At 67.3% G+C, this 111,839-nt stretch carries 109 protein-coding genes, 2 tRNA genes and 1 pseudogene; 67 read left to right on the top strand and 45 right to left on the bottom strand.

Features of this window, described 5'->3' with window-relative positions:
• Positions 1–145: 145 nt before the first annotated feature.
• Both K2X73_RS06885 and K2X73_RS06880 read right to left on the bottom strand, forming a co-directional pair.
• Positions 146–221: transfer RNA gene (locus K2X73_RS06885), tRNA-Ala, on the bottom strand.
• A gap of 57 nt (positions 222–278) precedes the next feature.
• Positions 279–605, bottom strand: a complete 327-nt coding sequence (locus K2X73_RS06880; protein WP_294109426.1) for a TIGR02300 family protein — start codon at positions 603–605, stop codon at positions 279–281.
• Positions 606–699: 94 nt separating this feature from the next.
• Between K2X73_RS06880 and aroA the strand changes: the two genes are divergently transcribed.
• The 6 genes from aroA (at position 700) to K2X73_RS06850 (ending at position 5,673) form a co-directional block, all read left to right on the top strand.
• Positions 700–2,028, top strand: coding sequence for a 3-phosphoshikimate 1-carboxyvinyltransferase (gene aroA, locus K2X73_RS06875; RefSeq protein ID WP_294109425.1), 1,329 nt, complete (start codon positions 700–702; stop codon positions 2,026–2,028).
• 8 nt (positions 2,029–2,036) lie between these two features.
• Positions 2,037–2,672, top strand: coding sequence for a d(CMP) kinase (locus K2X73_RS06870; protein WP_294109424.1), 636 nt, complete (start codon positions 2,037–2,039; stop codon positions 2,670–2,672).
• Between the two features lie 57 nt (positions 2,673–2,729).
• Complete coding sequence (locus K2X73_RS06865) at positions 2,730–3,035, top strand: hypothetical protein (protein ID WP_294109423.1); 306 nt, start codon at positions 2,730–2,732, stop codon at positions 3,033–3,035.
• Between the two features lie 304 nt (positions 3,036–3,339).
• Positions 3,340–5,049, top strand: a complete 1,710-nt coding sequence (gene rpsA, locus K2X73_RS06860; RefSeq protein ID WP_294109422.1) for a 30S ribosomal protein S1 — start codon at positions 3,340–3,342, stop codon at positions 5,047–5,049.
• 147 nt (positions 5,050–5,196) lie between these two features.
• Complete coding sequence (locus K2X73_RS06855) at positions 5,197–5,541, top strand: integration host factor subunit beta (protein WP_294109421.1); 345 nt, start codon at positions 5,197–5,199, stop codon at positions 5,539–5,541.
• Between the two features lie 45 nt (positions 5,542–5,586).
• A tRNA-Leu gene (locus tag K2X73_RS06850) sits at positions 5,587–5,673 on the top strand.
• 113 nt (positions 5,674–5,786) lie between these two features.
• Here the strand turns inward: K2X73_RS06850 and K2X73_RS06845 are convergent.
• From K2X73_RS06845 to K2X73_RS06815, 7 genes are all read right to left on the bottom strand, one after another.
• The gene (locus tag K2X73_RS06845; RefSeq protein WP_294109419.1) at positions 5,787–7,172 is read right to left on the bottom strand and encodes a DUF1501 domain-containing protein; all 1,386 of its coding nucleotides are present in this window, start codon (positions 7,170–7,172) and stop codon (positions 5,787–5,789) included.
• Positions 7,173–7,185: 13 nt separating this feature from the next.
• Positions 7,186–8,901, bottom strand: a complete 1,716-nt coding sequence (locus K2X73_RS06840; RefSeq protein WP_294109418.1) for a DUF1800 family protein — start codon at positions 8,899–8,901, stop codon at positions 7,186–7,188.
• Between the two features lie 74 nt (positions 8,902–8,975).
• Positions 8,976–11,804, bottom strand: coding sequence for a bifunctional YncE family protein/alkaline phosphatase family protein (locus K2X73_RS06835; protein ID WP_294109417.1), 2,829 nt, complete (start codon positions 11,802–11,804; stop codon positions 8,976–8,978).
• A gap of 105 nt (positions 11,805–11,909) precedes the next feature.
• Complete coding sequence (locus tag K2X73_RS06830) at positions 11,910–13,400, bottom strand: TonB-dependent receptor (RefSeq protein ID WP_294109416.1); 1,491 nt, start codon at positions 13,398–13,400, stop codon at positions 11,910–11,912.
• Positions 13,340–14,173, bottom strand: a complete 834-nt coding sequence (locus K2X73_RS06825; protein WP_294109415.1) for a TonB-dependent receptor plug domain-containing protein — start codon at positions 14,171–14,173, stop codon at positions 13,340–13,342. The genes K2X73_RS06830 and K2X73_RS06825 overlap by 61 nt, the downstream gene beginning before the upstream one ends.
• Positions 14,174–14,456: 283 nt before the next feature.
• The gene (locus tag K2X73_RS06820) at positions 14,457–14,735 is read right to left on the bottom strand and encodes an SWIB/MDM2 domain-containing protein (protein WP_294109414.1); all 279 of its coding nucleotides are present in this window, start codon (positions 14,733–14,735) and stop codon (positions 14,457–14,459) included.
• Positions 14,736–14,780: 45 nt separating this feature from the next.
• Positions 14,781–14,987, bottom strand: coding sequence for a DUF2945 domain-containing protein (locus K2X73_RS06815; RefSeq protein ID WP_294109413.1), 207 nt, complete (start codon positions 14,985–14,987; stop codon positions 14,781–14,783).
• Positions 14,988–15,075: 88 nt separating this feature from the next.
• Here K2X73_RS06815 and K2X73_RS06810 point away from each other — a divergent pair, with 88 nt between their 5' ends.
• The 3 genes from K2X73_RS06810 to fghA are packed head-to-tail and all read left to right on the top strand — an operon-like array spanning position 15,076 to position 17,416.
• Positions 15,076–16,188, top strand: a complete 1,113-nt coding sequence (locus K2X73_RS06810; protein ID WP_294109411.1) for an S-(hydroxymethyl)glutathione dehydrogenase/class III alcohol dehydrogenase — start codon at positions 15,076–15,078, stop codon at positions 16,186–16,188.
• Positions 16,189–16,202: 14 nt separating this feature from the next.
• Positions 16,203–16,583 carry a VOC family protein gene (locus tag K2X73_RS06805; protein WP_294109410.1) on the top strand — a complete coding sequence of 127 codons (381 nt, stop codon included), beginning with the start codon at positions 16,203–16,205 and terminating at the stop codon, positions 16,581–16,583.
• Positions 16,583–17,416 carry an S-formylglutathione hydrolase gene (gene fghA, locus K2X73_RS06800; RefSeq protein WP_294109478.1) on the top strand — a complete coding sequence of 278 codons (834 nt, stop codon included), beginning with the start codon at positions 16,583–16,585 and terminating at the stop codon, positions 17,414–17,416. Before K2X73_RS06805 ends, fghA begins: the two co-directional genes overlap by 1 nt.
• A 305-nt stretch (positions 17,417–17,721) precedes the next feature.
• Here fghA and K2X73_RS06795 read toward each other — a convergent pair whose 3' ends face one another.
• The gene (locus K2X73_RS06795; protein ID WP_294109409.1) at positions 17,722–20,325 is read right to left on the bottom strand and encodes a TonB-dependent receptor; all 2,604 of its coding nucleotides are present in this window, start codon (positions 20,323–20,325) and stop codon (positions 17,722–17,724) included.
• Positions 20,326–20,557: 232 nt separating this feature from the next.
• Between K2X73_RS06795 and folE the strand changes: the two genes are divergently transcribed.
• From folE to K2X73_RS06770, 5 genes are all read left to right on the top strand, one after another.
• Entirely contained in the window at positions 20,558–21,184 is a 627-nt protein-coding gene (folE, locus tag K2X73_RS06790) for a GTP cyclohydrolase I FolE (RefSeq protein WP_294109408.1), read from the top strand.
• Positions 21,181–21,936, top strand: a complete 756-nt coding sequence (locus K2X73_RS06785; protein ID WP_294109407.1) for an SDR family NAD(P)-dependent oxidoreductase — start codon at positions 21,181–21,183, stop codon at positions 21,934–21,936. Before folE ends, K2X73_RS06785 begins: the two co-directional genes overlap by 4 nt.
• Positions 21,929–22,282, top strand: coding sequence for a dihydroneopterin aldolase (locus K2X73_RS06780; protein WP_294109406.1), 354 nt, complete (start codon positions 21,929–21,931; stop codon positions 22,280–22,282). Before K2X73_RS06785 ends, K2X73_RS06780 begins: the two co-directional genes overlap by 8 nt.
• A 114-nt stretch (positions 22,283–22,396) precedes the next feature.
• The gene (locus K2X73_RS06775) at positions 22,397–22,522 is read left to right on the top strand and encodes a hypothetical protein (RefSeq protein ID WP_294109405.1); all 126 of its coding nucleotides are present in this window, start codon (positions 22,397–22,399) and stop codon (positions 22,520–22,522) included.
• 81 nt (positions 22,523–22,603) lie between these two features.
• Complete coding sequence (locus K2X73_RS06770) at positions 22,604–23,605, top strand: NADPH:quinone oxidoreductase family protein (protein ID WP_294109404.1); 1,002 nt, start codon at positions 22,604–22,606, stop codon at positions 23,603–23,605.
• 13 nt (positions 23,606–23,618) lie between these two features.
• Here the strand turns inward: K2X73_RS06770 and K2X73_RS06765 are convergent, their stop codons facing one another.
• Positions 23,619–23,909 carry a hypothetical protein gene (locus K2X73_RS06765; protein ID WP_294109403.1) on the bottom strand — a complete coding sequence of 97 codons (291 nt, stop codon included), beginning with the start codon at positions 23,907–23,909 and terminating at the stop codon, positions 23,619–23,621.
• A 181-nt stretch (positions 23,910–24,090) separates the two neighbouring features.
• Between K2X73_RS06765 and K2X73_RS06760 the strand changes: the two genes are divergently transcribed.
• The 6 genes from K2X73_RS06760 to K2X73_RS06735 all read left to right on the top strand — a co-directional run bounded on the left by K2X73_RS06760 (position 24,091) and on the right by K2X73_RS06735 (position 28,756).
• Positions 24,091–24,411, top strand: a complete 321-nt coding sequence (locus K2X73_RS06760; RefSeq protein ID WP_294109401.1) for a DUF1476 domain-containing protein — start codon at positions 24,091–24,093, stop codon at positions 24,409–24,411.
• Positions 24,411–24,653 (top strand): BolA family transcriptional regulator, encoded by a 243-nt coding sequence (locus K2X73_RS06755; RefSeq protein ID WP_294109400.1) that lies wholly within the window; start codon positions 24,411–24,413, stop codon positions 24,651–24,653. The genes K2X73_RS06760 and K2X73_RS06755 overlap by 1 nt, the downstream gene beginning before the upstream one ends.
• Positions 24,650–24,982: a Grx4 family monothiol glutaredoxin gene (grxD, locus tag K2X73_RS06750; RefSeq protein ID WP_294109399.1), complete on the top strand. Its 333-nt coding sequence runs from the start codon at positions 24,650–24,652 to the stop codon at positions 24,980–24,982. The genes K2X73_RS06755 and grxD overlap by 4 nt, the downstream gene beginning before the upstream one ends.
• A gap of 23 nt (positions 24,983–25,005) precedes the next feature.
• Positions 25,006–26,280: a glycosyltransferase gene (locus K2X73_RS06745; RefSeq protein ID WP_294109398.1), complete on the top strand. Its 1,275-nt coding sequence runs from the start codon at positions 25,006–25,008 to the stop codon at positions 26,278–26,280.
• 461 nt (positions 26,281–26,741) lie between these two features.
• A complete protein-coding gene (locus K2X73_RS06740; protein ID WP_294109397.1) occupies positions 26,742–27,110 on the top strand; it encodes a BlaI/MecI/CopY family transcriptional regulator in 369 nt (122 codons plus the stop codon).
• Positions 27,107–28,756, top strand: a complete 1,650-nt coding sequence (locus tag K2X73_RS06735) for a M56 family metallopeptidase (protein WP_294109396.1) — start codon at positions 27,107–27,109, stop codon at positions 28,754–28,756. Before K2X73_RS06740 ends, K2X73_RS06735 begins: the two co-directional genes overlap by 4 nt.
• A gap of 39 nt (positions 28,757–28,795) precedes the next feature.
• On the opposite strand, the gene K2X73_RS06730 is transcribed toward K2X73_RS06735, so the two are convergent.
• Positions 28,796–29,293, bottom strand: coding sequence for a GNAT family N-acetyltransferase (locus K2X73_RS06730; protein ID WP_294109394.1), 498 nt, complete (start codon positions 29,291–29,293; stop codon positions 28,796–28,798).
• A 250-nt stretch (positions 29,294–29,543) separates the two neighbouring features.
• Between K2X73_RS06730 and ndhC the strand changes: the two genes are divergently transcribed.
• The 23 genes from ndhC (at position 29,544) to K2X73_RS06615 (ending at position 49,452) form a co-directional block, all read left to right on the top strand.
• Positions 29,544–29,918: an NADH-quinone oxidoreductase subunit A gene (gene ndhC / locus K2X73_RS06725; RefSeq protein ID WP_294109393.1), complete on the top strand. Its 375-nt coding sequence runs from the start codon at positions 29,544–29,546 to the stop codon at positions 29,916–29,918.
• Entirely contained in the window at positions 29,909–30,448 is a 540-nt protein-coding gene (locus K2X73_RS06720; RefSeq protein ID WP_294109392.1) for an NADH-quinone oxidoreductase subunit B, read from the top strand. Before ndhC ends, K2X73_RS06720 begins: the two co-directional genes overlap by 10 nt.
• Positions 30,445–31,263: an NADH-quinone oxidoreductase subunit C gene (locus K2X73_RS06715; RefSeq protein WP_294109391.1), complete on the top strand. Its 819-nt coding sequence runs from the start codon at positions 30,445–30,447 to the stop codon at positions 31,261–31,263. Before K2X73_RS06720 ends, K2X73_RS06715 begins: the two co-directional genes overlap by 4 nt.
• 5 nt (positions 31,264–31,268) lie before the next feature.
• Entirely contained in the window at positions 31,269–32,495 is a 1,227-nt protein-coding gene (locus K2X73_RS06710; protein ID WP_294109477.1) for an NADH-quinone oxidoreductase subunit D, read from the top strand.
• Complete coding sequence (locus K2X73_RS06705; protein ID WP_294109390.1) at positions 32,492–32,863, top strand: cupin domain-containing protein; 372 nt, start codon at positions 32,492–32,494, stop codon at positions 32,861–32,863. Before K2X73_RS06710 ends, K2X73_RS06705 begins: the two co-directional genes overlap by 4 nt.
• Entirely contained in the window at positions 32,863–33,531 is a 669-nt protein-coding gene (locus K2X73_RS06700; RefSeq protein WP_294109389.1) for an NAD(P)H-dependent oxidoreductase subunit E, read from the top strand. The genes K2X73_RS06705 and K2X73_RS06700 overlap by 1 nt, the downstream gene beginning before the upstream one ends.
• Positions 33,528–33,686 (top strand): hypothetical protein, encoded by a 159-nt coding sequence (locus tag K2X73_RS06695; protein WP_294109388.1) that lies wholly within the window; start codon positions 33,528–33,530, stop codon positions 33,684–33,686. The genes K2X73_RS06700 and K2X73_RS06695 overlap by 4 nt, the downstream gene beginning before the upstream one ends.
• Before the next feature lie 5 nt (positions 33,687–33,691).
• The gene (gene nuoF, locus K2X73_RS06690; protein WP_294109387.1) at positions 33,692–34,990 is read left to right on the top strand and encodes an NADH-quinone oxidoreductase subunit NuoF; all 1,299 of its coding nucleotides are present in this window, start codon (positions 33,692–33,694) and stop codon (positions 34,988–34,990) included.
• Entirely contained in the window at positions 34,987–35,124 is a 138-nt protein-coding gene (locus K2X73_RS06685) for a hypothetical protein (protein ID WP_294109386.1), read from the top strand. The genes nuoF and K2X73_RS06685 overlap by 4 nt, the downstream gene beginning before the upstream one ends.
• Positions 35,117–37,120, top strand: coding sequence for an NADH-quinone oxidoreductase subunit NuoG (nuoG, locus tag K2X73_RS06680; protein WP_294109385.1), 2,004 nt, complete (start codon positions 35,117–35,119; stop codon positions 37,118–37,120). Before K2X73_RS06685 ends, nuoG begins: the two co-directional genes overlap by 8 nt.
• Positions 37,117–38,172 (top strand): NADH-quinone oxidoreductase subunit NuoH, encoded by a 1,056-nt coding sequence (nuoH, locus tag K2X73_RS06675; RefSeq protein ID WP_294109384.1) that lies wholly within the window; start codon positions 37,117–37,119, stop codon positions 38,170–38,172. Before nuoG ends, nuoH begins: the two co-directional genes overlap by 4 nt.
• Complete coding sequence (locus K2X73_RS06670; RefSeq protein ID WP_294109383.1) at positions 38,169–38,543, top strand: hypothetical protein; 375 nt, start codon at positions 38,169–38,171, stop codon at positions 38,541–38,543. The genes nuoH and K2X73_RS06670 overlap by 4 nt, the downstream gene beginning before the upstream one ends.
• A 5-nt stretch (positions 38,544–38,548) precedes the next feature.
• Positions 38,549–39,034 carry an NADH-quinone oxidoreductase subunit NuoI gene (gene nuoI / locus K2X73_RS06665; RefSeq protein ID WP_294109382.1) on the top strand — a complete coding sequence of 162 codons (486 nt, stop codon included), beginning with the start codon at positions 38,549–38,551 and terminating at the stop codon, positions 39,032–39,034.
• Positions 39,035–39,136: 102 nt separating this feature from the next.
• Positions 39,137–39,748: an NADH-quinone oxidoreductase subunit J gene (locus tag K2X73_RS06660; RefSeq protein WP_294109381.1), complete on the top strand. Its 612-nt coding sequence runs from the start codon at positions 39,137–39,139 to the stop codon at positions 39,746–39,748.
• Complete coding sequence (nuoK, locus tag K2X73_RS06655; RefSeq protein ID WP_294109380.1) at positions 39,745–40,050, top strand: NADH-quinone oxidoreductase subunit NuoK; 306 nt, start codon at positions 39,745–39,747, stop codon at positions 40,048–40,050. The genes K2X73_RS06660 and nuoK overlap by 4 nt, the downstream gene beginning before the upstream one ends.
• A 3-nt stretch (positions 40,051–40,053) precedes the next feature.
• Entirely contained in the window at positions 40,054–42,150 is a 2,097-nt protein-coding gene (gene nuoL, locus K2X73_RS06650) for an NADH-quinone oxidoreductase subunit L (RefSeq protein ID WP_294109379.1), read from the top strand.
• Positions 42,151–42,157: 7 nt separating this feature from the next.
• On the top strand, positions 42,158–43,684 hold the full coding sequence (locus tag K2X73_RS06645) for an NADH-quinone oxidoreductase subunit M (RefSeq protein ID WP_294109378.1): 1,527 nt from the start codon (positions 42,158–42,160) through the stop codon (positions 43,682–43,684).
• On the top strand, positions 43,684–45,123 hold the full coding sequence (gene nuoN / locus K2X73_RS06640; protein ID WP_294109377.1) for an NADH-quinone oxidoreductase subunit NuoN: 1,440 nt from the start codon (positions 43,684–43,686) through the stop codon (positions 45,121–45,123). The genes K2X73_RS06645 and nuoN overlap by 1 nt, the downstream gene beginning before the upstream one ends.
• Complete coding sequence (locus K2X73_RS06635) at positions 45,120–45,845, top strand: biotin--[acetyl-CoA-carboxylase] ligase (RefSeq protein WP_294109476.1); 726 nt, start codon at positions 45,120–45,122, stop codon at positions 45,843–45,845. The genes nuoN and K2X73_RS06635 overlap by 4 nt, the downstream gene beginning before the upstream one ends.
• Before the next feature lie 9 nt (positions 45,846–45,854).
• The gene (locus tag K2X73_RS06630; protein ID WP_294109375.1) at positions 45,855–46,637 is read left to right on the top strand and encodes a type III pantothenate kinase; all 783 of its coding nucleotides are present in this window, start codon (positions 45,855–45,857) and stop codon (positions 46,635–46,637) included.
• Positions 46,638–46,802: 165 nt separating this feature from the next.
• Complete coding sequence (locus K2X73_RS06625) at positions 46,803–48,440, top strand: ribonuclease J (RefSeq protein ID WP_294109374.1); 1,638 nt, start codon at positions 46,803–46,805, stop codon at positions 48,438–48,440.
• A gap of 10 nt (positions 48,441–48,450) precedes the next feature.
• On the top strand, positions 48,451–48,729 hold the full coding sequence (locus K2X73_RS06620) for a DUF1467 family protein (protein WP_294109373.1): 279 nt from the start codon (positions 48,451–48,453) through the stop codon (positions 48,727–48,729).
• Between the two features lie 78 nt (positions 48,730–48,807).
• Positions 48,808–49,452: an FMN-binding negative transcriptional regulator gene (locus tag K2X73_RS06615; protein WP_294109372.1), complete on the top strand. Its 645-nt coding sequence runs from the start codon at positions 48,808–48,810 to the stop codon at positions 49,450–49,452.
• Here the strand turns inward: K2X73_RS06615 and K2X73_RS06610 are convergent.
• Positions 49,449–51,770, bottom strand: a complete 2,322-nt coding sequence (locus K2X73_RS06610) for a hypothetical protein (protein WP_294109371.1) — start codon at positions 51,768–51,770, stop codon at positions 49,449–49,451. The genes K2X73_RS06615 and K2X73_RS06610 overlap by 4 nt on opposite strands.
• 79 nt (positions 51,771–51,849) lie before the next feature.
• On the opposite strand from K2X73_RS06610, the gene K2X73_RS06605 reads away from it, so the two are divergent.
• The 4 genes from K2X73_RS06605 to K2X73_RS06590 are packed head-to-tail and all read left to right on the top strand — an operon-like array spanning position 51,850 to position 55,862.
• Positions 51,850–52,140: an Hpt domain-containing protein gene (locus K2X73_RS06605; protein WP_294109370.1), complete on the top strand. Its 291-nt coding sequence runs from the start codon at positions 51,850–51,852 to the stop codon at positions 52,138–52,140.
• Positions 52,141–52,198: 58 nt separating this feature from the next.
• Positions 52,199–53,380 (top strand): hypothetical protein, encoded by a 1,182-nt coding sequence (locus K2X73_RS06600; protein ID WP_294109369.1) that lies wholly within the window; start codon positions 52,199–52,201, stop codon positions 53,378–53,380.
• Between the two features lie 35 nt (positions 53,381–53,415).
• Positions 53,416–54,522: a DUF2336 domain-containing protein gene (locus K2X73_RS06595; RefSeq protein ID WP_294109368.1), complete on the top strand. Its 1,107-nt coding sequence runs from the start codon at positions 53,416–53,418 to the stop codon at positions 54,520–54,522.
• Positions 54,519–55,862: a HAMP domain-containing sensor histidine kinase gene (locus K2X73_RS06590; RefSeq protein WP_294109366.1), complete on the top strand. Its 1,344-nt coding sequence runs from the start codon at positions 54,519–54,521 to the stop codon at positions 55,860–55,862. Before K2X73_RS06595 ends, K2X73_RS06590 begins: the two co-directional genes overlap by 4 nt.
• Here the strand turns inward: K2X73_RS06590 and K2X73_RS06585 are convergent.
• Positions 55,760–56,407, bottom strand: a complete 648-nt coding sequence (locus K2X73_RS06585) for a hypothetical protein (protein ID WP_294109365.1) — start codon at positions 56,405–56,407, stop codon at positions 55,760–55,762. The two genes, K2X73_RS06590 and K2X73_RS06585, sit on opposite strands and share 103 nt — an antisense overlap.
• Positions 56,408–56,559: 152 nt before the next feature.
• Between K2X73_RS06585 and K2X73_RS06580 the strand changes: the two genes are divergently transcribed.
• Positions 56,560–56,823 (top strand): type II toxin-antitoxin system prevent-host-death family antitoxin, encoded by a 264-nt coding sequence (locus K2X73_RS06580; RefSeq protein WP_294109364.1) that lies wholly within the window; start codon positions 56,560–56,562, stop codon positions 56,821–56,823.
• Positions 56,820–57,086 (top strand): Txe/YoeB family addiction module toxin, encoded by a 267-nt coding sequence (locus K2X73_RS06575; RefSeq protein WP_294109363.1) that lies wholly within the window; start codon positions 56,820–56,822, stop codon positions 57,084–57,086. Before K2X73_RS06580 ends, K2X73_RS06575 begins: the two co-directional genes overlap by 4 nt.
• A 151-nt stretch (positions 57,087–57,237) precedes the next feature.
• Here the strand turns inward: K2X73_RS06575 and K2X73_RS06570 are convergent, their stop codons facing one another.
• From K2X73_RS06570 to gltX, 3 genes are read right to left on the bottom strand one after another with little or no spacing between them, the layout of a single operon-like run.
• A complete protein-coding gene (locus tag K2X73_RS06570) occupies positions 57,238–57,426 on the bottom strand; it encodes a hypothetical protein (protein ID WP_294109362.1) in 189 nt (62 codons plus the stop codon).
• A 3-nt stretch (positions 57,427–57,429) separates the two neighbouring features.
• Positions 57,430–58,713, bottom strand: a complete 1,284-nt coding sequence (locus tag K2X73_RS06565) for a citrate synthase (protein WP_294109361.1) — start codon at positions 58,711–58,713, stop codon at positions 57,430–57,432.
• On the bottom strand, positions 58,710–60,149 hold the full coding sequence (gene gltX, locus K2X73_RS06560; RefSeq protein WP_294109360.1) for a glutamate--tRNA ligase: 1,440 nt from the start codon (positions 60,147–60,149) through the stop codon (positions 58,710–58,712). Before gltX ends, K2X73_RS06565 begins: the two co-directional genes overlap by 4 nt.
• A gap of 28 nt (positions 60,150–60,177) precedes the next feature.
• Between gltX and K2X73_RS06555 the strand changes: the two are divergent.
• Positions 60,178–62,295 (top strand): annotated as a pseudogene (locus K2X73_RS06555) (ComEC/Rec2 family competence protein); the annotation flags it as partial.
• Here K2X73_RS06555 and lexA read toward each other — a convergent pair.
• Entirely contained in the window at positions 62,294–62,968 is a 675-nt protein-coding gene (gene lexA / locus K2X73_RS06550) for a transcriptional repressor LexA (RefSeq protein ID WP_294109358.1), read from the bottom strand. The pseudogene K2X73_RS06555 and the gene lexA overlap by 2 nt on opposite strands.
• A gap of 54 nt (positions 62,969–63,022) precedes the next feature.
• Complete coding sequence (gene glp / locus K2X73_RS06545; RefSeq protein ID WP_294109357.1) at positions 63,023–64,204, bottom strand: gephyrin-like molybdotransferase Glp; 1,182 nt, start codon at positions 64,202–64,204, stop codon at positions 63,023–63,025.
• Between the two features lie 139 nt (positions 64,205–64,343).
• Here glp and K2X73_RS06540 point away from each other — a divergent pair, with 139 nt between their 5' ends.
• Positions 64,344–64,883, top strand: a complete 540-nt coding sequence (locus K2X73_RS06540) for a hypothetical protein (protein WP_294109356.1) — start codon at positions 64,344–64,346, stop codon at positions 64,881–64,883.
• Between the two features lie 71 nt (positions 64,884–64,954).
• Here the strand turns inward: K2X73_RS06540 and K2X73_RS06535 are convergent, their stop codons facing one another.
• The 6 genes from K2X73_RS06535 to K2X73_RS06510 all read right to left on the bottom strand — a co-directional run bounded on the left by K2X73_RS06535 (position 64,955) and on the right by K2X73_RS06510 (position 70,171).
• Positions 64,955–65,746 (bottom strand): hypothetical protein, encoded by a 792-nt coding sequence (locus K2X73_RS06535; RefSeq protein WP_294109355.1) that lies wholly within the window; start codon positions 65,744–65,746, stop codon positions 64,955–64,957.
• Positions 65,747–65,857: 111 nt separating this feature from the next.
• The gene (gene moaC, locus K2X73_RS06530; protein ID WP_294109354.1) at positions 65,858–66,334 is read right to left on the bottom strand and encodes a cyclic pyranopterin monophosphate synthase MoaC; all 477 of its coding nucleotides are present in this window, start codon (positions 66,332–66,334) and stop codon (positions 65,858–65,860) included.
• Positions 66,327–67,121 carry an indole-3-glycerol phosphate synthase TrpC gene (gene trpC, locus K2X73_RS06525; protein WP_294109353.1) on the bottom strand — a complete coding sequence of 265 codons (795 nt, stop codon included), beginning with the start codon at positions 67,119–67,121 and terminating at the stop codon, positions 66,327–66,329. Before trpC ends, moaC begins: the two co-directional genes overlap by 8 nt.
• The gene (trpD, locus tag K2X73_RS06520; RefSeq protein ID WP_294109352.1) at positions 67,108–68,109 is read right to left on the bottom strand and encodes an anthranilate phosphoribosyltransferase; all 1,002 of its coding nucleotides are present in this window, start codon (positions 68,107–68,109) and stop codon (positions 67,108–67,110) included. The genes trpC and trpD overlap by 14 nt, the downstream gene beginning before the upstream one ends.
• A 381-nt stretch (positions 68,110–68,490) precedes the next feature.
• Positions 68,491–69,069, bottom strand: a complete 579-nt coding sequence (locus K2X73_RS06515; protein ID WP_294109351.1) for an aminodeoxychorismate/anthranilate synthase component II — start codon at positions 69,067–69,069, stop codon at positions 68,491–68,493.
• Between the two features lie 10 nt (positions 69,070–69,079).
• Positions 69,080–70,171, bottom strand: a complete 1,092-nt coding sequence (locus tag K2X73_RS06510) for an alpha/beta fold hydrolase (RefSeq protein WP_294109350.1) — start codon at positions 70,169–70,171, stop codon at positions 69,080–69,082.
• 96 nt (positions 70,172–70,267) lie between these two features.
• Here K2X73_RS06510 and K2X73_RS06505 point away from each other — a divergent pair, with 96 nt between their 5' ends.
• Together K2X73_RS06505 and K2X73_RS06500 are read left to right on the top strand one after the other, a co-directional pair.
• Entirely contained in the window at positions 70,268–70,669 is a 402-nt protein-coding gene (locus K2X73_RS06505) for a hypothetical protein (RefSeq protein ID WP_294109348.1), read from the top strand.
• Positions 70,670–70,753: 84 nt separating this feature from the next.
• Positions 70,754–71,107, top strand: a complete 354-nt coding sequence (locus K2X73_RS06500) for a lysozyme inhibitor LprI family protein (protein WP_294109347.1) — start codon at positions 70,754–70,756, stop codon at positions 71,105–71,107.
• 51 nt (positions 71,108–71,158) lie between these two features.
• Here K2X73_RS06500 and K2X73_RS06495 read toward each other — a convergent pair whose 3' ends face one another.
• On the bottom strand, positions 71,159–72,670 hold the full coding sequence (locus K2X73_RS06495) for a chorismate-binding protein (protein ID WP_294109475.1): 1,512 nt from the start codon (positions 72,668–72,670) through the stop codon (positions 71,159–71,161).
• Positions 72,667–74,613 (bottom strand): peptidylprolyl isomerase, encoded by a 1,947-nt coding sequence (locus K2X73_RS06490; protein ID WP_294109346.1) that lies wholly within the window; start codon positions 74,611–74,613, stop codon positions 72,667–72,669. The genes K2X73_RS06495 and K2X73_RS06490 overlap by 4 nt, the downstream gene beginning before the upstream one ends.
• A 103-nt stretch (positions 74,614–74,716) precedes the next feature.
• Here K2X73_RS06490 and tpiA point away from each other — a divergent pair, with 103 nt between their 5' ends.
• Positions 74,717–75,454 carry a triose-phosphate isomerase gene (gene tpiA, locus K2X73_RS06485; RefSeq protein WP_294109345.1) on the top strand — a complete coding sequence of 246 codons (738 nt, stop codon included), beginning with the start codon at positions 74,717–74,719 and terminating at the stop codon, positions 75,452–75,454.
• Between the two features lie 6 nt (positions 75,455–75,460).
• Here the strand turns inward: tpiA and K2X73_RS06480 are convergent, their stop codons facing one another.
• Complete coding sequence (locus K2X73_RS06480; protein WP_294109344.1) at positions 75,461–77,137, bottom strand: SPASM domain-containing protein; 1,677 nt, start codon at positions 77,135–77,137, stop codon at positions 75,461–75,463.
• Positions 77,138–77,422: 285 nt separating this feature from the next.
• Between K2X73_RS06480 and K2X73_RS06475 the strand changes: the two genes are divergently transcribed.
• Complete coding sequence (locus K2X73_RS06475; protein ID WP_294109343.1) at positions 77,423–79,228, top strand: hypothetical protein; 1,806 nt, start codon at positions 77,423–77,425, stop codon at positions 79,226–79,228.
• 18 nt (positions 79,229–79,246) lie between these two features.
• Here the strand turns inward: K2X73_RS06475 and K2X73_RS06470 are convergent, their stop codons facing one another.
• The 3 genes from K2X73_RS06470 to rimO form a co-directional block, all read right to left on the bottom strand.
• Positions 79,247–80,629 (bottom strand): leucyl aminopeptidase family protein, encoded by a 1,383-nt coding sequence (locus tag K2X73_RS06470; RefSeq protein WP_294109342.1) that lies wholly within the window; start codon positions 80,627–80,629, stop codon positions 79,247–79,249.
• A complete protein-coding gene (locus K2X73_RS06465; protein ID WP_294109341.1) occupies positions 80,626–82,023 on the bottom strand; it encodes a serine hydrolase domain-containing protein in 1,398 nt (465 codons plus the stop codon). The genes K2X73_RS06470 and K2X73_RS06465 overlap by 4 nt, the downstream gene beginning before the upstream one ends.
• 208 nt (positions 82,024–82,231) lie before the next feature.
• The gene (gene rimO, locus K2X73_RS06460) at positions 82,232–83,563 is read right to left on the bottom strand and encodes a 30S ribosomal protein S12 methylthiotransferase RimO (protein WP_294109340.1); all 1,332 of its coding nucleotides are present in this window, start codon (positions 83,561–83,563) and stop codon (positions 82,232–82,234) included.
• 88 nt (positions 83,564–83,651) lie between these two features.
• On the opposite strand from rimO, the gene K2X73_RS06455 reads away from it, so the two are divergent.
• The 3 genes from K2X73_RS06455 to K2X73_RS06445 all read left to right on the top strand — a co-directional run bounded on the left by K2X73_RS06455 (position 83,652) and on the right by K2X73_RS06445 (position 86,283).
• Positions 83,652–84,182: a DOMON-like domain-containing protein gene (locus K2X73_RS06455; RefSeq protein WP_294109339.1), complete on the top strand. Its 531-nt coding sequence runs from the start codon at positions 83,652–83,654 to the stop codon at positions 84,180–84,182.
• Positions 84,183–84,185: 3 nt separating this feature from the next.
• Positions 84,186–85,382: a DUF1343 domain-containing protein gene (locus tag K2X73_RS06450; RefSeq protein WP_294109338.1), complete on the top strand. Its 1,197-nt coding sequence runs from the start codon at positions 84,186–84,188 to the stop codon at positions 85,380–85,382.
• 67 nt (positions 85,383–85,449) lie between these two features.
• Entirely contained in the window at positions 85,450–86,283 is an 834-nt protein-coding gene (locus tag K2X73_RS06445; protein ID WP_294109337.1) for a hypothetical protein, read from the top strand.
• 38 nt (positions 86,284–86,321) lie between these two features.
• On the opposite strand, the gene K2X73_RS06440 is transcribed toward K2X73_RS06445, so the two are convergent.
• The 4 genes from K2X73_RS06440 to K2X73_RS06425 all read right to left on the bottom strand — a co-directional run bounded on the left by K2X73_RS06440 (position 86,322) and on the right by K2X73_RS06425 (position 89,541).
• Entirely contained in the window at positions 86,322–87,050 is a 729-nt protein-coding gene (locus K2X73_RS06440) for a DUF2185 domain-containing protein (protein ID WP_294109336.1), read from the bottom strand.
• On the bottom strand, positions 87,047–88,225 hold the full coding sequence (locus K2X73_RS06435; protein ID WP_294109474.1) for a VWA domain-containing protein: 1,179 nt from the start codon (positions 88,223–88,225) through the stop codon (positions 87,047–87,049). Before K2X73_RS06435 ends, K2X73_RS06440 begins: the two co-directional genes overlap by 4 nt.
• Before the next feature lie 287 nt (positions 88,226–88,512).
• Positions 88,513–89,070: a CHAP domain-containing protein gene (locus K2X73_RS06430; RefSeq protein ID WP_294109335.1), complete on the bottom strand. Its 558-nt coding sequence runs from the start codon at positions 89,068–89,070 to the stop codon at positions 88,513–88,515.
• A 48-nt stretch (positions 89,071–89,118) separates the two neighbouring features.
• Entirely contained in the window at positions 89,119–89,541 is a 423-nt protein-coding gene (locus K2X73_RS06425; protein WP_294109334.1) for a hypothetical protein, read from the bottom strand.
• A gap of 138 nt (positions 89,542–89,679) precedes the next feature.
• Here K2X73_RS06425 and K2X73_RS06420 point away from each other — a divergent pair, with 138 nt between their 5' ends.
• Positions 89,680–91,134 (top strand): methyl-accepting chemotaxis protein, encoded by a 1,455-nt coding sequence (locus tag K2X73_RS06420; RefSeq protein ID WP_294109333.1) that lies wholly within the window; start codon positions 89,680–89,682, stop codon positions 91,132–91,134.
• A 10-nt stretch (positions 91,135–91,144) separates the two neighbouring features.
• Here K2X73_RS06420 and K2X73_RS06415 read toward each other — a convergent pair whose 3' ends face one another.
• Positions 91,145–91,999 carry a MoxR family ATPase gene (locus K2X73_RS06415; protein WP_294109332.1) on the bottom strand — a complete coding sequence of 285 codons (855 nt, stop codon included), beginning with the start codon at positions 91,997–91,999 and terminating at the stop codon, positions 91,145–91,147.
• Between the two features lie 70 nt (positions 92,000–92,069).
• A complete protein-coding gene (locus tag K2X73_RS06410; RefSeq protein WP_294109331.1) occupies positions 92,070–92,735 on the bottom strand; it encodes a hypothetical protein in 666 nt (221 codons plus the stop codon).
• 190 nt (positions 92,736–92,925) lie between these two features.
• Here K2X73_RS06410 and K2X73_RS06405 point away from each other — a divergent pair, with 190 nt between their 5' ends.
• Both K2X73_RS06405 and K2X73_RS06400 read left to right on the top strand, forming a co-directional pair.
• Positions 92,926–93,849, top strand: coding sequence for a hypothetical protein (locus K2X73_RS06405; protein ID WP_294109330.1), 924 nt, complete (start codon positions 92,926–92,928; stop codon positions 93,847–93,849).
• Between the two features lie 25 nt (positions 93,850–93,874).
• Positions 93,875–94,837, top strand: a complete 963-nt coding sequence (locus K2X73_RS06400; RefSeq protein ID WP_294109329.1) for a hypothetical protein — start codon at positions 93,875–93,877, stop codon at positions 94,835–94,837.
• 41 nt (positions 94,838–94,878) lie between these two features.
• Here the strand turns inward: K2X73_RS06400 and rpoD are convergent, their stop codons facing one another.
• Genes rpoD through K2X73_RS06385 form a run of 3 tightly spaced genes read right to left on the bottom strand, consistent with a single transcriptional unit; the run spans position 94,879 to position 99,169 of the window.
• Complete coding sequence (gene rpoD, locus K2X73_RS06395) at positions 94,879–96,903, bottom strand: RNA polymerase sigma factor RpoD (RefSeq protein ID WP_294109327.1); 2,025 nt, start codon at positions 96,901–96,903, stop codon at positions 94,879–94,881.
• A 2-nt stretch (positions 96,904–96,905) separates the two neighbouring features.
• Positions 96,906–98,717 (bottom strand): DNA primase, encoded by a 1,812-nt coding sequence (gene dnaG, locus K2X73_RS06390; RefSeq protein ID WP_294109326.1) that lies wholly within the window; start codon positions 98,715–98,717, stop codon positions 96,906–96,908.
• Positions 98,714–99,169, bottom strand: coding sequence for a GatB/YqeY domain-containing protein (locus K2X73_RS06385; RefSeq protein WP_294109325.1), 456 nt, complete (start codon positions 99,167–99,169; stop codon positions 98,714–98,716). Before K2X73_RS06385 ends, dnaG begins: the two co-directional genes overlap by 4 nt.
• 136 nt (positions 99,170–99,305) lie before the next feature.
• Here K2X73_RS06385 and carA point away from each other — a divergent pair, with 136 nt between their 5' ends.
• The 4 genes from carA to greA all read left to right on the top strand — a co-directional run bounded on the left by carA (position 99,306) and on the right by greA (position 104,635).
• Positions 99,306–100,520, top strand: coding sequence for a glutamine-hydrolyzing carbamoyl-phosphate synthase small subunit (gene carA / locus K2X73_RS06380; RefSeq protein ID WP_294109324.1), 1,215 nt, complete (start codon positions 99,306–99,308; stop codon positions 100,518–100,520).
• The gene (locus K2X73_RS06375) at positions 100,520–100,747 is read left to right on the top strand and encodes a hypothetical protein (protein WP_294109323.1); all 228 of its coding nucleotides are present in this window, start codon (positions 100,520–100,522) and stop codon (positions 100,745–100,747) included. The genes carA and K2X73_RS06375 overlap by 1 nt, the downstream gene beginning before the upstream one ends.
• Entirely contained in the window at positions 100,747–104,082 is a 3,336-nt protein-coding gene (gene carB / locus K2X73_RS06370; RefSeq protein ID WP_294109322.1) for a carbamoyl-phosphate synthase large subunit, read from the top strand. The genes K2X73_RS06375 and carB overlap by 1 nt, the downstream gene beginning before the upstream one ends.
• A gap of 76 nt (positions 104,083–104,158) precedes the next feature.
• Positions 104,159–104,635, top strand: coding sequence for a transcription elongation factor GreA (gene greA / locus K2X73_RS06365; protein WP_294109321.1), 477 nt, complete (start codon positions 104,159–104,161; stop codon positions 104,633–104,635).
• A 138-nt stretch (positions 104,636–104,773) separates the two neighbouring features.
• On the opposite strand, the gene rsmD is transcribed toward greA, so the two are convergent.
• Entirely contained in the window at positions 104,774–105,310 is a 537-nt protein-coding gene (gene rsmD / locus K2X73_RS06360; protein ID WP_294109320.1) for a 16S rRNA (guanine(966)-N(2))-methyltransferase RsmD, read from the bottom strand.
• On the bottom strand, positions 105,310–106,431 hold the full coding sequence (locus tag K2X73_RS06355) for a pseudouridine synthase (RefSeq protein WP_294109318.1): 1,122 nt from the start codon (positions 106,429–106,431) through the stop codon (positions 105,310–105,312). Before K2X73_RS06355 ends, rsmD begins: the two co-directional genes overlap by 1 nt.
• A gap of 133 nt (positions 106,432–106,564) precedes the next feature.
• Here K2X73_RS06355 and K2X73_RS06350 point away from each other — a divergent pair, with 133 nt between their 5' ends.
• Complete coding sequence (locus K2X73_RS06350; protein WP_294109317.1) at positions 106,565–106,996, top strand: response regulator; 432 nt, start codon at positions 106,565–106,567, stop codon at positions 106,994–106,996.
• Here the strand turns inward: K2X73_RS06350 and K2X73_RS06345 are convergent.
• Positions 106,974–108,128, bottom strand: a complete 1,155-nt coding sequence (locus tag K2X73_RS06345; RefSeq protein ID WP_294109316.1) for an aromatic ring-hydroxylating dioxygenase subunit alpha — start codon at positions 108,126–108,128, stop codon at positions 106,974–106,976. The two genes, K2X73_RS06350 and K2X73_RS06345, sit on opposite strands and share 23 nt — an antisense overlap.
• Positions 108,129–108,280: 152 nt before the next feature.
• On the opposite strand from K2X73_RS06345, the gene K2X73_RS06340 reads away from it, so the two are divergent.
• On the top strand, positions 108,281–109,561 hold the full coding sequence (locus K2X73_RS06340; RefSeq protein ID WP_294109473.1) for an MFS transporter: 1,281 nt from the start codon (positions 108,281–108,283) through the stop codon (positions 109,559–109,561).
• A 7-nt stretch (positions 109,562–109,568) separates the two neighbouring features.
• Here the strand turns inward: K2X73_RS06340 and K2X73_RS06335 are convergent, their stop codons facing one another.
• Together K2X73_RS06335 and K2X73_RS06330 are read right to left on the bottom strand one after the other, a co-directional pair.
• Entirely contained in the window at positions 109,569–109,988 is a 420-nt protein-coding gene (locus K2X73_RS06335) for a hypothetical protein (protein WP_294109315.1), read from the bottom strand.
• A gap of 87 nt (positions 109,989–110,075) precedes the next feature.
• Complete coding sequence (locus tag K2X73_RS06330) at positions 110,076–111,386, bottom strand: folylpolyglutamate synthase/dihydrofolate synthase family protein (protein WP_294109314.1); 1,311 nt, start codon at positions 111,384–111,386, stop codon at positions 110,076–110,078.
• Positions 111,387–111,839 lie beyond the last annotated feature (453 nt).

Raw genomic sequence — 111,839 nt, 5'->3', positions numbered from 1 at the left:
ACTCAGCGGCCACCGGTCGGCAGGAATGTTTTCGCGCTTGTTTGGGCGGGGCGATCCGGTCAACCGGCCGATAGCCTGTCGCAGCGCGGGCCAGCCAGGGCAGCGCTCAAAGCGGAGAGAGTCTAAAGGATGTTCAAACGAGAATTGGTGGAGCCGAGGGGGATCGAACCCCTGACCTTCGCAATGCCATTGCGACGCTCTCCCAGCTGAGCTACGGCCCCATCCGTTCCGGGAAGGACGCCGCCCATATCCGGGCGACGCCCCCTTGGCAAGCGGCTTTAACGCTCTTCGTCTTCGCCGCCGGTCTCGACGCCCAGATCGTCGTCGCCACCCAGGTCGACCTCGTCATCGGGCGAGGGCTCGTCGGTCTCGTCGCCGATATCCAGATCCTCGGCGGCATCGGCCAGCACGTCATCGTCATCGGCCTTGGCATGGACCGCCTTGGGCGCGTCGAACGGCAGCGGCTGCTTCGATTTCAGGATCGGTTCGGGTTCCCGGGCGGTGCCGCAATTGATGCAGGTGACGGGATCGTCCTTGCCCAGATCATAGAAGCGCGTGGCGCATTTCGGGCACGTCCGCTTCGTGCCCCATTCCGGTTTCACCACGTTGGTGGTCCTTTCGATAAGGGAGGTTTGCGTGTTGGCCCGCAAAGTGGCGCGCGCCTTGCCATAGCGCAAGCGCGCTGTCAAAGCGCCGCGCGTGACGCCACCAACCCCCCGCACTCTCGCGCGAGCTTCCCGGCTTGCCGGCACGATCGTCGTGCCGGGAGACAAATCGATCAGCCACCGCGCGCTGATGTTGTCGGCCCTCGCGATCGGCCGCAGCCGGATCGAGGGGCTGCTGGAGGGGGAGGACGTGCTCGCCACCGCCGCCGCGCTGCGCGCCATGGGGGCGGTGATCGCGCGCGAGCCGGGCGGCGCCTGGGTTGTTGACGGGGTCGGCGTGGGCGGACTGCTCCAGCCGGCGCAAGCGCTCGACATGGGCAATTCGGGCACCTCGACCCGGCTGCTGATGGGCCTGGTCGCGTCGAACGCGATCACCGCCACCTTCATCGGCGATGCCTCGCTGTCGCGCCGGCCGATGGCGCGGGTGATCGAGCCGCTGGCGATGATGGGGGCTGACATCGGCGCGAGCCCGGGCGGCACGTTGCCGCTGATGGTGCGCGGGATCGTGCCGGCCGTGCCGATCGCCTATCGGCTGCCGGTCGCCTCGGCGCAGGTTAAGTCGGCGGTGCTGCTCGCCGGGCTTAACACGCCGGGCATCACCCGGGTGATCGAGCCGGTGGCGACGCGCGACCATAGCGAGCGGATGCTGAAGGGCTTCGGCGCCGCGATCAGCGTCGAGGAGGCGCCCGAAGGCCGGGTGATCGCGATCACCGGCGAAGCGGACCTGGCGCCGCAGCAGATCGTCGTGCCGGGCGATCCGTCTTCGGCGGCGTTCTTCGCGGTCGCCGCCGCGATCGTGCCCGGGGCCGAAGTCACGATCGGCAATGTCGGCATGAACCCGACCCGCGCGGGCCTCATCACCGCGCTCAGGCTGATGGGCGCCGACATCACCGAGGCGCAGCCGCGCATCGTCGGCGGCGAGCCGGTGTGCGACCTGATCGTTCGCCACGCGCCGCTCACCGGGATCGAGGTGCCGCCCGAGCTGGCGCCGTCGATGATCGACGAATATCCCGCGCTGTTCGTCGCCGCCGCCTTCGCCCAGGGCACCACGCGCGCGCTCGGCGCGCATGAACTGCGGGTCAAGGAGTCGGACCGGATCGCGGCGATGGCGCAGGCGCTGGGCGCGATCGGCGCGCGCGTCACCGAATTGCCCGACGGGCTGGTGATCGAGGGCAGCGGTGGCGAGCCGCTCGCCGGCGGCGCGACGATCGCGACCCGGCTCGACCACCGCATCGCGATGAGCCTGGCGGTCGCGGCGCTCCATTGCCGCGCGCCGGTTACGCTCGACGATGCCGCCCCGGTCGCGACCAGCTTCCCCGATTTCTTCGCGATGCTTGACGCGCTCACCGGAAGCGGGTGTTGAGCGCGGCCATGATCATCGCCGTCGACGGACCCGCCGCCTCGGGCAAGGGCACCATTGCCCGGGCGCTCGCCGCGCATTACGGGCTGCCCCATCTCGATACCGGGCTGCTTTACCGTGCGGTGGCGCTCAACCTGCACCGGCTGGAGCTCGATCCGGCGAAGGAGGCCGACGCGGTCGCCGCCTGTGGCTTCGACGAAGCCTTGCTGGCGGACCCCGAACTGCGCGGCGACGCGGTCGGCAAGCTCGCCTCGATCGTCTCGGCGCATCCACTGGTGCGCGCGGCGCTGATGCAGCGGCAGAAGCGTTTCGCGCAGCAGCCGGGCGGCGCGGTGCTCGACGGGCGCGATATCGGCACCGTGATCGCGCCCGACGCGGACGTGAAACTGTTCGTGCGCGCGACCCCCAATATCCGTGCCCGGCGCCGCCATGCCGAGCTGCGCGCGCGGGGCGCCGATGTCAGCATCGACCGCGTGCTCGCCGATATTCGCGCCCGCGATCAACGCGATTCGTCGCGCGCGACCGCGCCGCTCACCATGGCACCCGATGCGGCGCTGCTCGACACCAGCTTCCTCTCGATCGAGGCGGCGGTGCAGCGCGCGATCGCGATCGTCGAGGAGAAGCTGGGGCGGCAGCCCTCGGCATAGTCTCGGGCCACGCCGTGGGCGACTGGCGGTGCGACTTGTGGTAGCGCCGGGCCTAGGATGCGGGGCCTTCGTCAAAATCTGGTGGCGGTCGCGGGCTTGAGCCTGATCGCGGGCATCGCCATCGGGCTGATGATCCCGCGACCCGGTCCGCCAACGCCGCCCGCTGGCGGCCAGAATATCCCGGCGACGGTCGATCCATCATCGGCTGGCCGCAAGATGTTTTCCCCGATCGTGCTGGGCGATGACTATGTTCGGGGCAAACATCTCGAGCTGGTCGCCAGCCTCGAACGCCAATGCCGCGCCACGGGAAAGGACTGCCAGCTGGCGAAGGCCGCACGCGCCGCGGTGAGCGCCCAGCGGTGATCGCGCGTCGGCTTTGGTCATCGCCGAATACATTCCGACCGTCGCCACCCAATCCCATCAGCCTTGCCTCTGGGGCGGTCCCACGCTATAGCGCGCGCGTCCAGCGGGCGGTGTTGCTCGCGGTGGAAGGCGCGGGAGTTCACTCCGGCGCCCTTTTCGCATTTTCATGCGTTTAGCTTTTCCCCGCGCCGCCCCGCCTCATGGGCGCCTTGCCGGCATGGGGTCGGCAGGGCAGACGCATTGCTCCAGACCGCCGGAGACAACCGGCTGGCCGGAAACGATGATTTAGGAACTGAACAGCTCTATGGCCTCTTCGGCAACCCCCACCCGCGACGAATTCGCGGCCCTTCTGGAAGAAACGCTCGGTGACGCGGACGGCTTTGAGGGCCGGGTCGTCAAGGGCACCGTGACCGCGATCGAGAACGACATGGTCGTGATCGACGTTGGCCTGAAGTCGGAAGGCCGCGTGCCGCTGCGCGAATTCGCCGCACCGGGCCAGAAGGCCGAGCTGAAGGTGGGTGACGAGGTCGAGGTTTATGTCGACCGGGTCGAGAACGTCCATGGCGAGGCGATGCTCAGCCGCGACCGCGCGCGCCGCGAAGCCGCCTGGGATCTGCTCGAGGCCGAATTCGCCCGTGGCGCCCGCGTCGAAGGCGTGATCTTCGGCCGCGTGAAGGGTGGCTTCACCGTCGATCTCAACGGCGCCGTCGCCTTCCTGCCCGGCAGCCAGGTCGATATTCGCCCGGTGCGCGATGTCGCGCCGCTGATGGACCTGCCGCAGCCCTTCCAGATCCTGAAGATGGACCGCAAGCGCGGCAACATCGTCGTCTCGCGCCGCGCGATCCTGGAGGAAACCCGCGCCGAGCAGCGTTCGGGCCTGATCATGAGCCTGTCCGAAAGCCAGGTGATCGATGGTGTCGTGAAGAACATCACCGATTACGGCGCCTTCGTCGACCTGGGCGGGATCGACGGCCTGCTGCACGTGACCGACATCAGCTACAAGCGGGTCAACCACCCGAGCGAAGTGCTGAACATCGGCGATACCGTGCGGGTCCAGATCATCCGCATCAACAAGGATACGCAGCGCATCTCGCTCGGCATGAAGCAGCTTGAGAGCGATCCGTGGGATGCGGCGGCGGTGAAGTATCCGATCGGCGCCAAGCTGTCGGGCCGCGTCACCAACATTACCGAATATGGCGCCTTCGTCGAGCTGGAGCCGGGCATCGAAGGCCTGGTCCACGTTTCGGAAATGAGCTGGACCAAGAAGAACGTCCACCCCGGCAAGATCGTGTCGACCAGCCAGGAAGTCGACGTGATCGTGCTCGAGGTCGATCAGGAAAAGCGCCGCATCTCGCTCGGCCTGAAGCAGGCCCAGGCCAACCCCTGGGAAAAGTTCGCCGAAGAGCATCCGATCGGCTCGACCGTCGAGGGCGAGGTCAAGAACGCGACCGAGTTCGGCCTGTTCATCGGTCTCGATGGCGACGTCGACGGCATGGTGCATATGTCGGACATCGCCTGGGGCATCTCGGGCGAGGACGCGCTCAACCTGCACCGCAAGGGCGAGGTGGTGAAGGCGATCGTGCTCGACATCGACGCCGAGAAGGAGCGTATCTCGCTCGGCATGAAGCAGCTCGAGCGGGGTGGTGTCGCCGCGCCGGCGGCCGATGGCACGCCGCGCCTGCAGAAGAACGCGATCGTCACCGTGACCGTGCTCGAAGTGCGCGACGCGGGCCTGGAAGTGCAGGCGGGTGAGGGCGGCGCGACCGGCTTCATCAAGCGCACCGATCTCGGCCGCGACCGCGACGAGCAGCGGCCGGAGCGTTTCCAGGTTGGCCAGAAGTTCGACGCGCTGGTGACGGGCTTCGATCGTTCGAAGAAGCCGACCTTCTCGATCAAGGCGATGCAGATCGCCGAGGAGAAGGAAGCGGTCGCGCAATATGGCTCGTCCGACTCGGGCGCGTCGCTGGGCGACATTCTCGGCGAGGCGCTCAAGGCCCGGGGCGAAAAGAAGTAAGCTTTCGGGACAGTTGCTTAACTCGATTACCCGAAATGGGGATGTCGGCACGTCCGACATCCCCATTTTCGTTGCTTTTGCGGTTTATGCGGATCGTCAAGGGCTTACGCGAGTTGTACGCAAAACCCAATCTTTACATGGATCAAGGTGCCGACTCGTGCCGGCGGCAAGGGCAAGGCGCCGAAACATCGGGTTGGGGAGGCTGGCATGATCCGTTCGGAACTGGTGCAACAGCTGATCGACGAAAATCCGGGGCTCACGCCCCGCGATGTCGAGGCGATCGTCACGACTTTTTTCGATACCATCGCCGACAAGCTCGCCGCGGACGGTCGGGTCGAGCTGCGCGGCTTCGGGGCGTTCAGCACGCGGGCGCGCGGCGCGCGCACCGGGCGCAACCCGCGGACCGGCGAAGTCGTCGAAGTCACCGCCAAGCGGGTGCCGTATTTCAAGCCCGGCAAGGAAATGCGGCTGCGCCTGAACTGCGAGGTGTGAACCGCTTGACGCCGCGCCACCGCTGCGCATGAAGGATGCGGCCATGCGGACGTGGCGAAATCGGTAGACGCAGCGGACTTAAAATCCGTTTTCCCTTGGGAAGTGCGGGTTCGAGTCCCGCCGTCCGCACCATGCCGGAACATAAGGGGCGGCGTGCGGCGTCGCCTGGAGCGCGGACGATGCTCGATCCGCCCCCGCCCCGAGCCGACGGCACCCTTGATCCGTGGCGGGAGGCGCCGTCGCCCTCAGCCGAGGAAGCCCAGGTTCCAGCTCGACGGGTTGTAGTTGCCGATATTGGGCAGCACCGTCGCCATCTGGCTCGGCGTCACCCCGAACCAGGTGGCGAGCGTCGCCGCATATTGATCGACCGAGATGCCCGGCAATAGTCGGCCCTGGCCGACATCGTCGGGCGTATTGCTGCCGATCGCGGGCGGGGTGCCGTAGAAGCGCCGGCCCTGCACCGCGCCGCCGAGCACGAAGTGCATGCTCCCCCAGCCATGGTCCGAACCATCGTCGTTCGAGGTGAGGGTGCGGCCGAAATCGGACGCGGTGAAGGTCGTCACCCGATCGGCGATGCCGAGCGACACGGTGGTATCGTAGAACGCCTTCAGCGCGTTCGCGACCGTCGCCAGCAACCCGGGATGCTGGGCGACGAGATTGTCGTGCAAGTCCCAGCCGCCGATCGAGACGAAGAACACCTGGCGCCGCGCGCCGAGTTCCTGGCTCACCGAGATCAGCCGCGCGACGATCTTCAGCTGATCGGCAAGGCTGCCGGTGGGGAACAGCGAGAAATTGGCCGCCGGCGCGCCACCGAGCGCGCTGTTGACCTGGGCATAGGTATCGAGCGCGCGCTTGCTGACGGTCGCGTGTTCGTTCGCCAGCAACTGCGCGCTGGGTGCGGTCATCAGGTTGCGCAGCGTCTGCGCGGCGGTGGCCGAGCCGAACAACGTGGTGCCGTTGTTGAGCAGCGCGATCGGGCCGTTCGAGCCGACCGAATATTGGATCGCGCTGCGCCCGCTCATGAACACCGCGTTGCCGCTGGCGTTGATGCAGGTGAGCGTCGCGCTGCCATTGCCCGACTGCAGCAGATCGCCGATCCGTCCGCCCCAGCCCGAGGTCGCGCCCTCGGCGTTCGAGGCTTGCCAGAAGCTCTGCTGATCGTTGTGGCTGAACAATTTGGGCGGCAGGCGTACCGATCCGGCGGTGTATTGCGCCTTGGTCGTCGGCTGAATGAGCGTGCCGACGTTCAGCACCACCGCCATCCGCCCCGCGCTCCACAGCGGCATCAGCGGGCTGAGCGTGGGGGCGAGCGCATATTGCCGCCCGCCCGCGAGCGCGCTCACCGGATCGAGCAGGGTCGGCGCCAGCCCGTCGCGCGCGTGCGCCAGATTGGCGCGTGCCGCCTGGTAAAGGTTGTAGCTTGCCTGGTCATAGGGCGGCAGGGTGTTGGCGTAATCATTGCCGCCATAAAGGAACACGCAGACCAGCGCCTTGTAATCGGCGCTGGTGGCCGCCGCCGCCTCGCCGATCGCGGCGAGGTTCATCACGAACGGACCCGCGCTGCCGGCGAGGCCGAGCGCCGCCGATCGCTTGAGGAAGGCGCGGCGCGATTGGTCGGTGGGCGGCGTCATCGCGGCATCCTTCTCAACGCTGCACGAGATATTCGGGGGCGGCCATCGTCAGCAGGATCGCGGTATAGACGCGGTTCTGCGCGGCGTTGGTCGCGGTGATCGCGATACTGTCCACCGCCGCGCGGATCGCGGCCACGGTCGCCGCGCTCAGCTGGTTGGCGGTGAGCAGCAGGTTGACCTGATCGACCAGCGCGGCGCTGTCGTTCGCGATCGCGGTCAGCGGACTGTAATCGGCGCGCACGTCGCTCGCGATGCCGTTCTGGATCGTCGCCTGCATGTAGTTCACATAGGCGACCACCGTCACGTCGTTGGTGATCTGGAATTCGGGCGCGACGAGATTGGCGTTCGCGATCGCGGTGTTGGGCGGCGTGTAGCCCGGGCGGAAGAAGTTGAACACCGATCCGCTGCGGCCATAGGATTGGCCGAGCCGGGTGGTGGTGCTGGAGGTATCGCCGATCGGCCACAGCCCGCCCGCCGATGTCGCCCCGAAAGCGCGCGCCCAGTTGGCGAGGCGGATCACCGGCTCGCGCAGCTTGCCGCCGCTGGTGCTGGTGAGCGTCGCGTCGCTGCGCGCCTCGCTATCGAGCAGGATCGCGCGCACCGTCGCCAGCAGATCGCCGCGCACGCCCTGGCCGTTATCGCTGAACGCCGCCGCCACCCGGCCGACATAAGCCGGCGAGGGGTTGGAGGTGACGAGCCGCTGGATCAGCTGGCGCGCGATGAAGGGCGGCAGGTTCGGGTGGCCGAAGATCGTATCGAGCGCGATGCGCAGCGCGGTCGGCCCGTCGCTGCCCGCCGGCACGGTCGCGCCGAGGAAGGTCGAGGCGCCCGTCTCGCGGATGCCGTTGTTGAAGATCAGCGGCCGGCGATAGCGATCGGGGTTGGTGTTATCCGTGCTGTCGAGCACAAGGCCGGTGAACACGCGCGCCAGCTGCGTCACGTCGGTCTGCGTATAGGTTTCGATCGGCTGGCCGTTCGCCAGCTGCAACGTGCCGTCGGCGTTGAGCCGATAGAGCCCCAGCGTGAACAGCTGCATCAGCTCGCGGGCATAATTCTCGTCGGGCAGCGAGCCCGTGGTCGCGTTGGCGCGGCGATTGCCGAGATAGGTGAGGAAGCTCGCCATCGCGGGCAGATATGTGACGCGCTCCATCAGCGTGCGGAAATTGCCAAGCGCATTGTCGAGCAGCACGTCGAGCCAGGCGCCGCCGTTCATCTGCCGCCAGCTGAGGTTCACGCCGTCGACGCCGATCACCATGATCTCGGACAGCGCCATGCCGACGCGCTGGCGCAGCTGGCCGGGCTCGGTGATGATCTGCCGCCACACGCTGTTGTCGAAGCCGGTCGAGTTGTTCATCGTCGCGGTGGCGGCGAAGTTGTTCGCGACCAGCCAATCCCAATGCGCGGTGCGCGGCTGGCTCGCCTGATCGGTGATCCAGGCGTTGAAGCCGAGCGTCTGCACCCGGGCGATCTCCGCGGTGGTCGCGCCGAAGGTCGCCTGTTGCAGAAAGCGGCTGGCCTGCGCGGCGGTGATCGCGGGCGCGGCGGGCGTGGGGGCAGGCGTGGGCGTCGGCGCGACGGTGGTCGGCGGCGCGCTGCTCGAGCTGCTGCTGCCGCCCGATCCGCCGCACGCCGCGAGCAGGCTCGCGGTGGCGAGGACGCCCCAATTGGCACCGTCACTGTCATCCGCCGGTGGCACCGGCGGCGCGACGTCACATTGCGTTTCGCTCATCTATCGCCCCCGACATGCTGCTAACCGAGCACGTCCCGCGCGGGCAAGCGTAGCTTTACGTAGTTACTAATCCGTTACGAGGGGCAACCGACCGGCACCGCGCTTAGCAGTCGCGCGCGGCCCTCGCGTAAATCGGCACCGTTACGATCACTTGGCACCGGCCCGTTGCCGAGCCCCGACCAAAGCGCGGCGTTGAAGCGATCGGTGTCGAGCCGGTCTTCCTGCGCAAAATCCTGGCCAGCCATCGCCTGGGCCCAGTAATCGGCGCTGCGCAGGCGGCAAAGGCTTGCGCCCGCGTCGGCGAACGCGGGGGCCGGAATCGGCAGTTGCGTCGTCCGCAGCACCGCCGCCGGCCGGGCGGTGAAGGTCCAGTCGCGCTGGCCAAGGTCGAACAGATCCGCCATCGGCGCGGCCAGCGCGTCGTTCAGCCCCAGCGGCTTCAGCCCGAGCACCGCGCCGATCGTGCGCACCAGATGGACGGTCGTATAGCGCGTCGAGACCAGCGCCTTCTGCTTTACATAAGGCCCGACGACGAACGCGATCGAGCGGCGGGCATCGACATGGTCCTGCCCGTTCTGTGCATCATCCTCGATCACGAACACCAGCGTGTCGGCGGCGAAGCGGCTCTTGGCGATCGCCTCCACCACGCGGCCGACGGCATAGTCATTGTCGGCCATCTGGGTTTCGACCGTGTTCACCCCGTCGATCGCCTTGTCGAAATCGCCGAAATGGTCGCCGCCGAGCCGGAGCAGCGTGAGCCGTGGCATCGTGCCCTTGGCCTGCTGCTCGCCGAACTCGCGCAGCCATTCCTCGGTGCGCCAATAATCGGGGACGCGCATGTCGAAGCCCCGGAAATAGGGGTCGGACAGCGGCGCGAGCGCGCGGTCGGCCGCCTGGAAGATCGGGCGCCGCGCCTTGAACGGCTCGCGCACCAGCGCCTCGCCCTGATTGTTGCGATCGTCGAGCACCGAACTGGAGAAGCCGTAGTTGCGCACCGTCAGCCCGGCCTTGAGCGCGGCGTTCCAGATGAAGCCCGCGCCGCGCCCGGCCTCGTCATCCTCATCGCCATCGGGGGCGGTGAGCAGCGCGGAACCAGGCAGCACATCGGGGTCGGTGCCTGCCTTGGGGTTCGCCCGCGCCCGCTCGGCGGGGCTGAGGCTGGTCGCGATGTTGCGGTCGAGCTGTTCGGATTCGTAGGACAGCCCGCGCCCGGCATAATTCACCGGCGCCGTCTTCTCGAGCAGATCGGTGGTGCGCGCGGCGGTCGTCCAGGTCCAGCCGGTCGAGCTTTGCTCGCCGCTGTCGTAGAAATTGTCGAGCGTCACGAACTGGCGGGCGAGCGCGTGGAGATTGGGGCTCAGCCGCTCGCCCAGGATCGCGAGACGGGGATCGCCATTGCCGATTTCCAGATCGCCGAGCACCTGATCATAGGTGCGGTTTTCCTTCACGATGAAGACAACGTGGCGGATGCGCGTGCGAAGTTGCGCCATCACCACCGCCGCCCGGCGCCGCTCGGCGCCGTTGTTCAGCCCCAGATTGGCGGCCGCCTGCAGCGTCGTCGCGGCGAGCGCGCGCGGGCTTGGGGAGGGGAATTGCAGCAGCCCGGCCTTTTCCAGCTGGAAGATATACTGGTTCGCCGCGCCGCACGCGGTCGGCTGCGCCTGCACGGTCGCGACCTTGGGCGGGCAGCCGAGCGGGTTCGGGCCGGGCGGACTCTTGCGGTTGGCGACGAACAGCCGCCGCCCATCACGGCTGGCGGCGACGGCGGACGGATACCAGCCGGTCGGCACCAGGCCGAGCACCCGCGCGTCGCGCGCGCCCGGCGCGACCAAAGCGGCGGCGTTGGCCCCGCCATAGCTCACCACCAGCCGGCCATCGGGCAGCAGCGCGAGCGCATTGGGGTTGAACCCCTTGCCGGGCGCGGCGCCCAGGCTGTCGGGCAGGCCCAGCCGCGGCTCGGCGAGCAGTCTCCCGGTCGCCGTATCGACCATCGCCAGCCGATCGTCATTGTCCTCGACCGCGTAGAGCCGGCCGCGTGCGGGATCGTGGAGCAGGGCGGTTGGCTCGCCGATGGTGCGCAGGCGGGCGGTGACCTTCAGCCCCGTGTCGCTCACCGCCAGCGCGATCAGCTCGCGGTCGCGCGCGGCGGAGACCCAGGCGGTGCCCGCGCCGGTGAAGGCGACCGCGAAGGGATAGCTGCCGCCGGGCGTGCCGCTTCGCGCGGGGTCGATCTTGCCGGGGCGCAAATCCTGTTCGGCGATCACGCGGCGCGCGGCAAGGTCGATCAGGCTGACCGAGTCGTTGTAATAATTGGCGACGAGCGCGTGGCGGCCATCGGGCGCGATGGCGACGCCGGCGGCCTGCGGCGCGACGCCCGCGCCATTGCCCGCCTTGTGCCCCAACGCGATCGGCGCGCCGTCCGCCGCGAAGCCATCCCCCTCGCGGCGGAACAGATAGAGCTTGTCGTCCACCCCGCCGCCGACCGCGAAGCCCTGCCCATCGGGCGCCCAGGCGATGCCGCCGAAGCTGTTGTTCACCGTCAACGTCTGCTCATGCACCGCGCCCGTGGCGCCAATGCGGTAAAGCAACACATATTGCTGGGAAATTTTCGGATCGAGCCCGCCGCCCGGCCCGTTATAGCGATTGAACCCGCTCGTCAGGATCGCGAGCCGCGTGCCATCGGGCGAGAGCGCCATCGCCGCCGCGCCATCGGCGATATAATCGGGCTTGGGGCCGCCGCGGGTGACGAGCGGCTCGAACTTGGCCCCCGGCGCGGCGAGCGGGGTCAGGCGCTGTCCGGTCGGGAGCGGCGTCGCGGCGGGCTTGCGCGGCGCGGCGCCGAGCGCGGGGGCCAGGGCGACGAGGGCCAGCGGGCAGGCAAGCGGCACCAGGCGCGTGAGCATCGAGTCTCTCCCCAATCGGCGCTTGTCGCATAGCCGGGGGTGCGGATCGTCGTCCAGCGCTTCGCCGACACAGCCCCCGCCGCTCGCGCGGCGGGGGACCGTCGATCAATATTTGAAGCCGACCTCGAACCCGACGATGCGCGGTTCGTTGACGAAGCCGGTCAGGTTGTTGAAGTCGATGCCGCCGGTCGCCGCCACCATGTCGGTGATGTTGCGCGCGAACGCGGCGAAATCCCACTTGCCGACCCGGTAGCCGACGCGCGCGCCGCCTTCGAGCTGGTAGTTGCTGCTGAACTCGACCGAGTCGTACAGGAAGAACTGGATGCGCGAGCGATAGGCCCAGTCGGTCAACCCATAGACCTCGCCGCCACGGAACGGCACCGAATAGCGCGCGGTCCAGTTGGCGATCCACTTCGGCGCCTGGGGCAGCGCGTTGCCGTTGATGTTGTAAATCCCCGGCGACCCCGGCCGCTGCGGGTTGAGCACGGTGCAGGCCGCGGCGCAGCCGGCGACGAACAGGTTCGGATCGTTGATCCGGGTGTTGTTGAGGCTGACCGAGGCGGTGACGAAGAAGCGCGGCGCCGGGGTCGCTTCCAGCTCGGCCTCGAAGCCCGAACCTTCGACGTTGCGCGCGTTGAGCAGCGTCGTGAAGTTGGAGGTGCCGCCTACCGCCGTCAGCTGCAGATCGTCGGTGCTGAAGTAGAAGCCGTTGATGTTGAAGCGCAGCTTGTTGTTGAAGAAGCTGGTCTTGAAGCCGCCTTCATACGACAGCGTCCGCTCGTTCCGCGCGACCGACAGGGTGCGGCCGAACGTCAGGCGGCCCTGGATCGAGGGCGCGCGATAGCCGCGCGCGACGCGGGCATAGAAGTTGATGTCGTCGTTGATCTTCTGCGTCAGGCTCACGTCCCAGGTGACGATGTCGCTGCCGACATTGGCGCGCTGATCGGGCACCGGGCCGCCAAAGCCCAGGAAGCCCGGGCGGGTATCGACGGGGCGCGCGGCGACGAAGTTGCGCGTGTCGTTATTGTACCGCAGGCCGCCGCGCAGCGTCAGGCCGAAGGGGAAGCGATAATTGGCCGAACCGAAGAAGCCGAACGCCTCGCTACCCTGGCGCTGGGTCGCGATCGCCGAGGGCAGGGGATCGGTGGGGTTGTTGAAATCGAGCGATTGGACGCGCAGCTTCTCGTTGAAGTAGAAGAAGCCGCCCTGATAGTTGATGCGCCCGCCCAGCGTCGAGGCGATGCGCAATTCCTGGGTGAACTGGTCGAGGTTCGGCACATCATCCTGCGATTGCGCCGAGAAGGGAATGAACCCCGGGCCGAACGGCGGCGCGAAGGCGTTGCCGAAGCCGCCATCGATGTCGCCCCGGCTGCGCAGGTCGCCGTTCCAATAGGCCGTCACCGAGGTGAGAGTGACCGGGCCGAAGTCGTAATCGACCGTCAGGCCGGCATTATAGTTGCGCAGCGACTGGAAGTTGATGGCGTCGACCGCCACCTGATCGCGGCGGAACGGCGTGCCCGGGCCGCCAAGCCCGATCAGCCGGTTGCGAAGGCGTTCGCGCGGAACACGCGCGCGGTGCCGTCGAGCACGCGCCACTGGCCGGTCAGCCGCACGGTGAGCGGCTGGCTCGGCTGCCATTGCAGCTGCACGCGGCCGGCCCAATCGTCAAAGCCTTCCAGGTCGCCACGGCGCGGGGTGCGCACATTGTCGAGCCAGTCCGAGCGGTGCTGATACAGCGTCGAAAAGCGCGCCGAGAGCGTCTCGCTCAGCTTCACGGTGGCCGCGCCTTCGAAGTTCACGCTGTCGAAGCTGCCATAGCTCGCGCGGAAATAACCACCGGCTTCATCGGGGCGCACGGTGCTGAACTTGACGATGCCCGCCGGGGTGTTGCGCCCGAACAGCGTGCCCTGCGGCCCGCGCAGCACTTCGAGCTGCGACAGGTCGAAGATCGGGAAACCCTTGATGATCGGGTTTTCGAGCACGACGTCGTCATAGACCAGGCTCACCGGCTGCGACGCGTTCAGGTCGAAATCGGTGTTGCCGAGACCGCGAATGTAGAAGCGCGGGAACGCGCGGCCGAACGAGCTTTCGATGTTCAAGCTGGCGATGCGGCCCGAAAGCCCGCGAATGTCGGTGCCGCCAGCCTGGATCACCGACAGATTCTCGCCGGTGAGCGAGCCGACCGAGAGCGGCACGTCCTTGCGATACTCCCGGCGGCGCTCGGCGCTGACGATGATGTCGGGCTGCTCAATCTGCTCGGGCTGGGCGGCGGCGGGCTGCGCCTCCTGCGCGGCGGCGACAGTGGGCATCCCCACGCCCGTGAGCATCAGAGCAAGGCCAAGCGTCCAGCGGCTGGTCGTATCGAGCATTTGGTCCCCCCAAAAGGCGCGCGCGCGCATGACATTTCCGTTTCAACCGCGCCCTGTTCCTTCCCCCGGGCGCGGTCAAGCGCCTAGAGGCGCCCGCGTAACATTTTGGTTAAGGCGTAGCGCGGGGACCACACCGTCATTCTACGAAAAAAGGGGCGCGGGCGGGGCGCGGCGGCTGGGCGCGGGGTAGATCAGCGCGTGAGCTGCCGGGGCGCGATGGTCGCGGGGAGGGGGCGTACGGGGAGGGCGAGGGGGCGTCGCCGCCGCCCTCGCCGGCCCTGGATCAGGCCTTCACGTGCGCCGAGATATGCTTGTTCATCTCGAACATGGTGACCGACTTCTTGCCGAAGATCTTCTCCAGCTTGGCATCGGCCAGAATCTCGCGCTTGTTCTCCGGATTCTGAAGGTTATGCGCCTTGATATAGTCCCACACCTTGCTCACCACCTCGCTGCGGGGCAGCTTGTCGCTGCCGACGATCGCGGCGAGTTCGGCCGAGGGGGTGACGGGCGCATGGATGCCGCCCGTCTTGGGCGCATCGCTGGCTTTCTTTTCTTTTGCCATAGGTTCCTTCCTTGGGCGAGGCGGCTCCCCGCCGCCCCGACAGAATCACGCCTTGTGTAGCGCGCCCCTCTTGTGCGCCGCTCTGCCGCCCTTGTCACTCTCCACGATAAACTGGGGATTGTCTTTTGATGCAGCCACCTTGTGACCCTTGATCTCGGTGGGGCTGGTCTGCTTCTTCACCACCTTGCCATGCGCGGTGCCGCCATGGCTCTTCCAGCTGACCTTATCGCCTTGCTTCAAATCGTCGCTCATCGTCCTGCTCCGCTGCCGCTCGCTGGAGCCAAGCCTTGGCGGCGGCGAAGGTTGCGCCTAATCCCGCCTGCGAAAGGAACCGCCGCCCATGAAAACCCGCGCCGCCGTCGCCTTCGAGCCCAAGCGACCGCTCGAAATCGTCGAACTCGATCTGGAAGGCCCCAAGGCGGGCGAGGTGCTGGTGGAGATCAAGGCGACCGGCATCTGCCACACCGATGCCTATACGCTCGACGGGCTGGACAGCGAGGGGCTGTTCCCCAGCGTCCTCGGCCATGAAGGCGCGGGCATCGTCCGCGAGGTGGGGGCGGGGGTGACGAGCGTCGCGCCCGGCGATCACGTGATCCCGCTCTACACCCCCGAATGTCGCCAGTGCAAAAGCTGCCTCAGCGGCAAGACCAATTTGTGCACCGCGATCCGCGCGACCCAGGGAAAGGGGCTGATGCCCGACGGCACCAGCCGCTTCAGCTATAAGGGCCGGAGCGTGTTCCATTATATGGGCTGCTCCACCTTCTCGAACTTCACCGTGCTGCCCGAAATCGCGGTCGCGAAGATCCGCGACGACGCACCGTTCCAGACGAGCTGCTATATCGGCTGCGGGGTGACGACCGGGGTCGGCGCGGTGGTGAACACGGCGAAGGTGCGCCCCGGCGACAATGTCGTCGTGTTCGGGCTGGGCGGCATCGGCCTCAACGTGATCCAGGGCGCGAAGCTTTCGGGCGCGGGGCGGATCGTTGGCATCGACATCAACCCGGCGCGCGAGGGCTGGGGCCGCCAGTTCGGCATGACCGACTTTATCGATGCGCGCGGCAAATCGAGCGCGGAGGTGATCGCCGCCGTCCAGGCGCTCACCGATGGCGGTGCGGACTATAGCTTCGATTGCACCGGCAATACCGAGGTGATGCGCCAGGCGCTCGAATGCTGCCACCGCGGCTGGGGCGAGAGCATCATCATCGGCGTGGCGGAGGCGGGCAAGGAAATCAGCACCCGGCCGTTCCAGCTGGTGACGGGCCGGGTGTGGAAAGGCACCGCGTTCGGCGGCGCCAAGGGCCGGACGGACGTTCCCAAGATCGTCGACTGGTATATGGACGGTAAGATCGCGATCGACCCGATGATCACCCACGTGCTGTCGCTCGACGAGATCAATCAGGCGTTCGATCTGATGCACGCGGGCGAGAGCATCCGCTCGGTGGTGGTTTACTGAACAGGGAGCAGGCGATGTTCACTCATGTGATGGTCGGCGCGAACGATATCGACGCGTCCAAGGCGTTCTACGACGCGACGATGGCGGCGCTCGGCGGCGAGCCGGCGCGCGAGCATCGCGGGCGCTATTTCTATCACCACAAGGGATCGCGCCTCGCGATCACCAAGCCGATCAACGGCGAGGCGGCGACTCCGGGCAACGGCATGACGATCAGCATCCTGGGCGACAGCCCCGAACAGGTCGATGCCTGGCACGAAGCGGGGCTCGCCGCCGGCGGCACGCCTTGCGAAGACCCGCCGGGCATCCGCCAGGCCTCGCTCGGCGCGGTCTATATGGCGTATCTGCGCGATCCGGCGGGCAACAAGCTGTGCGTGATGCACAAGCTGCCGGCGTGATCGAGACGCTCGGCACCGCGCGCGCCTTTGGCGGCGTGCAGGGCGTCTATCGCCACGCCTCCAGCGCGACGGGGACGGCGATGACCTTCTCGGTATTCGTGCCCCCGCACGACGCGGGCGCGCGCTTGCCGGTGCTGTGGTATCTCTCCGGCCTCACCTGCACCCACGCCAATATCACCGAAAAGGGCGAGTATCGCCGCGCCTGCGCCGAGCAGGGGGTGATCCTCGTCGCGCCCGACACCTCGCCGCGCGGCGCGGGCGTGGCCGACGACCCGGGCTATGACATGGGGCAGGGCGCGGGCTTCTATGTCGATGCGACCGAGACCCCCTGGGCGCCGCATTTCCGGATGCGGACCTATATCGAGGACGAGCTGCCCGCGCTGATCGCCGCGCATTTCCCGGTCGATCTGGCGCGGCAGGGCGTCACCGGCCATTCGATGGGTGGGCACGGCGCGCTCACCATCGCGCTGCGCGACCCCGGGCGCTTCCGCAGCGTGAGCGCCTTCGCGCCGATCTGCGCGCCGAGCGATTGCCCCTGGGGGCACAAGGCGCTGGGCGGCTATCTGGGCGAGGATCGCACGACATGGCGGGCCTATGACGCCTGCGCGCTGATCGAGGATGGCGCGCGGCTACCCGAGCTGCTCGTCGATCAGGGGGCGGACGACGCCTTCCTCGCCGAACAGTTGCACCCTGAGCGGCTGGAGGCCGCTTGCGCCAAGGCCGGCATCCCACTCACGCTGCGGCGGCAGCCGGGTTATGATCACAGCTATTATTTCGTCTCGACCTTCCTGGCCGAGCATGTCGCCTGGCATGCCGCGCGGCTGAAGGGGTAGCGAGCGGTTCGCGCCGTTGCCACCCACCCCAACCCGACGGAAGATCTCCGCCTTTGCCCTTCCCCGGCGAAGGCCGGGGTTCAGTCGCGCGTCTGTTGCCAAGTGGTGCTTGAATGGCAGGGGGACGGACCCTGGGCCCCGGCCTTCGCCGGGGAAGGGCAAAGCGGGGCGACTATCAGCGCTGTGTTCGATCGGCTGCGGCTCCGCAGCCTAACCCGTCGAGCCCCCCATCAACGAAAAACCCCCGGCGCGATGGCCGGGGGTTCCCTCCCATTTGGGCTGTTGGGGCGCCGGAGCGCCCGGGATCAGAAGGTGTAGCGGATCGTGCCGCCATAAGTGCGCGGCTGGTTGGCATAGCCCGAAACGCTGCCTGCTTGCGCGACCGACGGGAAGATCGTGGTGATCGTGCGCTGATCGAGAATGTTGCGGCCGAACACCGACAGTTCCAGATTGTTCTTCAGGCGATAGCTGAACGCCGCGTTCCAGTTCTGGAATTCGCGCAGGAAGCCCGGAATCTGATCGCTGTCCTGGGTCGGCGCGTCATACTGGAAGTCGCTCGACAGGATGATGCGATCGCCGTTGGCGAGCGGCTTGTTGAAGGTCGCGCCGATCGTGAAGGTCACGTCCGGAATGCCCGACGGGCGGGTGCCCGACAGGTCGACGACGGTGCCGTTCGGGCCAGCCGCGCCGGGGAAGCGATCGTAGCGCGGGCTGAGATAGGTCATCGCGTAATTCAGCGTCAGCTCGCGGGTCGGGTTCCAGCTGACATCGGCTTCGAAGCCATGCGTCGACTGGCGACCGGCGTTGTTGAGCGCGAAGCCCGTGCCGATGAAGACGTTCGACTGGAAGCCGCGCAGGATCTGGTAGAAAGCGGCGAGGTTGAACGCGACGCGGCGGAACTTGGCCTTGATGCCGCCTTCGAAATTGTCCGCGAGCTCGGGGCCGGCGAAGCGGGTGCCGGTCGTCAGATTGGGCACCAGCAGCCCGGCGGCGCGCAGGCCTGGCAGATTGGCGGCGAGGGGGCGCGAGTCGCGCGACAGGTTCCACGACGATGCCTTGAAGCCCTGCGCATAGGTTACATAGGTGCTGACCTCGTCGTTGATCTTCCAGGCGAGGCGCGCGGTGAAGCTGAAATTGCTGTCACTCGTCCGGCCCGCCTCCACCGCGTTCGGGAAGTTGACCGAGGCGGGGAGGAATTGCAGCGGCCGCAGCCCGAGCAGCGGGTTGACCGCCGGATTGTTCTGATTGGCGTTGGCGAAGGCAGTCGCGCCGGCGTTGATCTGATTGAAAATCGCGGGCTGCAGCGCGGCAAACTGGCCGATCTGCTGTGCGGTGGCGAGGCGCCCGGTCGGCAGGCCGAGTGCCTGACCGACACCGGTCGCAATCGCCTGGTTACGGATCACACCGTTGCCGATCGTGACGAAATCGAGCGTCGAGAAGGTGTCGGTGGTGAAGCTGTTCGACGAGACGAACTTCTCGTCCATCGTATAGTTGAAGCCAAAGGTCGCGGTAACGCCACGGATCACTTCAAGATCGAAATTGCCGAAGAACGAATAGGCGCTGTTCTTGTAGCGGAAGTCGTTGAACTGGCCCTGGCCGGCCTGGAAGAAGGTTCCGGGCGGGAAGCCGAGAATGCCGGTTTCGACCGTCGGGAAGATCGCGCCGCCCGCCAGCGCATTGGCGTAGTTGCGGAAATCGCGGCCGAAGCGCAGGCCGTCATTCACCCGGATCCGCTCGTTGAAGTAGAAGTTGCCGAGCAGGAAGTTGAACGGGCCATCGAAGTTCGACTGAATGCGGAACTCGTTGGTGAAGGTCTTGATGTCGGTGTTGGTGCGGTTCGACCCGATCAGGTCGGCGCTGGTGAAGTCCGAATCCTGCTGGGTACGCAGCAGCGATTCACGATAAGAGGTGATCGTCAACAACGTGAATTTATCAAGCGTGTAATCGGTCTGCAGCGACACGCCGTAGTTCTGGACGTTGTTGGTCGACGGGAAGTTGTAGAACGCCGCGTCGGGGAAGCGCTGGTTCGGGATCAAGCGACCGCCGAGCGCCTGGACGACCGCCCCGGTCGGGCCGTTGACCAGGTTGACGACGCCGCAGCAGACTTCGTCGATCTTGTCGTAATCGCCGATCAGGCGGAACTTAACATCGGCGTTGGGCTGCCACAGCAACTGAGCGCGGCCGCCATAGCGATTGCGGCCATTTTCGGCGACGCCCGAGCCGCGATCCTCGAAATAGCCATCACGCCGGTTGTAATAGCTGTAGATATCGTAGGCGACGGTCTCGCTGATCGGGCCGGAGATATCGGCGCGCGCGATGAACTCGTTGAACGCGCCATAGGTCAGCTCGGTGAAGCCGGTGGTGGTGAAGCTCGGCTCGGCGGTGACGATGCTGATCACGCCCGCCGACGCGTTCTTGCCGAACAGCGTCGATTGCGGCCCGCGCAGCACTTCGACGCGCTTCAGCCGCGGGGTGGGAAGGTCGCTGATCTGGGCGGCGGTGCGCGAGCGATAGACACCGTCGATGAACACGCCGACCGAAGGCTCGATACCGGCGTTGTTCGCGCCATTGCCATAGCCGCGGATGATGAAGTTGGTGTTGGCCGAGCTTTGCAGCTGGTTGACGCGCAGCGACGGGGTGACGCGCTGCAGATCGAGCAGGTCGCGGATCTGGTTCTGCTGGATCTTGGCGCCGGTGACGACATCGACCGAAATCGGGGTATCGAGCAGCGTCTTGTCGGTCTTGGTCGCGGAGACGACGATGTCGTCCTGGAAGCCCGCGCCATCGTCCTGCGGCGCGGGTTGCTGCGCATCGGCCGGGTTCTGTGGCGCGGCCGCCTGCGCGAAAGCAGGCGAGGCCGCGAACATGGCCAGCGTCGAGGCCGCTGCCAACAGGTGGAATTGCTTCATCGATCCCCTCCCAAGCCCACGCCGCGTTTGTACGCGATCGGGCGCAATTTGAAACTACGGTATCCGATTAGCCCCCCGCTGACGCCAGCGTCAACGCCTGAAAATCCCGCTTTCCCGCAGCTCTGCCACATTGTTGCTCGAATGAGACAGTTTTGAATTGGAACTGAAAAGCGCCGGCGATCGGTTGACGTAGCGTCGATCCCGAATCACGTGAATGGCGAGGAGGGAACGAATGAACGAACTCGATGACCATGGCGACGCGGGCGACCTGGTGGCGCCGCCCCGAAAAATCCCGGTGCCGCCGGAGGTTGAAGACGCCGTGCGGACCCTGATTCGCTGGGCTGGGGACGATCCGACGCGCGAGGGGCTGCGCGATACCCCGGCGCGGGTAGCGCGCGCGTGGAAGGAATATTGCCAGGGCTATGAGGACGATCCGGCGCGCCATCTTTCGCGAATTTTCGAGGAAGTGGGCGGCTATGACGAGATCGTACTGCTGAAGGACATCCCGTTCCAGTCGCACTGCGAGCACCACATGGCCCCCATCATCGGCAAGGCGCACATCGCCTATCTGCCGAGCAATTGGGTGGTCGGCATCTCGAAGCTCGCGCGCGTGCTCCACGGTTTCGCCCGCCGGCTGCAGGTGCAGGAACGGCTCACCGCCGAGGTCGCCAACTGCATCTGGGAAAACCTACGGCCGCAAGGCGTGGCGGTGGTGATCGAGGCGAGCCATGCCTGCATGACCGCGCGCGGCGTGCGCACCCCCGGCGTCGGCATGGTCACCAGCCGCATGATGGGAGTGTTCAAGGACGATGAGCGTAGCCGCAAGGAAGTGCTGTCGCTGATGGGTTATCGCGAGTGATCCGCACCGCGATCGTCACCGGCGGCGCGCGGCGGATCGGCGCGGCGATCGCGCGCCGGCTGGCGGCGGGCGGCTGGCGGGTGGTTGTCCATCACTGCCGATCCGACGTTGCCGCGCAGGGGCTGGCAGCGGTTTTGCCGGGCGCGGTCGCGCTCGAGCAGGACCTGGCGTTGCCCGGCGCCGCCGCCGCGCTGCTCGGCGCTGCCCGGGCGCGGCTTGGTGGGCCGATCGCGGCGATCGTCAACAACGCCTCGCTGTTCGAGTTCGACACCCCCGGCGCGATCGATCCGGCGCTGATCGAGGCGCACGTCGCGCTCAACCTGACCGCGCCCGCCCTGCTCGCCGAGGCGCTCGCCGCGCAGGACGATCTGGCGGAGGGCGCGGTCGTCAACCTGCTCGATCAGAAGATCGTCAACCTGAACCCCGACTTCTTCGCCTATAGCTGCACCAAGGTCGCGCTGGCGGGCGCGACCGTGATGCTCGATCAGGCGCTGGGGCCGCGGGTGCGGGTAAACGCGGTCGCGCCCGGGCTCACGCTGCCGAGCCTCGACCAAAGCGAGGCCGAATATCAAGCAGTTGCCCGCCGCAACCTGCTCGCGCGCCCGGTCCGCGCCGAGGCGGTGGCGGACGCGGTCGCCTATCTGCTCGAGGCGCGGGCGGTGCGTGGGCAGACCCTGTTCGTCGATTGCGGCCAGCGTTTCCTGCCGCGCCGCCGCGACGTGATGTTCGCGACGCGGGGCGCCGATGCCTGATTATCGCATCGCGCTCGAAAATCTCGAGCTGAATATGGGGCTTGGCATCCATGCCGAGGAGCGTGCCGCCCCGCAGCGGGTGGTCGTGAGCGTGTGGATGGACTGCCGCTACGCCGCCGCCCCGCCCGACGACATCGCGGCGGTGGTCGATTATGATTTCCTGCGCGCCGGCATCCGCGATCTGGTCGCCGCCCGCCATTTCGATCTACAGGAAACGCTGGTCGATGCGGTCGCCGCGCTCGCGCTGGCCGATCCCCGTGTGTGGCGCGTGCGGGTGCGCTCGGTGAAGCCCGCCATCTACCCCGACGCCCAGATCGGCTGCGAGATAGAGCGACAGCGCGGCTGATCGCGGCGGGCGGAACCCGGCGTGATCCCCGTTATTCTACCAACAGGGTTAATCGGGACTATCGCCACGTATTCCCGCGCCCTATACCCCTTTCCGGAATTGGGGGATTTCGCGATGAAACGAGCCTTGCTGTTGCTGGCTGCCGGCACTTTGCTGAGCGGCGCCTGCGCTTTCGCCGCGGGAGGCGCGCCGCGTGCCGCGACCGAAATCAGCGCGATCACGCCCGCGCCGGTCCGCTAGAGCGGCTGGACGAAGCACGCGCGACCCGGCAAGACGCTTCCCCGACGCCGCCCGTGCGGCGAATGCATAAAGGGGAGAGCGATGCGCGCCTTATTGTCCACCGCCCCGGGCGGTCCCGATACGCTGCAACTGGCCGAGCTGCCCGATCCGGTCGCCGGCCCCGGCCAGGTGATCGTGGCGGTGAAAGCTTGCGCGATCAACTATCCCGATGTGCTGATCATCGAGGACAAATATCAATTCCGCCCGCAGCGTCCCTTCGCTCCCGGCGGCGAGATTGCCGGCGTGATCGATAGCGTGGGCGAGGGCGTGACCGGCTGGCAACCGGGCGACCGCGTGCTCGCGACCGTGGGCCATGGCGGGCTGGTCGAAAAGCTCGCGGTACCCGCCGCCGCGCTTCACCGTCTGCCCGAGGGGCGCAGTTTCGAGGATGGGGCGGCCCTGCTCCTCACCTATGCGACGACGATCCACGCCCTGCTCGATCGCGGGCGGCTGCAGGCGGGGCAGACCTTGCTCGTGCTGGGGGCCGCGGGCGGCGTGGGACTCGCCGCGATCGAGCTGGGCAAGGCGTTCGGCGCGCGGGTGATTGCCGCGGTTTCGAGCGCGGCCAAGGCGAGCGCCGCCGCCGATGCCGGCGCCGACGCAACGCTGATCTACGGGCGCGCGCCGTTCGACAAGAACGCGAGCAAGGCGCTTTCCGAGCAGTTCAAGGCCGCCGTAGGCCAAGCCGGCGCGGACGTGATCTATGATCCGGTCGGCGGTGACTACGCCGAGCCCGCCCTGCGCGCGATTGCCTGGGAGGGGCGCTATCTGGTGGTGGGCTTCCCCGCCGGCATCCCGCGCTTGCCGCTCAATCTGACGCTGCTGAAAAGCTGTGACGTGTGCGGCGTGTTCTGGGGTGCCTTCGCCGCGCGCGATCCGCAGGCCAATGCCAAGCACGTCGCGACCCTGTTCGAACTATGGGCGGCGGGCAAGATCGCGCCCAAGGTGACGCAGGTGTTCGACTTCGCGGAGGGCGGCGCGGCGATCGCCAAGATGGCCGCGCGCGAGGCGATCGGGAAGCTGGTGGTTCGGGTCGCCGCTTGAGCGGCGGTGCCCTTCAGGCGAGCAGCTGGAACGCCGCCCCCGGCGCGGTCGGCACCGGCTGCACGCCGATCGCGCTATAGGTGCCCACCGCTTGCGTCGCGTGCTGGGCGGCGTGCTTCACCGCTTCGAGCCTGGCATGGTCGAGCGGCTTGCGGCTCGGGTCGCTCGCCGCGTTCTTGTTGTGCGGGCCAGAGGCGGGATGAGCGGGATCGATGTCGCGCTTCGCCATCGCGACATCGCCGCAGTTCCAGCATGCGAAGCCATTGACATTCACTGGGCTGGGATAGTTGAGCGACACCGCCACTTGCGCGTTCCTGGCTGATTATTCCGCGCAGCGTAGCCCAGCATGACTGAAAGAAGGCTTAAGCGAGCGGTTGCGCTACTTTCGGGGGCGGACTATCTGCGCTGGCATAATCCGGCCATAGATCGACGTTATCAGCGCGGGACTCCGGTGCCGCGTTGGGGCACAGCAACAGGGAATGCCGATGACGACATTCGACGATCGCGAACGCGCCTTCGAGGCAAAATATGCTCGCGATGAGGAAATCGCCTTCCGCGTCACCGCGCGGCGCAACAAGCTGGTGGCGCACTGGGCGGCGGAGCTGATGAAGCTGACGCCCGAGGAAACCGACGCTTATGCCAAAGCGGTCGTGCAGGCCGATTTCGAGGAAGCCGGCGACGAGGACGTGATCCGCAAGCTGCTCGGCGACCTGACCGCCGCCGGGGTGGAGATCGACGATGCCGCCGTGCGCCGCGCGCTCGCCGATCAGGCGGCCGAGGCGCGTCGCCAGCTGGAAGCGCGATAATGCCGATGTCCGCGTCCGAAATCGAGGCGCTGATCCGCGCCGCGATCCCCGATGCGCACATTGAAATCACCGATCTCGCCGGCGACGGCGATCACTATGCCGCGCGGGTGACGAGCGAAAGCTTTCGCGGCGTGCCGCGCGTGCGGCAACACCAGGCGGTTTACGCGGCACTGGGCGGGCGCATGGGCGGCCTGCTTCACGCGCTGCAACTCACCACCGCCGCTCCCGAGGACCAAGCATGACCGAAGATACCCAGGCACGCATCGGCCAGATCGTGCGCGACAATGATGTGCTGCTGTTCATGAAAGGCACGCCGCTGTTCCCGCAATGCGGTTTTTCCAGCCGCGCGGTCGCCATCCTCCAGCATCTGGGGGTCGAGTTCGGCTCGGTCGACGTGCTGCAGGATCAGGCGATCCGCCAGGGAATCAAGCAATATTCCGATTGGCCGACCATCCCGCAGCTCTATGTGAAGGGCGAATTCGTCGGCGGATCGGACATCATGATGGAAATGTTCGAAACCGGCGAACTGGCTCAATTGTTCGAGGCGAAAGGCGTCGTCAGCGCCAGCTGACGCGACCGGAATAGGGGGCATTGATGCTGCTGGAAACCGGGGCGCCGGGGCGCGGTATGGGGTCGCGCGCGCCGATGCTGATCTGCGATCTGACGCAGAGCTACACGCCAATCGCCGGCGGCGGTGTCGGCACCTATTTGCGGGCGAAGCGCGATTATGTGCTCGATCACACCCCGCACAGCCTGCTCCAGATCGTCCCCGGCCCGGAGGACAAGATCGAAACGCGCGGCCGCCACATCTGGTGCGAGGTCGGCGCCGATCCGGCACGCGGCAGCCCCAATTACCGCTTCATCCTGCGCACCAAGGTCGTGCGCGAATTGCTGGCGCGCTACCGCCCGGCGGTGGTCGAATCGCTGTGCCCCTGGGTGCTGCCCTGGACAGCGATCCATCATCGCCGCGCCTTTCCCGAAACCGCGCTGGTCGCGGGCTATTCGACCGACTTCCCCAACGCGCACGTCTATCGCGTCGCGAGCAACCTGTTCGGCGAGACGCTGGGCCGGGGCTTCCGCTGGCTGTCCTATGGCTATGCGGAGATCACCTACCGCGAGTTCGACTGGGTCTATACGCTGACCGAGGAGATCAAGGCGGTGCTCGCCGGGCGCAAGATCCATCGTACCTCGGTGCTGCCGCTCGGCGTGAACATCGACATGTTCGATCCCGCCCGTCGCGACCCTGGTTTCCGGGCCGAACTTGGCTTGCCGGGCGACGGCCCGTTGCTCGTTTACGCCGGTCGCCTAGACAACGAGAAGCGGGCGCGGGTGCTGGTGGAGATGATGAAACAGCTGCCGCCCGCGCTTGGCGCCGCGCTGATCCTGGTCGGCGATGGCAAGCTGCGCGCCGAACTCGAGGCGGAAGGCGCCGGGCTGCCGATCGCTTTCCCCGGTTTCATCAGCGATCGCGCGGCGCTCGCCCGCGCGCTCGCCTCTGCCGATATCTATGTGTCGGGCATGGCGGATGAGACCTTTGGCATATCAGTGGTAGAGGCGCAGGCGTCGGGCCTGCCGATCGTCGGCGTCGCGAGTGGGGCGATGATCGACCGCGTGCCCGCCGGGCTCGGTCTGCTCGGACCGGTCGACGATGCGGCGGCGATGGCGGCGAACGTCCAGCAAATCTGGGCGAGCGACCGTGCCGCGATTGCCCGCGCCGCCCGCGCTCATGCCCAACAGTTTCGCTGGGAGCGCACTTTCGAGCAACTGTTCGATGACATCTATCCGCGCGCGCTCGCTCACGCGGCATTGCGCGCCAAGACCGGCCGCCGCGCCGCCGACCGTGCGTTTGTCGAGGCGCTGGCGGGGTAGGGCTTCTGCCGGCGCGGATTGCGTCGGCGATTCAGCGCGGCCCGAAGGGGTCCCCGCCTACGCCGGGGACGACGTTCCGGAAAGTGGCTCGCGTTCCCGGTCACCCGTCATTCGCGCGAAAGCGGGAACGCATTTGGGCTGACCTCGCCAATCTTGCGGTCGGCTGAAAGTTTCGGGAGCCGGGTGGGCGGGTCGGCGCGAGACCGGGGGAGCGCTCGACCCGCCCTTTGAGCGGCGTGCCGCTTGGGGCGCATCAGACGATGCAGACGCCGTGCCAGTTGGTGAAAGGCACCGATTTCCTGCGCTTACGCTGGTTAACGATCCCTCGCGCCGCCGTGCGATTGTAAAATCCGCCGACAAACGCGGCGTTCATTCTCGCTGCTACCAAACGCACTTGCCCCCTCTTGACTACAAGCGTAAGCGATGAGATTACATCCGTAGTCAATAAACGGGTGCGACTCATGACTGAACGGATCAGCGACGCCGAATATGCCGTGATGGAGGCGCTGTGGGCGGAAAGCCCGCTCACCGCGCAGGAAGTCGCCGAGCGGGTCGGGCCGGCGCGCGATTGGAGCGCGAACACGGTGAAGACGCTGCTCGGCCGGCTGCTCGCCAAGCAGGCGATCGTGCATGAGGAGGATGGCCGCCGCTACCTCTACCGCCCGGCGGTGAAGCGCGAGGATTATGTCGACGGCGAATCGCGTCGGCTGATCGACCGGCTGTTCGGCGGTCGGCTGACGCCGCTGGTCGCCCACCTCGCCGAGCGCGACGCGCTGAGCCCCAAGGACATCGAAGAGATCGAGGCGCTGCTGAAAGGGCTGAAGCAATGATCGCCTGGGCTATCGAGGGGCTGATCGCCTCCACGCTGCTGATGATTCTGGTGCTCGTGCTGCGCGCGCCGGTGCGCCGGGCGTTCGGGGCGGAGGTCGCCTATGCGCTGTGGCTGTTGCCGGTCGCGCGGCTGGCGATGCCGCCGCTGCCGGGCGAGTGGCAGTTGTCGCGCCTGGTCGCGCCGCTGCTCCACCATGCCGAGCATCGCGCGATCGTGGTCGGCGTGCTGACGCCGGCGGAGCTTTCGGCCGAGGTAAGCGCGCGCGCGATCGAGGTAAGCCTCGGCGCGCCTGGGATTAAGGCCGCGATCGTACCGCCGACCCTGGTCGAACAAGGGGCAAATCTGCTGCCATTGCTCGCCGGGCTATGGGCGATCGGCGCGTTGGGCTTCATCATCTATCACCTGGCGAGTTACAGCCGCTTCTGCGCCCGCCTGCGCGCCGGTGCGGACGCGGTAATCGCGGGGCCGGTGCGGGTTCTGCAAAGCCGTGCCGCGACCGGGCCACTCGCCTTCGGCATCTGGCGCAAATATGTGGCTTTCCCGCTCGATTTCGCCGAGCGTTACGATGCCGAGGAGCAGGCGCTCGCGCTGGCGCACGAGCTGACTCACCACGCGCGCGGCGATCTGATCGCGAACTGGGTCGCGCTCGTCACGCTTGGCGTTCACTGGTTCAATCCCATCGCTTGGCGGGCCTTCCGCGCTTTCCGAGCGGATCAGGAGATGGCGTGCGACGCCCGCGTTCTGGCCGGACGCGATCAGGCGCTGCGCCACGCTTATGGGCGCGCGATCGTGAAATCGGCGCATGGCGGCGCGGTCTCTGCGGCGTGTCACCTCCATACCATCAACGAACTGAAAGGAAGGCTGAGGATGTTGGCGAAGGATCGTGTGTCGCGCGGGCGGCGCTGGGGAGGGTTGGCCGGCGTCTCGGCGTTGGCGCTGGTCGCGCTTGGGGTGACGGCCTCGGGCACGGCGGCAGCCGAGAAACTGCGTGAGCAGGTGCGGGTGACCACCGGCGTCGACCTCGCGCGGTTCGACGCGCCTCCCGCTCCGGAGGTGCCGCTTGCCCCTCAGGCACCGCGTGCGCCGGCGCCGGCGGGTGGCGTGCCGGTTCCGCCTTCGATCGTCGCGCCCGCGCCGGAGGCTCCCGAGGCTCCCGTTGGCGCAACCCCGCCCGCACCGCCCGCGCCACCCCGCGCAGAGCAGGCTAAGGAGCAGGTCTTCATTTGGCGCGACGGCGAGGGCGGTGTGGTTCGCTCGCATACGCGCGGCAAAGGCGAGCAGCGGTGGATTATCGAGCGCCGCTTCGCAGAGGCTCAGGTGCCTGAGGTGCGCGACCGTGATTGCGGCGATGGCGATCGACCGTTGGTAGAGCACCGGCAGGATGGCAAACGCACAACCATCATCGTTTGCCGCAACCGGGGGGAACGCTTCGCCAAGGAAGCGAGCGAGCGCGCCATGCGCGCCCGGGAACTCGCGATGAACACGCAAGACATCGAGCGGACCGCCCGCCGCACCGCGCTCGAAAGTGTCCGGCAGGCGCGTGCCTCGATCATCGCCAATTCCGGCTTGACCGAGGCGCAGCGCGCCGAGGCGCTGAAGGGAATCGACGAGGCGATCGCCGAATTGTCGAGCGGTCGCGACTGAGGTCAGGGACCTCGGTCGGGCTCCGGCCCGCCCGCTTTTTCAGTCGTCTTGGGTCAATTGCTTTTGCAGGAAAAGCAGGTCGCGCCAGCCGCCGCCCTTGCGGCCGATGCCGATCAATCGCCCCGCCTCGGTGAACCCCAGCCGCCGGTGGAGCCGCAGCGAGGCATCGGCCCCGGCGTCTACGCCAGCGACCATCACCCGCAACCCCTGCGCCCGTGCCCGCGCGATCAGCGCCTCCATCAGCGCAAGCCCGATCCCGCGTCCGCGTGCTGCGGCCGTGACATGGACGCTGTGCTCAACCGTGAAGCGATAGCCATCTCCCGTGCGGAACGGGCCGTAGCTCCCGAAGCCCAGTACATCACCTTCGCGTGCGACAAGTACCGGAAAGCCCGCCTCGATTCGTCCGCGACACCAGGCCATCCGTTCCTCGATCGTGGTCGGCGCATCGCGCCAGATCGCGTTGGTGCCCGCGATCACCGCATTGGTGATGGCGAGGATGGCGGGCAAATCCTCGGGCGCTGCATCGTCGATCCGCATCGGGAACGAGCTTAGCCGGCCTTCGCCCAAACAAAAAACCCCAAGGCGCGGCGAATTGCGATGGACGGAGCGTTGGCAGAATATTGCGTTGGGATGCGGTAAAAGAAGCGGGGCGTCGTACCGGCCAAGCGCTTGTTTTGCCGTGCTTCCCGGCCATATGTCAGGCCTAAGCGCAGCGCGGCCTTGCTCGCTCGCCGCCTGCGCCTTAGAAGCGCCGCAAATCCCACCTCCAGCGCATGGAACCAACGCCTTGGTCGACCTGTCGCAATATCTGCCGATCCTGCTTTTCCTGGCCGTCGCGCTGGTGCTGTCGGGCGCGTTCGTGTTCCTGCCGATGCTCGTTTCGCGCGTCACGGGCACGCACAACCCGACGCCTGAAAAGCTCGCCGAATATGAGTGCGGCTTCCCCGCCTTCGAGGACAGCCGCAGCCAGTTCGACGTGCGCTTCTACCTGATCGCCATCCTGTTCATCATTTTCGACCTGGAGGCCGCCTTCATCTACCCCTGGGCGGTATCGGTCTTCACGCTTGGCTGGACCGCGTGGTTCGCGATGATGATCTTCATCGCCGAACTCGCGCTGGGCCTGGCCTATGCCTGGAAGAAGGGAGCCCTGGATTGGGAGTAGAGCTTTCGCGCGTCCCCGCCGACGGGACGCTGCCCGACCAGTCTTTTTTCACCGGGCTCAATGACGAGCTGACCGACAAGGGGTTCGTCGTCACCAGCGCCGAGGAACTGTTCCAATGGGCGCGCACCGGCTCGCTCTGGTGGATGACCTTTGGCCTCGCGTGCTGCGCGGTGGAGATGATCCACGTCAACATGCCGCGCTACGATCTGGAGCGCTTCGGCGTCGCGCCGCGCGCGAGCCCGCGCCAGTCGGACGTGATGATCGTCGCGGGCACGCTCTGCAACAAGATGGCGCCGGCGCTGCGGCGGGTGTACGACCAGATGTCGGACCCGAAATATGTTATTTCAATGGGGTCGTGCGCCAATGGCGGCGGCTATTACCACTATAGCTACAGCGTCGTGCGCGGCTGCGACCGTATCGTGCCGGTCGACATCTACGTCCCGGGCTGCCCCCCGACCGCCGAGGCTTTGCTTTATGGCGTGATGCAGTTGCAGCGGAAAATCCGCCGGGTGGGGAGTCTGGACCGGTGAGGGCGCCTGCTCCCGCTTACACAAGCAACGAAGGCGTGATCGACACCGCGCGCGCCGCGCTCGGCGGTCTGCTGCTCGACGCGGTCGACGCGGTGGGTGAGGTATCGCTGAACATCGACCGGGAGCGGCTGGTCGAAGCGATGACGCTGCTGCGCGATACTCCCGGCCTGGAATATCAGCAGCTGATGGAGATCGCCGGCGCCGATTATCCGCAGCGCGAAGATCGGTTCGACGTCTGCTATCACCTGCTCTCGCTTACTCGGAACCACCGCCTGCGGGTGCGGGTGATGACCGACGAGGTAAAGCCTGTGCCTTCGGTAACCGGCATCTGGCCGGTCGCCGGCTGGCTCGAGCGCGAGGTGTATGACTTGTACGGCGTGCTGTTCACGGGCAACACCGATCTGCGCCGTATTTTGACCGATTACGGCTTTCGCGGCCATCCGCTCCGCAAGGACTTCCCGCTGACCGGCTATGTCGAGATGCGCTATTCGGAAGAAGCCAAGCGCGTCGTGTATGAGCCGGTGAAGCTCGCCCAGGATTTCCGCACCTTCGACTTCACGTCGCCCTGGGAAGGCGCCGAATATGTGCTGCCGGGCGATGAAAAGGCCAAGCTGCCCGAGGCCAAGGGGGCACCGACCCCGCTAAAGGCAGATGAAGTCACCAAGGCCGACGCCGCGCAGACGCCCAAGGACGCGCCGACCGAGGTGAAGACCACCGAAAGCACCGCCCAGAGCGGCGCGGGCAAGCCGCATCCCCATGCCGGCCCCACGCCCGTCAATCCCGATGTCGTTCCGTCCAAGGGGCAGAACCAGTGACCGATTTGCGCGAACACCAGCTGCGGCACAATGTCGAGATCGACCCCGAAACGGGCGAGGTCGCGATCCAGAATTACACGATCAATTTCGGCCCTCAGCACCCGGCGGCGCACGGCGTGCTGCGGCTGGTGATGGAGCTGGACGGCGAGATCGTCGAGCGGCTCGATCCGCATGTCGGCCTGCTTCATCGCGGCACCGAAAAGCTGATCGAGTACAAGACCTATCTTCAGGCTTTGCCCTATTTCGATCGCCTCGATTATTGCTCGCCGCTCTGCATGGAGCATAGCTATGTGCTCGCGGTCGAGAAGCTGCTCGATCTGGAAGTGCCGGCGCGCGCGCAGTATTTGCGGGTGCTGTTCGCCGAGCTGACGCGGATCAGCAACCACATGCTGAACCTGGGCAGCCATGTGATGGACGTCGGCGCGATGACGCCGAACCTGTGGCTGTTCGAGCTGCGCGAGGACTGCCTTAACTTCTTCGAGCGGATTTCGGGCGCGCGGATGCACTCGGCCTGGTTCCGCCCGGGCGGCGTGCATCAGGATGTGCCGCTCAAGGTGCTGAGCGACATTGGTGACTGGCTCGACACGCGCCTGCCCAAGCTGTTCGAGGACGCGATCAGCCTGGTCGCCGACAACCGCATCTTCAAGCAGCGCAATGTCGATATCGCGGTGGTGAGCCGCGAGGATGCGATCAAATGGGGCTTTTCGGGGCCGATGATCCGCGGCGCGGGCATCCCCTGGGATTTGCGCAAGTCGCAGCCCTATGACGCTTATGCCGCGATGGAGTTCGACGTGCCGGTGGGCACGCGCGGCGATTGCTATGATCGCTTCATGGTCCGCGTCGAGGAGGTCCGCCAGTCGGCGCGGATCATCAAGCAGTGCCTCGCGAACCTGCCCGAGGGGCCGGTCGCCAGCCTCGATCGCAAGGTGGTGCCGCCCAAGCGTGGCGAGATGAAGCAGTCGATGGAAGCGCTGATCCATCACTTCAAGCTCTATACCGAGGGCTTCCACGTCCCCGCCGGCGAAGTCTATGTCGCGACCGAAAGCCCCAAGGGCGAGTTCGGCGTGTACCTGGTGAGCGATGGATCGAATAAGCCCTATCGCTGCAAGATTAGGCCGACGGCTTTCTCGCACTTGCAGGCGATGGATTTCATGTCGCGTGGGCATATGCTGGCGGACACGACGGCTATTCTGGGCGCGCTCGACATCGTGTTCGGGGAGTGTGACCGGTGACTGCAACGCCGGGAATCGTCGCGCTCTCTGAAAAGCTCGCGCAGTTCCACGATCACTGGAACCCGCGCATCGTCGCGCATTACAATGGCAACGAAGTCCGCTTGGCCAAGGTACAGGGCGATTTCACCTGGCACGCCCATGCCGAAACCGATGAACTGTTCCTGGTCGTCTCGGGCGAGCTTGGCATCGAATTTCGCGACGGGGTCCGCCGGCTCACGCCCGGCGAGCTGATCGTCGTCCCCAAGGGCACCGAGCACAGGCCCTTCGCCGAAGGCGAGTGTCACATCCTGATCATGGACCGCGAGGGCGAGCCCAATACCGGCGTCAATCCCAGCGAGCTGACGCGCGAGTCACTGGAAACGATTTGATGGCTGACACTCCCCACATCCCCGACGAAGCCGAAGTCCGCGCGCGCTGGGGCGATTTCGCCTGGACGCCCGAAAATGCCGAGAAGGCGCGCGCCATTCTCGCGCGCTATCCAGCGGGGCGCCAGCAATCGGCGAGCCTGCCGTTTCTCGATCTCGCCCAGCGCCAGGTCGGCGCGGAGACTCAAACCCAGGGCTGGCTGCCTGTGCCGGTGATCGAGTTCGTCGCGCGCGAGCTAGGGCTGCCCTATATCCGCGTGTTCGAGGTCGCGACCTTCTACACCATGTTCAATCTGGCGCCGGTTGGCCGCTATCACGTGCAGGTCTGCGGCACGACGCCGTGCATGCTCGCCGGCTCGGACGAGGTGATGAAGGCGTGCAAGAATCACGGCCTCGCCAAGGGCAAGACCACGCCCGACGGGCTGTTTACCCTCACCGAGGTCGAGTGCCTGGGGGCGTGCGCCAACGCGCCGATGGTGCAGATCAACGACGACAATTACGAAGACCTGGACTATGATCGCACCACCGCGATCCTGCAGGCGCTGGCGCGCGGCGAGACGCCGCCGGCGGGCTCGCAAATCGGGCGGCGGGCGAGCTGCCCCGAGGGCGGGCCGACCTCGCTGCAGGCAATGGTCGGTGAGAACCACGATTACCGGGGAGAATGGGCGTGAACATCATCATCGCCATCGGCGTCGCGTTGCTCGCGATCTTCGTGCTCGTCGCGCTGCTGAAGCTCGCTTTCAACCTCATCATCCTCGCGGTCGCGATCGGGCTGGCGGTCGCCGCCTATCTGCTGATCGAGCGGGCCGTGGGGCGGGGGCGTTAACGGCCATGCTGGCGGACAAGGATCGTATCTTCACCAACGTCTACGGCTTCCAGCCCTGGACGATCGACGCGGCGATGAAGCGCGGCGATTGGGACAACACCAAAGCGCTGCTCGAAATCGGGCAGGACGCGATCATCGACCGGATCAAGGCGAGCGGCCTGCGCGGGCGCGGCGGGGCGGGGTTCCCGACCGGCACCAAATGGAGCTTCATGCCGAAGACCCCGCGCGAAGATCGGCCCAACTTTCTCGTCATCAACGCCGACGAGTCCGAGCCTGGCAGTTGCAAGGACCGCGAGATCATCCGCCACGATCCGCACAAGCTGATCGAGGGCGCGCTGGTCGCGGGCTTCGCGATGCGCGCGCGGGCGGCCTATATCTATATTCGCGGCGAATATATTCGCGAGGCGGAAACGCTCTATGCCGCGGTGGCGGAAGCCTATGCCAAGGGCTTCCTTGGCAAGAATGCCTGTGGCTCCGGCTATGATTTCGATGTGTTCGTTCATCGCGGCGCGGGTGCCTATATCTGCGGCGAAGAAACCGCGATGCTCGAAAGCCTGGAGGGCAAGAAGGGCCAGCCCCGGCTGAAGCCGCCCTTCCCGGCGGGGGCGGGGCTCTATGGCTGCCCGACGACCGTGAACAATGTCGAATCGATCGCGGTCGCGCCAACCATCCTGCGGCGCGGGCCGGAATGGTTCGCGAGCTTTGGCGCGGAAAATAACAAGGGCACCAAGCTGTTCCAGATCAGCGGCCATGTGAACAAGCCGTGCGTGGTCGAGGAGGCGATGAGCATTCCCTTCCGCGAGCTGATCGAAAAGCATTGCGGCGGCATTCGCGGCGGGTGGGACAATCTGCTCGCGGTGATCCCGGGCGGCTCATCGGTGCCATTGGTGCCCGCCGAGCAGATCATCGACTGCCCGATGGATTTCGACGGGTTGAAGAAGCTCGGCTCGGGTCTCGGCACCGCCGCCGTGATCGTGATGGACAAGTCGACCGATATCGTCCGAGCGATCAGCCGCTTGAGCTATTTCTACAAGCATGAAAGCTGCGGCCAATGCACCCCGTGCCGCGAGGGCACCGGCTGGATGTGGCGGGTGATGGAGCGGCTGCGCACCGGCGATGCCGAGGTGAGCGAGATCGACACACTCTATCAGGTGACCAAGCAGGTTGAAGGCCACACCATCTGCGCGCTGGGCGATGCGGCCGCCTGGCCGATCCAGGGCCTTTTGCGCCACTTCCGCCCCGAGGTGGAACGGCGGATCGCCGAACGTAAGGGCGTGGCGCCGATGGCGGAGGCGGCGGAGTGACCTTCGGTGCTGGTGTTATCTGGGTAGGTTTTCTGCTGCCGATTGTCGGCACGCTTGCGATGATCTTGCTTCAGGTCGCGCTTTTGCGGCGCATTGAGGCAGTCTTGAACGAAAAGAGGCAGAAAAATGCCTAAGCTCAAAGTCGATGGGATCGAAGTCGAGGTCCCCGCCGGCGCCACGGTAATGCAGGCGTGCGAGGCGGCAGGTAAGGAAATTCCTCGCTTCTGCTATCACGAACGCCTGTCGATTGCCGGCAATTGCCGCATGTGCCTCGTCGAGGTGAAGCCGGGGCCGCCCAAGCCGCAGGCTTCGTGCGCGCTGCCGGCGGCCGACAATCAGGAAATCTTCACCAACACGCCGATGGTGAAGAACGCGCGCGAAGGGGTGATGGAGTTCCTGCTCATCAACCACCCGCTCGATTGTCCAATCTGCGACCAGGGCGGCGAGTGCGATCTGCAGGATCAGTCGGTCGCCTATGGCCGGGGCGCCAGCCGCTACACCGAGAACAAGCGCGCGGTGACCGAGAAATATATGGGTCCCATCGTGAAAACGGTGATGACCCGCTGCATCCAATGCACCCGCTGCGTCCGCTTCGCCGAGGAAGTCGCGGGTGTCGAGGAAATCGGCGCGATCTATCGCGGCGAGAATATGCAGATCACCAGCTACCTGGAGCACGCCGTAACCAGCGAGCTTTCGGGCAATATTGTCGATCTGTGCCCGGTGGGTGCGCTCACCTCGAAACCCTATGCCTTCGAGGCTCGGCCTTGGGAGCTGAAAAAGACGCTGACGATCGACGTGATGGACGCGGTCGGCACCAATATCCGGCTCGACAGCCGGGGCCGTCAGGTGTTGCGCTGCCTGCCCGTCATCAACGACGACGTGAACGAGGAATGGGCGACCGACAAGACGCGCCACGCCGTGGACGGGCTGGTGCGCAAGCGGCTCGACCGGCCGTTCGTGCGGAAGGACGGCAAGCTCCAGCCGGCCAGCTGGGACGAGGCGTTTGACGCGATCGCGGCGGTCGAGGCGGGCGGCTCGGTCGCCGCGGTGGCGGGCGATCTGGTCGATTGCGAGACGATGTTCGCGGCCAAGGCGCTGCTGAAGGCGCTCGGCTCGTCGCTGCTGGAAGGGCGACAGACCGGGCTGGATTATGATGCCAGCTCGATCAGCGCGCTCAATTTCAATACCACGATCGCGGGCACGGAAGAGGCCGACGCGATCCTGCTGGTCGGCACCAATTTGCGCTGGGAAGCGCCGCTGGTGAACACGCGCGTGCGCAAGGCGATCAAGCGCGGCGCGAAGGTGTTCGCGATCGGCCCCGAGGTCGATCTCACCTATAAGGTCCAGTGGCTGGGCAATGATCTCGCCGTGTTGGCGAGCCTGCCCGACGCGGTGACCGAGGCGTTCGGCAAGGCCGAACGGCCGATGGTGATCGTCGGTGGCGCGGCGCTGAAGGCCGGATTGGGTGCGGCGCTCGCCTTCGCGCAGCGCTTCAATCTGGTGCGTGAGGGCTGGAACGGGTTCAACACGGTGCATATGGTGGCGGCGCGGATGGGCGGCCTGATGCTCGGCTACGCGCAAGCGGGTGGGATCGCTGATATCGTCGCGGCGGCACCGAAGCTGGTGTTCTTCCTCGGCGCCGATGAGGTCGATTTCAGCAGGTTCGCGGGCAGCGTGAAGGTCTATGTCGGCCATCATGGCGACAAGGGCGCGGCGGCCGCCGACATCATTCTGCCGGCCGCGAGCTATGCCGAGAAATCGGGCACCTGGGTCAATCTGGAAGGGCGCGTGCAGCGCGGCGAGCGGGCGGTGTTTGCCCCCGGCGACGCGCGCGAGGATTGGACGATCTTCCGGGCGCTTTCCCAGCGGCTCGGCCACACGCTGCCGTTCGACACGCTCGACGAAGTGCGGGCGCAGATGACGGCGGACGTGCCGGCGCTGGGCGAGCTTGGCCTCGCGCGGTTCGAGTGGAACCCGCCCGCGCTGCCCGCCGAGGCGAGCGGGGTGATCGAGCGCTACCCGATCGCCGATTTTTACCTCACCAACGCCATTTGCCGCGCTAGCCCGACGATGCAGCGCTGTTCGGCCGAGCTGATCCACGGCGAAGATTTTGCGGAGGCGGCGGAGTGACGCGCTGGACGGAAGCTTATCTCGGCTATGGCTGGTCGTGGTTCCTGTGGACCCTGATCGACATTCTCGTCATCGCCTTCCCGGTGATGCTCGCGGTCGCGATGATCATTTATGCCGACCGCAAGATCTGGGCGGCGATCGCGCTGCGCAAGGGCCCGAACGTCGTCGGCCCGTTCGGGTTGCTCCAGTCCTTCGCGGACGGGATCAAGGTGTTCCTCCAGGAAACGATCATCCCGGCGAGCGCCAACAAGGGCCTGTTCCTGATGGCGCCGATCATCACCTTTACGGTCGCGCTGATCGTGTGGGCGGTGATCCCGTTCGCGCCAGGGGTGGTGCTGGCGAACATCAACGTCGGACTGCTCTATGTGCTCGCCGCCTCGTCGCTGGGGGTGTACGGCATCATCATCGCCGGCTGGTCGAGCAATTCGAAATACCCGTTCTACAGCGCCTTGCGGGCATCGGCGCAGATGGTGTCGTACGAAGTCGCGATCGGCTTCGTGCTGATTTCGGTGGTGCTGTGGGCGGGGAGCTTCAACCTTTCGACCATCGTCGACAAACAGCAGGGGCATATTTTCGGGCTGCTCAACGGCTTCGGCTTTAACCCGCTGCTCTTCCCGATGGCGGTGGTGTTCTTCATCAGCTCGATGGCCGAGACCGCGCGCGCCCCGTTCGACCTGACCGAGGCGGAGAGCGAACTCGTCGCCGGCTTCCAGACCGAATATTCGTCGATGAGCTTCGCGCTGTTCTGGCTCGGCGAGTACGCCAACGTCATCCTGATGTGCGCGCTCAACGCCATCCTGTTCTGGGGCGGCTGGCTGCCGCCGCTCAACCTGCCCTTCCTCGATCTGCCCTGGGGGCTCAACATCCTTTGGCTGTTCGCCAAGATCTGGGTGTTCTTCTTCCTGTTCAGCTGGGTGAAGGCGACGGTGCCGCGCTACCGCTATGACCAGCTGATGCGGCTGGGATGGAAAGTCTTCCTACCGCTGAGCCTCGTCTTCCTGTTCCTTGTCTCGGGCTATCTGATGCTCGTGCGTGTGGGAGTGCCCGCATGATTGGGACCTTGCTTGCGGCGAGCGCCAACTCGTTCATGACCCTCATCTGCACCCCGGCTGATCCGGGACGAGCCCGGCTGCCATATGTCATTAGTTTTGAGTATAGCCGTGATCGCCTGCGTGACGTTGTTGTCATCTGGCCCAATGGAAGCCAGAGCAAGCGCCGCTGGGCAGGTCGATTTCACGGTCAAAAGATTGAGCTGGGTTCGAGGAATCGATCTTTAGAGGAAAGAATCACTCTGAATCTGGACGAAACGCATTCCGACGAAGCGACGATGGTAAACGAATATTGGGTTTCTGGCGGCCATATACCTATGAGTGGAGACGACACGGCGACATGTTCAGTCCGCACCGGCCGCGTTGGGGAATGAATCAAATGAACTTCGCCCAAACCCTCAAGGCCTTCACCCTCTGGGAATTCCTGAAGGCCCACGCGCTGACCTTGAGCTATTTCTTCAAGCCCAAGGCGACGATCAACTATCCGTTCGAGAAGAACCCCATCTCCCCGCGCTTCCGCGGCGAACACGCGCTGCGCCGCTATCCCAATGGCGAGGAACGCTGCATCGCGTGCAAGCTGTGCGAGGCGATCTGCCCGGCGCAGGCGATCACGATCGAGGCCGAGCCGCGCGCTGACGGTAGCCGGCGCACCACGCGCTACGACATCGATATGACCAAGTGCATCTATTGCGGCTTCTGCCAGGAAGCCTGCCCGGTCGATGCGATCGTCGAGGGGCCGAATTTCGAATTTTCGACCGAAACGCGTGAGGAGCTGATCTACGACAAGGCCAAGCTGCTCGATAACGGCGATCGCTGGGAAAGCGTGCTGGCGGCCAATCTTGCCGCCGATGCGCCCTACCGCTAAAGCCGCCGCAACATTGATTCAAAGAACGCCGGTGGCCGATCGCGCCGCCGCTGCCCGGGCGCTTATGCGGCCCAGGCGATGCCGGAAACAGGGGCCTAAAACTTGATCCAGGTCTTCGCCTTCTACCTCTTTGCCGGCATCACGCTGCTTTCCGGCGCGATGACGATCGCCTCGCGCAACCCGGTGCATTCGGTGCTGTGGCTGATCTTCGCTTTCTTCAACGCCGCCGGGCTGATGGTGCTGGTCGGCGCCGAGTTCATCGCCATGCTGCTGGTGATCGTTTACGTGGGTGCCGTCTCGGTGCTGTTCCTGTTCGTGGTGATGATGCTCGATATCGACTTCGTCCACCTGCGGCGCGGAGTGTACGCCTATCTGTGGCCGGGCCTCGCGCTCGCGGCAGCGCTCGCGATCGAGATTTTCATCGCGGTCGGTGCCTGGCAGACCGGGCCGATCGCGCTTGGCCGCCGCATCGCGCCCACGCCCCAGGGCAAGCCCAATATCGAGGCGGTCGGCGAGCTGCTTTATTCCCGCTATCTGTACATCTTCGAAGCGGCGGGGCTGGTGCTGCTGGTCGCGATGATCGGCGCGATCGTGCTCACTCACCGCAAGCGCCAGGGAGTGAAGCCGCAGAACATCGCCCGCCAGATCGCGCGCCGGCCGGAAGAGGCGGTACGCAACGTCAACCAGCCCGTGGGGCAGGGAGTGGAGCTGTGATCGGGCTCATTCACTATCTAATCGTCGCCGCGATCCTCTTCACGATGGGCGTGCTCGGCATTTTCCTCAATCGAAAGAACATCATCGTCATCCTGATGGCGATCGAGCTGATTCTGCTGGCGGTGAACATTAATTTCGTCGCGTTCAGCGCGTTCCTGGGCGATCTGGTCGGCCAGATTTTCGCGATGTTCGTGCTGACGGTCGCCGCGGGCGAAGCGGCGATCGGCCTGGCGATCCTGGTGATCTTCTTCCGTGGCCGCGGCACGATCGCGGTTGACGACATCAATCGGATGAAGGGGTAAAAGGTGGGCACCTCCATCCTGCTTCTGGTTTTCCTGCCGCTGTTCGCGTCGCTTATCGCCGGGCTCGGCAACCGCGCGATCGGCAATGTCGCGGCGAAGAGCGTGACGACCGGGGCGCTGTTCGTCTCGGCAGCGCTCAGCTGGTCGATTTTCGTGCCGTTTCTGCAAGGCGCGGCGGCGGTGAGCGTGACGCCGGTGGGCGCCTGGATTCATTCGGGCAGCATGGTGATCGACTGGGCGCTGCGCGTCGATGCGCTGACGGCGGTGATGCTGGTCGTGATCACTTCGGTTTCGGCGCTCGTCCATCTGTATAGCTGGGGTTATATGGCGGAGGACCCGGACCAGCCGCGCTTCTTCGCTTACCTTTCGCTATTCACCTTCGCGATGCTGATGCTGGTGACGGCGCAGAACATCGTGCAATTGTTCTTCGGCTGGGAAGGCGTGGGCCTCGCCAGCTATCTGCTGATCGGCTTCTGGTTCAGGAAACCGAGCGCGAAGGCGGCGGCGATCAAGGCGTTCGTCGTCAACCGCGTCGGTGACCTGGGCTTCATGCTCGGTATTTTCGCAGTGTATCTGGTGTTCGGCACCATCTCGATCCCTGAAATCCTGGCGGCGGTGCCGCAGCATGCCGGTTCGACGATCGGTTTCCTCTGGTTCCGCGCCGACACGCTGACCGTCTGCTGCCTGCTGCTGTTCGTCGGCGCGATGGGCAAGTCGGCGCAGCTGGGCCTCCACACCTGGCTCCCCGACGCGATGGAGGGGCCGACGCCGGTTTCCGCGCTGATCCACGCTGCGACGATGGTGACGGCGGGCGTGTTCATGGTCTGCCGCCTGTCGCCCTTGTTCAATGCGAGCCCGATCGCGCTCGACGTGGTGATGGCGGTGGGCGCCGCGACCTGCTTCTTCGCCGCGACCGTTGGCTTAGTGCAGACCGACATCAAGCGGGTGATCGCTTATTCGACCTGCTCGCAGCTGGGCTACATGTTCTTCGCCGCCGGCACGGGTGCCTATGGCGCGGCGATGTTCCACCTGTTCACCCACGCCTTCTTCAAGGCGTTGCTGTTCCTGGGCGCGGGATCGGTGATCCATGCGATGCACCATGAGCAGGATATGCGCTATTATGGCGGCCTGCGGAAACACATCCCGCTCACCTTCTGGGCGATGATGATGGGAACGCTGGCGATCACCGGCGTCGGCATTCCGGCGGTGTTCGGCAATGAGCTTGCGATCGGCTTTGCTGGCTTCCACTCGAAGGACGCGATCATCGAGGGCGCCTGGGCGGCCGGCCGGCATGGCGCGGCGGTCACCGGGATCATCGTCGCGCTGTTGACGAGTTTCTATTCGTGGCGGCTGATGTTCCTCACCTTCTGGGGCAAGCCGCGCTGGGCGGGGTCCGAGCATATCCAGCACGCCGCCCACGCGCACGATCATGGCGAGGCGCACGCCGTCGCGCATCACGGCGAGGTCGCGCACGAAGATGCGGGGCATGAGCCCGATCCGCACCACGCCGCGCATGATCATGGCCATGAGGGCACCGCCGGCTATCATCCGCATGAAAGCCCCTGGACGATGTTGCTGCCGCTCGGGCTGCTCTCGGTTGGCGCGGTGGTCGCGGGCTTCGTGTTCCACGGCGCGTTCATCGAGCCGGAAGCGGGCAAGGATTTCTGGCGCGGCGCGCTCGCCTTCAACGAGCATCTGGCGCACGCGACTCATGAAGTGCCGCTCGGGGTAAAGCTCTCCACCGCGATCGTGATGCTGCTCGGGCTGTTGGGCGCCTTCCAGGCCTATATCCGCGATCCCTCGCTTCCGGGGCGGACCGCGAACGGCGCGTGGCTGCTGTACAACTGGCTGATGCACAAATGGTATTTCGACGAGCTTTATGACCGGCTGTTCGTCCGCCCGGCCTTCGCGATCGGTCGCTTCTTCTGGCGGCGCGGCGACGAGCAGACGATCGATCGCTTCGGCCCCAATGGCGTCGCGGCGGTGGTCGCGAGCGGCAGCCGGGGCGCGGCGGCCCTGCAATCGGGGTATCTCTATACTTATGCCTTCGTCATGCTGATCGGGCTCACCGCTCTGGTCACCTGGGCAATCGCGAGCTGAGGGGGCGATGAACGGTTTTCCCATCCTGTCGATCATGCTGCTCGTGCCCGCGCTCGCCGCGGCAGGCTGCCTGTTCCTCGACGCCAAGGGGGCGCGCTGGCTCGCGCTCGCGGCGACGTTGGTCGATCTCGCACTCGGCGTTTTCCTCTGGTCCAATTTCGACATCGGCGGCGCGCAGTGGCAGTTCGTCGAGCGTTCGGCGCCGATTTTCGGCCAGTTCGGCTGGGCGCTGGGGATCGACGGCTTCGCGCTGATGCTGATCATGCTCAGCGTGTTCCTGATGCCGATCTGCATCGGGGCGAGCTGGGAGTCGGTCACGTCGCGCGTGCCCGAATACATGGCCGCGTTCCTGTTCACCGAAGTGCTGATGATCGGCACCTTCGCCGCGCAGGACCTGTTCCTGTTCTACGTCTTCTTCGAAGGCGGACTGATCCCAATGTTCCTGATCATCGGGATCTGGGGCGGCGCGAACCGGATTTACGCGAGCTACAAGTTCTTCCTCTATACGCTGCTCGGATCGCTGCTGATGCTGATTGCCATGCTTTACATGGCGCAGCAGGCGGGGACGAGCTACATCCCCGATCTGCTGCGGCACGATTTCCCGGTCGCGGCGCAGACTTGGCTGTGGCTCGCCTTCTTCGCCTCGTTCGCGGTGAAGATGCCGATGTGGCCGGTCCACACCTGGCTGCCCGACGCGCACGTGCAGGCGCCGACCGCGGGATCGGTGATCCTGGCGGGCGTGCTGCTGAAGCTTGGCGGTTATGGCTTCCTGCGCTTCTCGGTGCCGATGTTCCCGCAGGCCTCGGCCGAGCTGACCTGGCTGATCCTGACGCTGTCGGCGATCGCGGTGATCTACACCAGCCTCGTCGCGCTGGTGCAGAACGACATGAAGAAGCTGATCGCCTATTCATCGGTCGCGCATATGGCGATCGTCACGATCGGGCTGTTCGCCTTCAATCGCCAGGGCATCGAGGGCGCGATGATCGTGATGCTTAGCCACGGGCTGGTCTCGGGTGCGCTCTTCCTGTGCGTCGGCATCATCTATGATCGGCTGCACACCCGCGAGATTGCGCGCTATGGCGGCCTCGCGATCAACATGCCGCGCTATGCTGTGTTCTTCCTGCTGTTCACCATGGCCTCGATCGGGCTGCCGGGGACGAGCGGGTTCGTTGGTGAATTCCTGTCGCTCGCCGGCACCTATCAGGTCTCAACCTGGGCGGCGCTTCTCTGCACCACCGGCATCATTCTGGGCGCGGCCTACATGCTGTACCTTTATGCGCGGGTCGCGTTTGGCGATCTGGAGCATCAGGATGTGCGGTTGATGCCGGACCTGTCGGGCCGCGAACTGGCGATGCTGGTGCCGCTCGGCCTCGCGGTGCTGTGGATGGGGGTTTATCCCGAGAGCTTCCTGGCGCCGATGCGTGGCGATGTCGGCAAGCTGGTCGCCCGAGTGCAATCGGTGAAGCCCGCCGGGGACTCGCTCCCCACGCCGGGCAAGCCCGTCGCGACGCTCGCGGCGGCGGAGACGCATTGATGAGCTATGCAACCAATCTTCTGATGACCCTGCCCGAACTGGTGCTGTCGATCGGCGCGATCGCGCTGATGATGGTCGCCGCTTGGGGCGGGCAGGGCGTCACGCGGGCGATCGGCTGGGCGTCGGTCGCAGTGCTGATCGGCGCGGGCGTGGCGCTCGGCATGTCGACCGGGGGCGATGCCTTTGCCGGGCTGTACAAGGCCGATGCCTTCGCGGTGTTCGGCAAGGTGCTGGTCTATAGTGCTGCCGCCGTCGCGATCCTGATGGCGCCCGGGTTTTTCGCGCGCACGGCGGGCGATGATCTGCGCCCCGAATATCCGGTGCTGATCCTGCTTTCGGCGGTCGGCATGGGGATGATGGTGTCGGCGGGCGATCTGCTGACGCTCTATGTCGGGCTGGAGCTGCAGAGCCTCGCCGCTTATGTGCTGGCGAGCTTCATGCGGCGGGATACGCGCTCGGCGGAAGCGGGCCTCAAATATTTCGTGCTCGGGGCGCTGGCGAGCGGCATCCTGCTCTACGGCATCTCGCTGGTCTATGGCTTCAGCGGCACGACCCTGTTCGACTCGATCGCAACGGCCTATGCGGGCAATCATTCGAAGGGCCTGTTGTTCGGGCTGGTATTCGTCTTCGCCGGGCTCGCCTTCAAGATGAGCGCGGTGCCTTTCCATATGTGGACGCCGGACGTTTACGAAGGCGCGCCGACCCCGGTGACGGCGTTCTTCGGCTCGGCGCCGAAGGTTGCGGCGATCCTGCTGACGGTGCGCGTCGCGGTGGAAGCAATGGGGCCGGCGCAGCTCGAATGGCGGCAGATCGTGATCTTCGCCTCGCTCGCCTCGATCGTGCTCGGCGCGGCCGGCGCGATCGGGCAATCGAACATCAAGCGGCTGCTCGCATATAGTTCGATCAACAATGTCGGCTTCGCGCTGATCGGGCTGGCGGCGGGCACGCCGCAGGGCGTGTCGGCGGTGCTCGTCTATATGGCGATCTATATCGTCATGACGCTCGGCAGCTTCCTGATCGTGCTGCAGATGAAGGACGCCGAAGGGCGGCATATCGAGGAGGTAGCGAGCCTTTCGGGCTTGTCGCGCACAAAGCCATACCTGGCTTTTGCGCTCGCGGTGATGATGTTCTCGCTCGCCGGTATCCCGCCGCTGTTCGGCTTCTACGCCAAGTTCGCGGTGTTCTGGGCGGCGGTGCAGGCGGGGCTGTTCCTCTATGCCGCGATCGGCATCGCGCTGTCGGTGGTGGGCGCCTATTATTATCTGCGGATCATCAAGACGATGTATTTCGATGACCCCGCGCCTGCGTTCGCGCCGGTCGAGAGCGGGGTCGAGGGCGGGCTGATCGCGGCTTCTACCGCGTTCCTGTCGCCGCTTGGCTATCTCGCCATCCCGGCGCTGGCGGCGTGGAGCCTCGCTGCGGCGAAGGCTTTGTTCTGACGATCCGCACCGTCGTAGAGACGGGTTCGACCAACGCCGATCTGCTTGCGCTGGCGCGGCAGGTAGAGGAAGGCTTCTGGCTCCGCGCCGAGCGCCAAACGGCCGGGCGGGGGCGACAGGGTCGGGCCTGGGTATCGCCGCCGGGCAACTTTTATGGATCGACGCTCGTGCGGCTGCGGCCGAGCGATCCCGCGGCGCCGGGGCTCGCGCTGGTGGCGGGCGTGGCGCTGTTCGAGGCGGTTGCAGGCATATTGCGCACCACTTCTTCAGGGGAGCGGCTTGAGAACGCTCTCCAGCTCAAATGGCCCAACGATCTGTTGCTGGGTGGCGCCAAGCTCGCGGGCATTCTGCTCGAACGCGCGGGTGACGCCGTGGTGGTGGGCATCGGGGTGAACCTAGCTCACCATCCCGATGATCTCGGCCGTCCCGTGACAAGCCTCGCCGACCATGCTTCCGCGCCGACGCCCGAAGCCTTCGTCGACACGCTCGCCAGACGCTTCGCCCATTGGCTCGTCCGGTGGCGGGGGGAGGGGCTCTCCGCCATCGTTGCAGCCTGGGAAGTCCGCGCGCACCCGCTAGGCACGCCGCTCGCCGCCGCGCTGCCCGATGGGCGGGGGGTCGAAGGTGCCTTTGCCGGGCTCGATGCGGACGGCGCGCTGATCCTCGGCTTGGCGGATGGCGGTCGCCATGTCATTCACGCCGGCGACGTGTTTCTGATTTAGGGGGTTCCGATGCTGCTCGCGATCGATGCCGGCAACACCAATGTGGTGTTCGCGTTGGTGAAGGACCAGCAGATCCTCGCGCGCTGGCGCATCGCCACCGAGGCCCGGCGCACGGCGGATGAATATGCCGTCTGGCTCAGCCAGTTGCTCACCCTGGAGGGCTTCGCGCGTGAGCAGGTGACGGGTGTGATCATCGCCACCGTCGTCCCGCGCGCGCTGCACAACCTGCAGACGCTCGCGCGCAAATATTTCAACACCGAACCGCTCGTGGCTGGTCACCCGCCGATCGAATGGGGGTTCGAGATCGACGTGAAGGAGCCCGCCTCCTTGGGTGCCGACCGCGCGGTCAACGCGATCGCCGCCCATGCCCGCCACCCGGGCGATCTGATCGTGATCGACTTCGGCACCGCCACCACTTTCGAAGTCATCGACTTCAACGGCGCCTATAAGGGCGGCATCATCGCGCCGGGCATCAACCTCTCGCTCGACGCGCTCGTCACCGCCGCCGCCAAGCTGCCGCGCATCGCGATCGAGGCGCCCGACGATACCCAGGTGATCGGCCGCGACACGGTGAGCCAGATGCATATCGGCATCTATTGGGGCTATGTCGCGATGATCGAGGGGCTGGTCGCGCGGCTGAAGGCCGAAATCGGGCGCCCGGCCAAGGTGATCGCGACCGGCGGACTCGCCATCCTGTTCGAGCGGCACACTACCGCCTTCGACGCGATCGAGCCCGATCTCACGATTCAAGGGCTGGCGCTGATGTGGGAACGCGCCCATATCGGGGCATGAAGTGGCCCGATCGGGCTAGCTTGACATCATGCCTCACCGTCATGCTGGCGTCGCCTCGACCCGCGGGTGCGGTGGCGGGCGGACGTTACGCCGGACTTGATATAGCAGTAGATGCTGTCACGACCGCCCGGCGCCGTGGTGCGAATTTGATTGAGAGAGAATAGCTTGAAACCAGGGAATGAACTGATTTTCGCGGCGCTTGGCGGATCGGGGGAGATTGGCATGAACGTCAATCTCTATGGCTGCCAGGGCAAATGGATCATGGTCGATTGCGGCATCACCTTCGCCGATCCGGCCTATCCGGGGATCGACCTGATTCTGCCCGATCTGAGCTTCATCGAGGAGCGGATCGACGATCTGCTCGGCATCGTGCTGACGCATGGGCACGAAGACCATATCGGCGCGCTGCCTTATCTGGCGGAGGATTTGGGCGTGCCGCTCTATGCCTCGCCCTTCACCGCCGGGCTGATCGCCGGCAAGCTCGACGAGGAGGGCAATCGCCAGCGGGTGACGTTGAAGGTCGTGGCCCCGGGTGAGGATTTCCAGCTCGGGCCGTTCGGCCTGCGTTTCGTACCGGTCGCGCACTCGATCCCCGAGGGCAATGCGCTGCTGATCGACACCCCGCTCGGCCGTGTGTTCCACACCGGCGACTGGAAGCTCGACGAGACGCCGGTGCTTACTGCCGGTGCGGCGCCCGAAACGCTCACGGCGATCGGCGATGCAGGCGTGCTGGCGCTGGTGTGCGATTCGACCAATGTGTTCAACGCCGAAGCCTCGGGCTCCGAAGCAAGCGTGCGCGCCGGGCTGACTGAGGCGGTGGCGGCGGCGCGCGGCCGCGTGCTGGTGACGACCTTCGCCTCCAACGCCGCGCGGCTCAAGACGCTGGCCGAGGTCGCCGAGGCGTGCGGGCGGCGGCTATGTGTCGCGGGCCGCTCGCTTGACCGCATCCTGAAAGTCTCGCGCGCGACGGGCTATCTGCGCGACCTGCCCGAGTTGATTGACGTCGATCAGGCGATGCGGCTACCCGCCAATCAGGTGCTGATCATCGCGACCGGCGGCCAGGGCGAGGAACGCGCGGCACTTGCCCGGATCGCGGGAGACAGCCACCCGATCCGGCTCGGCACCGGCGACACGGTGATCTTCTCGTCCAAACAAATCCCAGGCAACGAGGTCGCGATCGGGCGGATCATGAACCAGCTGGCTGCAAAGGGGGTGGTGATGATCACCGATCGCCAGCACCATGTTCACGTCTCGGGCCATCCCGGCCGGCCGGAGCTGGAGGCGATGTATCGCTGGATACGCCCCGAAATCCTGGTGCCGGTCCATGGCGAGATGCGCCACCTGATGGAACAGGCGCGCTTCGGCCAGGCGTGCGGCATCCCCCAGGCAGTGGTGCAGCGCGATGGCGAAATCATCCGCCTTGCCCCCGGCAAGCCGGCCAAGATCGGCCATGCCCCGGTCGGGCGGCTGGTGCTCGATGGCGATGTGATCCTGCCGGCCGATGGCGGCACGATCAACGAACGCCGCAAGATCGCGATCAACGGCCAGATTTCGGTCGCCGCCGCGATCGGCAAGGGCGGGCGCGTGCTCGGCCGGCCGCAGCTGCGGCTGAACGGCGTGCCGGTGGAGGAGGAGCGCGAGCCGTTTATCGCCGAAGCGGCGGCGGCGGCGACCGAGGCGTTGCTGGACGGCGGACGCGACCGCGAGAAGCTGCGCGAGGAGGTGCGGCTCGCCGTGCGTCGGGTGGCGACCCGATGGACGGGGAAGAAGCCAGTGGTCGACGTGCTGCTGATCGAGGCGTAGGAACGCGGCCATGCCCATCGGCTCGGCGATCGCGATTTATTTCCTGTTCTGGGTGTTCACGGTGTTCATCGTGCTGCCCTTTGGCGTGCGCACCGCTGATGAGGCGGGCGTGCCCAAGGTGCCCGGCCAGGCCGACAGCGCGCCCGCCGAGTTCCGCCCCTGGCGGATCGCCCTGCGGGTAACGGTGGTGGCGAGCATCTTGTTCGGCCTGTTCATGCTCAATTACCGCTATGGCTGGGTCACCCCGCAGATGATCGACTTCTTCACCTGGGCGGGGCCGCGGCATTGAAGCGGGGCATGGCCAAAGTTTAAACAAAGGGCGGCGACAGGCCGGTGGCCGGGCGGGATCAGCCGGAGGTCGATGACGATGTACGTTCCTCTACCCTATCTGGAAACGCGGCGATCGGTGCTGCTGGCGGCGATCGCGGCGCGATCGTTCGGGACGCTGATCACCGCGCTGGATGGCGAGATCATGATCAGCCATTTGCCCTTCGCGGTGGCGGGCGAGGCTGGCGCCGAGACGCTGATCGCGCATCTCGCCCGATCCAATCCGCAGTGGCGCGCGATCGCCGCCGGGGCGACAGCGCTCGCCTCCTTCCTGCTCGACGATGCCTATATCTCGCCCGGCTGGTATCCCTCCAAGGCCGAGACGGGGAGGGTAGTGCCCACCTGGAATTATGTCGCGGTCGAGGCGCGCGGGCCTATGGCGCTGGTCGAGACCGGGCCGGAGCTGCTGGCGCTCGTCGACAAGCTCACGGGGCGCCATGAATCGGGGCGGGAGCATCCCTGGTCGATATCGGACGCGCCTGCTGAGTTCACCGCCGCGCTTCTGAACGGCATCGTCGGGGTATGCATGACGATCGAAGCGCTCACCGGGGCGTGGAAGCTCGATCAGAAGAAGCGCCCCGAGGACCGCGACGGCGCGGCGAGGGGCCTCGGCGCCGAAGGGGCGAGCCTCGCCTCCCTCATGCGGGCGGGGAGAGCCCCGGCCGGGGATGAAGCCGCCGCTTAAGTCCGCAGCCGCTCGATCGCCTGCGCGAGCGCGACGTAGAGCTTGCCCATGTCGGACGAGAGCAGGGTTACCCCGATCGGCGCGCCATCGCGCTGAGCGAGCACGACGCGCAGCATCGCCTCGAAATCGTGGATATAGCGGTTCACCTGATCGCGGAAACCGGCGTCGAGATCATAGAGCCGCGCCACCTCGCGCGCCTCGCCCGCTTCGAGCAGGCGCACCGCGCGGCGCGTGAACACCCCACGATCGCCCTTCAGATAGGCCGCCCAGGCGCTGTCGGTGACTTCGGCCGAGAAGGCCTTGGCGATGTCGATCGCCGCCGAATTGAGCGCTTCGATCAGCACCGAGGAGCGGCGTCCGAAACTCTCGGTCTCGGCCTGGTCGCGTTCGACCCGAGCCTGTTCGATCCGCGCATCGACTTCGCGCGCGGCGCCTTCGATCGTCAGCAATTGCTCGGCGAGCCGGTCCGACGCGCGCTGCGCCGCGCCGACCGCGCTGTCGGCGGCGTGGCTCAATTCCTGGAGGTGCCGCTCAAAGCTTTGCCCCAGCGCGCGTTGCATCGCCTGGGTGCTGGCGTTCTCGATCAGCGCCGCCGCTTCGGGGATCACCGCCCCCAGTGTTTCGCGGGCGCGATCGGCGGCGATCGCGGCCGAGTCGCGTACCTTGACCAGCGCCTCCATCAGCCGGGGCGCGGCCTGGCCGGTGAAATCCTGGGTGCGGCCGATGGTTTCGTCGAGTGCCTCGCCGATCGCCTCGGCGCGCTCGCGGCCCTGCGCCAGCGCGTCGTTCAACAGGCGTGACAGCTCATCGAGCGTGCGGCGCTGTCCCTGGATCACCTGCGCGATCGCCTCGATCGCGTCGTGCGTGCTTTCGGCCGCCGTGACGAGCGCGAGCAGTTCGGGCTTGGCCGCGCTTACCGCCTGGCGGCTGGCCGCGACGCGCGTGTCGAGCCGCGCGAGCGCCTCGGGCAAGGTCTCGTCGATCTCGCGCGCGGCGGCGTCGAGCGCGATCAGCAGATCCTCGCTGGTCTTGATCGTGTTGCGCGCGAGCTGTTCGCCGATTTGCAGCGTCTCGCCCATCGCCTCCGCCGAGCCGCCCAGCGCGCTGATCGAGGCGGCGAGCGTCTGGTTGCGCTCGATCGCGTTGCGATGGAAATCGCCCACCCGCGCCTCGATCACCTGGAATTGGCGATCGAGGTCGGTTGCGAGCGCGTCGCCCGCACGGCGCTGTTCGGCGAGCCGGGCGGCCATGCGATCGACCACCGCGTCCACCTCGGCAATGCGCGCGGCGAGCGCGTCGATCGCATCGTGCCCGGCGCGCTCGAGCCCGCTTTGATGCGCGCTCAGCAATTGCAGCATCGCCTCGCCCTGCGCGGCGATCCCGGCGCGGGCCTGATCGACCGCGTCGGCGGTTTGTCCGAGCAGCCCGGTCACGCGCTGCGCGCTGGCGTCGGTCGCGCCCTCCAGCCGGGTGACCGCCTGCGTCACCATCGCGTCGAGCGCTTCGCTGTTCGCGCTCAACCGTTCGAGCGCGCCGTGCGCCGCTGCTTCGCTCGCGCGCGCCTCGGCGCCCAATTGCGCGAATCGTTCGGCGAGTTGACCGCTGGCCGCATCGGCGGCGGCGGCGCTGGCGTCGATCGCCTGGGTGATCGTCTGCGCGGTCGCCCCGGCGCGGGGAAGCGCTTCGAGCAAGCCGGCGAGCTGGCGTTCGGCGCCGGTCACCGCCTCGCTCAGCTGGCGCGCCTGCGTGTCGGCGCGGGCGATCTGCTCGGCCATCCCGTCGCTGGTCGCGGTTAGCCGCGCGGCGGCCTGATCGCCCATCGCCTGGAGCGCGGCGTTTTGCGCGGCGAGGCGTTGCTGCCCATCCGCCAGCTGCGCCGCGACGCGGGCGAGGCTCGCCTCGAGCGCCTGGGCCTCGGCGCGCATTGTCGCGGCGATATCGGCGAAGCCCCGCGCTTCGACCCGGCTGTTGCGCTGCGCGATCAGCCAGACGAGCGCGATCAGCGCGAGCGGCACGCACAAGGCGCCGACCAATTCGACCTGCTCGATCGCCGTCAGCGCCGCGATCGGGACCGGGCGGAGCAAAGCGACCGCGGTGCCAAGCCAGGCCAACGCCGCCAGGCTGGCCAGCAATGGCACCACCCAGCGCCGGCGACGCACGGCCGGTGTCGGATCGAGCGGGGCGAGAGGATCGGGGGCGAAAGCTTCGGCGGGCGGTAGCGCCTCGAAACTATCTTCAAGCAGCAGCGCGTCCTCGGCCCCGTCGTCGGGTGCGTCATCGGGCGCGTAGCGCGGGTCCAGCCTCGTTCCCCCATCCATGCCGCCTGCGTATCACGAAAGCGCCGGTCGCAAAAGTTTTCGCAACCTTCGCTTAACCTTGGAGAACTACGGTCCCGCCATGGCCTATGATCCCGGGGCAATCGACGCGACCTTGGCGGCGGCGGTGGGCGAAGACCCGCAGCTGATCACCGAACTGCGCCGCGCGTTCATCGAAAGCGCCGAGCGCTGCATCGCCAGCCTGCGCGCCGCCGAAAGCGCGGAGGCGTGGCGCGGCGCGGGGCTACGGCTGAAGGGTCTCGCCGCCAGCTTCGGCGCGGTGCGGCTGATGGCACTCGCGGAGGAAGTCGCCGCCGCGCCGCATGATATGCGCTTGGTGGCGCGGGTCGAGCGGGCGCTGACCCGCTTCTAGGGCATTCGCGCCAACGGGGCTTTGCCAAGCGGCGCGTGCTCGCTTAAGCCCCTCGCCAATGCTTGCCGGTCTCCTTTTCGCGATTGCCGATGCCGACGACAGCCCCGAAACGCTGGTCGCGACGCTGCCCTTTGGCGGGCACAGCCTGATCGAGTTCCAAGCGCGGCTGCTCGCCGGCGCGGGCGCGGGGCAGATCGTGGTGGTGGTCGAACGGCTCACCCCCGAACTGCTCGGCGCGGTGAACCGCATGGCGCGCCACGGCATCGCGATCGACGCGGTGCGCGGTGCGAGCGAGGCGGTGGCGAAGCTGCATCCGCTCGCCGAACTGCTGGTGATGGCCGACGGCCTGGTGACGACCGCCGAAACGATCGCGCCGCTTGCCGCCGCGCAAGGCGACGCGTTGCTCGTGACGAGCGACGCGGATGCGCTGCCAGGGCTAGAGCGCGTCGGGCGTGACGCGATCTGGGCCGGCATGGCGCGGGTGAGCGTGCGCCGCCTCGCCGATGTCGCGCGCCTGCCGGCCGATTATGATTTTCAATCCACGTTGCTGCGCGTCGCGGCGCAAGCGCGCCCGGAGCTGATCACGCTACCCGGCGGCGCGGCGCGGGCGAGCCATGGGATCGAGGCGAGCGCGGCGCCGCTGCAGGCGCGCAACCAAGCGGTGGTCGGCGCCGAACTCGGGGGGCGCGTCACCTGGGCTGACCGGCTAGTGGTCGCGCCGCTCGCTCGAGCGCTGTTGCCACTGGTGTTGCCACGGGCGGTGACGAGCGCGACGGTCGCTGGCGCGAGCGTGGTGTTGACCTTGATCGGCCTGGCGTTGCTCGCGATGGGCTGGGCGAGCGCGGGGCTGGCGCTGGTCGCCCTCGCGCATATCGGCTGGGCGCTTGGCGGCGCGCTCGCCTGGCTGCGCGACGAGCTGCGGCTGGCGGGCGCGGTGCGGCTTGGCGCGGTGATCGCCAGTGGCGCCGGAGCGGTGCTGCTCGGGCTTGGCCTGTGGCGCGCCGATGCGACCGCGAGCGGTCCGATCGCCGCCGCCGCGCTGATTGGCCTGGGGGCACTGCTCGAACGCGCGACGCCGCCCGAGCGCCGGCGGCGCTGGTGGCCGAGCCCGGCCGCCTATCCGCTGGTGCTGCTGCCGTTCGTCGCCGCCGGCCAGACGCTTGCTGGCTTGCTTGCGGCGGCGGTCTATGCCGGCGCGGCGCTGGCGGCGGCCATTGAGGCGGGGCGCGAAAAGGCTTAGCCTGAATTTAATCTTGTTTCCCTAGGCCGTTTGGCATGTCGGTCGATCAAGGCGACATCGACGAGGGCGTTCGCGCGAACGCCGGCCGTTTGCTCGCGCGCGGGGCAGGCGATGACGTAAGCGCCGATCGCCGCCTTGCCGCCGCGATCGACGATCTCGGCTTGCCCGATGCCTGGCGCTTGAGCGAGCGTACCCGCGCCTTGGTACATGAAAATTTCGCCGGGCAGTGCGGCCTGATCGAGCGCGCGCTGCGCCAGGGGACGAGCCGCCTGCTGGCGGAGCGTGGCGCGGGGGAACTCGCGCTCGCCGTGGAACAGCGTGGGTCGAGCGTCCACACGACGCTCGCCGCCGCCGGGATGCTCGCCGATCGCGGGCTGATGCGCGAGATGATCGGCCGCGCGCGCCAGGCGGCGCTCGCCGACACCCTCGTCACCGCCGCGCCCGAGGGGGCCGATCGGCCGAGTCTGATCGTCCGCCTGGTCGAACATCCCGACCCCGCCGTCGCCAATCTCGCCAGCGCCTTGATGGTGGCCGAGGCAAAGCGCCGCGACGGTCTCGCCAAGCCGCAGCACAGCGATCTGCCGGCTGAATGCCATCATCAGCTGGTATGGGCCGCTGCCGCCGTGCTCCGCGCCGAATTGTCACCGCGGCCCTGGACCGAGCAAGCCCGGATCGACGCCGCGCTTAGCGATGCCGCGCTCGGCGTGCTCGCCGAGCATGACGAGGGCGAGCGGCTGGAGGCGGTAGCGATGCGGCTCGCGGTCGCGCTCGCTCCGCCCGCGACCGAACTGGGCGCGCTGCTGGTCGAGGCATTGTGCGATCGCCGTGTCGCGCTCGCCATCGCCTTGCTCGCGCAAGCGTTGGGCCTGGATTATGACATTGTTCGTGACGTGTTGCTCGATCCCGTGCCCGATCGCTTGTGGCTGGCCCTGCGCGCGGCGGGGCTGGCGCGCCCGGCGATCGCGCGGATCGGGCTCGCGCTCGCCGATAGCGAGCCGGCGCGCGATCTGGAGGCGTTCGCCGATCAGCTGCCCGCGATCCTCGCGATCCCACCCGCCGACGCCCGCGCCGCGCTCGCGCCGCTCGCGCTGCATCCCGATTTCCGCGCGAGCCTGGTGCGGCTGGCAAGGGCGCTTGCATGAACCTGATTGATCCCGCCTTGCCGATCGTGCGCGGCCTGATCGACCCGCAGGGTCGGCTGGTGCAGGCCGATGACCGGCTGAGCGCGCTCAACGATCGCGCCGGTGGCGTGGTCGGCGCGCCGCTCGCGGTGCCGGCACTGGCGCGACTGGCGCGCCTCGCGCAGCGGCTGGGGGTGCTCGTCAGCCGCGCGGTGGTGGTGGCCGAGGGCGAAGACGATATCGACATGTGGGTCCGCGCCGAACCGACCGTGGCGGGGGTGCGGCTGGCGATTACCGGCTGGCGTCCGCGTCGCCCCTGGGAAGCGGCGGCGGCGCCCGAACGGCTGGTCGATTTCGTCGCCGCCGAGGGCAGCTGGCGCTTCGCGACCGACGCGAGCCTGCGATTGACGAGCGTTTCGGCCGATGCGCTCGCCCGCCATGGCCTCGATCTGAAGACACTGCTCGGCCAGCCGCTCACCCGGCTGTTCAGGCTGGAGGAGGACGCGCACGGCGCGGTGCCCATGCTCGGCGCGCTCGCGATGCGCGAACGGCTGGTCGATCAGCCCGCCGAATTGCGCGGGACGGGGGTAAAGCTGCGCATCAGCGCGGCGCCCCGCCTCGATGCGCTGAGCGGCTTCGCGGGAATCGAGGGGGCGGTGAGCGAGCTGGCGCCACCCGCCGCCGCGCCGGTGACGTCGGCGTTCGCCGAACGGCTCGACGCCGCGTTGCGCGCGCCGCTCGGGCGGATCATCGCCCATGCCGACAGCATCCATGCCCAAGCCGAAGGCCCGCTGCGCCAGGATTATGCCGATTACGCCGCCGATATCGCCTCGGCCGGGCGGCATCTGCTCGCCCTGGTCGACGATCTGGTCGATCTCCAGGCGATCGAGCGCCCCGATTTCCGCCCCGCCGCCGAAGCAATCGATCTGGCCGATGTCGCCCGCCGCGCCGCCGGACTGCTTCAGCTGCGCGCCGCCGAGCGCCGGGTGCGGATCGACAAGCCCGCGGCCGACGAGGCACTCCCCGCGACCGGCGAATTCCGGCGGGCGTTACAGATCATGGTCAACCTGATCGGCAACGCGGTGCGTTATTCGCCCGCCGACGCGATGGTGTGGGTCCGTGCCGAGCAGGAAGAAGGCCGCGCGCTGATCGTGGTCGCCGATCAGGGCAAGGGCATCGCGATCGAGGACCAGGCCCGCATCTTCGAAAAGTTCGAGCGGGTCGACAAGAGCGAGCCCGGCGGCAGCGGCCTTGGCCTCTACATCGCCCGCCGCCTGGCGCGCGCGATGGGCGGCGACCTGACGGTGGACAGCGCGCCGGGGCAGGGGGCGCGGTTTAGCTTCTGGTTGCCGGGGCGGTAGCGGGCGATTGGTTGTTCGGCGGCTCGGGGGGGGCGTATCAATTTCACCAACGGCTCGGCAGCGTCGGCGTCGAAAGTCCATTGCGAACGGCCAGCGCTGACGACATCGACGCGCTCCGAAATTTTTCCCAGCGGCGGCGGCTCTGTGGGTTTGATTGCCGCGGCGGGCGGCACGGCCGGGCAGCGTCTGTGCAGCGCCGCATCAAGCTTGCGGCCTGCGCCCCGATCTAAAAACCATTCGATCCGCTGCATTGGCTCATACGGGGCGTCGTCAATCCAAATGCGGCTCCGCCCGACCGCTGTGCCGTGCCAGGCGCCTCCCGAGCGGCGCGCAAGGACGATGCTGTATTCGTACGTGATAAGATGGCCGCCCCTGCCCAAAAGCATGATCATCTCGCGCGCTTGCGGCATCGGCTCGCCAATTGCTGTGCGGAGCCGTCGGTGCTCTTCGATCGCCGACGGAGTCGCGCTTGCTGCTTTGGTTCCGACGGGAACGCACGTGATTGACGCGGTGTCATCTGCGGGCAGGACGAGCGAAAGCAGCAATGGCCCAAGCATGCTGAAAAGTTAAGGCAGCGCATGATGATGCGCAAGCACCAGCGGGGCGCGGTTTACCTTCTGGCCGCAGCGCACTGGCGGCCCCTTGCAGCTGTACAGGTGACAGTACATATTGCGGGCGAGGCAATGGAGGCCCCCGCATGGAAGTAGTGTCATATACCGATGCGCGCGCGCGGCTGAAGGATGTGCTTGATCGCGTCGTCGAGGATCACGAGGAAGTCGTCGTCACCCGCAAGAATGGCAAGCCGGCGGTGATCGTGTCGCTCGATCGCTGGAACGCGATCGGGGAGACGCTGCACCTGCTCTCGACGCCCGCCAATGCCCGTGCGCTGCGCGAGTCGATCGCGCAACTCGACGCGGGCAAGGGGACCGAGCGGACGTTGATCGAGCCGACGCGCGCGTGAAGCTGGTCTTCTCGGACGGCGCTTGGGACGATTATCTTTACTGGATCGACGCCGATCCCAAAATCCTGGGTAAGCTCAACCAACTCATCGATGAATGCCGCCGCACGCCGTTCAAGGGGAAGGGCAAGCCCGAGCCGCTCAAGGGCGATTTGGCCGGCTGGTGGTCGCGTCGACTGACATCCGAGGACCGGCTGATCTATCGCGTCGCGGGGCGGGCGCCGGAGCAGTCGCTCGAAATCGCGCAGTGCCGTTTCCATTATTGAACAGGTTATGAGCGAATATCGTCACTTTCTCCCGTTCGTGCTGAGCTTGTCGAAGCACGGTCGTTTTTCTTCGATCGTAGAGAACGCAGAACCGCGCTTCGACAAGCTCAGCGCGAACGGTGTCCGGGGCGGTAGCTCCTAGCCAGCAGCGTTATCGCCGCCGCGCCCAAAGGATGAGGCCTACCCCAACCACCACCACCACACCCCCGCGCCACGCCCAGGGCCGCTGATCGAGCATGAAGCTTTCGGGCGGCCAATGGACCCAGCCGAGCCCCTGGCACACCCAGAGCGAGCCCATCGCGATCATCAGCACGCCGAGGATCGCGAGGGCGCGCTTCATCGCTCAGCGCTTGCTGAGCGGCACATAATCGCGCTGCACCGGCCCGGTGTAGAGCTGGCGCGGGCGGCCGATCTTCTGTTCGGGATCGGCGATCATCTCGTTCCACTGCGCGACCCAGCCCACCGTGCGGGCGAGCGCGAACAGGGCGGTGAACATCGTCGTCGGGAAGCCGATCGCCGACAGGATCACGCCCGAATAGAAGTCGACATTGGGGAACAGCTTCTTCTCGATGAAGTAATCGTCCTTCAGCGCGATCTCCTCGAGCCGCAGCGCGGTTTCGAACACGGGGTCGGTCACGCCCAGCGACTCGAAAACTTCCCGCACCGTCTGCTGCATCACCGTCGCGCGCGGATCGTAATTCTTGTACACCCGGTGACCGAAGCCCATCAGGCGGAAGGGATCATTCTTGTCCTTGGCGCGCTCGATATAATGCGGGATGCGATCGGGGGTGCCGATCTCGCGCAGCATGTTGAGCGCCGCCTCGTTCGCGCCGCCATGCGCCGGCCCCCACAGGCAGGCGATGCCCGCCGCGATGCACGCGAACGGATTGGCCCCCGACGAACCCGCCAGCCGCACGGTCGAGGTCGACGCATTCTGCTCGTGATCGGCGTGGAGGATGAAGATGCGATCGAGCGCGCGCTCGACGACGGGGTTCACCTCATATTCCTCGGCCGGCACGCCGAAGGTCATCCGCAGGAAATTGCCGGTGTAGCTCAGCGAGTTCTTGGGATAGAGGAAGGGCTGGCCGATCGAATATTTATACGCCATCGCCGCGATCGTCGGCATCTTGGCGATCAGCCGGTGGCTCGCGATCATCCGCTGGCGCGGATCGGTGATGTCGGTCGAATCGTGATAGAAGGCGGAAAGTGCGCCGACCACGCCGCACATCACCGCCATCGGGTGCGCATCACGCCGGAAACCGCGATAGAAGGTCGCAAGCTGCTCGTGCAGCATCGTGTGGCGGGTAATGGTGTGGGTGAAGCTGTCGAGCTCGTCCTGGCTGGGCAGCTCGCCGTTCAGCAGCAGGTAGCAGACTTCCATGAAGTTCGAATGTTCGGCGAGCTGGCCGATCGGATAGCCGCGGTGGAGCAGCACGCCCTCGTCGCCATCGATATAGGTCAGCCCCGATTCGCAGCTCGCGGTGGAGGTGAAGCCGGGATCGAAAGTGAACATGCCCGTTTGGGCATAGAGCTTCCTGATATCGATGACTTTGGGGCCGATCGTACCGGCGCGCACCGCATAATCATGGTCGGCGCCTGCGGCGGTGAGCTTGGCGGTTTCGGTCATGCGTCCTGCTCCTTCTTGGTCTCGGCGGCCGGCTCGGCCAGTTGATCGGCGATGCGCCCCAGGCTTTCGTCGCGCCCGAGCAGTTCGAGCACGTCGAAAATTCCGGGCGAGGTCTTGCGGCCCGTCAGCGCCGCCCGCAGCGGCTGCGCGACTTGCCCCAGCTTTACGCCGGCGGTTTCGGCGACGTTACGCACCGCGTCTTCCAGATTTGACGTATCCCATGCCGCAACCGCGTCAAGCGCGGCATGGGCCTGGGCGAGCAGGCCGCGCGCCGGGCCGTCGAGCAGCTTGGCGGCGTCCTCGTCGAGCGGCAGCGGCCGCTGGGCGAACAGGAAAGCGGTGCCGCTGGCGAGCTCGTTCAGATTGGCGGCGCGGGGTTTCAGCGCGGGCATCGCGCGCTGCAGCAATCCCTGCTGCACCGCATCGGGCTTGAACGGCAGCCGATCGGCGACCAGCGCGGCGAGCCGGGCATCACCCGCCTCGCGCAGATAATGGCCGTTGAGGTTTTCGAGCTTCTTCAGATCGAACCGCGCCGGGCTGCGGCCGACACCTTCCAGCGCGAACCATTTGATCGCCTGTTCGCGGCTGATGATCTCGGCATCGCCATGCCCCCAGCCGAGCCGGAGCAGATAGTTGAACAGCGCCTCGGGCAGGATCCCGAGCTCGTCGCGGTAGCTGTCCACCCCCACCGCGCCGTGCCGCTTCGACATCTTGCCGCCGTCCTGCCCGTGAATCATCGGTACATGGGCATAGACCGGCTCGGGCCAGCCCATCGCCTTGATGATGGGGAGTTGGCGAAACGCGTTGTTCAGGTGATCATCACCGCGAATGACATGCGTCACGCCCATGTCGTGATCGTCGACCACGACCGCGAGCATATAGGTGGGCGTGCCATCGGAACGGAGCAGGACGAAATCGTCGATCTCGCTATTCTGGACGGTGACGTCACCTTGGACGCGGTCGGCGATCGTCGTCGCCCCTTCGCGCGGCGCTTTCAGGCGCACGACGAAGGGCTTGTCGCCGCCTTCGGCCGGATCGCGATCGCGCCAGCGGCCATCATAGCGGATCGGCTGCTTGGCGGCCGCCTGCGCCTCGCGCAAAGCGGTCAGCTCCTCGGGGGTCGCGAAGCATTTATAGGCGTGGCCGCTCGCGAGCAGCTGATGCGCGACTTCGGCATGGCGCTCGGCGCGGGCGAATTGATAGGTCTCCGGCCCGTCCCAATCGAGGCCGAGCCACTGCATCCCGTCGAGGATCGCGGCGATCGCCGCGTCGGTCGATCGGACGCGGTCGGTATCCTCGATCCGCAGCAGGAACTTGCCGCCATGCCTGCGGGCGAACAGCCAGTTGAACAAAGCGGTGCGGGCGCCGCCAATGTGCAGGAACCCGGTGGGCGACGGGGCGAAACGGGTGACGACGGTCTGAGGATCGGCGGCCAAGCGCGGCTGCTCCAACTGAAGAAAAACAATGGCCGGAACCGGCGCGGCGCGCTCTAGCACGGGCTTTCCCGCGCTTCAAATCGCCGCCATCGCGCGGTGGCGCCTCGGGCTGGAACGGCGGCTGGAGGCGGAGGCCGACCGCCTGTTCCTGTGGACGCCCGTCGCGCTGGGGGCGGGGATCGCCTTGTGGTTCGCGTTGCCCGATCCGCGCGGCTGGACGCTCGCGCTGCTGCTGATCGCGGGGCTCGGCGCGGGGTGCTGGGCGGTGCAGGCGGGCGGCCGCGCGGCGCGGGGCGGGGCGATCGCCTGCGGCCTCGCCGCCGCCGGGCTCGCGCTGGTGTGGGCGCGCGCCGAGCGGGTCGCGGCGCCGGTACTGATGCGGCCGCTGGTGGCGACGCTCACCGCGCGGGTCGAGCGCGTCGAGCCCTTGCCGCCGCGCGGTCTGGTCCGGCTCACGCTGCGGATCGAGCAGTTGGCGCCAGCGGCGGACGCGGTGCCGGCGCGCGTGCGGCTCAATCTCGCGGTCGAGGATGCCCCGGCGGGGCTGGGTGAGGGCGCCCGGCTGCGGCTGCGCGCGCGGCTGTTGCCGCCGCCGCCGCCCGCGGTGCCCGGCGCCTATGATTATGCGCGCGTCGCCTGGTTCGCGGGCATTGGGGCGACCGGACGAGGGCTGGCGCCGGTCGCGCTGCTCGCCCCCGGAGGCGGGCAGGGAACCCTGCGCACCGGCCTCGCCGTGCATATCCGCGAAAAGCTGCCGGGGAGCGCGGGCGGGGTCGCCGCCGCGCTCGCGACCGGTGATCAGGGCGCGATCGCGCTCGACGATGCCGAGGCGATGCGGCGCGCGGGGCTCGCGCATCTGCTGTCGGTGAGCGGCCTTCACATCACCGCCGTGGTCGGCGCGGTGATGCTGCTCGTCGAACGGCTGCTCGCGCTCTGGCCCTGGGCGGCGCTGCACCTGCGGCTGCGGCTGATCGCGGCGGGCGCGGCGGCGGTCGCGGCGATCGGCTATACGCTGCTCACCGGCGCGGAGGTGCCGACGGTGCGCTCGTGCGTCGCGGCGCTGCTGGTGCTGGCCGCGCTCGCGCTCGGGCGCGAGGCGCTGACGCTGCGGCTGGTCGCGAGCGGCGCGCTGGTCGTGCTCGCGCTGTGGCCCGAGGCGTTGATGGGGCCGAGCTTTCAATTGTCCTTCGCCGCCGTCGCGAGCATCGTCGCCTTGAGCGAGGCGGGGCCGTTGCGCGCCTGGCTCGCGCCGCGCGAGGAGGGGTTGGTCGCCCGGCTCGGCCGGCAGGCGGTCGCGCTGCTGGTCACCGGCATCGTCGTCGAGGCGGCGCTGATCCCGATCGGGTTGTTCCATTTCCACAAGGCGGGGCTTTATGGCGCGCTGGCCAATATCGTCGCGATCCCGCTGACGACCTTTGTCGTGATGCCCGCCGAGGCGCTGGCGCTGTCGGCGGACGCGATCGGGCTTGGCGCGCCGTTTTGGGTGGTGACGGGGGTGGCGATCGATGCGCTGCTGTGGCTCGCGCGCGTGACGGCGGCGGCGCCGGGCGCGGTCGCGCTGCTGCCGGCGATGCCGGGCGCGGCCTATGCGCTGATTGTCGGTGGTGGGTTGTGGCTGGTGGTGTGGCGGACCCGCTGGCGGCTCTGGGGGCTCGCGCCAGCGCTGGCCGGGGCGCTATGGACCACATTCACCCCGGCGCCCGACTTGCTCGTGACCGGAGATGGCCGCCATGTCGCCTTCCGGCTCGACGATGGCCGGCTGGCGATCCTGCGCGAACGGACCGGCGACTATGTTCAGGCGCTGCTTGGCGAGAACGCTGGCGAGGGCGGGGTTCCCTGGCTGATCGACGCGAGCGAGGATGCGCGCTGCAGCCCCGACCTGTGCCTCGTCGATCGCCGCGCGGCCGGCCGCCGCGTCCGCATCCTCGCGACCCGCAGCAGCTATCCCGTGCCCTATGCCGCGCTCATCGCCGCCTGCGCCGAGGCCGATATCGCGATCAGCGAACGCCGCCTGCCCAAGGCCTGCGCGCCGCGCTGGCTGAAGCTCGATCGCCCGGCGCTCGCACGCAGCGGCGGGATCGCGATCACTCTCTCGGACCGCCGCGTCATAACCGTCGCGCGCGCCGGCGACGCGCATCCCTGGCTCAGTCGTAGCGACGCAGCAGCCCCGCCAGCTTCCCCTGCACCCGCACCTGCTTCGGGTGGTAACGCTGCGGATCATAAGCACGGTTGGCGGGATCGAGACGCACCATCGTCCCCTCGCGGCGGAAATATTTGAGCGTCGCCTCGCTATCGTCGATCAGCGCGACGACGATCTCACCATCGCGCGCCACCTCGGTGCGGCGAATGAGCGCATAGTCACCGTCGAGAATCCCAGCCTCGACCATCGAGTCGCCCGCGACTTCCAGCGCGTAATGATCGCCCATGCCGAGCAACGCGGCGGGCACCGCGAGCGTCGCCGAGTCCTCGAACGCCTCGATCGGCACGCCCGCGGCGATGCGGCCGTGGAGCGGGATCTCGACCACGTCGTTCGCGGGCGGCGGGGCCGGGCGGAAATTGTCGGGCTTGGGATCGACCTTGGCGGCGCGCTTCTTGGGCTCCGCACGCTCGGGCATCCGCAGCACCTCAAGCGCGCGCGCGCGGTTGGGCAGGCGGCGGATGAAGGCGCGTTCCTCGAGCGCGCTGATCAGCCGGTGGACGCCCGATTTGGAACGCAGATCAAGCGCTTCCTTCATCTCCTCGAACGAGGGCGACACCCCCGTGTCGGCCAGGCGATCGTTGATGAAGCAAAGCAATTCATGCTGTTTGTGCGTCAGCATAGAGACCTCCGGCGCGAACGAACGCCGAACGATTAGGAAACATCCGAGCAGCTGTCAAGCAAGGTCGAGGATTTCCACCGAGTCGCCCGGCTTGGCCGCCGGCGCGTGCGGCGGGCGGACGATCAGGCAGGTCGCGCGCGCCAGGGTCGCGAGCATCGCGCTGTCCTGCCGGCTTGCCGCCACGACGCCACCATCCTGCCACCAGCCGCGCAGATAATCCTCGCGCGCGTCATTGGCGGGAAGCGGCGCGGCGAGGGGTACGTGCCGGCGGCGCGGCAACGGGTCGGCAGCGCCCGCCATCGCCGCGACCAGCGGGCGCAGGAACAGGCTCGCGGTGACGAACGCCGAGACGGGATTGCCCGGCAGGCCGAGCACGACCGCGTCGCCCAGCCGCCCGGCAAGCAGCGGCTTGCCCGGGCGCATCGCGATCCGCCAGAAATCGATCGTGCCGCCGGCGGCTTCGAGCGCGGGTCGGACGAGATCATGATCGCCCACGGAAGCGCCGCCGATCGTGACGACAATATCCGCCTCGGTCGCGGCGAAGGCGGCGGTAAGGGCTTCCAGCCGATCGGGCAGGATGCCGAGCGGGGTAACGTCCGCCGGCAGATCGGCGATCAGCGCGGCGAGCATCGCGCCATTGGCCTCGGGCAACTGGCCGTCGTTTACCGGCGCGCCGGGGGGCACGAGTTCGTCCCCGGTCGCCGCGATCGCGACGCGCACCCGGCGGTGGACGGCAAGCGCGCCATGCCCCGCCGCCGCCGCGAGCCCGATCGCCGCCGGGGTCAGCCGCGCGCCGGCGGGAAGCAGTTCGGCGGCTTGCGCGAAATCCTGGCCGCGCCGGCGGATATGCCGGCCTTCGGCGCCGGGGCCTTCGCCGGCGAGGTGGAGTTCCACGCCAGCCCGCGCCGCCTCTTCCTGCACCAGGATCGTGTCGGCGCCCATGGGCACGATCGCGCCGGTGAAGATGCGCACCGCCTCGCCCGCACCGATCCTGCCGGCGAAGGGACGCCCCGCCGCGCTTTCGCCGATCACGCTCAGCGGCCCGGGGAGATCGGCGAAGCGCAGCGCATAGCCGTCCATCGCCGACAGGTCCGCGCTCGGCTGATCGCGCCGGGCGATGAGCGGCGCGGCGAGCCAGCGCCCGGCGGCGGCGCCGAGCGCGCACGTCTCTACCGCCACGCGCGGGGCAGCGGCGAGCAACCGCGCTTGGGCTTCGGCGACACTGAGCAGGCTCATGGTGTTCGCCGTGCCACGGGGGCGAGGGTGGGGGCAAGCGGGGCGGCAAATATGAAGCCACAGCTTGGCTTTCACCTTGATTGCGCACACAGACATCGAGGGTTAGACTGGGCACTCCTTGGGCACGGACTTTGCCGTGATGACGCTCGCTGCTGCAGCTTCTTTGGCTCTCTCCAACGTCGCTCCTATTCCGCTACGGGCCGGAAATAATCCGGTGCGGAACATCGCGGGAGACGGAATGGACGGTAGCATCACCCTTGATTGGCGTGAAAACGGCAACGCTTGGGGCTATAACGTCATCACTGTAAGGGTCGGGGGATCAATTGCAACGGTCGATGAGGTTGATCGCTTCGTAGATCGGCCGCATGCTGACGAAGATGCGATAACCTCAATTCGTTTTGCACGTGCCCGCTATAGAGGCCGAATGACGACCGTTGCGTTCATAGCCGATCGGCAAATTGTCGATAGCGTCCCCAATCCCGCAAAAACAATTATAAAGAGTTATGCTCTCGTTCGTAACACAGGTGGGCTGGGCACGCCCTATCAATTCGTGCAGGTCGCTCGTACTCAAGCGAGCCGGCTCTATTGCAGCGCTGACATAGCCCTTAAGTCCGAACTCGGATTTCCGCTCCGGCCAAGCTATTCGGGACCGAAGAATATCGACGGGTGCTATCGCTAGCACAGACTTTTGATTGCGCCCTTGCCGCTTAAAACGGGTAACAGAGGTTCCCCCGTCCAAGTGTTCACCCTTCACGCCCGTCGCCGCCGGCTGAACGGCACCGAGAGGATCGCCTTCACCGCTACATCGTCCGGGTTCGCGCCGAAGCCGAGGCCGACGCCGAAATTCACCCCCCAGCCGCCACCGACATCCACGTCGACCACCGCGAACACCGTCTGCTCGCTTTGCGCGAAGGCGCCGAAATCGCGCGTGGTGCCGAAGCCGTCATAGGCCTCCACCCCAATCTCCAGCCTTTTCGATAGCTTGTAGCTTATTCTTGTATCGAGATCGAAAGACAACGGCGCGGGTTGCGATCCGGCGACGACGAAATCCATGTTGAGATTGCCCGCCACCGTCCACCGGCCGAAGCGCCCGCCCAATATCGCCTTGAACTCGGCATTGCCCGGGTTGATCGAGAGCGCCTTATCCTCATAGCCGATCTCGAAATTGGCGCCCCACCACCAGGTCGCGCCCTTGGGCACCGGCCCCAGCCATTTGAGCCGGCCCTTCACCCCGTGCGCGGCGATCCGTCCCTCGCGGTCGATCGTGCCGAGCGGGGGATAGAGGCCAAGCTCGAAATTGCCGGGCAGCCCCAGCGAGAATTCGGGGGTGTAGCGGAAGCGGTTAACCGAGGCTTGCTCGCCCTCGTAATCGATGCCCGGCAGGCCGCTCGGCACATAGTTGAAATGGATGTCGAGCCCGGTTTCCCAAGGCGCGTTCAACTCATCCATATAGACCTGGATTTCCTCGGGTGCGGCGCGCGCGGGCGCGGCGATCAGCCCCAGGCCGAGCAAGACGATCGAGCAGATCCCTCGATTTGGCATAAGGCGGACGATGCCAAAGCGCAGGGCGAAGCGCTTGCGAAATCGGGCTGTGTTGATGCGGCTAGAGCGATTTCGAGGCAGGTGGAATCACCTGCCGGCTCGAAAATCGCTTTAAGTGCCCGCGCGCACCCAGTTGCCCGACTGACCCCCCGATTTGGCGAGCAGCGCCACCGGGCCGATCACCATCGCCCGGTCGATCGCCTTCGCCATGTCATAAAGCGTCAAGAGCGCGACCGAAGTCGCGGTAAGCGCTTCCATTTCAACGCCGGTCGGCCCGGTGCAGGCGCAGGTCGCGCGCACCGTGACGCCGCTTTCATCGGGCAGCAGCTCGACGCGGACATGGCTGAGGGGCACCGGATGGCACAGCGGGATCAGCTCGCTGGTGCGCTTGGCCGCCATGATGCCCGCCACGCGCGCGACCGCGAGCGCGTCACCCTTCTTGCCCGAGCCTTCCGCGATCGCCCGCGCGGCCTCGGCGGACATGGTGATCCGCCCCTCGGCGGTCGCCTCGCGCGTGGTCGCGGGCTTGGCGCTCACATCGACCATGCGCGCGGCGCCGCTTTGGTCGAGATGAGTGAGCTCAGCCATCGTCCCGCCCCAGCAGCGCGCGGGTCGCGGCCGCCACGTCGCTCGCGCGCATCAGCGCCTCGCCGACGAGGAAACAGCTCACCCCGCGCGCGCGCATGGTGTCCAGATCGGCACGAGTTGAAAGCCCGCTTTCGGCGACAAAGGTGCAGCCCGGCGGCGCCTTATCGACCAGCGTGAAAGTCCGCTCGAAACTCACGGTGAAATCACGCAAATCGCGGTTGTTGACCCCGATCAACCGCGATTTGAGCTTCAGCGCGCGCTCCAGCTCCTTGGCGTCATGTACCTCGACGAGCACGTCGAGTCCGCAATCGATCGCCGCCGCCTCGATCTCGGCGAGCGTCGTGTCGTCGAGCGCGGCCATGATGAGCAGGATCGCGTCCGCCCCCAGTGCGCGCGATTCGGCCGCCTGCCAGGGATCGACCATGAAATCCTTGCGCAGCACCGGCAGCGCGGTGACGGCGCGCGCCGCCTGGAGATAGGCGTCATGCCCCTGGAACCAGGGTTCGTCGGTCAGCACTGAGAGGCACGCCGCGCCCCCGGCCTCATAGGCGCGGGCATGGGCGGGGGGATCGAAATCCGCGCGGATCACGCCCTTGCTGGGGCTCGCCTTCTTGATCTCGGCGATCAACGCGGGGCCGGTCGCCGCCTTGGCGTCGAGCGCGGCGCGGAAGCCGCGGGGCGCGGTCTGATCGGCGATCTGCGCGTCGAGCGCACTCCACGGCGTGCACGCCTTGCGCGCGGCGACGTCGGCGCGCTTGGTTTCGAGGATACGGTCAAGGATGGTCATAGCTAATCCAGCGATCGAGCAGCGCGCCGGCGGCGCCGCTATCGAGCATGTCGGCGGCGCGTGCCGCGCCTGCGGGCAAATCGGGGCTGCGCTCGGCGAGGACAAGCGCGGCAGCGGCGTTCAGGCACACCGCGTCGCGATAGGCGCCGCGCTCGCCGTTCAGGAGGCGGCGCAGGGCGGCGGCGTTAAAGGCGGGGTCGCCGCCCCGGATCGCCGCGATCGGGTGGCGCGGGAGGCCGGCATCCTCGGGCGCGATGCGCGGCGGGAGGGTCGCGGCGCCGACGCGCTCGACCACGCTGGGGCCGGCGCCCGAAAGCTCGTCCAGCCCTTCCTCGCCCGAGACGACCAGCGCCGCCTCGGTGCCGAGCCGGGCGAGCGCCTCGGCATAGACGGGCGCGTAATCGGGCCGGGCGATGCCGATCAGCTGGCGCCCGACCCGCGCGGGGTTGGCGAGCGGCCCCATCAGGTTGAAGATGGTGCGCTTGCCGATGCGGCGGCGGATCGGGGTGATCCGCTTCATCGCCGGGTGATGGTTGGCGGCGAACAGGAAGCAGATGCCGATGTCGCGCAGGCTCGCCTCGGCGGTCGCGCCGGCACGATCCATGTCGAGGCCCAGCGCTTCGAGCGTGTCCGCCGCCCCCGCTTTTGAGGAAGCGGCGCGATTGCCATGCTTGGCGACCGGCACCCCGGCGGCGGCCACCACCAGCGACACCGCCGTCGACACGTTGAGCGTATGGTGCCCGTCGCCCCCGGTGCCGCACACGTCGATCGCGCCCGGCGGGGCGTCGATGGGGATCAGGCGTTCGCGCAGCGCCTTGGCGGCTTCGGCGATTTCGGTCGCGGTCTCGCCGCGTTCGGTGAGGCCGATCAGGAAATCAGCGATCGCCTGCTCGCTCGTCTTGGCGTCGAGAATATCGGCGAAGGCGCGCGCCGCCTGCTCGGCATCGAGCGGCGCGGCGGGGTTGGGGAGGGTAACCAAAGCCGTCACGCCCCTAACGCCTTCCCCGGCGCAGGCCGGGGCCCAGCCGCGTACGGGTTGGCACGGCGTGCGACGCTTGCGGCGACGGCACCACTGGACCCCGGCCTGCGCCGGGGAAGGGCTGGAAGCGTAAAAATGGTCAAGGGCGGCATCCACCGATGTATCCGGCCCTACGGTCGCCGGTCCCGGCGCCTCGGTGGACCTCGGAACAAGTCCGGTGTGACGGTTGGAGCGCGGCCCTCGCGGCTTCCTGCACCTTCCCCGGCGAAGGCCGGGGTCCAGCGGCGCGGCTGCAGATCAGGCGCGCGCGTGGCCTTACGCGGTCGCGACTGGGCCCCGGCCTTCGCCGGGGAAGGGACTTTCCGGGAATACGCACAAGTCCTCGGTCGCTCACGCCACGGCCTTCACGCCGGCGAGCGTCAGGAAATTGGCGAGCATCGCATGGCCATGCTCGGTCGCGATGCTTTCGGGGTGGAACTGCACGCCGTGGATCGGCAGGTTTTGGTGGCGGAAGCCCATCACCGATCCGTCCTCGGCGGTGGCGTTCACCAGCAGCCCTTCGGGCACCGGATCGACGATCAGCGAGTGATAGCGCGTCGCCTGGAAGGGCGAGGGGAGGCCGGCGAACAGCCCGGTGCCGTCATGCCGCACCGGACTGGTCTTGCCATGCATCAGCCCGCCGCGCACCACTTGCCCGCCGAAATGCTGGCCGATCGCCTGATGTCCCAGGCAGACGCCGAGCAGCGGCTTGCCGGCCTCGGCGCAGGCGGCGACCAGATCGAGCGAGACCCCCGCCTCGTTGGGCGTCTTGGGGCCGGGCGAGATTAGGAAGGCATGAGCGTTGCTCGCCAGTGCCTCGGCGGCGGTGAGCGCGTCGTTGCGCACCACTCGCACCTCGGCACCCAGCTCCATCAGATAATGGACCAGGTTCCAGGTGAAGCTGTCGTAATTGTCGATGACGAGGATCACGCGCGCGCCCTTAGCGGGCGGGCGGGATGGTGGGAAGAGCGAGCAGCGCGGCGAGGTCCGCCTTCCAGAACTTGGCCCAGGTGTGGGTGCCGTGGCCCTTGGTCTCGGTGCTCGCCGGGATCAGGATTGTCCGCGCGCGCGGCATCCGCGGGCCGAGCGTCGCCTGAAAGCCAAGCTCGGGCGGGTTGATGAAATCATCCGCCGAATTGATCCACAGCACCGGCACCGCGATCTTTTCCAAGGCGGGCGAGGGATCGTAGTTGCGGGATGCGTCGAGGAAATAGAGCGCATCGTTCGCGTCGAACTGGCGCGCGCGCTCGAACGCCACGTCGAGCGCGGCATCGGCGGCGGCGCGGGTTGGCGCCTGGGCCTGCGCGGCGAGCGGGTTGATCCCGGCGAGGATCAGCAGGTTCGCCGCCGCGCGAACGCCCATCGCCGGCGGGCTGGTATAGTCGCCGCCGTTCCAGGCCGGGTCGGCGCGGATCGCGTCGATCGCCATCTTGCGCCACATCCGGTTGCGCCCGGCGAGCGCGACCGGGTTGCACGCGAACGGCGCCAGCCGCTCGGCGAACCCCGGATAGGTCTCGCCCCATACGAAAGCATGCATACACCCCATCGAGGTACCGAGGATCAGCCGCAGCTTGGTAACGCCCAGCCCCTCCACCAGCAGCCGGTGCTGGAGCGCGACCATATCGTCATAATCATAATGCGGGAATTTCATCCGCAAGCCGTCGCTCGGCTTGGAGGAGGCGCCGTGGCCGATATTGTCGGGCAGGATCACCAGCGTCCTGGCCAGATCGAGCGGGGCGCCGGGGCCGTAAAGCTCATCGGCGAACTGGGGCACCAGGAAGTTGCGTCCCGATCCGCCGGTGCCGTGGAGCACCATCACCGCATTGTCGATCCGCCCCTTGGCATCGCGATGTTCGGTGCCGAGCAGGCGGTAACGCAGCCGCACCTCGGCGAGCGTTTCGCCCGATTTGAAGCGTACGTCGCGCAGCGTGACATCGCCCTCGCGCACCGGCCATTCGGCGCGGGCCGGGGCGGCGAGGGCGAGGACAAGGGTGAGCAGCAGGGCGCACGGCGCGAACAGGCGAGCGATCATGCCGCCGAGCCTAGCGCGGGTCGTTGCGCGATCAAACACTTGTTCATCCCCCCGCAAGGCCCCACGTGCGAGGGCGAGGGACGAAAGGATAAGCGGATGCGGCTAGTGTTGATGGCGGCGTTGATCGCGCTTCCCGCGGCGGCGTTCGCGCAGCAGCCGGCCGACGACAGCTATCAGGCCGAACCGCCGCAGCGCATTCGGTCTATCCTGATCAAGCCCGGCCAGGATTGCCCCAAGGCCGAGGGCAACGAAGTCGTGGTGTGCGCGCCGATCGAAAGCCCGTACCGCGTGCCGCGCGCCTTGCGCGACGAAGGTCCGGTAAAGCCGCAGAACCAGGCCTGGGGCGCCCGTGCGCTGGTGCTCGACGAGGAAAGCCGCCGGGCGAGCGGCATCCCCAACACCTGCTCCCCCATCGGCACTGGCGGGCAGACAGGCTGCACGCTGCAACTGATCCAGCAATGGCAGGCCGAACGCGCGGCGAAGGCGCGGGGGCAATAGCGCGCGCGGTTCGCATAAAGACAACTATAACCAATGACTTAACAGGCTTAAGCTGACGCCATGTGGTTCTTTGCGATCAGCCTGATGGCAGCCTCCCCCGTCGCGGCGGACGACGAGTCGCCCTGCTTTGCCAAAGGGCAGACCTATGAAATCGCCAAATGCTTGGCGGCGGCTCGCGTTCAGGACGAAGGCGAACTCAACCATCGCTACCGCACGATCATGGGCGTGCTCGCGGCCGCCGACCGGCTGCGGCTGAAAAAGGCGCAGCGCGCCTGGGTCGCCTATCGCGAGGCGACGTGCGACGCCGAATATCGGCTGTGGGATGGCGGGACCGGCGGCCCGCTCGCGCTGCTCGCCTGCCTCGATCGCGAGGCGCGCCGACGCACCGCCGAGTTAGAGCAGACCTATCGACTCCGGCTGCAACGTTTGGAGCGCTGAAAGGTCGGCCCAAAGCGCGCCGTTATTGGCCGGGAGCTGTCCCGCGGGGTGCTACTGCCCGAACCCCGCGTCGCTCGCCCGCGCTACCGCCTCGCGCGCGGCGGCGAGCAGGGCGCCGGCCTTGGCCTCGCACTCGCGCTGCTCATAGGCGGGGTCGCTGTCCGCGACGATGCCCGCGCCGGCCTGGACGTGCATCATCCCGTCCTTCACCACCGCGGTGCGCAGCACGATGCACGAATCCATCGATCCATCGGGCGAGAAATAGCCGACGCCGCCGGCATAGGCGCCGCGTGCTTCATGCTCCAACTCGGCGATGATCTCGCACGCGCGCACCTTGGGCGCGCCCGAGACGGTGCCGGCGGGGAACCCCGCGAACAGCGCGTCGAGCGCGTCGTGCCGCGCGTCGAGCCGGGCGACGACGTTCGAGACGATGTGCATCACATGGCTGTAATATTCGATGAAATAGCTGTCGGTGACCTTCACCGTGCCGCCCTCGGCCACGCGGCCCGCGTCGTTGCGCCCCAGATCGAGCAGCATCAGATGCTCGGCGCGCTCCTTGGGATCGGCGAGCAGGCTTAGGCGGTTGGCATCGTCCTCCAGCGCGGTGCGGCCGCGCGGGCGGGTGCCGGCGATCGGGCGGATGGTCACCTCGCCATCGCGCACGCGGACCAGGATTTCGGGGCTCGATCCGGTGAGCGCGAAGCCCGGCAGATCGAGGTGGTAGAGGAAGGGCGAGGGGTTCACCCGTCGCAGCGCGCGGTACAGCTCGAACGGGGGCAGCGCGAACGGCGCGGTGAAGCGCTGGGCGAGCACCACCTGAAAGATATCACCCGCGACGATATAGTCCTTCGCCGCCGCCACCATTTCGGCATAGCGGCCCGGCGGCAGCACAGGCTGGAGCGCGATCTCGGCCGGCTCGCCGCGCACCTGCGGGGGGAGCGGTGCGGTGGCGAGCCGAGCGGCGGTCGCCTCGATCCTGTCAGCGGCGGCGGCGATCAGTGCATCGGGCGCGCGCGCGGCATCGGGCCAGACGGGGGCGACGATGAACAGGCTGTCCGCCAGCCGATCGAACAGCAGGATCACCGTTGGCCGCACGAAGATCATGTCGGGCAGGCCGAGCCCCGGATCGGCGGCGCGAGGCAGACGCTCGACCAGCCCCACCGTCTCATAGCCGAAATAGCCGACCAGGCAGGCGAGCGCGCGGGGCAGTTCGGGCGGCACCTCCATCCGGCACTGGGCGACGAGCGCCCGCAGCGCGGCGAGCGTCGGCTCGGCACAAGCGGTGAAGGCGTCGCGATCGGTGAGCCAGTGGCGGTTGATCGCGGCTTCCTGCCCCTCGGCCCGGAACACCAGATCGGGGGCGAGGCCCAGCATCGAATGCCGCCCGCGCACCGCGCCACCCTCGACCGATTCGAGCAGATAATCGCCGCGCCCCGGCTCGATCAGTTTGAGCGCGGCGGCGACCGGGGTTTCGGTGTCGGCGATCTGTTGCTGCCACAGCAGCGCCGGCCGGCCTTGCGCCAGCGCCGCGCGCGCGGCGGGGATGCCCTGGACCGCGCTCAGGGCGTCGTCCCCATCAGTTCGGCGCGCAGCTTGGCCACTTCGGCGTCGTTCACTTTCACCTTCAGCTGCGCCCGCACCGCGCGCACCAGCTGCTCCAGATATTCGTTGCCGATCGTCTGCCCCAGTTCGCCCCGGCGCGCGGCGACGATCTGCGGCGGGGCGCTGCCGTCGCGGCGGTTGATCTTGTCGAGATAGACGACCAGCCAGCCCTGGCCATCGGGCGCGGCCTGGAGCTTCGCCTTCTTGGGCGCCATCGCGAAGGCGAGCGTCACCGGCGCCGGCGCGCGCGCGCCGAGCAGTTCGAGCTGCGCCCGTGCCGCGCGCAGCGGCTGCACCGGCGGCAGCGTGAGCCCGGTTTCCTTGAGTGCCTGGGCGAGCGGCTTGCCCTGATTGACCTGGGCGACGACTTTCGCCGCGACCGTCCGCGCGCCGCGCTGGGCGCGATCGATCGTGAAGTCACGCGCGATCACCCCGCGCAGCTCGGCGAGCGGCGGCGTGAAGGGCGGCAGTACGCGATCTACGATCATCACCGCGAAGCTGCCATCCGCCCCCAGCGGCACCAGCTGCGGGCCTTCGCTCGGGTCGATCTTGAACCCCGCGTCGAGCACCGGGCGGAGTTGCGGGTTGGGACGGCGATCAGGGCTCGCGGGGTCGATTCCGGCGGCGGTGACGGGCGGCACCGTCTCCACCGTCAGCTTGCGCTTGGCGACGATGTCGCCGAACGTGCCCTTGGCGTCGATCGCGTCGCCAATCTGCTCCTGCGCGTCCGACAATGCCTTGGCGAGCTTGGCCTTGCCGAGTTCCTCGCTCAGCGTCGCGCGCGCCTCCGCCTCGCTCTTGGCCGGAAGCTTGGCGACCTTCTCCACCTGCACCACGGTGAGCCCCAGCGGCCCCTTCACCGGGCCGGCGACCCCGCCCTGGGGCACCGCGAACACCGCTTTGGCAAGCGCCACGCTGGTCTGCGCCGCATAACCCGTCTGATCGACCCCGGTGAGCTTGGCGGCTTCCAGCCCGATCGCCTTGGCGGCGGCCTCGATCGGCGTCCCGCCGCGCACCTTGGCGGCGAGCGCGTCGGCCTGCGCCTGGCCGCTCACCACCACCTGCGCCAGATCGCGTGTCTCGCGCGCGGCGAAGCGCGCGGCCTGCGCGCGGTAAGCGGCGGCGATCTCGGCATCGGTGGGCGCGGCGGCGGCCTTCAGGCTTTCGGGCGAGACCACCGCGACGCGGAACGTGCGCCGCTCGGGGATGCGGTAGCGGGTCTGGTTGCGCTGGTAGAAGGTCTTCAGCTCGTCGGCGGTCGGCACCGCGCCGGCGCCGATCGCCTTGGCGGGGATGAAGCCCACTTCGCCGACGCGCTCCTCCAGCAGCAGCGCGGCATAAGGCTCGGCGAGCTTCGTGGGCACCTGCGTCGCGCCCTGGATCGGCAGCTGGAGCTGCTCGATGATGATCGAGCGCGCGATGTCGCCGCGCACCTGGCGGTCGGTGAGCCCGCGCTGCTGGAGCAGCTGCTTGTAGACATCGTTGTTGAACTTGCCGTCGACGCCCTGCAGTCCAGGGATCGCGGCGAGTTGCTGGTCGATCAGCTTCTTGGGCGCGGCGAGCCCGATGCGCTTGCCGAACTCCTCGAGCGCGATGCCGCCGATGGTGCGGTTCAGCGTGCCGTCGAAGCCGCCCGCCGCCACATATTGCTGCTCGGTCAGCGTCGGCTGCTGCTGGCGGAAATTGTTGACATCGCTGCGGATACGCTCGCGCAGATCGGCCGCGGTCACGGTCTGGTCGCCGATCGTCGCGATCACCGCCTGCGGCCCGCCCTGCGCGCCACCGCCCAGTTTCAGGCCGCCGATATCGCCGATCACGAAGGCGATCGCGATCACGACCAGCGCGGATAGCGCGATCACCGCCCCCAGGCGCGAATAGATTAAGCGACGAAACAGGGTGAGCATGGCGGGAAAGCGCGTCCTTCAGGTTGGAAGGCGCCTCGTTTAGGGGGGCTTGGCGCGGGCATCAAGCTCGGGCATCAGCCGCGCCAGCGATGGGGAGGATGCGATGCGGCGCAAATTGGTGGCGGGCAACTGGAAGATGAACGGATCGCGCGCGTCGCTCGCCGAGCTTGACGCGATCGCCGCCGCCGCCGCCGCGCACCCCGGAGTCGATGTCGCGGTAGCGGTGCCGGCGACGCTGATCGCGCTCGCCGCCGAGCGTGCGCCGGCGCTGCCGATCGGCGCGCAGGACATCCACTTCAACGACGCCGGCGCCCATACCGGCTGCGTCTCTGCGGCGATGGTGAAGGAGGCGGGGGCGCGCTTCACCATTGTCGGCCACAGCGAGCGGCGCGGCGATCAGGGCGAAACCAGCCAGGACGTATGGGCGAAAGCCGCCGCCGCGCGCCGCCACGGCCTCGACGTGATTCTGTGCGTCGGCGAGACCGAGGCCGAGCGCGATGCCGGCCGCGCCGCGCGCGTCGTACAGGCGCAGATCGAGAAATCGGTGCCCGACGATGCCGCGCCCGATTGGTTCACCCTCGCTTACGAGCCGCGCTGGGCGATCGGCACTGGCCGCACCCCGACGATGGACGAAATCGCCGAGGTCCACGCGATCGCCCGCGCCAAGCTGCGGAGCCTGGTGGGGACGGCGGCGGACGGCATCCGCATCCTCTATGGCGGATCGGTGACGGGCGCGAACGCCGCCGAGATCCTGGGCACGCCCGATGTCGACGGCGCGCTAGTCGGCGGCGCGAGCCTGAGCGCGGCGAAGTTCGTGCCGATCATCGACGCGGCGGGCTAGGGCGCCTCAAGCGCCGAACGCGCGCGCCCGGTCGGCGTCGCGGTAGCTTGCCTGGAGCGTGAAGCCGAGCCGGCGCAGCGCCTGCGCCTCGATCTCGTGCAGCAGCGCCTCGGCGAAGCGGCGGCGGCCGGCGACGCAGAGCGCGATCACCACGCCAAGCTGCTCGGCGCCGATCGCCGCGTCGATCGCGTCGAGCCAGGCCTGATAATCGGCATCGTCCCTTAGCGCGTCGGCGGGCAGCGTCTCGGCGAGCGCCTGATCGCGCCAGCCCGCCACGTCGTACAGATGCGCGGTCGGGGTGCCGAGCGCGGGATCGCGCAGCGTCTCCAGAAACGCCAGGTGCAGCGGGTGGGTGCGATCGGCGACGTTCTTGCGGGCATAATCGGCCGAAAGATGCGCGCCGGTATGCTGCATCATGTAGAGCCGCATCGAATCGGCCCCAAGCTTTCGGGCGAAGTCGATCAGCGCTGGCATCTGGTGGAAATTATCGAGCTGGATCGTCGCGTTCATGTGGAATTCGCGGAAAATGCCGGCGGCGCGCTTATCCGCGATGAAGGCGAGGTTGGGCGCCAGCTTCTCCCATTTGCCGGGGCGGCGGACAATCTCGTAAACCTCCGCCGTGCAGGCATCGATCGAGACGTTCACCAGCGGCCGGTACTTTTCCAGCCCGGCATAGGCGGTCCACCGCTCGGGGCTCAGCAACAGGCCGTTGGTGTGGAGATCGAGCTCCAGCTCGTAATCATGCGCGGCGAGCCGCTTCAGGATCGAGCGGTAATGGTGGCTGGCGAACGGATCGCCTTGCCCTGAAAGCGACAGCGTCAGCGCGCCGCGCGCGAGCATCGGTTCGAACACCTGCTGTTCGATGATGTCGAAACGGCGCTCCTCGGCCTCACTCGCGCTCATCAGCTCGCCGCGGCACGAGGGGCAGGCGAGGTTGCACGTCGAATCATGCGCGAGGAACAGCCAGCGCGGCGGATGGGTGAGCGCGGTGCTGTGATCGGCGATCACCCCGCGCAGCACCGGGTCGGTCACCTCGGCGCGGCGGGGCAGGGCGTCCTCGCGGATATAGGTGCAGCGCTGCTTGTTGCAGAAGCGGAAGCTGCCATCGAGGATGCTTTCGCGCATCTCCTGCGCGTCGGCGCCGTTCCAGATTTGCTCGGCGCTCATTTCGCCCAGCCGGCCCAGCCGCTTCTGCGTCCAGATCGAGCAGCAGGGCGCGACGGTGCCGTCGATCAGCGTTTCGAACTTCACGAAGGGCGCGTCGCAGAAGCGATCGGAAAGATCGGCGGTGCGTGCCGGATCGCCTTGGCGTTCGGCGAAGAAGATCGCGCCGGCGACCTGGGGGCAGAGCGAGAAATGCGCCTCCAGCTGGCGCAGGCTGGCCATGCCGCGGACCCGGTCGCCGTCCAGCACCTCGATCAGCGCGAGCAGCAGCGCCATGATCTTGCGCAGTGGCGGCGCCTGAAAGCCGAGGATGCCGGTGATCAGTTCGCGCAGTGCCCCGCGATGCGCGGCGCTGAGATCGCACAGCGCGGCCCAGGCCTCGGGATGGTCGACACCGTCCCCGAGCAGCCCGGCGCAGGCCTCCAGAAAACCGTAGAGCGGGTGTTCGGTGATCGGCGCTTCGCTGGCGGGCGCGTGGGCGGTCGGCTCCGCAGCGGCATTCCAGGTTTCGCTCGTCACCCCAGGCTCCATTGATGGCTTGTTGGAATCGCTCTTGATGGGCGGGGTTTGAAATTGGGTTAACGCACGCGAAACCATTATCGCTAACCCGCTGAAAACCATGATCGCCGTGGCCAGGCCTCGCGGAAATACGGGGCGGCGTGCCGCGCCATCCCGCAGCGGTGCTGGGATTAGCGCTAAGAAAGCCTTTACGGGCTTCTCTCAAACCTCGGTAAAGCTTTGGCGGCATCGCCCCGGGGACCGCGCGGGCAGCCTCGCCCCCGGCAAATCTTTGGGGGACGAGCGATGGCGGATAACGGCGCACGGAATCGCAAGCGGCGGAAATATCTGAGTTATGGCGCGCTGCTGTTGGCCGGCGGCGCCGCGATCGCCTTCGCCGCGACCGTGCCAGGTGGCACCAGCGGCGGCACGCTCCAGATCGTCAGCGGCGCGGCGCCGGCGCGTAGCGTCACCAGGACCACTACCGCCTCGGCCACCTTGCTCGCCGCCGCCCCAAGCGAAAGCGATTACCGCGCCGCGCTCGCCATGTGGCGCGTGCCGCGCGAGAAGGACTCGTGCGTTTCGTGCCACGGTCCCGATTTTATCGATCTCGCGCGGATCGGCACGCCCGACAGCGATCTGATCCGCCGCGCGGTGCAGGATGGCGCCAGCGGCGAGGAAGCGCAGGCGCTGGTGCGCGGCGTCAAATATCTGCGCGCGCGCTATGCGCTGCCGGCCGAAACTCCGCGCACCTTCCGCCCGTTCCAGCCCGGCGGCGCGCTGCTCCCCGGCGCAAACAGCGTCGAGCGCGACGCGGCGTTCGGCGAGGAACTCGCGAAGGTGCTGCCGACCCTCACCAGCAGCATCCGCGTCGCGACACTCGCCGACGCCAAGCGCGCGCGCGACGAGCTGCTCGCGCTCGATTGGGACAAGTTCCGCATCGGCGTTCCCTTCCCGCGCTGGTCGGCGGACATCGCGCATGGCCCGCAGGAAGGGACAATGAACGACTGGGTGAGCGATCTGCCGCGCGTGCCCCGCGCCGCCTTCGCCGCCCAGTGGCAGGCGCTGCAGGACTCCTATCTCAACGATCCGAGCGAGACCAATTTCTGGCGGCTCTATTTCGCCGCCGACGACATGACCGAGGGCTTCGCCGGCGTCACCCCGGTCGACCCCGCCGATAGGCGCAAGGTGCATGATTTCTCGCTGATCAAATATCGCTCGACGCTGATCGGCCAGCATCTGCTGCGGGTGGAGGCGCTGCGCCGCCCGGGCTTCACCCGCGGGCAGATCGCTTTCTCCTACCTCGCGACCGACCCGAATTTCGCGGTGCCCTTCAGGGCGGAAGGGGTGACGCTCCACGCCGGCTACCGGCTGGAGGAATTCCTGCCCAACCCGATGTGGGAAGTGGGCGATTTCGAGCGGCGCGAGCTGCAACCCTCCGATCTCACGCTCGGCCAGCCGGGCAATCGCGGCACCGGCGATCGCTTCCGCGATCAGCTCCGCCTGCTCGGCTATCCGCAATTCGTGCTCGACAGCATCGATCCGAACATGACGATCGGCCAAGCGGATGACGAATTGCGCACCGCCTGGTTCATGCTGGGCTTCCGCTTCGATCCCAGCCTGCTGCGCGTCTCACCCTCCAACTCCACCAAGGTCGGCGAATATCTGCTGGGGCAATTGTGGAAGGAGGATATGTTCATCCACCGCAGCTTCCTGCAATTCACGCGCATGGTCGCGGCGAGCTATAACCCGCAGGCGATGGTGAAGGCCTCCCCGCCGTTCAAGCTGCAATTCAACTATTTCACCGGCTATAACCGCGCCGTCCCCAATCGCTGGAATACAGACGCGAGCGCCAAGCCGAGTGCCGCCGCCAAGGCGCGCCAATTGGAGCTTTACAAGCGGGTCACCGCCAACATGTTCCGCATGAGCCTGTTGCTGCATGAGGAAGCGCTGAGCACCGGCCAGATCGCCCCCTATGGCAATGCGACCAACGACGGCGAGTATGACCGGATCAACGAGTTCTTCAACTACGCCGGCCAGCCGGGCCGCGCCGCCGACGATGCGCTGATCCGGCGCGTCGCCGCGCGGGCGGGGAAGGCGTTGACCTTCTAGCCACCCGCCCGCGCGAGGTCAGCCGAACCGCGCTTTCAGCACTTCCCAGGCGGCGCGCAGGCCAAGCGCCTCGCCGCCCTTGGGACGTGCGGGCTTGGGCGTCGGGCGCCAGGCGAAGGTGTCGAGATGCGCCCAGGGCGTGCCCGCGGGCACGAAGCGCTGCAGGAACAGCGCGGCGGTGATCGAGCCCGCGAACCCGCCATCGGGCGCGTTCACCATGTCGGCGATGTCGGACTTCAGCATCTCGTCATAGCCGCGCCACAGTGGCAGCCGCCACAGCGGATCATGCACCGCCTCGCCGGCGGCGAGCAGAGCGGCGGCGAGCGTTTCGTCATTGGCGAAGGTGGCGGGGAGATCGGGGCCGAGCGCCACCCGCGCCGCCCCGGTGAGCGTCGCGAAATCGAGGATCAGCGCCGGCTTGGCCTCGCCCGCCTTGGTGAGCGCGTCGCCCAGGATCAGCCGGCCTTCGGCGTCGGTATTGGTGTTCTCCACTGTCAGCCCGGCGCGGGTGCGCAGCACGTCGCCGGGGCGGAAGGCGGCGCTCGAGACCGCGTTCTCCACCGCCGGCACCAGCAAATGCAGCCGCAGCTTCAGCCCCGCCGCCATCACCAGCTCGGCGAGGGCGAGCGCGTGGGCGGCGCCGCCCATGTCCTTCTTCATCAGCCGCATGGCGCTGGAGGGCTTCAGATCGAGCCCGCCGCTGTCGAAGCACACCCCCTTGCCGATGATCGCGACGCGCGGCGCATCGGCCGCCCCCCATTCCAGCTCGATCAGCCGGGGCGCGCGTTCACGCGTGGCGGCGGCGCCGACCGCGTGGATCATCGGATAGCCTTGGGCGAGCGCGTCGCCGCGCGTGACGGTGAGCGTCGCGCCATGCCGCGCCGCCAGCGCTTCGGCTTCGTCCTCCAGCTCGGCCGGGCCGAGATCGCTCGCGCCCAGATTGACGAGATCGCGCACCTTGGCGACGGCGGCGGCGAGGCGCACCGTCTCCTCGATCCGCGCCGGCTCGCCCGTCAGCAGCACGCGCGGCCCCTGCGCATCGGCCTTCTTGTAGCGCTCGAACCGATGCTGGCCGAGCAGCCAGCCGAGCCCGGCGGCGCCCAGCGGCCCGCTCTTCAGGCGATAAGCGCCTTCGGGCAGGATCTCGCTTTGGCTGGCGATCCGCCACGGCGAGCTTTCGGGCTCGTCGCACACCAGCAGCGCCGACCATTGCTCGGGGTCATCCCCCGGCAGGATCGCGCGGTTGCCTGCCTTGCCCGTCACCTGCGCGGCGGCGAGCAGCGCACGGGTGCGCGGCGGCTGGCCGGCGAGCCAGGCGCCATAATCCTCGGGACGGACGACCTCGATCGTCCGCGCCGGCTGGCCACGATCGGGTTGGAGCAGGGCGGCGAAATCGGTCATTGCGCGGGGAAGATCAGGAATTGCTCATAGCGCCCGGCGTCGCCCGGTTCGGCATAGGTCACCGCCACCAGCTTTTGCCCATTGGGGTAGGTGATGCGGTAATTGCGGTTGACGAAGCCGCCACGCAGCCGGGCGGGGCCGATGCTTTCAAAGCTGCTCGGCTCGCCAAGGCTGCTCAATGACTGGCGATAATCGCCGGCGACCTGCGGCGTGAAGAAATAATTCCAATTCTCGGTCATCAGCTTGGCGTCGAGCGTTCCGGCGCGCATCGCGGTGAACAGCGCCCGTGCCTGCGCCGTTTTCGCGGCCTCGGGCTCGGGGCGGGGCGGCAGGATGGTGTCGGCGATCTTGCGCGCGATCGTGCCTTGCGCATCGCCGAAATCGGCATTCACCGCGACGGTGATCGCCACCTTTTCATCGGGCAGCACGATATTCTGCGTGAGGAAGCCGACCGCTTCGCCGCTATGCTCGATCGAGCGGCGGCGCCCGCTCGCCGGATCGGCGTCGAGCACGAACACGCCAAGGCCATAGCGCGTGTCGCCGCCGTTGGTGAGCTTCACCACATTTTCCTGCTCGGCCCATTCGGCGGGGGTGAGCAGGGTGCGGTCGATCCGGGCCATGTTCCATTTGGCGAGGTCGCTGGGCGACATGGCGAGCTCGCCCGCCGCGAACAGCCAGCCATAGGCCGCGGGCGTCGCGATCCGCACCGGCCCCAGCGCGAAGCGGTGATAGCCGGCGGGGAACTTGCCGCCCACCGCCTTGTCCTGATCATAAGCGGTGATGCCGAGCGGCTTGAACACGCGGCGCTGGAGCTGATCGAACAGCGGCGCGCCGCCCACTTTTTCCGCGATCATCCCCGCGACCACATATCCGGTGTTCGAATATTGCCACTGCGTGCCGGGATCGAAATCGAGCGGCTTCTTCCCCCAGCGATCGACGATCGCCTGCGGGGTGGTGGGCTTTTCCATCGCGGCGAAGCTGTAATCCTGCGGCCAATAATCCTGCAGCCCGGAGGTATGGCTGAGCAGCTGGCGGACGGTGATGCGGTCCGCGCCCGAGATATCGGGGAAATATTTGCTCACCTTGTCGTCCATGCTCAGCTTGCCGTCGCGCTGGAGCAGCAGCAGCGCGGCGGCGGTGAACTGCTTGGAGACCGAGGCGATCTGATAGGGGGCGTCCGCGCGGGCGCTGGTCCAGCCGGGCGCTTGCTGGCCATAGGCCTTGGCGAACACCAGTCTGCCCCCGCGCACCACCGCCACCGACGCGGAAGGCACGCCGGTCGCCTGCAAACTCTCGGCGACGGCGGCGTCGATCTTGGAGGTTTCGGCGGGGCTCAGCTCCTGCGCGGCGGCGGGGGCGGCGATCAGGACGAGGGGGAGGAGATAGCGGATCATGGCATGTCCCGGCGGTTAGAAGCGCAGGGAAGCCGAGGATGGCGCCGGTGTCAAACCTTGAGGCGCGGCAACCTTCCATCCTTCCCCGGCGCAGGCCGGGGCCAGCTGCGCCGGCCGTGCCAGCGTCGCGCTTCCTCTGGCGAGCGCCCGATGCTGGGCCCCGGCCGTCGCCGGGGAAGAGGGGTGGCGTGGCGCGGTGGTTCGAAGCCTAAACCGGCACCCCGAACAGGTCGTGCGCATCGGCCTCTTCCACGCGCACGCGCACGATCTCGCCCGGCGCCAGATGGCCCGCGTCGCGCAGATGGACTTCGCCGTCGATCTCGGGCGCGTCCGCCTCGCCGCGCCCGGTCGCGCCGCCGCTTTCGGGATCGACCGCGTCGATGATTACCTTGATCTCGCGCCCCACCTTGGCCGCGAGCTTTTCCGCCGAGAGCCGCGCGGTGAGGTCCATCAGCCGGGCGTAGCGTTCTTCCTTCACCGCCTCCGGCACCGGATCGGGCAACGCGTTCGCCGCCGCTCCGGCGACCGGCTCGAAGCGGAACGCGCCGACGCGGTCGAGCTTCGCTTCCTCCAGCCATTCGAGCAGATAGGCGAAATCCTCCTCGGTCTCGCCCGGAAAGCCGACGACGAAGGTCGATCGGATCGCGAGATCGGGGCAGATTGACCGCCAGGCGCGCAACCGCTCGAGCACTTTCGCCTCGTTCGCCGGGCGGCGCATCGCGCGCAGCACCTTGGGGCTGGCGTGCTGGAAAGGGATGTCGAGATACGGCGTGATCAGCCCGTCGGCCATCAGCGGGATCAGCTGATCGACATGCGGATAGGGATAGACATAGTGCAGCCGCACCCAGGCGCCGATCGACCCCAGCGCGCGCGCCAGATCGGTGATGTGCGCGCGCACTTCCTCACCCCGCCAAAGGCGCGGCTGATAGCCGATATCGACGCCGTAAGCCGAGGTATCCTGGCTGATCACCAGCAATTCGCGCGTGCCGGCCTCGACCAGTCTCTCGGCCTCGCGCAGGATCGCATCGGGCCGCCGGCTGACGAGGTCGCCGCGCAGCTGCGGGATGATGCAGAAGGCACAGCGGTGATTGCAGCCCTCGCTGATCTTCAGATAGCTGTAGTGGCGCGGCGTGAGCTTCAGCCCCGCCTCGGGCACCAGATCGAGATAGGGGGAGGGGGTATGCGGTGCGGCTTCGTGCACCGCCGCCACCACCTGCTCATATTGATGCGCGCCGGTCACCGCGAGCACCTGCGGAAAGCGCGCGCGGATGCGTTCGGCTTCCTCGCCCATGCAGCCCGTCACGATCACCCGGCCATTCTCCGCGATCGCCTCGCCGATCGCCTCCAGGCTTTCTTCCTTCGCGCTGTCGAGGAAGCCGCAGGTGTTGACTAGGACGACATCGGCGCCGGCATAATCGGCGGACAGGCCATATCCCTCCGAGCGCAGCTTGGTGAGGATGCGCTCGCTATCGACCAGGTTCTTCGGGCAGCCGAGCGAAACCATGCCGATCTTGGGCGAGGAGGGGAGCGTGGTGGCCATGAACGCCGCGCGATGTAGCGAGGCCGGGGCCTGATTACCAGCGGGGCTTGCCGAAGCGCGCCGGGCGCGTCAGTCTGATGATCCTGCCATGACGATGCTGACCTTGCACCCGCATCCGAGCAACCCGAGCGCCGCGATCCACGATGTCGCGGTCTCGGTGCGCCGCCGCGACGATCGGCTCGCTCTGTCGTACCGCCCCATCGGCGACCCGAGCGCGATCGTCTGGCCTGCCGAGCAGACCCCCGGCTTCAGCGACGGCCTGTGGCGCCACACCTGTTTCGAGGCGTTCGTCACCGCGCCGGGTCTCCCCGGCTATGTCGAGCTCAACCTCGCCCCCTCCGGCCGTTGGGCGGCGTATCGCTTCACCGGCTATCGCGCGGGGATGGCGCGCGGGGCGTCGGTGCCCGGGCCGATCTGCGCCGCCGCCTGGCCGCCGACGCTGATCGCCGGCGTGCGCCTCGCCGATCTGCCGCCGCGTGCCGACTGGCGGCTGAACCTGTCCGCCGTGATCGAACTCGCGGATGGCGCGCGCGCCTATTTCGCGCTCGCGCATCCGGACGGGAACCCGGACTTTCATCACCCCGATTGCTTTCGCCTGAGCCTTCCGGCAGGCGGTTGAGCCATGAAATTCGGTATCGACCGCCTGCTCGCCGAGCCTGAGCTGCGCGCGCCGCTCGCGGGCAAGCGCGTGGCGTTGCTCGCCCATCCCGCCTCGCTCACCGCCGACCTGACCCACAGCCTCGACGCGCTGATCGAAGCGGGCGTGAAGGTGAGCGCGATGTTCGGCCCCCAGCACGGCGTGCGCGGCGATCTGCAAGACAATATGATGGAATCGCCCGATTTCACCGATCCGGTGTACGGTATTCCGGTGTTCAGCCTGTACGGCGAGGTCCGCCGCCCGACCGGGCAATCGATGGGCACCTTCGACGTGATGCTGGTCGATCTGCAGGATCTGGGCTGCCGCATCTACACCTATGTCACCACCTTGCTCTATGTGCTGGAGGCCGCCGCCGCGCACGGCAAGAGCGTGTGGGTGCTCGATCGCCCCAACCCCGCGGGGCGCCCAATCGAGGGGCTGACGCTTCAACCCGGCTGGGAGAGCTTCGTCGGCGCGGGGCCGATGCCGATGCGCCACGGGCTGACGCTGGGCGAGCTGGGCCACTGGTTCGTCGATCACTTCAAGCTCGACGTCGATTACCGGGTGATCGCGATGGAGGGCTGGGCGCCCAGCGATGCGCCCGGCTTCGGCTGGCCCGTCGAGCGGGTGTGGATCAACCCCAGCCCCAACGCACCCAATCTCAACATGGCGCGCGCCTATCCGGGTTCGGTGATGCTCGAAGGGACGACGCTCAGCGAAGGGCGGGGGACGACCCGCCCGCTCGAACTGTTCGGCGCGCCCGATATCGTCGCGCGCGACGTGATCGCCGAGATGCGCCGCCTCGCGCCCGATTGGCTCGCCGGCTGTGCCTTGCGCGAAATCTGGTTCGAGCCGACCTTCCACAAGCATGCCAAGACGCTGTGCAACGGCGTGCATATCCACGCCGAAAGCCATTTCTACGACCATGGCCGTTTCCGTCCGTGGCGCTTGCAGGCGCTGGCCTTCAAGGCGATCCGCCAGCTTTACCCCGACTATCCGCTGTGGCGCGATTTTCCTTATGAATATGAGTTCGGCAAGCTGGCGATCGACGTGATCAATGGCGGGCCGGAATTGCGTAACTGGGTGGACGATGCCGGTGCCGCGCCGGGCGATCTGGACATGATCGCCGCGCGCGACGAAACCGCCTGGGCCGAGGCGCGGGCGGCTCATTTGTTGTATTGACGCACGGGCTTGCCCGCGCCACTCCTTGCATCCGGGGCGCCGCTGTAGAAACAGAAGGTATGTGCCGATGATGGCAGCCCTCGCCGCCCTGCTGATGGTGCAACAAGCGGCACCCGTTGAGCAGCAGCAGCCGCCGCCCGATCAGGCCGACGTCGTTGTCGAGACGCAGCGCGACCTGTCGCGCGAGGCGGTGAAGACCTATGTCGGCCAGATCACCCAATATGCCGAATTGCAGATCGCGCGCTTCCACGATCCGATCTGCCCGGTGGTGGCGGGGATGCCCGAACAATATGGCGGCTATATCGCCCGCCGCATCAAGGACATCGCACGGCAGCTGAAGCTGCGGGTCGCGGACAAGCCCAATTGTCCCGCCAACATCCTGGTCGTCATCGCGATCGACGGTGCCGCGTTCGTGCGTGGCGTGCGCAGCGACCATGCCGACTGGCTGGCGGGGATGCACACCCCCGATGTCGATCGGCTCGCCCGCCCGGGGCCGCCGGTGCGCGCCTGGAGCGCGACCTCGGTGCGCAACGAGGATGGCGCGTTCGTGTCGGGCGGCACCCTCATCGTCAAATCGGCGTCGATCCTGCGCGAGCCGACGCGGCAATATATCGACAGCTCGTTCGTGGTGCTCGATCGCACCGCGACTTATGGGCTCACGCTGCGCCAGATCGCGGATTATGCGGCGATGCGTAGCCTGGCGCGTACGCGCGAACCGCTGCCGGGCGGCGGGATCAACACGATCCTTAGCCTGTTTGACAAGAGCGCGCCGATGCACCCGGCGGGGATTACGAGCGCGGATATGGCGTATTTGCAAGCTCTGTACGCGCGCGAGGGCGCCGAAAGCGGCGTCCAGGAACGCGCCCGGATCGCGCGGCGCATCAGCAAGGGCCACGAATAGCGCGGGCTGGGTCGCGCGATCGGGTACGGTCGCCGGCGCTATTGTCGCGCCGGCGGGTCGGTCAGATCGGGATCGCACGCGGCATCAAACCCGCCCGCCGCGTTCCGGATGAAGGTGCTGCCGATCGGCGCGTCGATCAGGTGAAGCCAGCTATCGTCGCGATTGAGCACCGCGCCGAGCGCGACATAGTGCGGCGGCAGGTCGTGCTGCTTGTCGTCGGCGATGGCGTCGTCCGTGCCGCGCAAGCGCCAGCCGCTGTCCGGATCGCGGTCATCCGGTTCATCCATGTCGGGCACTTCACGGTACAGATAATCGACGGGACTGCGGCCCGCGAGCACGCAATCATCGACGAAGCAGCGATCCCAATATTCGCGCCGCGCGGGCGCGGAGGGCGGCGCCACGGCCCGGCCTTCCTGCCAGATGATGTCGATCACCGCGCCGCGGGGAAGGTCCATGATCTGTCCGAGAGCTAGCTGCGGTATGTCGTAGGGCTGGTTGTCGAGCATCGCCCGAAGCCGCTCGCCCTCGGCGGTCAGCACGGTGAACCACAGCCGTTCGGCGCCCCATTCGGGGCTCGGCGGCACGCTTTGAATCGTCACTTTAACCAAGTCCCCGGGGCCGATGGCGAGCAGCTCGTTTTCGCTGGGAAGGTAAAAGGTATAGGGAGCCTCGCTCGCGATGGGGCGGGGATCGACCACCAAGGTGCGCCCGAACCAACGCCGCCGCGCGCGCCCGAGCATGGTCGCCAGGCGGGCGAACGGCTTCACCGCTTCCGCGTCAACTCGCGCATCGCCTCGTCGAGCCCGGCGAGGGTGAGCGGGTACATGCGGTCGTTCATCAGCTCGCGCACGATGCGGATCGACTGCGAATAGCCCCATTGCTCCTGGGGGATGGGGTTCAGCCAAACCGCCGCCGGATAGGTGTTGGTCAGCCGCTGCAGCCACACCGCGCCGGCTTCCTCGTTGAAATGCTCGACCGAGCCGCCGGGATGAGTGATCTCATAGGGGCTCATCGACGCGTCGCCGACGAACACCAATTTATAATCATGGCCGAATTTGTGGAGCACGTCCCAGGTGGGGGTGCGCTCGGCGAAGCGGCGGCGATTGTCCTTCCACACCCCTTCATAGGGGCAATTGTGGAAGTAATAGAATTCCATGTTCTTGAATTCGGCGGTGGCGGCGGAGAACAGCTCCTCGCACAGCTTCACCCACGGGTCCATCGAGCCGCCGACGTCGAGGAACAGCAGCAATTTCACCGCATTGTGGCGTTCCGGGCGCATCTGGATATCGAGCCAGCCCTGGCGCGCGGTGCCCTCGATCGTCGCGTCGAGATCGAGCTCGTCGGCGGCGCCTTCGCGGGCGAAGCGGCGCAGGCGGCGCAGCGCGATCTTGATGTTGCGCGTGCCCAGCTCGCGCGTGTTGTCCAGATTGCGGAACTCGCGCTGGTCCCACACCTTGATCGCGCGCTTTTCCTTGCTCTCGCCGCCGATCCGCACGCCTTCGGGATTATAGCCCGAATTGCCATAGGGGCTGGTGCCGCGCGTGCCGACCCATTTGTTGCCGCCCTCGTGCCGGCCCTGCTGTTCGGCGAGGCGCTGCTTCAGCGTCTCCATGATCTCGTCCCACGAGCCGAGCGACTTGATCTGCTCCATCTCCTCGGGAGAGAGATAGCGTTCGGCCACCGCCTTCAGCCATTCGGCGGGGATTTCGGCCTGGGCACTCGCGAAACTGGTTTCGATGCCCTTGAATACCTTGGCGAACACCTGGTCGAAGCGATCGAGCAGGCCCTCGTCCTTCACATAGACCGAGCGCGAGAGGTAATAGAAATCCTCCGGCCGGCGCTCGATAACCTCGTGCTGCAGCGCTTCGAGCAGCGTCAGATGCTCCTTCATGCTCGCCGGGATGCCGGCACTGCGGAGCGCGTCGAGAAAGTTCAGGAACATGCCGCGATCATGCCCGCGCGCCTTGGCGGACGCAATGCCGGGCGTGCTCTTCAGCGGCCCGGGGCGGGGGCCGTTATGACCGCCGCGCGCCGCGTAGGTGACCGGGGCGAGCGTCGCCGCCACCTCGCGCAGCACGCCGGGGGCGATCGCGGCGGCTTCGGCGGCGATGGTTCCCGTGGCGCTCGCGGCGAGCGTCTGCGCGGCGGGCGGGGGCGTGGGAGTCTCGCCGTTCACGCCGGGGCGCGTCTGCGCGGCGAGGGTCGCCCCCAGCGGCAGCAGCGGCGACATCAGCGATAGGCGTCGAGCAGCGCGCCGACATAATCGGGCGCGGCACCGCTCAGCTCGGGCGAGGGCCGCGCCGGCGGCACGCGGGGGTCGGCCGGCTTGCCATAGATGAAGCCCTGGATCGGATAGACGCTCGATCCCAGCCCGTCATTGTCGCGGTACCACACCTTCACCGCCGACCAGTCATTATCGGCGCTGACATCGGTTAGCGTCACGTCGCGTTCGGCGTGGCCGCGCTCGCCGCCGAGCCGCGACCAGTTGGCGTGGGTGACCATCACCACCCGCGGCTCGACGACGCGGCTGACGACCGCGACATGGCCGCGCGGCAGGCGGGCGGTACGGGAAAAGACGATCACCGCGCCCGCTTTGGGCTGGAAGCCCCGCGCATAGCGTCCCTCGGCCTGGTCCCACCAGGTCCAGGCGTCGCCGAAAATCTGGATTCCCGAGGCGGCGCGGGCGAAGGGCACGCATTCGCCGACATAATCGAGCAGGCCCGCGCGCGCGACGCCCGCCTGCACCATCAATGCCGCCAGCACGGCTGCGATCACGCCCTTGCGCATGGCACCACCCTAGCTGCGCAAGCGTCAGCATCGGGTGCCGAGGCTTGGTTAAACAGCGATTAGCAGATGCGCCGGGTGGTCGTCGTCATTGGCGCCCGGATTGGCGGCCGGCCGTGCCCGCCGTGGCCGGCGGGCGCGGGGGCGCGGTCGCAGTCGCCCGGCGAAGCGCAGCAAGGGCATCACCCGCGTGACACTCGCCACCAGCGCCGCGCCGAGCACCGCATCGACATAGAGCGACACGTCCCACGCCATCAGCAGCGCCAGGTCGAGCGGCCCGGCCATCACCAGCCATTCACCCGCCAGCAGCACGAACGCCAGGGCAAGCACGTAGAAGATGAGCTGCCGACGATCGAGCCGGTTGAGCAGCGCCGCGATCGGCCGAACCGTAAAGCGATGCAGCGCCGCGATCGCCGGCACGTGCGGATAGTGCCACAGCAGGAACAACAGCATGGCACCAAGTGCGGCGATCATGCCGGAACGATAGCAGTTTCGCGCGACCGCCGCGTGACCCGATCCACGCTTTTACATTATAAAAACCCAATCAACTTAAATGTTATCAAAGCGATCGCCAAATTTAGAGAACCTGAGCAGGAAGAGGAAAAAAATTCTATGCCCAGTGCGATGGCGGAAGCCGCGGTGCGCGAAGTCGCGCGGAGCTGCGGCGCGCTCGTGATTGAATGCGCGGAGGTGGGCGGCCATGTCGCCGCCGCCGCCGATCGCACCGCCACGACGCTTTCCGGGCTCGCCGATTTCGATCAGGCCGCCGCCGCGCTTACCCAACACCGCGCTAGCGTGGGCGCCGCGATCGCCCGTGCCCGCCAATCCTCGCAACTGATGAAGCAGCGGCTCGATCATTGCCGCACCACCGTGGTCGACTCGGGGGCCAGCTTCACGCAGCTCACCGATCTGGTGGTCGATCTGAACGCGCGGATGGAGCGGATCATGGTCGCGCTTTCCCAGGTGCAGCAGACGACGGAAGTGATCGGCGCGATCGCGCGGCAGACCAACATGCTCGCGCTCAACGCCGCGATCGAGGCGTCGCGCGCCGGAGCGGCGGGCGAGGCGTTCGGGGTCGTCGCGAACGAGGTGAAGAAGCTGGCGCAGGATACCCGCCAGGCCACCGCGCGGATCGAGATGACCATCTCCGCGCTGGCGACCGAAGGCGCGGCGCTGGGGGCGGCGATCGCGGCCGGCACCCAAAGCGGGGCGCGCGCGCGCCAGGGGCTGGACGGGATCAACCAGGCGATCGACGAGCTCGGCCGTTTCGTCACCCTGATCGATACGCAGAGCGAAAGCGTCGCGATGAGCAGCGACCTGATCTATTCGAGCATCGCCACGGTTCAGGGCGAACTCGCGGCAACGGCGGATGCGACCCGGATCAACCGCGAAACGCTCGCCTCCGCCGCCGAGCGGCTCGCCCGGCTCGAGGCCGTTGGCAATCAGATGCTCGATCGCATCAGCCAGAGCGCCGCTGAAACCGACGACACGCCGTATATCGCGCTCGCTCGCGATCATGCCGGCCGGATCACCGCGCGGGTCGAGCAAGGCCTCGCCGCGGGCGAGATCGATCTGGCCGGACTGTTCGACAGCGATTATGCGCCGGTCGCCGGCACCAACCCGCCGCAATTCACCACCCGGCTGAACAGCTTCGCCGACCGCGCCATCCGTCCCCTGCTCGACGCGGCGACCGCCGACACCCCGCGCGGCATCGGCTGCGTGGTGCTCGATCGCAACGGCTATCTGCCCACGCACCTGACGCTGCGCTCGCAGCCGCAGGGGGCGGACCCTGAATGGAACAACACCTGGTCGCGCCACCGCCGGATCATCATCGGCCCGTGCGAGCGCCGCGCGATCGACAGCGAGGCGCCGTTCTTGCTCAACTGCTACCGGATGGCGCTCGGCAACAACGAGTTCCTGCCGATCAAGAGCGTGTTCGTGCCGCTGGTGTTTGGCGGCCGGCGCTGGGGCGTGTTCGAGCTGGCCTATGTCGACCAGATCACCGCCCAGGCGGAGGCGCTCACCGCCCAGGCGCTGGCGCGCAACGCCACGCAGCAGGCGGCATAGCCCAGGCTTCTTACCCCTTGGGCGCCTGCCGCCGCGCCATGAAAGCCAGGCGTTCGAACAGCATCACGTCCTGCTCGTTCTTCAGCAGCGCGCCGTGGAGCGGCGGGATCGCCTTGGTCGGATCGCGGTTCTGCAGCACCTCGAGCGGCATATCCTCGTGCAGCAGCAGTTTCAGCCAGTCGAGCAGTTCGCTGGTCGAGGGCTTTTTCTTCAGCCCCGGCACCTCGCGCACGTCGTAGAAAATGTCGAGCGCCTTGCCGACCAGGATCTTCTGGATGCCGGGGAAGTGGACGTCGATGATCGCCTGCATCGTCTCGCGATCGGGGAATTTGATATAGTGGAAGAAGCAGCGGCGCAGGAAGGCGTCGGGCAGTTCCTTCTCGTTGTTGCTGGTGATGACGACGATCGGCCGTTCCTTGGCGCGGATCGTCTCCTTCGTCTCATAGACGTGGAACTCCATCCGATCGAGTTCATGGAGCAGATCGTTGGGGAATTCGATATCGGCCTTGTCGATCTCGTCGATCAGCAGCACGGGCAGCTGCTCGGCCTCGAACGCCTCCCACAATTTGCCGCGGCGGATATAGTTGGCGATCTCGTGGACGCGCGGATCGCCGAGCTGGCCGTCGCGCAGCCGCGCCACTGCGTCATATTCATACAAGCCCTGCTGCGCCTTGGTGGTGGACTTGATGTTCCATTCGATGAGCGGCGCGCCCACCGCCTTGGCGATTTCATAGGCGAGCACCGTCTTGCCGGTGCCGGGCTCGCCCTTCACCAGCAGCGGACGGCGCAGCGCGACGGCGGCATTGACCGCGACCTTCAGATCATCGGTCGCGACATAGCTTGCGGTACCTTCGAAACGCTTCATGGCCATCCCCGAATTCGAATATCGGGTTTGGCATAGCGGGGCACGGGCGCGCCGCCAAGCCGGGGCGATGTCAGGCGCGGTTGCGGGCCGAGGCGCGCGCTTCGAGCAGGCTCCACAGCCCGCGATGCTGCGCCAGCACCTGCTGCGCGCCGAACGCCATCGCGCGTTCGACCGAGGGGCTCGCGGCGGCGGCGGCGACCACCATCGCGCTCTCGGCGGCGCTCGGCAGCTGGCTGGTGGGGCAGGGAATGCCGAAGCGTTCCGCGGCGACTTCGACCAGCACCCGCATCGCCTGCCAATCGAGCACCAGCGCGACCGAGGCCCCCATGGCGACGCCCTGGCGATCCGACGCGGCGAGGGTTTCGAGCGCGTGGCGCTGGGCGAGGATCGTCGCCTCGCTCTCCGCCTGGCCGGGGGTGGAGGGCAGCGGGCCGACCGCCGAGGTGAGCCGCGCGACCAGCGCGCGTTCGGCCGCGAAGCCCGCGACCGCGTCCTCGAACCAGCCGCTGCACGGCCCCTTGGGTTGGCGGCGCAAGGCATGGTCGAGCAGGCCGGGATGGCGGCCATGCAGCAGGCACAGCGCATGGACCGCGTCGGCGACGTCACGCGCCAGCGCGGTGCTGCGGGCAAGCGGCGCGAACGCCGGGTGCGCCGCGCTGCCATCGGCGTCGATTAGCGTCTGGAGCGTCGCCCAGCCGCCCGCCATCTGCCCTGTGCGTGCCGAAAAACCCGTCATGCCCTGTATGCCTCGTTGTCGTTCTCGCATCCCTGCGCTCGTTGTTGTCGCCCAATCTCTATACCGAACCCCGTAAAGACTGGGTTTATGGCCACTTAACCTTTCACGCTTCACCCTTGTCCTCGCCCGGTCCGTCGCGCAGTGGTGACGGCGGTGGAATTAGTTACGAGGTTAAACGGTGGCGATGCGATTGGTTGCCTTAACCTTTGCCCTGTTGCTCGGCGCGGCGACGGACGAGCAAAAGCCGGTGGACGTGCTGGTCGTGCGGCCAGGGGAGCCGGTGCCCGCGACGATCGAGGGGCAGCCCGTGCGGCTCCGGGTGGAATCGGGCGGCCTCAACCGGCTCACGCTTACCAGCGCGACCGTCGCGCGGCTGGCGCTGAAGCCGGCGCCCATTTTGGGTAAGGCGTCGCTGCGATTGGCGGGGCGCAAGGAGTTCGTCGGCCACAACCGGCCGCTGGACTTCGCCATCGATGGCCTCGCCGCCAAGGGACGCGCCTTCTGGTTCGACGCCGCCGAGCTGGGGAATACCGATGCGGTGATCGGCCCCTGGGGGCTGCCGCAAGCCCGGGTGACCTTCCAGCTGCCGGGGCCAGGCGAGGGCGCCGAGCTGTATCGCTATCCGCTGCGCGGCGATGTCAATTCGCTCGCCGTCACCGTGCTCACGACATCGGGCAAGGCGGTCGGGATCGCGTTCGAGACGGAGGGGAGGCGGACGCTGCCTTTGGTTTCAGCGGCGTTTGGCGCGCTGCTCGCGGAGCAGCTGGATGGCCATGTTTCGGGGCCAAGCTGGGACGAGCCGGTGCTGCTGGGCATCACCCGCCCGGTGCGGCTGTTGACGCTCGCCAAGCCGCTCGAACTGGGGCCGTTCCGCTTCACCAGGCTCGCCGTGCGCGTGCCGGACCGTGTGGATGAGGCGGGCCGCGGCCCCGCGATCCGCGAGGCGGGCGAGGACGATCCGGCCGAAGTGGTGGTCGCCGCCAACGCCAAGGGGCGGCAGCCGGTCTATTCGCTGTTCATCCCCGCCGCAGCGGTGAAACGTTGTGCTACATTGGCATTTGACAAGGTTGCCAGGATGATCGAGCTTCGCTGCCGGCCGCAGCATGACGGTTGATCCCTGCGGCGTGAGGGAGTGAACCATGCTCATTCGCCCCGGGACAGCTTTGCGTTGCGTGGCCGCGCTGATCGCGTTGCCGCTGCTGGGGGCGGCGCCCGCCGTTAAGGAAGTGACGCTGCCCCGGGACGCGCGCGTGACGGTGTTCGCCGATGGCGAGCTGATCCGCGCCCAGGTTGTCGCGGGTCTCCCCAATCTCATGGTGATCGCCCCGCAATCCAGGATGCGGCTGCGGCTGCGCCAGCAATTCGATGACGATCAGGCCATATTGCGCGTGTTCGGCCGCCGCGTCCTGTCCGGGCGCGTGCGCGACGTTACCCTGATCGTCGACAACGAGCTTCGCCAGACCGAGGTTTATTGGTTCCCAAAGCCGCTGATCGAGGGGCCTGAGGCGACGCTTGGCCCGCTGATGTTCGTCCAGCCCCGAGTGACCTTCCCGCTCGATGGCATCGGCAACGCCGCGGCGGCGCGCTATCGCTTCAAGATGATTGGCGGCCCGACGACATTGGTGGGTACGCGGCTGCGCGATCACGACCAGACGTTCCTGACGGTTTTCAACCTGGAACATCCGCGCGATTATCCGGTCGCTTCCGCCGCGCTCGGCGCGCATCTCGCACGGATTTATGGCGGCACCCTGAGCGGACCGAGCTGGGACAGCGAGATCGTGTTCGGCATCAAGCGTCCGGTGCGCTGGCTCACGCTAGTCCGGCCCGTGCGCTTCGGGCCATTTACCCTGTCACGGCTGGCGGTGCGCGTGCGCGACCGGATTGATGGATCGGGGACCGCGCCAAGCCGAATTCGCGACGCCGACGAGCAGGTCGATCTGGAGGAAGTGACCGTCGAGGCCGGTCGCGCCGGACCGCGCCCGATCTATTCGCTCACCCTGCCACGCGCGCTGATCGCGCCCTGCGCGCGGCTGACGTTCGATCGCCGCGCGGGGCAGATCGAACTCGTCTGCCCCGCCGGGAAACAGATCACGGCCGCGTAGAAAGGGGCGCCGCGCCGCGAACGGCGGGCGCGCTGCCGCCGCTACTGATCGAGGAACGGCCGCATCTTGCGGCTGCGGCTGGGGTGCTTCAGCTTCCTGAGCGCCTTGGCCTCGATCTGGCGAATACGCTCGCGCGTCACGCTGAACTGCTGGCCGACTTCCTCCAGCGTGTGATCGGTGTTCATGCCGATGCCGAAGCGCATCCGCAGCACGCGCTCCTCGCGCGGGGTGAGGCTGGCGAGAACGCGCGTCACGGTTTCCTTCAGGTTCGCCTGGATCGCCGCGTCGACCGGGATCACCGCGTTCTTGTCCTCGATGAAATCGCCCAGGTGGCTGTCTTCCTCGTCGCCGATCGGCGTTTCGAGGGAGATCGGCTCCTTGGCGATCTTCATCACCTTGCGCACCTTCTCCAAGGGCATAGAGAGGCGCTCGGCGAGCTGTTCGGGGGTCGGCTCGAACCCATGCTCATGCAGGAACTGGCGGCTGGTGCGCACCAGCTTGTTGATCGTCTCGATCATGTGGACCGGGATGCGGATCGTCCGCGCCTGATCGGCGATCGAGCGGGTGATCGCCTGGCGAATCCACCAGGTCGCATAAGTGCTGAACTTATAGCCGCGGCGATATTCGAACTTATCGACCGCCTTCATCAGGCCGATATTCCCCTCCTGGATCAGGTCCAGGAACTGCAGCCCGCGATTGGTGTATTTCTTGGCGATCGAGATCACGAGGCGCAGATTGGCCTCGACCATTTCCTTCTTCGCGATCCGCGCCTCGCGCTCGCCCTTTTGCACCATGTTCACGATGCGCCGGAACTCGGCGAGGCTCATGCCGGTCGCTTGCGCGATTTCGGCGACTTCGGTGCGGATGCGATCGACGGCGGCCGCTTCATTCTCGGCAAACGCCTTCCACTTCTTGTCGAGCGGGCCGACGACGCTCAGCCAGTTCTCGTCCAGCTCCTGGCCGACATAGCGATCGAGGAAATCCTTGCGGCTCACCTTGTGGCGTTCGGCGAGACGCAGCATCTGCCCACCCAGCGCGGTAAGGCGGCGGTTATAGGCGTAAAGCTGATCGACCAGATATTCGATCTTCGCCTGGTGGAACTGCACGCTTTCCACCTCGGCGGTCAGATCCTCGCGCAGCTTCTGGTACTTGCGCTCGTCGGCCGCCGTCAGGTCGCCGCCGGCCGCCATCGCCTCCAGCCGCTTGACCTGCATCTTGGCGAAATTCTTGTAGATGGAGGTGATGTTGGCGAACTTCTCCAGCGCCTGCGGCTTGAGCTGTTCCTCCATCTGAGCAAGGCTCAGCGTGTTGTCTTCCTCCTCGTCGTCGCTCGGGCGCGGCGCGCGGCGCTCGGTCATCGATTCCTCGTCATCCTCATCGGCGACGACTTCCTCGACGTCTTCTTCCTCCTTGAAGCTGGGGCCGGCGCTGCGCTCGGAAATCTCGCCGTCGGCGGCGGCTTCTTCCATGCTTTCGGGCGCGGGGTCCTTGGAGAGCATCGCCTCCAGATCCAGGATTTCGCGCAGCTGCATCGTGCCGGCGTTGAGCTGGCTCGACCAGTCGATGATCGCGTTGAAGGTGATCGGGCTTTCGCAAAGCCCCAGGATCATCGTGTCGCGGCCCGCCTCGATCCGCTTGGCGATGGCGATCTCGCCCTCGCGGCTCAAGAGTTCCACCGCGCCCATCTCGCGCAGATACATGCGCACCGGATCATCGGTGCGATCGACGGTTTCCTTCTTCTTGGTCTCGAACGCGGGGGCGCTGCCGTCGCCCGGATCGGTGACATCCACCTCTTCCTCGGGCTGTTCCTCGGCCTCGGCGTCCTCGCCCGCGTCCTCGTTCTCGACGATGTTGACGCCCATTTCGTTGAGCGCCGACATGATGTCTTCCAGCTGATCGGACGACATCTGCTCCTGCGGCAGGGCTTCGTTCAGCTCGTCATAGGTGATGTAGCCGCGCTTGTTGGCGCGGGCGATCAGCTTCTTGATCGACGCATCGTTCAGGTCGATCAGCGGCGCATCCCCAGTTTCGATCGTATCGTCGCCGCCACCATTTGCCTTCGCCATACTCAACCCAACTCCGATTCGCCCCCGGCGTTGCCGGCTAGATAAGCCGATTCGTGCAACGCCCTATACCTAGAACGCAAGGCCGCGCGCCTCTGCTCCAACTCGTCATAGGCCGCCAGACTGGGATCATCGTTGATCCGCTTCGTCACCGCGTCCAATTCGGCCAGCAGCTCCTGTTCCTCGTGCAGGAACTCGACAAGCGATCCGATCATCCGCACCGCCTCGTCAGGCTGGACGTGCCAACGGAAGCGCAGGTCGGATTGCATGTCGATCCGGGATTGGGGCTTGAGCCGGTTGGCCCTCAATATGGATTGGACCGCGTCTTCATCAAGACCCGGGCGCTGAATCACCGCTTCGACGAGCGTTTCTCGCCAGGGCAGCAATTCCTCGTGGCGGATGGGCAGCAGGCTGATCGGCTCGAGCACCGCGCCGAGCGCCTGCGGAAAGCGCGACAGGCCATAGAGCGCCGAACGGGTGAACTGTTGATACAGATCGCGCCGCCCGCCGGGGCCGGTCGCGACGATCGCCTCGCCGATCGCGCGGCGCTCCTGCCGCTTCCAACCGAACTCCTCGAAGAACAGATCGTTGAGCGCGCGGCGATATTCATATTGCACGAGACTGTCCGGGACTGCCCCGGCGAGCATTTGAATGCGCTGGCGCAGCGCGGCACGGCCCTCGGGCGTCTCGGGACGGGTCTGGGAGCGCTCCGCATCGTACAAAACGCGGATCAGGGGGCGGGTCGTTTGGGTCGCGGCGGCGAAGGCCGGGGCGCCACCCTCGCGCACCAGATCGTCAGGATCCTTGCCGTCGGGCAGCGTCACGAACGCGAGCGACTTGCCCGGCGCGAGCTTCGCCACCGCCCGCTGCGCCGCCCGGATCGCGGCTTTCTGCCCCGCGCTGTCGCCGTCGAGGCAGACGAGCGGCACATCCACGTGGCGCCAGAGCAGCTCCAGCTGCATCTCGGTAAGCGCGGTGCCGAGCGGGGCGACCGCCTCCTCGATCCCCGCCTGGGCGAGCGCGATCACATCGAGATAACCCTCAACCACGATCAGCCGCCCCGCCTTGCGCGCGGCGGGTGCGGCACGGTCGAGATTGTAGAGCGTGCGGCCCTTGTCGAACAGCGGCGTATCGGGCGAATTCAGATATTTAGGCTCACCCGCGCCGATCACGCGGCCCCCGAACGCAATCACCCGCCCGCGCGTGTCGCGGATGGGGATCATCAGCCGGCCGCGGAAGCGATCATAGGGCTCCTTGTCCTCAACCTGGATCAGCAGCCCGGCCTCGACCAGTAGCGCGTCGCCATAGTCCTTGAGCGCCGCCCGCAATTTGCCGCGCGCGTCGGGCGCGAAACCCAGGCTGAAGGCGCGCGCCGTCTCCGGGCTGATCCGGCGCTTGTCGAGCAGCGCGCGCGCCTCGGCACCCTCGATGCCGTTCAGCTGCTCCGCGAACCAGCGCGCGGCGTCGGCCATCGCCTCGTGCAGCCCCTTGGCGCGCTCGGCCCGGGCGGCGGCGCGTGGATCTGGGGCGGGCAGGTCGAGCCCCGCCGCCTGCGCGAGTTCTTTCACCGCGTCCATGAAGGCCAGGCCGCGCTGGTCGGTCAGCCAGCGGATCGCATCGCCATGTGCCGAGCAACCGAAGCAGTGATAAAAGCCTTTGTCGTCATTAACATAGAAGCTGGGCGTCTTCTCCTGGTGGAACGGGCAGCAGCCCTTGAACTCCCGGCCCGCGCGCGTGAGTTTCACGCTCTTGGCGATCAGCGTCGAGAGCGTGGTGCGGGCGCGGAGTTCGTCAAGAAATTGGGGGGAGAGGCTCACCCCGCCAGCGCCGCCTTCACCAGCCCGCTCGCCTTGCTCATGTCGAGCTGCGTGCCATGGCGCGCCTTCAGTTCGGCCATCAACCGGCCCATGTCCTTCATGCCGGCAGCGCCGATCTCGGCCTTGATCGCGTCGATCGCGGCGCGGGTTTCGTCGTCGCTCAGCGCCTTGGGCAGGAACCGCTCGATCACCGCGACTTCGCCCGCTTCGGCGTCGGCGAGTTCCTGGCGGCCGCCCTTCTCGTACATCTCGATCGATTCGCGGCGCTTCTTGACCATTTTCTGCAACACCTCGACCACCAGTGCGTCGTCGTCGGCGGGCGCGCCGCCGGTGCGCGCCTCGATGTCGCGGTTCTTGATCTCGCTCTGGATCAGCCGGATCGCCGCGGTCGTCGACTTGTCGCCGCCCTTCATCGCCGCCACCAGCGCCGCCTTGATGTCGTCGCGAATCATGCCTCGTTCCTTTTGCGTGTGAATCGCAAGCCTAGCGCCAACACCGGGGGTTTAACAGATTGACGCCCGCCGCCCGGGGAACTAGCGACGGCGCCTTAGCGACATCGCCACAACCCCGATTGGAGTGCCCGCCCGCATGGCCGACGCCAAACCCTCGCTCGTGCCCGCGACCCCGCCCGAGGGGGCGACCGGCGTGCTCGTGCTGGCGGACGGTAGAGTGATCTGGGGCCATGGCTTCGGCGCGCAAGGCGAGGCGGTGGGCGAGGTGTGCTTCCACACCGCGATGACGGGCTATCAGGAAATCATGACAGACCCGAGCTTCGCCGGGCAGATCATCACCTTCACCTTCCCCCACATCGGCAATGTTGGCGCCAACCCCGAGGATATCGAGGCGGACGCCCCCCACGCGCTCGGCATGATCGTGCGCGAGGCCGTGACCGAGCCGAGCAACTTCCGCTCGGTGGAACGGCTTGACGCATGGATGGAGAAGCATGGCCGGATCGGGCTTTCGGGCATCGACACGCGCGCGCTGACGAAGCGCATCCGCGGCGCCGGCGCCCCCAATGGGGTGATCGCGCATAGCCGCACCGGCAGCTTCGATCTCCCCGCGCTGCTCGCGATGGCGCGCGCGTGGCCGGGGCTGGAGGGGATGGACCTCGCCAAGGACGTGTCGTGCGCCACCCATTTTGGCTGGGCCGGCGGCATCTGGCGGCTGGGCGCGGGCTATGACGAGAGCGCGGCGCTGCCGGGGGCAACTGCTGAGGCGGGTGAAGCCGACACCAACCGTCCGCACGTCGTCGCGATCGATTATGGCTCGAAACGTAACATTTTCCGAAACTTGGTCCAGGCCGGCGCGCGCGTGACTGTGCTGCCCGCGACCGCGAGCTTCGCCGATGTGATGGCGCTCGAGCCCGACGGCTTCTTCCTCTCGAACGGCCCCGGTGACCCGTCAGCGACCGGCGAGTACGCCGTGCCGGTGATCCGGCAGATGCTTGAGACAGGCAAGCCGCTGTTCGGCATCTGTCTGGGCCACCAGCTGCTCGCGCTCGCGGTGGGCGCGCGGACGGTGAAGATGCACCAGGGCCATCGCGGCGCCAACCATCCGGTCAAGCGGCTGGAGGACGGGGTTGTCGAGATCACGAGCATGAACCACGGCTTCGCGGTCGAGCGCGAGAGCCTGCCCGAGGGCGTGCGCGAAACGCATGTCTCGCTGTTCGACGGCTCGAACGCCGGGTTGGAACTTGCCGATAAGCCAGCGTTCAGCGTGCAGTACCACCCCGAGGCGAGCCCGGGGCCGCAGGATAGCTTGTATTTGTTCGAGCGGTTCGTGGGGATGATGGGGCTGCGTTGATGGCAACCGTAAGGACATTTGAAGTCGAATATCTCGACAACGCTCGCCCACATGACCAGGTAGAACTTGCCGTGGTTCGTCTGGTAAACTACGGGATCGAAAAATTCATCCAAATAGACAAATATGGACGTGAGACGCGCGAAGTGCCGCGTAAGCTTTCTCAGACTATCCGTCTCGATAAAGCTGCATTTGAGAAATTCGTCGAATTAGGACGTGAGCACTTCTAATGCCCAAACGCACTGACATCTCCTCCATCCTCGTCATCGGCGCCGGGCCGATTGTCATCGGCCAGGCGTGCGAGTTCGATTACTCGGGCACGCAGGCGATCAAGGCGCTGAAAGAGGAAGGCTATCGCATCGTCCTGGTCAATTCGAACCCGGCGACGATCATGACCGATCCCGACCTCGCCGACGCGACCTATGTCGAGCCGATCACGCCAGCGGTCGTCGCCAAGATCATCGAGGCGGAGCGGCCCGATGCGGTGCTGCCGACGATGGGCGGGCAGACCGCGCTCAACACCGCGCTCGCGCTGTTCCGCGATGGCACGCTCGAGAAGTTCGGCGTCAAGATGGTCGGCGCCGATGCCGAGGCGATCGACAAGGCCGAGGATCGCCAGAAATTCCGCCTGGCGATGGACAAGATCGGCCTCGAATCCGCCCGCTCGGCGATCGCGCACAGCCTGGAGGAGGCGTTCGCTGGGCTCGACAAGGTCGGGCTGCCCGCGATCATCCGCCCCAGCTTCACGCTCGGCGGCACCGGCGGCGGCGTGGCTTATAATCGCGAGGAGTTCGAAGAAATTGTCCGCAAGGGGCTCGATGCCAGCCCGACGAACGAAGTGCTGATCGAGGAGTCGCTGCTCGGCTGGAAAGAATATGAGATGGAGGTCGTGCGCGATCGCAACGACAACGCCATCATCATCTGCTCAATCGAGAATGTCGATCCGATGGGGGTGCATACTGGGGACAGCATCACTGTCGCCCCGGCGCTGACGCTGACCGACAAGGAATATCAGATCATGCGCAACGCCAGCATCGCGGTGCTGCGCGAAATTGGCGTGGAAACAGGGGGTTCGAACGTTCAGTTCGCGGTCAATCCCAAGGATGGCCGGTTGATCGTTATCGAAATGAACCCGCGCGTCAGCCGCTCCTCGGCGCTCGCCTCTAAGGCGACCGGCTTCCCGATCGCCAAGGTCGCTGCGAAGCTGGCGGTCGGCTACACGCTCGACGAGATCATGAACGACATTACCGGGGCGACCCCAGCCTCGTTCGAGCCGACGATCGACTATGTCGTCACCAAGATCCCGCGCTTCGCGTTCGAAAAGTTCAAGGGCGCCGAGCCTTTGCTGTCCACCGCCATGAAATCGGTCGGCGAGGTGATGGCGATCGGGCGCAACATCCACGAGTCCATGCAGAAGGCACTGCGCGGGCTGGAAACGGGACTGTCGGGTTTCAACCAGGTCGATGCGTTGGTCGGCGCGAGCCGGGCGGAGATCGAGGCGGCGCTCGCCCGGGCCACGCCCGATCGCTTGCTTGTCGCCGCGCAAGCGCTGCGCGAGGGGTTCAGCGTTGCCGAGGTCCATGCGATCGCCAAGTACGATCCCTGGTTCCTGGAACGGATCGCCGAGATCGTCGCCGCTGAACAGACGGTGATCGACCAGGGCCTGCCGCGCGACGCGGCGGGAATGCGGCGGCTGAAGGCGATGGGCTTTTCCGACAAGCGTCTCGCCTGGCTCGCGCTCAAATCGGTGAATATCCGCGGCGGCATGGCGCGCGGCATCGCCCGTGCGGGCGGGCTGGTGCATGAAGCGGTGAAGGCGCTTGCCGGCGGGGTGACCGAAGAGGAAGTCCGCGCGCTGCGCCACAAGCTGGGCGTGCGGCCTGTGTTCAAGCGCATCGACACCTGCGCTGCCGAGTTCGACGCCAAGACGCCGTATATGTATTCGACATATGAAGCCCCCAGCTTCGGCGCGCCCGAGAATGAAAGCGATCCCAGTGACGCGCGCAAGATCGTGATCCTGGGGGGCGGGCCGAACCGGATCGGGCAGGGGATCGAGTTCGACTATTGCTGCTGCCATGCCTGTTTCGCGCTGGCGGATGCCGGGTTCGAGACGATCATGGTCAACTGCAACCCGGAGACCGTCTCCACTGATTACGACACTTCGGATCGGCTCTATTTCGAGCCGTTGACCGCCGAGGACGTGCTGGAGATTCTGGAGATCGAGAAGTCGCGCGGCGAGCTGGTGGGCGTGATCGTCCAGTTCGGCGGCCAGACGCCGCTCAATCTGGCGCAGGCGCTCGAGGATGCGGGTATCCCGATCCTCGGCACCAGCCCCGACGCGATCGATCTGGCCGAGGACCGTGAGCGCTTCGCGGCGATGATCACCAAGCTCGGGCTGCGCCAGCCCGCGAACGGCATCGCCCGCAGCCGGGACGAGGCGGCGGCGGTGGCGGGCCGGATCGGCTATCCGGTGCTTATGCGCCCCAGCTATGTGCTGGGCGGTCGCGCGATGGAGATCGTCGATTCACTCGCCCAGCTCGACGATTATATCCAGACGGCGGTGCAGGTATCGGGCGAGTCACCCGTGCTTATCGACCAGTATCTGCGCGACGCCATCGAGGTCGATGTCGATGCGATTTCGGACGGCAAGCAGGTCGTCGTCGCGGGCATCCTGCAGCATATCGAGGAAGCCGGGGTCCATTCGGGCGACAGCGCCTGCTCGATCCCGCCCTATTCGCTGCCAGTCGCTGTCGTCGCCGAGATCGAGCGCCAGACGAAGGCGCTCGCGAAGGCCCTGTCGGTGAAGGGGCTGATGAACATCCAGTTCGCGGTCAAGGACGGGCTCGTCTATCTGATCGAGGTGAACCCGCGCGCCAGCCGTACCGTGCCTTTCGTCGCGAAGGCGATCGGCACGCCGATCGCGAAAATCGCCGCGCGCGTGATGGCAGGGGAAAAGCTTGCCGATCTGCCGTCGGTCGACCGCGCGATCGATTATTTCGCGGTAAAAGAGGCGGTGTTCCCCTTCAATCGTTTCCCGGGAGTTGATCCGGTCCTCTCACCGGAAATGAAATCGACTGGCGAAGTGATGGGGATCGCGCCCGATTTCGCGACCGCGTTCGGAAAGGCGCAACTGGGAGCAGGCACTGTGTTGCCTGGGAGCGGCACCGTGTTCGTCTCGGTGAAGGACAGCGACAAGCCGGTGATCGTGCCGGCGATCCGCACGCTGATTGAGCTGGGCTTCACGATTGTCGCGACCGGCGGCACCGCCGCGTTCCTGGAAGGCCAGGGCCTCGCGGTCGAGCGGGTGAACAAGGTCGGTCAAGGGCGTCCGCACATTGTCGACCGGATCAAGGACGGCGAAATCGCGCTGATCTTCAACACGACCGAGGGCTATCAATCGCTGAAGGAATCCAAGTCCATCCGCGCGTCGGCGCTCGCGCAGAAGCTCCCTTACTTCACCACAGCCCCGGCGAGCGTGGAAGCAGCACAGGCCATCGCGGCGCTCGCCCGACGCCCGCTTGAAGTGAAGCCGCTCCAAGCCTATTATGATCGTTCGCACATTTGATTCCGACAATTTGGCGATGGTGCGGGCGAGCCGAGCGCGGCGCGCTTGAGGTTCAGGGTTTAGAGGACGCGTAAGGATGGCCACGGTCGAAAAAATGCCGATGCTGGCGGAAGGCTATGACAAGCTGACCGTGGAACTCAGGCGGCTGAAGGAAGAGCGACCGCTGATCGTCGATGCGATCGAGGAAGCGCGCGCGCATGGCGATCTCTCTGAAAACGCCGAATATCACGCCGCCAAGGAGCGCCAGGGCCAGATCGAGGCGCAGATCGCCGACATCGAGGACAAGCTGAGCCGCGCCCAGATCATCGACCCAACCACGCTTTCGGGCGAAAAGGTGGTGTTCGGTGCGACGGTGACGTTGCTCGACGAGGACGACAAACCGGTGCGCTATCAGATCGTCGGCCAGACCGAGGCGGATGCGAGCGCGGGCCGCATCAGCTACAACTCGCCGCTGGGGCGCGCGCTTATCGGGCGTCGGGTGGAAGACGAAGTCGAGGTCACGGTGCCGTCGGGCGATCGTTATTATCTGGTATCGAAAATCGAGTTCATTTGAGCAGACGCGCTCGGGCGTTCGCGTGCGCGCGTTGAATAACAGCGCGCGACTTTGGCTCGAATGAAACTCGGTCGGGATCGGCCACTGAGCTGCCAATCCTGATGGTGGTGCGACAGGAAGGCGTTGAAACGTAGCGCTTTATTCGCGTCGCAACAGCGTTAGCCGCGCCTTGCCGTGGACGCGCTCGGCATCGATCACAAAGCCAGTGACGCGGACTGCCTCGTTGAACGCGGTTTCCACGCTCACCCAGCTTTGCGGACCGATCCAGCCGAGCCGGGCGAGCTTGTCGAGCGCCACGGCGCCCGCGCCCGAGCCGTAGGGTGGATCGAGCAGCAATAGGTCCAGCGGCGCCGGAGCAGGGCCGAGCGCGAGCACCGAGGCCGTGCGGACATCGGCCGTGGCGCCCAGTTTAGCCAGATTCGCGCGCAAAGCATCCATCGCGGCGCGGTCCTGCTCGACGAACAGGCAGCTGGCGGCACCCCTGGAGAGCGCCTCTATCCCAAGCGCGCCCGATCCCGCGAATAGGTCGGCCACGGCAAGCCCCTCGAACCCGCCGAGCCGGCTGGTGAGCATCGAAAACAGCGCCTCGCGCACGCGGTCCGCAGTCGGGCGGGTTGCGGCACCGCTGGGGGCGATCAGCGGCCGCCCCCGCCAAGTGCCGGCGATGACACGCATCAACGCGCGCCCCTTGGCGGTCGCGCGTTGGGGCGACCGCGCGGTTTGGCAGGGGCAGGACGAACGGGACCGGGGCGAGCGGGGCGGTCACGCCGCGCGATTTCGCGCGCCTCGCCAGCGGTGACGAGGCTGAGCTTGCCGCTCTTGCGCGGGCGAGGGCGGGGTGCGCTGCGCGCTTCGGTCGCGGCGGAGGGGGTTGCTCGCTGGGGCTTTGCTCCGCGTGGCTTCGCCCCGGGCGGCGCCGTGCCTGGCCCCTTTCGCGGCGGCCGGGCGCGCGGCGCCTCGGGCTCGGCGTCGCGCGACACGGGAGGCTTGGGCACGGAGCGGGCGGCGCGGCTCGCGGCGGGCTTCAGTGCCATCGGTTCGGCGCCGGGGCCCTGGCGCGGATCGCGGCGGAAGCTCACCAGATCATGCTGGCGCACTTCGCCAATCTCTCCCGGCGCCAGATCGCCGAGCACGAAAGGACCATATCGCGTGCGGATCAGGCGCGAGACCTGCAGGCCCAGATGTTCGAGCACGCGCCTCACCTCACGATTCTTACCCTCGGTCAGGATCATCTCGATCCACAGATTGGCGCCGGTGCGGCGTTCCATGTTGGCGTCGATCGGCCCGTAGCGGACGCCGTCGATCTCCACGCCCTCGATCAATTCCTCGAGCTGCGCCTGGCTTACCTGGCCATAGGCCCGGGCGCGATAGGCCCGCTCCACGCCGGTCGCCGGCAGCTCGAGCTGGCGCTTCAGCCCGCCATCGGTGGTGAGCAGCAGCAAGCCTTCGGTGTTGAGGTCGAGCCGCCCGACCGGCATCAGTCGCGGCAAGTCCCTGGGCAGCCGATCATAGATGGTGGGCCGCCCAGCCGGATCGCGCTCGGTTACCAGCAGACCGGCCGGCTTGTGGTAGAGGAACAGCCGCGCCGGCGCGGGTTCGGACACCGGCTGGCCGTCCACCGTAATCCCGGCGAGCGAGGGCAGGATCGTCGCCGGCGTGGTGAGCAGCGTACCGTTCAGCGCAATCCGCCCGTCGGCGATCATCCGTTCGATTTCACGGCGCGAAGCGACCCCGGCGCGGGCGAGCAATTTGGCGATGCGGTGGCCCGGCGCGGGCGAGGAGGGCTTGCTGGTCACGCCCCGTCCCATAATCGCTTTTCGAGCCGGCACAAAAGCTATTGCCCCCTTGGGCGCTCCGAAGCCCATCCCCATTTACGGGCGGCGATGGCGCATGGGAAGGGTGGACGCGAGGGAGGCGTTGGACAGCTGCATGATGTTTGCCCGTAAAGCCCCGGTGCTGCGGCGGATCCTGATCGTCGAGGACGAGCCGTTGATCGCCTTCGATACCGAGCATTTCCTGGAGGACGAAGGATTCCAGATCGTTGCAACGATTGATCGCGCCGATGCGGCGGAGGCGTTGATCGAGGACGGCGTGCCGCTCGATCTGGTGATCGTCGATGTGGCGCTCGCTGGGGGCGGCAGTGGTGTCGACGTGGCCCGTGCCGCGTTCGATGCCGGAATCCGCGTGCTGTTCGTGACCGGCGCCTGCCCGCCCGAGGCGCGGCTGCTCGCGGATGGTTGCCTCGCCAAACCCTATTCCCAGCGCCATCTGCTCGCGGCGATCAAGGCCATCGGCCAAGTCGCGGAGGGCGAGCGCCCGCGCAAATTGCCGAGCGGGTTCAGCCTTTACCGGGCGGCGTAAGCGCCGCCTCGACCGCCGCGTGGAAGCGCGCGATCCCGCCCTCGAGCGTGCCGAGCGTCGCCCGGTCGATCGCGCCGGCCGCCAGGCCCTGCTGGCCGAGTTCGGCGGCGCGAAAATCCTCGCCGGCGAATACCTGGCCATCGAGCAACGTCCAGCTCCGCTCCCAATGATCACGCGCGGCATCGGTCGGGGGCGGCTCGGGGATCAGCATGAAATCCTCGACGAGCACCTCACCCGCCGCCTGCGGCATCAGCACCATCAGGTTCATATAATCGGGGCTGACGATCAACACCGCGCCCGGGAACAATTGATAGGTATAGGTGATCGCTGCCCGCAATGCGCTCCAGTCATCCCCCGCCGCCGCGACCACGTCGGCGGCGCGCCCTACCGCCGAGCGTTGATGCGGGCCGACCGCGTCGGCGGTCGCGACGCCATCCTGGAAGAAGCGCGCGATCGTCGCCGAATGCAGCCGCTGGACGTGATAGCTTTCCAGGAACGCGTCCATGATCAGCTTCCAATTCGCCGCGACCCGGTGGGTTCGCCGACGGAACAGGTGCTGCGTGCCGAGCGCGAAGGCATCGAAATCGGCGGCGAGCTGGTTCGGCAGGGTGAAGTCGGCGCGCTCATCGAACGCGAACCAGATCAGCCCGCCCGCCTCGCGCGTTGGCAGCCGTTTCAGCGCATAATCGCCCTTGTCGAGTCCAGGAAAGGTCTCGCTACGGGGCAGGGCGAGCAGTTTGCCGTCCAGGCCATAGCTCCAGGCGTGATAGGGGCAGATCAGGCGGCTGGCGCACCGCGGCTCCGCGCCTTCGACCAGTCTCGTGCCCCGGTGGCGGCAGACGTTGAGGAACACATGCGCGCAGCCGTCGCGGTCGCGCGTTATCAGGAGTGGCTTGCCGAAGCCGTCATGCGGCACCGCCATGCCGGGCTCAGGCAGCAGCGCGGAAGGGGCGATGACAAGGGGATGGCGCGCAAAGATCGCCGCCTGCTCGGCGGCGTAGCGTTGGGGCGCGGTATAGACCGATGCCGGAACGAAACTCATCGCCGCTTCGTCCCCGTCGCCACCGCGCGCAAGCCGCTCGGCGAGCGCCAGTTGCGCCGGCGTGGGGCGCAGCGTGGCGAGGTCGTTCATGGCTTTTCCTCTCCGCTTTTGGCGCTAGTGTGAGGGGATAGCGCGCGGGGAGCAAGCGATTGAGTGAGTGGTGGGTCGGCGCGTTCGTTGCCGTGATTCTGGGGCTGGCGGGGCTGTCACGCCTGCCCGCCTTCGCCGGGGTGCTTGGGCCGATGCGCCCCTATGCCGAGCGCGAGCCGCTGGCGGCGTTCTTCCTCGGGGTGTCGTCGGCGTTCCCGTTCACGATGATCGGCGCGACGCTGACGTCGCGACTGGCACAGGCGGGGATCGACAAGAAGTCGGTCACGGCCTTCGCGCTCGCTATCCTGATCTACAACCTCAAGCCACTCTGGGCTTGGGTGGTCGAGGGGGTGCGCCTGCCGGTGCTTGGGCGCCTGGGGCAACGGTTGAGCTGGCTGGTGCTCGCTGGCTCGCTGGCCGCCCTTGCCGTGCTGAATCTGGCGCGGGTCGATCCAGCCGCCGGCCTTGGGGAAACCGTGGTCGCCGCTTTGCTTGTCGCCTTTACCGGCGCCACATACGACATCGTGATCGACGCCTATCGCATCGAGATCCTGCGGCCTGAACAACTCGGGGTGGGCGCGGGCATGTCGCAATATGGCTGGCGGATCGGCTCCGTCGCCGCTGGCGCCACCGCGCTGGTTGTCGCGCAGACTTATGGCTGGAACTGGGGCTATGCCCTTTGCGCGGTTTATGCATTGCCAGCGATGCTGGTGGGGCTGGTGCTCGGTGAGCCGACCCGCCACCGCCCGCCCGCCGAACGCCGAGGCTGGGCGGAGATCGAGGCGGCGGCGGTCGCGCCGTTCGTCGAATTCTTTCGCCGGCGCGGGGCGTGGCTGATCCTGCTGTTCATTCTGGTCCACAAGATCGGCGATACACTCGGCCAGCTGACCGTGCGGCTGCTCTATAACGACCTCGGCTATTCGAACACCGAGATCGCGGTCTATGACGTTGGCGTCGGCTTCTGGGCCTATTTGCTCGGCATTTTCGCGGGTGGCGCGCTCTACACGCGGGCTGGGCTCAAACCGTCGGTCCTGCTGAGCCTGATCTTGATGGCGGTGTCGAATGCCAGCTTCGCCGGGCTCGCGCTGGTCGGGCACAACAATGTCGCGATGGCGGGCGCGCAGGGGTTTGAGAATTTCGCGAGCGGCGTTGGCGGGGTGTGCGTGGTCGCCTATTTCTCGGCGCTCACCGATCTGCGCTACACAGCCGCACAATATGCACTGATCTCGGCGGCGGCGAGCGTTGTGGGGCGGATCATCACCGGCACTACCGCCGGGACGCTCGTTGAACAGTTTGGCTATCTGAACTTTTATCTGTTCACCACGGTCGTGGCGCTGCCCGGTGTGTTCCTGTTCTGGTGGATGAGCCGCAGCGGGCTGGTCGACGCCTCGATCGGCAGCGCGGGCGCCGAGGAGCCAGGGGGCGTGCGCTAAGCTTAGCTTATCCGCCGATCGGCTTGTCTAGCGCCGCGAACGCCTCGCTGACCGCGTAGAGCGAGGCGAGCATCCCGTCGATCTGGCGCGTGCCGAGCAGATCGGCCAGCAGCAGTCGGGCGGCGGGGACGTTGTTCGGCAGCCGGGTGGCGATCGCGATTAGCGTCGCTTCGCTCTCGGTCATCCGGGTGCGGCGGCAGGTGCCGAACTTGACCCCGGGCTGCTCGGCGAGCTTCTCCGCGAGCATCCGGGTGACGAACAGCACACGACGAAAATCGCGCCCGAACAACATGATAAAGCGCTGAGCGAGCCCCGCGTCCTCGATACCGTACCAGCGCAAAGTCCTGAGCGAGGCGAGCAGCAGGCGGCCTCCGGCGTCGCGGGGGAGGGGGCGGCTGGGGACGGCGAGATCGGCGAGCAGCGTCATGAGCGCTCCTTTCGCCTGCTTTGTGCAGGAGCGCGCGCCGCCGCGTAATTGGCGGGAATACTTAGACAGTTTGGCGCGCACCCGCGCTCAATCGGGCAGTTCGCCATTGGCCGCGAGCACGCTTCCGGCGAGATAAAGCGAGCCGAGAATGAGCACATTCGCCCCGCCCGGGCAGTGCGCGGCAATCCGGTGCAGCGCCGCGCCAACCCCGGGCGCCGTCGACGCGCTCAAATCCCGCGCCAGTCCGGCCTCGGCCAACGCCGCGGGGGGATGATGCGCGTGACCCTCGACCGGCACCGCGACCAGCCCGGCCGCGACCGGCGCCAACGCCGCCAACATGGCGTCCGCGTCCTTGTTGGCGAGCATCCCGAGCACCAGCCACAGCGGCGCATCGCCGCCGGCCTCGACGATCGCCGCGCGCACCGCATCGGCGGCGGCGGCGTTGTGCCCGCCATCGAGCCAGACCGCGCTCCCCGCCGGCAGCAGCGCGGTGAGCGGGCCATCGGCGAGCCGCTGCATCCGCGCCGGCCAGCGCGCTTGCGCCCCCGCCGCGATCAGCGCCGAGTCGGGCAGCGGCAGAGTGCCTTGCGCGCGCAGCATCGCGGTCGCGAGCCCCAGGTTGCGGCGCTGATGCGCCCCCGGCAGGCGCGGCGGCGCCAGCGTGAGCGCGCCCGCCGTGTCGCGGTAGCGCGGGGGCGTGCCCTCCACCCACCAGTCGCGCCCCTCCATCAGCACCGGTGCGCCTCGCGTCCGCGCGACCGCCTCGACCACCGCGCGCACATGGGGCGGATAGGCCATCGTCACCAGCGGCACGCCGGCCCGGGCGATGCCGGCCTTCTCCCCGGCGATCGCCTCGATCGTGTCGCCCAGAAACTGTTGGTGATCGATGCCGAGCTGCGCGATCCCGGTCACCACCGGCCGCAGCACATTGGTCGCGTCGAGCCGCCCGCCCAGGCCAACCTCGATCACGCACGCGTCCGCGGGCGTCTCGGCAAAGGCGAGGAAGGCGGCCGCGGTCGTCACCTCGAAGAAGCTCGCGCCGATATCGCCCCCGGCGTCGAGCACCCGCGCGAGCAGCGGGGCGAGCGCCTCGTCGGCGATCAATCGCCCCGCGACGCGGATACGCTCGTTGAAGCGCACCAGATGAGGGCTGGTATAGACATGCACGCGGTAGCCCGCCGCCTCCAGCCCGGCGCGCAGATAGGCGCAGGTCGAACCCTTGCCGTTGGTGCCCGCGACATGGAACACGGGCGGCAGCCGGTGCTGCGGATCGCCCAATCGAGCGAGCAACGCGGAAATCCGCTCCAGCCCCAAAATGTCCGCGCCCGGCGACAGTGCCCAGAGCCGATCGAGCTGCGCCTGAACGGCGGGGGAAGTGGAGCGGGCATTGTCGGGCATGCGAAGCGATATAGCGACAAATGGCTATCGGTCATTTGAAAGGTGGCTGACCGGAAAACCTTTTATGCCGATCCTTTACTGGGAGCCAGGTGCCGCGACGCACCGGCTTTTTTTGGTTCACGCGGAGGCGCGGAGGACGCGGAGCAGGTTGGAGATGACGGTTTTTCTTCTGCGCCGCAGATACCTTTACGCAGATTGAGAGAAGGGCGCTGCGCGCGATTTTCGATCCTTCTCCTCCGCGCGCTCCGCGCCTCCGCGCGAACCGAGTCCGCCGCCGCTTGATCAAACAGCCCTCAAGCCGCCTCGCGCGTACCCAGTCGGTCATTTGAAAGGTGGCTGACCGGAAAACCTTTTATGCCGATCCTTTACTGGGAGTCAGGTGCCGCGACGCACCGGCTTTTTTTGGTTCACGCGGAGGCGCGGAGGACGCGGAGCAGGTTGGAGATGACGGTT

The organism is Sphingomonas sp. (assembly GCF_019746665.1).
Lineage (GTDB): Bacteria > Pseudomonadota > Alphaproteobacteria > Sphingomonadales > Sphingomonadaceae > Sphingomonas.
This window is presented reverse-complemented; position numbering and strand designations above follow the sequence as displayed.

Excerpts from the sequence above, each read along its gene's own strand:
- K2X73_RS06870 (WP_294109424.1), top strand. The coding sequence starts at position 2,037 with ATGATCATCGCCGTCGACGGACCCGCCGCCTCGGGCAAGGGCACCATT.
- K2X73_RS06865 (WP_294109423.1), top strand. The coding sequence starts at position 2,730 with ATGCGGGGCCTTCGTCAAAATCTGGTGGCGGTCGCGGGCTTGAGCCTG.
- rpsA (WP_294109422.1), top strand. The coding sequence starts at position 3,340 with ATGGCCTCTTCGGCAACCCCCACCCGCGACGAATTCGCGGCCCTTCTG.
- K2X73_RS06845 (WP_294109419.1), bottom strand. The coding sequence starts at position 7,172 with ATGACGCCGCCCACCGACCAATCGCGCCGCGCCTTCCTCAAGCGATCG.
- K2X73_RS06840 (WP_294109418.1), bottom strand. The coding sequence starts at position 8,901 with ATGAGCGAAACGCAATGTGACGTCGCGCCGCCGGTGCCACCGGCGGAT.
- K2X73_RS06835 (WP_294109417.1), bottom strand. The coding sequence starts at position 11,804 with ATGCTCACGCGCCTGGTGCCGCTTGCCTGCCCGCTGGCCCTCGTCGCC.
- K2X73_RS06825 (WP_294109415.1), bottom strand. The coding sequence starts at position 14,173 with ATGCTCGATACGACCAGCCGCTGGACGCTTGGCCTTGCTCTGATGCTC.
- K2X73_RS06820 (WP_294109414.1), bottom strand. The coding sequence starts at position 14,735 with ATGGCAAAAGAAAAGAAAGCCAGCGATGCGCCCAAGACGGGCGGCATC.
- K2X73_RS06815 (WP_294109413.1), bottom strand. The coding sequence starts at position 14,987 with ATGAGCGACGATTTGAAGCAAGGCGATAAGGTCAGCTGGAAGAGCCAT.
- K2X73_RS06810 (WP_294109411.1), top strand. The coding sequence starts at position 15,076 with ATGAAAACCCGCGCCGCCGTCGCCTTCGAGCCCAAGCGACCGCTCGAA.
- K2X73_RS06805 (WP_294109410.1), top strand. The coding sequence starts at position 16,203 with ATGTTCACTCATGTGATGGTCGGCGCGAACGATATCGACGCGTCCAAG.
- K2X73_RS06795 (WP_294109409.1), bottom strand. The coding sequence starts at position 20,325 with ATGAAGCAATTCCACCTGTTGGCAGCGGCCTCGACGCTGGCCATGTTC.
- folE (WP_294109408.1), top strand. The coding sequence starts at position 20,558 with ATGAACGAACTCGATGACCATGGCGACGCGGGCGACCTGGTGGCGCCG.
- K2X73_RS06780 (WP_294109406.1), top strand. The coding sequence starts at position 21,929 with ATGCCTGATTATCGCATCGCGCTCGAAAATCTCGAGCTGAATATGGGG.
- K2X73_RS06775 (WP_294109405.1), top strand. The coding sequence starts at position 22,397 with ATGAAACGAGCCTTGCTGTTGCTGGCTGCCGGCACTTTGCTGAGCGGC.
- K2X73_RS06770 (WP_294109404.1), top strand. The coding sequence starts at position 22,604 with ATGCGCGCCTTATTGTCCACCGCCCCGGGCGGTCCCGATACGCTGCAA.
- K2X73_RS06760 (WP_294109401.1), top strand. The coding sequence starts at position 24,091 with ATGACGACATTCGACGATCGCGAACGCGCCTTCGAGGCAAAATATGCT.
- K2X73_RS06755 (WP_294109400.1), top strand. The coding sequence starts at position 24,411 with ATGCCGATGTCCGCGTCCGAAATCGAGGCGCTGATCCGCGCCGCGATC.
- grxD (WP_294109399.1), top strand. The coding sequence starts at position 24,650 with ATGACCGAAGATACCCAGGCACGCATCGGCCAGATCGTGCGCGACAAT.
- K2X73_RS06745 (WP_294109398.1), top strand. The coding sequence starts at position 25,006 with ATGCTGCTGGAAACCGGGGCGCCGGGGCGCGGTATGGGGTCGCGCGCG.
- K2X73_RS06740 (WP_294109397.1), top strand. The coding sequence starts at position 26,742 with ATGACTGAACGGATCAGCGACGCCGAATATGCCGTGATGGAGGCGCTG.
- K2X73_RS06735 (WP_294109396.1), top strand. The coding sequence starts at position 27,107 with ATGATCGCCTGGGCTATCGAGGGGCTGATCGCCTCCACGCTGCTGATG.
- K2X73_RS06730 (WP_294109394.1), bottom strand. The coding sequence starts at position 29,293 with ATGCGGATCGACGATGCAGCGCCCGAGGATTTGCCCGCCATCCTCGCC.
- K2X73_RS06700 (WP_294109389.1), top strand. The coding sequence starts at position 32,863 with ATGGCTGACACTCCCCACATCCCCGACGAAGCCGAAGTCCGCGCGCGC.
- nuoF (WP_294109387.1), top strand. The coding sequence starts at position 33,692 with ATGCTGGCGGACAAGGATCGTATCTTCACCAACGTCTACGGCTTCCAG.
- nuoG (WP_294109385.1), top strand. The coding sequence starts at position 35,117 with ATGCCTAAGCTCAAAGTCGATGGGATCGAAGTCGAGGTCCCCGCCGGC.
- K2X73_RS06670 (WP_294109383.1), top strand. The coding sequence starts at position 38,169 with ATGATTGGGACCTTGCTTGCGGCGAGCGCCAACTCGTTCATGACCCTC.
- nuoI (WP_294109382.1), top strand. The coding sequence starts at position 38,549 with ATGAACTTCGCCCAAACCCTCAAGGCCTTCACCCTCTGGGAATTCCTG.
- K2X73_RS06645 (WP_294109378.1), top strand. The coding sequence starts at position 42,158 with ATGAACGGTTTTCCCATCCTGTCGATCATGCTGCTCGTGCCCGCGCTC.
- nuoN (WP_294109377.1), top strand. The coding sequence starts at position 43,684 with ATGAGCTATGCAACCAATCTTCTGATGACCCTGCCCGAACTGGTGCTG.
- K2X73_RS06630 (WP_294109375.1), top strand. The coding sequence starts at position 45,855 with ATGCTGCTCGCGATCGATGCCGGCAACACCAATGTGGTGTTCGCGTTG.
- K2X73_RS06620 (WP_294109373.1), top strand. The coding sequence starts at position 48,451 with ATGCCCATCGGCTCGGCGATCGCGATTTATTTCCTGTTCTGGGTGTTC.
- K2X73_RS06615 (WP_294109372.1), top strand. The coding sequence starts at position 48,808 with ATGTACGTTCCTCTACCCTATCTGGAAACGCGGCGATCGGTGCTGCTG.
- K2X73_RS06610 (WP_294109371.1), bottom strand. The coding sequence starts at position 51,770 with ATGGATGGGGGAACGAGGCTGGACCCGCGCTACGCGCCCGATGACGCA.
- K2X73_RS06605 (WP_294109370.1), top strand. The coding sequence starts at position 51,850 with ATGGCCTATGATCCCGGGGCAATCGACGCGACCTTGGCGGCGGCGGTG.
- K2X73_RS06600 (WP_294109369.1), top strand. The coding sequence starts at position 52,199 with ATGCTTGCCGGTCTCCTTTTCGCGATTGCCGATGCCGACGACAGCCCC.
- K2X73_RS06595 (WP_294109368.1), top strand. The coding sequence starts at position 53,416 with ATGTCGGTCGATCAAGGCGACATCGACGAGGGCGTTCGCGCGAACGCC.
- K2X73_RS06590 (WP_294109366.1), top strand. The coding sequence starts at position 54,519 with ATGAACCTGATTGATCCCGCCTTGCCGATCGTGCGCGGCCTGATCGAC.
- K2X73_RS06580 (WP_294109364.1), top strand. The coding sequence starts at position 56,560 with ATGGAAGTAGTGTCATATACCGATGCGCGCGCGCGGCTGAAGGATGTG.
- K2X73_RS06570 (WP_294109362.1), bottom strand. The coding sequence starts at position 57,426 with ATGAAGCGCGCCCTCGCGATCCTCGGCGTGCTGATGATCGCGATGGGC.
- K2X73_RS06565 (WP_294109361.1), bottom strand. The coding sequence starts at position 58,713 with ATGACCGAAACCGCCAAGCTCACCGCCGCAGGCGCCGACCATGATTAT.
- lexA (WP_294109358.1), bottom strand. The coding sequence starts at position 62,968 with ATGCTGACGCACAAACAGCATGAATTGCTTTGCTTCATCAACGATCGC.
- glp (WP_294109357.1), bottom strand. The coding sequence starts at position 64,204 with ATGAGCCTGCTCAGTGTCGCCGAAGCCCAAGCGCGGTTGCTCGCCGCT.
- K2X73_RS06540 (WP_294109356.1), top strand. The coding sequence starts at position 64,344 with ATGACGCTCGCTGCTGCAGCTTCTTTGGCTCTCTCCAACGTCGCTCCT.
- K2X73_RS06535 (WP_294109355.1), bottom strand. The coding sequence starts at position 65,746 with ATGCCAAATCGAGGGATCTGCTCGATCGTCTTGCTCGGCCTGGGGCTG.
- moaC (WP_294109354.1), bottom strand. The coding sequence starts at position 66,334 with ATGGCTGAGCTCACTCATCTCGACCAAAGCGGCGCCGCGCGCATGGTC.
- trpC (WP_294109353.1), bottom strand. The coding sequence starts at position 67,121 with ATGACCATCCTTGACCGTATCCTCGAAACCAAGCGCGCCGACGTCGCC.
- K2X73_RS06510 (WP_294109350.1), bottom strand. The coding sequence starts at position 70,171 with ATGATCGCTCGCCTGTTCGCGCCGTGCGCCCTGCTGCTCACCCTTGTC.
- K2X73_RS06505 (WP_294109348.1), top strand. The coding sequence starts at position 70,268 with ATGCGGCTAGTGTTGATGGCGGCGTTGATCGCGCTTCCCGCGGCGGCG.
- K2X73_RS06500 (WP_294109347.1), top strand. The coding sequence starts at position 70,754 with ATGGCAGCCTCCCCCGTCGCGGCGGACGACGAGTCGCCCTGCTTTGCC.
- K2X73_RS06490 (WP_294109346.1), bottom strand. The coding sequence starts at position 74,613 with ATGCTCACCCTGTTTCGTCGCTTAATCTATTCGCGCCTGGGGGCGGTG.
- tpiA (WP_294109345.1), top strand. The coding sequence starts at position 74,717 with ATGCGGCGCAAATTGGTGGCGGGCAACTGGAAGATGAACGGATCGCGC.
- K2X73_RS06475 (WP_294109343.1), top strand. The coding sequence starts at position 77,423 with ATGGCGGATAACGGCGCACGGAATCGCAAGCGGCGGAAATATCTGAGT.
- K2X73_RS06470 (WP_294109342.1), bottom strand. The coding sequence starts at position 80,629 with ATGACCGATTTCGCCGCCCTGCTCCAACCCGATCGTGGCCAGCCGGCG.
- K2X73_RS06465 (WP_294109341.1), bottom strand. The coding sequence starts at position 82,023 with ATGATCCGCTATCTCCTCCCCCTCGTCCTGATCGCCGCCCCCGCCGCC.
- rimO (WP_294109340.1), bottom strand. The coding sequence starts at position 83,563 with ATGGCCACCACGCTCCCCTCCTCGCCCAAGATCGGCATGGTTTCGCTC.
- K2X73_RS06455 (WP_294109339.1), top strand. The coding sequence starts at position 83,652 with ATGACGATGCTGACCTTGCACCCGCATCCGAGCAACCCGAGCGCCGCG.
- K2X73_RS06450 (WP_294109338.1), top strand. The coding sequence starts at position 84,186 with ATGAAATTCGGTATCGACCGCCTGCTCGCCGAGCCTGAGCTGCGCGCG.
- K2X73_RS06445 (WP_294109337.1), top strand. The coding sequence starts at position 85,450 with ATGATGGCAGCCCTCGCCGCCCTGCTGATGGTGCAACAAGCGGCACCC.
- K2X73_RS06435 (WP_294109474.1), bottom strand. The coding sequence starts at position 88,225 with ATGTTCCTGAACTTTCTCGACGCGCTCCGCAGTGCCGGCATCCCGGCG.
- K2X73_RS06430 (WP_294109335.1), bottom strand. The coding sequence starts at position 89,070 with ATGCGCAAGGGCGTGATCGCAGCCGTGCTGGCGGCATTGATGGTGCAG.
- K2X73_RS06425 (WP_294109334.1), bottom strand. The coding sequence starts at position 89,541 with ATGATCGCCGCACTTGGTGCCATGCTGTTGTTCCTGCTGTGGCACTAT.
- K2X73_RS06420 (WP_294109333.1), top strand. The coding sequence starts at position 89,680 with ATGCCCAGTGCGATGGCGGAAGCCGCGGTGCGCGAAGTCGCGCGGAGC.
- K2X73_RS06415 (WP_294109332.1), bottom strand. The coding sequence starts at position 91,999 with ATGAAGCGTTTCGAAGGTACCGCAAGCTATGTCGCGACCGATGATCTG.
- K2X73_RS06410 (WP_294109331.1), bottom strand. The coding sequence starts at position 92,735 with ATGACGGGTTTTTCGGCACGCACAGGGCAGATGGCGGGCGGCTGGGCG.
- K2X73_RS06400 (WP_294109329.1), top strand. The coding sequence starts at position 93,875 with ATGCTCATTCGCCCCGGGACAGCTTTGCGTTGCGTGGCCGCGCTGATC.
- rpoD (WP_294109327.1), bottom strand. The coding sequence starts at position 96,903 with ATGGCGAAGGCAAATGGTGGCGGCGACGATACGATCGAAACTGGGGAT.
- K2X73_RS06385 (WP_294109325.1), bottom strand. The coding sequence starts at position 99,169 with ATGATTCGCGACGACATCAAGGCGGCGCTGGTGGCGGCGATGAAGGGC.
- carA (WP_294109324.1), top strand. The coding sequence starts at position 99,306 with ATGGCCGACGCCAAACCCTCGCTCGTGCCCGCGACCCCGCCCGAGGGG.
- K2X73_RS06375 (WP_294109323.1), top strand. The coding sequence starts at position 100,520 with ATGGCAACCGTAAGGACATTTGAAGTCGAATATCTCGACAACGCTCGC.
- carB (WP_294109322.1), top strand. The coding sequence starts at position 100,747 with ATGCCCAAACGCACTGACATCTCCTCCATCCTCGTCATCGGCGCCGGG.
- greA (WP_294109321.1), top strand. The coding sequence starts at position 104,159 with ATGGCCACGGTCGAAAAAATGCCGATGCTGGCGGAAGGCTATGACAAG.
- rsmD (WP_294109320.1), bottom strand. The coding sequence starts at position 105,310 with ATGCGTGTCATCGCCGGCACTTGGCGGGGGCGGCCGCTGATCGCCCCC.
- K2X73_RS06350 (WP_294109317.1), top strand. The coding sequence starts at position 106,565 with ATGATGTTTGCCCGTAAAGCCCCGGTGCTGCGGCGGATCCTGATCGTC.
- K2X73_RS06345 (WP_294109316.1), bottom strand. The coding sequence starts at position 108,128 with ATGAACGACCTCGCCACGCTGCGCCCCACGCCGGCGCAACTGGCGCTC.
- K2X73_RS06340 (WP_294109473.1), top strand. The coding sequence starts at position 108,281 with ATGCGCCCCTATGCCGAGCGCGAGCCGCTGGCGGCGTTCTTCCTCGGG.
- K2X73_RS06335 (WP_294109315.1), bottom strand. The coding sequence starts at position 109,988 with ATGACGCTGCTCGCCGATCTCGCCGTCCCCAGCCGCCCCCTCCCCCGC.
- K2X73_RS06330 (WP_294109314.1), bottom strand. The coding sequence starts at position 111,386 with ATGCCCGACAATGCCCGCTCCACTTCCCCCGCCGTTCAGGCGCAGCTC.